Origin of the sequence: uncultured Jannaschia sp. (assembly GCF_947494055.1) — a bacterium.
GTDB lineage: Bacteria > Pseudomonadota > Alphaproteobacteria > Rhodobacterales > Rhodobacteraceae > Jannaschia.
The window spans coordinates 1-112766 of sequence record NZ_CANLTR010000009.1 but is presented as its reverse complement, the minus strand read 5'-3'; the positions used below and the strand labels follow the sequence as shown (position 1 = coordinate 112766).

Annotated in this window: 103 protein-coding genes, 2 tRNA genes, 1 other RNA gene and 1 pseudogene (1 of these 107 running past the window's edge); 61 read left to right on the top strand and 46 right to left on the bottom strand. The window is 68.1% G+C overall.

Annotated elements, in window-relative coordinates; genetic code table 11:
- From recG to Q1A87_RS10755, 4 genes are all read right to left on the bottom strand, one after another.
- Nucleotides 1-1283: the 5' portion of an ATP-dependent DNA helicase RecG gene (gene recG / locus Q1A87_RS10770; protein WP_299650973.1), read on the bottom strand. It extends 802 nt beyond the left edge of the window; the window shows 1283 of its 2085 coding nt (coding positions 1-1283); the start codon lies at nt 1281-1283; its stop codon lies beyond the left edge, outside the window.
- Entirely contained in the window at nt 1280-3523 is a 2244-nt protein-coding gene (gene ligA / locus Q1A87_RS10765) for an NAD-dependent DNA ligase LigA (protein ID WP_299650970.1), read from the bottom strand. The genes recG and ligA overlap by 4 nt, the downstream gene beginning before the upstream one ends.
- 149 nt (nt 3524-3672) lie before the next feature.
- Nucleotides 3673-4383, bottom strand: a complete 711-nt coding sequence (gene ctrA / locus Q1A87_RS10760; protein WP_299650967.1) for a response regulator transcription factor CtrA — start codon at nt 4381-4383, stop codon at nt 3673-3675.
- 120 nt (nt 4384-4503) lie between these two features.
- Nucleotides 4504-4776, bottom strand: coding sequence for a DUF1153 domain-containing protein (locus Q1A87_RS10755; protein WP_299650964.1), 273 nt, complete (start codon nt 4774-4776; stop codon nt 4504-4506).
- A 126-nt stretch (nt 4777-4902) separates the two neighbouring features.
- Between Q1A87_RS10755 and mnmA the strand changes: the two genes are divergently transcribed.
- The gene (mnmA, locus tag Q1A87_RS10750; RefSeq protein ID WP_299650961.1) at nt 4903-6054 is read left to right on the top strand and encodes a tRNA 2-thiouridine(34) synthase MnmA; all 1152 of its coding nucleotides are present in this window, start codon (nt 4903-4905) and stop codon (nt 6052-6054) included.
- On the opposite strand, the gene Q1A87_RS10745 is transcribed toward mnmA, so the two are convergent.
- Nucleotides 6048-6848, bottom strand: coding sequence for a YrbL family protein (locus Q1A87_RS10745; protein WP_299650958.1), 801 nt, complete (start codon nt 6846-6848; stop codon nt 6048-6050). The genes mnmA and Q1A87_RS10745 overlap by 7 nt on opposite strands.
- 36 nt (nt 6849-6884) lie before the next feature.
- Between Q1A87_RS10745 and Q1A87_RS10740 the strand changes: the two genes are divergently transcribed.
- The 3 genes from Q1A87_RS10740 to Q1A87_RS10730 all read left to right on the top strand — a co-directional run bounded on the left by Q1A87_RS10740 (nt 6885) and on the right by Q1A87_RS10730 (nt 8772).
- Nucleotides 6885-7304 (top strand): DUF2852 domain-containing protein, encoded by a 420-nt coding sequence (locus Q1A87_RS10740; RefSeq protein ID WP_299650955.1) that lies wholly within the window; start codon nt 6885-6887, stop codon nt 7302-7304.
- A gap of 81 nt (nt 7305-7385) precedes the next feature.
- Entirely contained in the window at nt 7386-7850 is a 465-nt protein-coding gene (locus Q1A87_RS10735; RefSeq protein ID WP_299650952.1) for an RDD family protein, read from the top strand.
- A 91-nt stretch (nt 7851-7941) separates the two neighbouring features.
- Nucleotides 7942-8772, top strand: a complete 831-nt coding sequence (locus Q1A87_RS10730) for an arginyltransferase (RefSeq protein ID WP_299650949.1) — start codon at nt 7942-7944, stop codon at nt 8770-8772.
- A gap of 496 nt (nt 8773-9268) precedes the next feature.
- Here the strand turns inward: Q1A87_RS10730 and Q1A87_RS10725 are convergent, their stop codons facing one another.
- Nucleotides 9269-9829, bottom strand: a complete 561-nt coding sequence (locus Q1A87_RS10725; RefSeq protein WP_299650946.1) for a hypothetical protein — start codon at nt 9827-9829, stop codon at nt 9269-9271.
- A 309-nt stretch (nt 9830-10138) separates the two neighbouring features.
- On the opposite strand from Q1A87_RS10725, the gene Q1A87_RS10720 reads away from it, so the two are divergent.
- From Q1A87_RS10720 to lexA, 6 genes are all read left to right on the top strand, one after another.
- The gene (locus Q1A87_RS10720; RefSeq protein WP_299650943.1) at nt 10139-10726 is read left to right on the top strand and encodes an aminodeoxychorismate/anthranilate synthase component II; all 588 of its coding nucleotides are present in this window, start codon (nt 10139-10141) and stop codon (nt 10724-10726) included.
- Between the two features lie 2 nt (nt 10727-10728).
- Nucleotides 10729-11748, top strand: a complete 1020-nt coding sequence (trpD, locus tag Q1A87_RS10715) for an anthranilate phosphoribosyltransferase (RefSeq protein WP_299650940.1) — start codon at nt 10729-10731, stop codon at nt 11746-11748.
- 2 nt (nt 11749-11750) lie between these two features.
- A complete protein-coding gene (gene trpC / locus Q1A87_RS10710; protein WP_299651041.1) occupies nt 11751-12557 on the top strand; it encodes an indole-3-glycerol phosphate synthase TrpC in 807 nt (268 codons plus the stop codon).
- Nucleotides 12554-13030 (top strand): cyclic pyranopterin monophosphate synthase MoaC, encoded by a 477-nt coding sequence (moaC, locus tag Q1A87_RS10705; protein ID WP_299650937.1) that lies wholly within the window; start codon nt 12554-12556, stop codon nt 13028-13030. The genes trpC and moaC overlap by 4 nt, the downstream gene beginning before the upstream one ends.
- Nucleotides 13027-14202, top strand: a complete 1176-nt coding sequence (locus Q1A87_RS10700) for a molybdopterin molybdotransferase MoeA (RefSeq protein ID WP_299650933.1) — start codon at nt 13027-13029, stop codon at nt 14200-14202. The genes moaC and Q1A87_RS10700 overlap by 4 nt, the downstream gene beginning before the upstream one ends.
- A 90-nt stretch (nt 14203-14292) precedes the next feature.
- Entirely contained in the window at nt 14293-14982 is a 690-nt protein-coding gene (gene lexA / locus Q1A87_RS10695; protein WP_299650930.1) for a transcriptional repressor LexA, read from the top strand.
- Nucleotides 14983-15080: 98 nt separating this feature from the next.
- Here the strand turns inward: lexA and Q1A87_RS10690 are convergent, their stop codons facing one another.
- The gene (locus Q1A87_RS10690; RefSeq protein WP_299650927.1) at nt 15081-17144 is read right to left on the bottom strand and encodes a ComEC/Rec2 family competence protein; all 2064 of its coding nucleotides are present in this window, start codon (nt 17142-17144) and stop codon (nt 15081-15083) included.
- 109 nt (nt 17145-17253) lie between these two features.
- Between Q1A87_RS10690 and gltX the strand changes: the two genes are divergently transcribed.
- Together gltX and Q1A87_RS10680 are read left to right on the top strand one after the other, a co-directional pair.
- Nucleotides 17254-18663: a glutamate--tRNA ligase gene (gene gltX / locus Q1A87_RS10685; RefSeq protein ID WP_299650924.1), complete on the top strand. Its 1410-nt coding sequence runs from the start codon at nt 17254-17256 to the stop codon at nt 18661-18663.
- Nucleotides 18664-18762: 99 nt separating this feature from the next.
- The gene (locus tag Q1A87_RS10680) at nt 18763-20058 is read left to right on the top strand and encodes a citrate synthase (protein ID WP_299650921.1); all 1296 of its coding nucleotides are present in this window, start codon (nt 18763-18765) and stop codon (nt 20056-20058) included.
- Nucleotides 20059-20127: 69 nt separating this feature from the next.
- Here Q1A87_RS10680 and Q1A87_RS10675 read toward each other — a convergent pair whose 3' ends face one another.
- Nucleotides 20128-21231, bottom strand: a complete 1104-nt coding sequence (locus Q1A87_RS10675; protein WP_299650918.1) for a DUF6456 domain-containing protein — start codon at nt 21229-21231, stop codon at nt 20128-20130.
- Nucleotides 21232-21433: 202 nt separating this feature from the next.
- Between Q1A87_RS10675 and Q1A87_RS10670 the strand changes: the two genes are divergently transcribed.
- Nucleotides 21434-21727, top strand: coding sequence for a DUF6477 family protein (locus Q1A87_RS10670; RefSeq protein WP_363322981.1), 294 nt, complete (start codon nt 21434-21436; stop codon nt 21725-21727).
- A gap of 19 nt (nt 21728-21746) precedes the next feature.
- Here Q1A87_RS10670 and Q1A87_RS10665 read toward each other — a convergent pair whose 3' ends face one another.
- Nucleotides 21747-23282 carry a trimethylamine methyltransferase family protein gene (locus Q1A87_RS10665; protein WP_299650912.1) on the bottom strand — a complete coding sequence of 512 codons (1536 nt, stop codon included), beginning with the start codon at nt 23280-23282 and terminating at the stop codon, nt 21747-21749.
- 154 nt (nt 23283-23436) lie between these two features.
- Between Q1A87_RS10665 and guaA the strand changes: the two genes are divergently transcribed.
- A complete protein-coding gene (guaA, locus tag Q1A87_RS10660; RefSeq protein WP_299651038.1) occupies nt 23437-25002 on the top strand; it encodes a glutamine-hydrolyzing GMP synthase in 1566 nt (521 codons plus the stop codon).
- A 21-nt stretch (nt 25003-25023) separates the two neighbouring features.
- Here the strand turns inward: guaA and Q1A87_RS10655 are convergent, their stop codons facing one another.
- Complete coding sequence (locus tag Q1A87_RS10655; protein WP_299650909.1) at nt 25024-26541, bottom strand: helicase HerA-like domain-containing protein; 1518 nt, start codon at nt 26539-26541, stop codon at nt 25024-25026.
- Nucleotides 26542-26930: 389 nt separating this feature from the next.
- Here Q1A87_RS10655 and Q1A87_RS10650 point away from each other — a divergent pair, with 389 nt between their 5' ends.
- Nucleotides 26931-27641: an invasion associated locus B family protein gene (locus tag Q1A87_RS10650; protein ID WP_299650906.1), complete on the top strand. Its 711-nt coding sequence runs from the start codon at nt 26931-26933 to the stop codon at nt 27639-27641.
- Nucleotides 27642-27694: 53 nt separating this feature from the next.
- Here the strand turns inward: Q1A87_RS10650 and Q1A87_RS10645 are convergent, their stop codons facing one another.
- Genes Q1A87_RS10645 through Q1A87_RS10630 form a run of 4 tightly spaced genes read right to left on the bottom strand, consistent with a single transcriptional unit; the run spans nt 27695 to nt 31880 of the window.
- Nucleotides 27695-28903, bottom strand: a complete 1209-nt coding sequence (locus tag Q1A87_RS10645) for a beta-ketoacyl-[acyl-carrier-protein] synthase family protein (RefSeq protein WP_299650903.1) — start codon at nt 28901-28903, stop codon at nt 27695-27697.
- A 9-nt stretch (nt 28904-28912) separates the two neighbouring features.
- The gene (locus Q1A87_RS10640; protein ID WP_299650900.1) at nt 28913-29179 is read right to left on the bottom strand and encodes an acyl carrier protein; all 267 of its coding nucleotides are present in this window, start codon (nt 29177-29179) and stop codon (nt 28913-28915) included.
- Complete coding sequence (lpxD, locus tag Q1A87_RS10635; protein WP_299650897.1) at nt 29169-30254, bottom strand: UDP-3-O-(3-hydroxymyristoyl)glucosamine N-acyltransferase; 1086 nt, start codon at nt 30252-30254, stop codon at nt 29169-29171. The genes Q1A87_RS10640 and lpxD overlap by 11 nt, the downstream gene beginning before the upstream one ends.
- A 42-nt stretch (nt 30255-30296) precedes the next feature.
- The gene (locus tag Q1A87_RS10630; protein ID WP_299650894.1) at nt 30297-31880 is read right to left on the bottom strand and encodes a L,D-transpeptidase family protein; all 1584 of its coding nucleotides are present in this window, start codon (nt 31878-31880) and stop codon (nt 30297-30299) included.
- Between the two features lie 273 nt (nt 31881-32153).
- Here Q1A87_RS10630 and Q1A87_RS10625 point away from each other — a divergent pair, with 273 nt between their 5' ends.
- A complete protein-coding gene (locus Q1A87_RS10625) occupies nt 32154-32729 on the top strand; it encodes a DUF882 domain-containing protein (protein WP_299650891.1) in 576 nt (191 codons plus the stop codon).
- Nucleotides 32730-32796: 67 nt separating this feature from the next.
- On the opposite strand, the gene Q1A87_RS10620 is transcribed toward Q1A87_RS10625, so the two are convergent.
- The 5 genes from Q1A87_RS10620 to Q1A87_RS10600 form a co-directional block, all read right to left on the bottom strand.
- On the bottom strand, nt 32797-33861 hold the full coding sequence (locus tag Q1A87_RS10620) for an ABC transporter ATP-binding protein (RefSeq protein WP_299650888.1): 1065 nt from the start codon (nt 33859-33861) through the stop codon (nt 32797-32799).
- A 61-nt stretch (nt 33862-33922) separates the two neighbouring features.
- Nucleotides 33923-34354: a hypothetical protein gene (locus Q1A87_RS10615; RefSeq protein WP_299650885.1), complete on the bottom strand. Its 432-nt coding sequence runs from the start codon at nt 34352-34354 to the stop codon at nt 33923-33925.
- Between the two features lie 66 nt (nt 34355-34420).
- Nucleotides 34421-36409: a Hint domain-containing protein gene (locus tag Q1A87_RS10610; RefSeq protein ID WP_299650882.1), complete on the bottom strand. Its 1989-nt coding sequence runs from the start codon at nt 36407-36409 to the stop codon at nt 34421-34423.
- Between the two features lie 389 nt (nt 36410-36798).
- Nucleotides 36799-36883 (bottom strand) — tRNA-Leu (locus Q1A87_RS10605).
- 49 nt (nt 36884-36932) lie between these two features.
- Nucleotides 36933-37796, bottom strand: a complete 864-nt coding sequence (locus tag Q1A87_RS10600; protein ID WP_299650879.1) for a neutral zinc metallopeptidase — start codon at nt 37794-37796, stop codon at nt 36933-36935.
- Between the two features lie 62 nt (nt 37797-37858).
- On the opposite strand from Q1A87_RS10600, the gene Q1A87_RS10595 reads away from it, so the two are divergent.
- The gene (locus Q1A87_RS10595; protein WP_299650876.1) at nt 37859-38437 is read left to right on the top strand and encodes a YqaA family protein; all 579 of its coding nucleotides are present in this window, start codon (nt 37859-37861) and stop codon (nt 38435-38437) included.
- Complete coding sequence (locus Q1A87_RS10590) at nt 38434-38892, top strand: disulfide bond formation protein B (protein WP_299650873.1); 459 nt, start codon at nt 38434-38436, stop codon at nt 38890-38892. The genes Q1A87_RS10595 and Q1A87_RS10590 overlap by 4 nt, the downstream gene beginning before the upstream one ends.
- Here Q1A87_RS10590 and Q1A87_RS10585 read toward each other — a convergent pair.
- Entirely contained in the window at nt 38889-39368 is a 480-nt protein-coding gene (locus Q1A87_RS10585; protein ID WP_299650871.1) for a hypothetical protein, read from the bottom strand. The genes Q1A87_RS10590 and Q1A87_RS10585 overlap by 4 nt on opposite strands.
- A gap of 129 nt (nt 39369-39497) precedes the next feature.
- Here Q1A87_RS10585 and gyrA point away from each other — a divergent pair, with 129 nt between their 5' ends.
- The 4 genes from gyrA to gluQRS all read left to right on the top strand — a co-directional run bounded on the left by gyrA (nt 39498) and on the right by gluQRS (nt 45426).
- Nucleotides 39498-42275, top strand: coding sequence for a DNA gyrase subunit A (gene gyrA, locus Q1A87_RS10580; RefSeq protein WP_299650868.1), 2778 nt, complete (start codon nt 39498-39500; stop codon nt 42273-42275).
- Between the two features lie 94 nt (nt 42276-42369).
- Entirely contained in the window at nt 42370-43212 is an 843-nt protein-coding gene (locus Q1A87_RS10575) for a LysR family transcriptional regulator (RefSeq protein ID WP_299650865.1), read from the top strand.
- A gap of 38 nt (nt 43213-43250) precedes the next feature.
- Complete coding sequence (gene trmFO / locus Q1A87_RS10570; RefSeq protein WP_299650861.1) at nt 43251-44600, top strand: methylenetetrahydrofolate--tRNA-(uracil(54)-C(5))-methyltransferase (FADH(2)-oxidizing) TrmFO; 1350 nt, start codon at nt 43251-43253, stop codon at nt 44598-44600.
- A 4-nt stretch (nt 44601-44604) separates the two neighbouring features.
- Entirely contained in the window at nt 44605-45426 is an 822-nt protein-coding gene (gluQRS, locus tag Q1A87_RS10565) for a tRNA glutamyl-Q(34) synthetase GluQRS (protein WP_299650858.1), read from the top strand.
- Between the two features lie 49 nt (nt 45427-45475).
- Here gluQRS and Q1A87_RS10560 read toward each other — a convergent pair whose 3' ends face one another.
- Both Q1A87_RS10560 and Q1A87_RS10555 read right to left on the bottom strand, forming a co-directional pair.
- Nucleotides 45476-47338 carry a BCCT family transporter gene (locus Q1A87_RS10560; RefSeq protein ID WP_299650855.1) on the bottom strand — a complete coding sequence of 621 codons (1863 nt, stop codon included), beginning with the start codon at nt 47336-47338 and terminating at the stop codon, nt 45476-45478.
- A 166-nt stretch (nt 47339-47504) separates the two neighbouring features.
- On the bottom strand, nt 47505-48488 hold the full coding sequence (locus tag Q1A87_RS10555; protein ID WP_299650852.1) for an MDR family oxidoreductase: 984 nt from the start codon (nt 48486-48488) through the stop codon (nt 47505-47507).
- A gap of 225 nt (nt 48489-48713) precedes the next feature.
- Between Q1A87_RS10555 and Q1A87_RS10550 the strand changes: the two genes are divergently transcribed.
- Nucleotides 48714-49745: an extracellular solute-binding protein gene (locus Q1A87_RS10550; RefSeq protein ID WP_299650850.1), complete on the top strand. Its 1032-nt coding sequence runs from the start codon at nt 48714-48716 to the stop codon at nt 49743-49745.
- Between the two features lie 43 nt (nt 49746-49788).
- Here Q1A87_RS10550 and Q1A87_RS10545 read toward each other — a convergent pair whose 3' ends face one another.
- Nucleotides 49789-50274 carry a DUF4142 domain-containing protein gene (locus Q1A87_RS10545; protein WP_299650847.1) on the bottom strand — a complete coding sequence of 162 codons (486 nt, stop codon included), beginning with the start codon at nt 50272-50274 and terminating at the stop codon, nt 49789-49791.
- A gap of 163 nt (nt 50275-50437) precedes the next feature.
- Here Q1A87_RS10545 and ssrA point away from each other — a divergent pair.
- Nucleotides 50438-50791, top strand: a transfer-messenger RNA (tmRNA) gene (ssrA, locus tag Q1A87_RS10540).
- Between the two features lie 3 nt (nt 50792-50794).
- On the opposite strand, the gene Q1A87_RS10535 is transcribed toward ssrA, so the two are convergent.
- From Q1A87_RS10535 to Q1A87_RS10520, 4 genes are all read right to left on the bottom strand, one after another.
- Entirely contained in the window at nt 50795-51250 is a 456-nt protein-coding gene (locus Q1A87_RS10535) for a DUF1499 domain-containing protein (protein WP_299650844.1), read from the bottom strand.
- Complete coding sequence (locus Q1A87_RS10530; protein WP_299650841.1) at nt 51250-52443, bottom strand: DUF4147 domain-containing protein; 1194 nt, start codon at nt 52441-52443, stop codon at nt 51250-51252. Before Q1A87_RS10530 ends, Q1A87_RS10535 begins: the two co-directional genes overlap by 1 nt.
- Nucleotides 52444-52474: 31 nt before the next feature.
- Nucleotides 52475-52559, bottom strand: a tRNA-Leu gene (locus Q1A87_RS10525).
- 42 nt (nt 52560-52601) lie between these two features.
- The gene (locus tag Q1A87_RS10520; RefSeq protein WP_299650838.1) at nt 52602-54107 is read right to left on the bottom strand and encodes an NAD(P)H-hydrate dehydratase; all 1506 of its coding nucleotides are present in this window, start codon (nt 54105-54107) and stop codon (nt 52602-52604) included.
- 185 nt (nt 54108-54292) lie between these two features.
- Between Q1A87_RS10520 and Q1A87_RS10515 the strand changes: the two genes are divergently transcribed.
- The 3 genes from Q1A87_RS10515 (at nt 54293) to aroQ (ending at nt 56693) form a co-directional block, all read left to right on the top strand.
- Nucleotides 54293-54631 (top strand): P-II family nitrogen regulator, encoded by a 339-nt coding sequence (locus Q1A87_RS10515; RefSeq protein ID WP_299650835.1) that lies wholly within the window; start codon nt 54293-54295, stop codon nt 54629-54631.
- Nucleotides 54632-54668: 37 nt separating this feature from the next.
- Nucleotides 54669-56075: a type I glutamate--ammonia ligase gene (gene glnA / locus Q1A87_RS10510; RefSeq protein WP_299650832.1), complete on the top strand. Its 1407-nt coding sequence runs from the start codon at nt 54669-54671 to the stop codon at nt 56073-56075.
- 177 nt (nt 56076-56252) lie between these two features.
- On the top strand, nt 56253-56693 hold the full coding sequence (aroQ, locus tag Q1A87_RS10505) for a type II 3-dehydroquinate dehydratase (RefSeq protein WP_299650829.1): 441 nt from the start codon (nt 56253-56255) through the stop codon (nt 56691-56693).
- Here the strand turns inward: aroQ and Q1A87_RS10500 are convergent.
- Nucleotides 56636-57835, bottom strand: a complete 1200-nt coding sequence (locus Q1A87_RS10500; RefSeq protein WP_299650827.1) for an ROK family protein — start codon at nt 57833-57835, stop codon at nt 56636-56638. The two genes, aroQ and Q1A87_RS10500, sit on opposite strands and share 58 nt — an antisense overlap.
- 150 nt (nt 57836-57985) lie before the next feature.
- Here Q1A87_RS10500 and Q1A87_RS10495 point away from each other — a divergent pair, with 150 nt between their 5' ends.
- The 4 genes from Q1A87_RS10495 (at nt 57986) to Q1A87_RS10480 (ending at nt 61547) form a co-directional block, all read left to right on the top strand.
- Nucleotides 57986-59005, top strand: a complete 1020-nt coding sequence (locus tag Q1A87_RS10495) for a sugar ABC transporter substrate-binding protein (RefSeq protein WP_299650824.1) — start codon at nt 57986-57988, stop codon at nt 59003-59005.
- A gap of 96 nt (nt 59006-59101) precedes the next feature.
- Nucleotides 59102-60169 carry an ABC transporter permease gene (locus Q1A87_RS10490; protein WP_299650820.1) on the top strand — a complete coding sequence of 356 codons (1068 nt, stop codon included), beginning with the start codon at nt 59102-59104 and terminating at the stop codon, nt 60167-60169.
- On the top strand, nt 60166-60939 hold the full coding sequence (locus tag Q1A87_RS10485; RefSeq protein ID WP_299650817.1) for an ATP-binding cassette domain-containing protein: 774 nt from the start codon (nt 60166-60168) through the stop codon (nt 60937-60939). The genes Q1A87_RS10490 and Q1A87_RS10485 overlap by 4 nt, the downstream gene beginning before the upstream one ends.
- Entirely contained in the window at nt 60936-61547 is a 612-nt protein-coding gene (locus tag Q1A87_RS10480) for a phosphoribulokinase (RefSeq protein WP_299650814.1), read from the top strand. The genes Q1A87_RS10485 and Q1A87_RS10480 overlap by 4 nt, the downstream gene beginning before the upstream one ends.
- A gap of 28 nt (nt 61548-61575) precedes the next feature.
- Here the strand turns inward: Q1A87_RS10480 and Q1A87_RS10475 are convergent, their stop codons facing one another.
- Nucleotides 61576-62388, bottom strand: coding sequence for a response regulator (locus tag Q1A87_RS10475; RefSeq protein ID WP_299650811.1), 813 nt, complete (start codon nt 62386-62388; stop codon nt 61576-61578).
- Between the two features lie 106 nt (nt 62389-62494).
- On the opposite strand from Q1A87_RS10475, the gene Q1A87_RS10470 reads away from it, so the two are divergent.
- The 4 genes from Q1A87_RS10470 to mnmH all read left to right on the top strand — a co-directional run bounded on the left by Q1A87_RS10470 (nt 62495) and on the right by mnmH (nt 66118).
- Nucleotides 62495-62659 (top strand): NepR family anti-sigma factor, encoded by a 165-nt coding sequence (locus tag Q1A87_RS10470; RefSeq protein WP_299650808.1) that lies wholly within the window; start codon nt 62495-62497, stop codon nt 62657-62659.
- Nucleotides 62656-63225, top strand: a complete 570-nt coding sequence (locus Q1A87_RS10465) for an RNA polymerase sigma factor (RefSeq protein ID WP_299650805.1) — start codon at nt 62656-62658, stop codon at nt 63223-63225. Before Q1A87_RS10470 ends, Q1A87_RS10465 begins: the two co-directional genes overlap by 4 nt.
- Before the next feature lie 68 nt (nt 63226-63293).
- Nucleotides 63294-64988 (top strand): histidine kinase dimerization/phosphoacceptor domain -containing protein, encoded by a 1695-nt coding sequence (locus Q1A87_RS10460; protein WP_299650802.1) that lies wholly within the window; start codon nt 63294-63296, stop codon nt 64986-64988.
- 77 nt (nt 64989-65065) lie between these two features.
- A complete protein-coding gene (gene mnmH, locus Q1A87_RS10455; RefSeq protein WP_299650799.1) occupies nt 65066-66118 on the top strand; it encodes a tRNA 2-selenouridine(34) synthase MnmH in 1053 nt (350 codons plus the stop codon).
- Between the two features lie 39 nt (nt 66119-66157).
- Here mnmH and selD read toward each other — a convergent pair whose 3' ends face one another.
- The 4 genes from selD to Q1A87_RS10435 form a co-directional block, all read right to left on the bottom strand.
- Nucleotides 66158-68326, bottom strand: a complete 2169-nt coding sequence (gene selD / locus Q1A87_RS10450) for a selenide, water dikinase SelD (protein ID WP_299650797.1) — start codon at nt 68324-68326, stop codon at nt 66158-66160.
- A gap of 67 nt (nt 68327-68393) precedes the next feature.
- The gene (locus tag Q1A87_RS10445; protein WP_299650795.1) at nt 68394-69182 is read right to left on the bottom strand and encodes an ATP-binding cassette domain-containing protein; all 789 of its coding nucleotides are present in this window, start codon (nt 69180-69182) and stop codon (nt 68394-68396) included.
- A gap of 11 nt (nt 69183-69193) precedes the next feature.
- Nucleotides 69194-70414 (bottom strand): sugar ABC transporter permease, encoded by a 1221-nt coding sequence (locus Q1A87_RS10440; protein WP_299651035.1) that lies wholly within the window; start codon nt 70412-70414, stop codon nt 69194-69196.
- A gap of 238 nt (nt 70415-70652) precedes the next feature.
- Nucleotides 70653-71693 carry a substrate-binding domain-containing protein gene (locus tag Q1A87_RS10435; protein WP_299651032.1) on the bottom strand — a complete coding sequence of 347 codons (1041 nt, stop codon included), beginning with the start codon at nt 71691-71693 and terminating at the stop codon, nt 70653-70655.
- Between the two features lie 160 nt (nt 71694-71853).
- Here Q1A87_RS10435 and Q1A87_RS10430 point away from each other — a divergent pair, with 160 nt between their 5' ends.
- Complete coding sequence (locus Q1A87_RS10430; RefSeq protein WP_299650793.1) at nt 71854-73371, top strand: FG-GAP-like repeat-containing protein; 1518 nt, start codon at nt 71854-71856, stop codon at nt 73369-73371.
- A 6-nt stretch (nt 73372-73377) separates the two neighbouring features.
- On the opposite strand, the gene xylB is transcribed toward Q1A87_RS10430, so the two are convergent.
- The 4 genes from xylB to Q1A87_RS10410 form a co-directional block, all read right to left on the bottom strand.
- Nucleotides 73378-74832, bottom strand: a complete 1455-nt coding sequence (gene xylB, locus Q1A87_RS10425) for a xylulokinase (protein ID WP_299650791.1) — start codon at nt 74830-74832, stop codon at nt 73378-73380.
- 81 nt (nt 74833-74913) lie between these two features.
- Nucleotides 74914-75291 (bottom strand): response regulator, encoded by a 378-nt coding sequence (locus Q1A87_RS10420; protein WP_299650789.1) that lies wholly within the window; start codon nt 75289-75291, stop codon nt 74914-74916.
- 20 nt (nt 75292-75311) lie between these two features.
- A complete protein-coding gene (locus tag Q1A87_RS10415; protein ID WP_299650787.1) occupies nt 75312-77912 on the bottom strand; it encodes a CheR family methyltransferase in 2601 nt (866 codons plus the stop codon).
- Nucleotides 77864-78622, bottom strand: a complete 759-nt coding sequence (locus tag Q1A87_RS10410; protein ID WP_299650785.1) for a chemotaxis protein CheB — start codon at nt 78620-78622, stop codon at nt 77864-77866. Before Q1A87_RS10410 ends, Q1A87_RS10415 begins: the two co-directional genes overlap by 49 nt.
- 468 nt (nt 78623-79090) lie before the next feature.
- Here Q1A87_RS10410 and Q1A87_RS10405 point away from each other — a divergent pair, with 468 nt between their 5' ends.
- Together Q1A87_RS10405 and Q1A87_RS10400 are read left to right on the top strand one after the other, a co-directional pair.
- Nucleotides 79091-79918: a chemotaxis protein CheB gene (locus tag Q1A87_RS10405; protein ID WP_299650783.1), complete on the top strand. Its 828-nt coding sequence runs from the start codon at nt 79091-79093 to the stop codon at nt 79916-79918.
- 26 nt (nt 79919-79944) lie between these two features.
- A complete protein-coding gene (locus Q1A87_RS10400) occupies nt 79945-80319 on the top strand; it encodes a rhodanese-like domain-containing protein (protein WP_299650781.1) in 375 nt (124 codons plus the stop codon).
- A 1-nt stretch (nt 80320) separates the two neighbouring features.
- On the opposite strand, the gene Q1A87_RS10395 is transcribed toward Q1A87_RS10400, so the two are convergent.
- Nucleotides 80321-80752, bottom strand: coding sequence for a DUF302 domain-containing protein (locus Q1A87_RS10395; protein WP_299650779.1), 432 nt, complete (start codon nt 80750-80752; stop codon nt 80321-80323).
- A 120-nt stretch (nt 80753-80872) separates the two neighbouring features.
- On the opposite strand from Q1A87_RS10395, the gene Q1A87_RS10390 reads away from it, so the two are divergent.
- The 5 genes from Q1A87_RS10390 to Q1A87_RS10370 all read left to right on the top strand — a co-directional run bounded on the left by Q1A87_RS10390 (nt 80873) and on the right by Q1A87_RS10370 (nt 83771).
- Nucleotides 80873-81256, top strand: a complete 384-nt coding sequence (locus tag Q1A87_RS10390) for a hypothetical protein (protein WP_299651029.1) — start codon at nt 80873-80875, stop codon at nt 81254-81256.
- Between the two features lie 253 nt (nt 81257-81509).
- Nucleotides 81510-81668 (top strand): hemin uptake protein HemP, encoded by a 159-nt coding sequence (locus tag Q1A87_RS10385; RefSeq protein WP_299650777.1) that lies wholly within the window; start codon nt 81510-81512, stop codon nt 81666-81668.
- Nucleotides 81665-82159, top strand: a complete 495-nt coding sequence (locus Q1A87_RS10380; RefSeq protein ID WP_299650775.1) for a hypothetical protein — start codon at nt 81665-81667, stop codon at nt 82157-82159. The genes Q1A87_RS10385 and Q1A87_RS10380 overlap by 4 nt, the downstream gene beginning before the upstream one ends.
- A 14-nt stretch (nt 82160-82173) precedes the next feature.
- Nucleotides 82174-83436: an imelysin family protein gene (locus Q1A87_RS10375; protein ID WP_299650773.1), complete on the top strand. Its 1263-nt coding sequence runs from the start codon at nt 82174-82176 to the stop codon at nt 83434-83436.
- 62 nt (nt 83437-83498) lie between these two features.
- Nucleotides 83499-83771 (top strand): DUF1289 domain-containing protein, encoded by a 273-nt coding sequence (locus tag Q1A87_RS10370; protein WP_299650771.1) that lies wholly within the window; start codon nt 83499-83501, stop codon nt 83769-83771.
- Nucleotides 83772-83861: 90 nt separating this feature from the next.
- Here Q1A87_RS10370 and Q1A87_RS10365 read toward each other — a convergent pair whose 3' ends face one another.
- Together Q1A87_RS10365 and Q1A87_RS10360 are read right to left on the bottom strand one after the other, a co-directional pair.
- Nucleotides 83862-84332, bottom strand: a complete 471-nt coding sequence (locus Q1A87_RS10365; protein ID WP_299650769.1) for a DNA starvation/stationary phase protection protein — start codon at nt 84330-84332, stop codon at nt 83862-83864.
- A 74-nt stretch (nt 84333-84406) separates the two neighbouring features.
- Nucleotides 84407-84748 carry a hypothetical protein gene (locus tag Q1A87_RS10360; protein ID WP_299650767.1) on the bottom strand — a complete coding sequence of 114 codons (342 nt, stop codon included), beginning with the start codon at nt 84746-84748 and terminating at the stop codon, nt 84407-84409.
- A 112-nt stretch (nt 84749-84860) separates the two neighbouring features.
- Here Q1A87_RS10360 and Q1A87_RS10355 point away from each other — a divergent pair, with 112 nt between their 5' ends.
- The 4 genes from Q1A87_RS10355 to Q1A87_RS10340 all read left to right on the top strand — a co-directional run bounded on the left by Q1A87_RS10355 (nt 84861) and on the right by Q1A87_RS10340 (nt 90517).
- Nucleotides 84861-86384 carry a di-heme oxidoredictase family protein gene (locus Q1A87_RS10355; RefSeq protein WP_299650765.1) on the top strand — a complete coding sequence of 508 codons (1524 nt, stop codon included), beginning with the start codon at nt 84861-84863 and terminating at the stop codon, nt 86382-86384.
- Nucleotides 86381-87337: an imelysin family protein gene (locus Q1A87_RS10350; RefSeq protein ID WP_299650763.1), complete on the top strand. Its 957-nt coding sequence runs from the start codon at nt 86381-86383 to the stop codon at nt 87335-87337. Before Q1A87_RS10355 ends, Q1A87_RS10350 begins: the two co-directional genes overlap by 4 nt.
- The gene (locus tag Q1A87_RS10345) at nt 87337-88401 is read left to right on the top strand and encodes a DUF1513 domain-containing protein (RefSeq protein WP_299650761.1); all 1065 of its coding nucleotides are present in this window, start codon (nt 87337-87339) and stop codon (nt 88399-88401) included. Before Q1A87_RS10350 ends, Q1A87_RS10345 begins: the two co-directional genes overlap by 1 nt.
- Nucleotides 88402-88609: 208 nt before the next feature.
- Nucleotides 88610-90517 carry a KUP/HAK/KT family potassium transporter gene (locus tag Q1A87_RS10340; RefSeq protein ID WP_299650759.1) on the top strand — a complete coding sequence of 636 codons (1908 nt, stop codon included), beginning with the start codon at nt 88610-88612 and terminating at the stop codon, nt 90515-90517.
- Between the two features lie 7 nt (nt 90518-90524).
- On the opposite strand, the gene uxuA is transcribed toward Q1A87_RS10340, so the two are convergent.
- Nucleotides 90525-91724 (bottom strand): mannonate dehydratase, encoded by a 1200-nt coding sequence (gene uxuA / locus Q1A87_RS10335; RefSeq protein ID WP_299650757.1) that lies wholly within the window; start codon nt 91722-91724, stop codon nt 90525-90527.
- A gap of 94 nt (nt 91725-91818) precedes the next feature.
- Between uxuA and Q1A87_RS10330 the strand changes: the two genes are divergently transcribed.
- The 9 genes from Q1A87_RS10330 (at nt 91819) to Q1A87_RS10290 (ending at nt 100402) form a co-directional block, all read left to right on the top strand.
- Nucleotides 91819-92553 carry a GntR family transcriptional regulator gene (locus Q1A87_RS10330; RefSeq protein ID WP_299650755.1) on the top strand — a complete coding sequence of 245 codons (735 nt, stop codon included), beginning with the start codon at nt 91819-91821 and terminating at the stop codon, nt 92551-92553.
- A gap of 201 nt (nt 92554-92754) precedes the next feature.
- The gene (locus Q1A87_RS10325) at nt 92755-93888 is read left to right on the top strand and encodes a TRAP transporter substrate-binding protein (RefSeq protein WP_299650752.1); all 1134 of its coding nucleotides are present in this window, start codon (nt 92755-92757) and stop codon (nt 93886-93888) included.
- A 70-nt stretch (nt 93889-93958) separates the two neighbouring features.
- Nucleotides 93959-94543, top strand: coding sequence for a TRAP transporter small permease subunit (locus Q1A87_RS10320; RefSeq protein ID WP_299650749.1), 585 nt, complete (start codon nt 93959-93961; stop codon nt 94541-94543).
- Nucleotides 94540-95958, top strand: coding sequence for a TRAP transporter large permease subunit (locus tag Q1A87_RS10315; protein ID WP_299650746.1), 1419 nt, complete (start codon nt 94540-94542; stop codon nt 95956-95958). Before Q1A87_RS10320 ends, Q1A87_RS10315 begins: the two co-directional genes overlap by 4 nt.
- Nucleotides 95948-97309, top strand: a complete 1362-nt coding sequence (locus Q1A87_RS10310) for an amidase (protein WP_299650743.1) — start codon at nt 95948-95950, stop codon at nt 97307-97309. The genes Q1A87_RS10315 and Q1A87_RS10310 overlap by 11 nt, the downstream gene beginning before the upstream one ends.
- Nucleotides 97310-97312: 3 nt before the next feature.
- The gene (locus Q1A87_RS10305) at nt 97313-97477 is read left to right on the top strand and encodes a hypothetical protein (protein WP_299650740.1); all 165 of its coding nucleotides are present in this window, start codon (nt 97313-97315) and stop codon (nt 97475-97477) included.
- Between the two features lie 251 nt (nt 97478-97728).
- On the top strand, nt 97729-98715 hold the full coding sequence (locus Q1A87_RS10300; RefSeq protein ID WP_299650737.1) for an ABC transporter substrate-binding protein: 987 nt from the start codon (nt 97729-97731) through the stop codon (nt 98713-98715).
- Nucleotides 98712-99629, top strand: a complete 918-nt coding sequence (locus Q1A87_RS10295; protein ID WP_299650734.1) for an ABC transporter permease subunit — start codon at nt 98712-98714, stop codon at nt 99627-99629. The genes Q1A87_RS10300 and Q1A87_RS10295 overlap by 4 nt, the downstream gene beginning before the upstream one ends.
- On the top strand, nt 99614-100402 hold the full coding sequence (locus Q1A87_RS10290; RefSeq protein WP_299650731.1) for an ABC transporter permease subunit: 789 nt from the start codon (nt 99614-99616) through the stop codon (nt 100400-100402). The genes Q1A87_RS10295 and Q1A87_RS10290 overlap by 16 nt, the downstream gene beginning before the upstream one ends.
- Here the strand turns inward: Q1A87_RS10290 and Q1A87_RS10285 are convergent.
- Nucleotides 100346-101428, bottom strand: coding sequence for an ABC transporter ATP-binding protein (locus Q1A87_RS10285; RefSeq protein ID WP_299650728.1), 1083 nt, complete (start codon nt 101426-101428; stop codon nt 100346-100348). The two genes, Q1A87_RS10290 and Q1A87_RS10285, sit on opposite strands and share 57 nt — an antisense overlap.
- Nucleotides 101429-102054: 626 nt before the next feature.
- On the opposite strand from Q1A87_RS10285, the gene Q1A87_RS10280 reads away from it, so the two are divergent.
- The 5 genes from Q1A87_RS10280 (at nt 102055) to Q1A87_RS10260 (ending at nt 107437) form a co-directional block, all read left to right on the top strand.
- Complete coding sequence (locus Q1A87_RS10280; RefSeq protein ID WP_363322984.1) at nt 102055-102324, top strand: hypothetical protein; 270 nt, start codon at nt 102055-102057, stop codon at nt 102322-102324.
- A 242-nt stretch (nt 102325-102566) separates the two neighbouring features.
- Nucleotides 102567-103763, top strand: a complete 1197-nt coding sequence (locus Q1A87_RS10275) for an AI-2E family transporter (protein WP_299650725.1) — start codon at nt 102567-102569, stop codon at nt 103761-103763.
- Nucleotides 103764-104051: 288 nt separating this feature from the next.
- Nucleotides 104052-105176, top strand: a complete 1125-nt coding sequence (locus tag Q1A87_RS10270; RefSeq protein WP_299650722.1) for a phosphatidylserine/phosphatidylglycerophosphate/cardiolipin synthase family protein — start codon at nt 104052-104054, stop codon at nt 105174-105176.
- A gap of 105 nt (nt 105177-105281) precedes the next feature.
- On the top strand, nt 105282-106019 hold the full coding sequence (locus tag Q1A87_RS10265) for an endonuclease/exonuclease/phosphatase family protein (RefSeq protein ID WP_299650719.1): 738 nt from the start codon (nt 105282-105284) through the stop codon (nt 106017-106019).
- Between the two features lie 569 nt (nt 106020-106588).
- Nucleotides 106589-107437, top strand: a complete 849-nt coding sequence (locus Q1A87_RS10260; protein ID WP_299650716.1) for a PHB depolymerase family esterase — start codon at nt 106589-106591, stop codon at nt 107435-107437.
- 1 nt (nt 107438) lies between these two features.
- Here Q1A87_RS10260 and mdoH read toward each other — a convergent pair whose 3' ends face one another.
- From mdoH to Q1A87_RS10240, 4 genes and pseudogenes are all read right to left on the bottom strand, one after another.
- Entirely contained in the window at nt 107439-109286 is a 1848-nt protein-coding gene (gene mdoH / locus Q1A87_RS10255) for a glucans biosynthesis glucosyltransferase MdoH (RefSeq protein ID WP_299650713.1), read from the bottom strand.
- A complete protein-coding gene (locus tag Q1A87_RS10250; RefSeq protein WP_299650710.1) occupies nt 109283-110818 on the bottom strand; it encodes a glucan biosynthesis protein G in 1536 nt (511 codons plus the stop codon). The genes mdoH and Q1A87_RS10250 overlap by 4 nt, the downstream gene beginning before the upstream one ends.
- A complete protein-coding gene (locus tag Q1A87_RS10245; RefSeq protein WP_299650707.1) occupies nt 110815-112128 on the bottom strand; it encodes an OpgC domain-containing protein in 1314 nt (437 codons plus the stop codon). Before Q1A87_RS10245 ends, Q1A87_RS10250 begins: the two co-directional genes overlap by 4 nt.
- Before the next feature lie 491 nt (nt 112129-112619).
- A pseudogene (locus tag Q1A87_RS10240) lies at nt 112620-112766 on the bottom strand (IS5/IS1182 family transposase); the annotation flags it as partial.

The following is a 112766-nucleotide window of genomic DNA, read 5'->3' as shown; positions in this document are numbered from 1 at the left end:
AGGCTCCGCGGGATCGGCGTCGCGGTCATCACCAGCACGTCGGTCGCCGCGTTCTTCTCGCCCAGCAGCAAGCGCTGGCGCACGCCGAAGCGGTGCTGCTCGTCGATCACGGCGAGACGGAGATCGGCGAAGGTCACGTCGCGCTGGAAGACCGCATGCGTGCCAACGAGGATAGCGATATTGCCCGCGGCCAGCGCGCCGAGCTTGGCCTGCCGTTCCCGTCCGGTGTCGCGCCCCGTCAGCAGTTCCAGCACGACGCCGGCCGCCTCGGCCAACGGGCGCAGGCTTTCGGCGTGCTGGCGCGCGAGGATCTCGGTCGGCGCCATCATCACCCCCTGCCCGCCCGCCTCCGCCGCCGTCAGGAGCGCCATCAGCGCCACCAGCGTCTTGCCGGACCCGACATCGCCCTGCAGCAGACGGTTCATCCGACGGGGTTCGGCCATGTCGGCGGCAATCTCCTCGACCGCGCGTTGCTGCGCCTGCGTCGGAACGTAGGGCAGCGCGGCCAGCACCTTGCGCCGGAGCCGCCCGTCCCCTTCGGTCACGACCCCCTTCCGCCGCCGGTCGGACGCGCGGGCCAGCGCGAGGGTGAGCTGGTGCGCGAGCAATTCGTCGTAGGCCAACCGCTGGCGCGCTGGCGCCGGGGTGCCGAGATCGGCCGCGGCTTCCGGGTGGTGCGCCTGCCGCAACGCGTTGGCGAAGCCGGGCCAGCCGCGCTCCACCATCAGCGCCGGGTCTATCCATTCCGGCAGGTCCGGCACGCGCTCGAGCGCCCCGTCTAAAGCCTTCGCCATGACCTTCGCCGTGAGCCCGGCGGTCAGCGGATAGACCGGCTCGTATTCGGGCAACGTCTCGTCCTCTGCGAGCACGTGATCGGGATGCGGCATCTGGGCCATGCCGTCGTAGAGTTCGACCTTGCCCGACAGGATGCGACGCGCGCCGGGCGGCAGGGTTCGCATATGCGCATCGCCCGAGCCGCGAAAATAGACGACCTGGAACGTCGTCCGCGCATCTTCCACCTCGATCCGGTAGGGTCGGCCCTTCGTCGCGGGCGGCATATGCCGGCCGACCGTCACCGGAACGGTCGCCACGTCCGGCAAGGTCACGTCGCGGATCGAGGCCACGGGGCTGCGGTCGATCCCGCCCGTGGGCAGCGTGAAAAGCAGGTCCTTCGGCACGGCCACCCGCAGGTTCGCCATCAGCTTCGCCGTCTTCGGCCCGATCCCCGGCAGCGTCTCAAGCCCGGCGAAGAGCGGGAACAGGCGCTCGGGGCGGCCGCTCATGCGCTCCCGATCAGCGCGAGCCAGCCATCCTCGTCAATCGTTTCCACCCCGAGTTCCGTGGCCTTCGCGGCCTTCGATCCGGCGCCCGGCCCGGTGACGACGAGATCGGTCTTGGCGGAGACCGAGCCCGAGACCTTCGCGCCGAGCGCCTCCGCCTGATGCTTGGCCTCCGCCCGCGTCATCTTCTCGAGCGAGCCGGTGAAGACGATGGTCTTGCCGGCGACCGGGCTCTGCGAGGCCACGGTTTCGGGCGCCTCCGGGTCGAGCTCGGCCAGAAGCGCGTCGATCGCCGCGCGCTCCGGGCCGGGCGCAAGCGCGTCGCAGATGGCCAGCGCGAGCGTCGCGCCGATGCCGTCGATGCCGATCAGGTCGTCCCATGCCGCGCGGGCCTTCGCCTCGATCTCCGCCCATTCGCGCGCGCGGGTCTCGGTGATCCGCGCGCGCCGGCCCTCCACCTCGGCGGCCGCGCGTTCGGGGAGGATCGCTTCCTCCGCACGCCGGTGCGCCTCCGCCGCCGGCATCGCGGCGTCGACTTCGTGCAGGAAGGCCTCCCAGGTCTGGAAATGCCGCGCGAGGTCGCGGCCCGCCACCTCGCCGAGATGGCGGATGCCAAGCCCGAACAGCACGCGCGCCAATTCCTGCCGGCGCGACGCCTCGATGGCCGCGAAGAGGTTGCCGGCGGAGGTATCGCCCCAGCCCTCGAGCCCAGCGACGGCGTCCGCGCCCGTCCCGTGCTGCGCCTCGAGCGTGTAGATGTCGGCCGGCGCGCGGACCCAGCCGAGTTCGTGGAAGCGCTCGATCTCCTTGTCGCCCAGCCCCTCAATGTCCATCGCGCCCCGCGAGACGAGATGCTTGAGCCGCGCCACCCGCTGCGCCGGACAGATGAGGCCGCCGGTGCAGCGGCGCACCGATTCCCCCGGCTCACGTCGCGCGGGGCTGCCGCAATCGGGACAGGTGTCGGGAAAGACGTAAGGCTCCGCATCGGGCAGGCGCGCGGAGAGGTCGACGTCCCGGACCTTCGGGATCACGTCGCCAGCGCGGTAGATCTCCACCCGGTCGCCCACCCGCAGGTCGCCCGTGCGGATCGGATTGCCGGCATTGTCCACGCCCGCGATATAATCCTCGTTGTGCAGCGTCGCGTTGGAAACGATGACGCCGCCGACCGTCACGGGCCGAAGCCGCGCGATGGGCGAGAGCGCGCCGGTGCGGCCCACGTTGATGTCGATCGCCTCGAGCCGGGTCCAGGCGGTCTCGGCCGCGAACTTGTGGGCGATGGCCCAGCGGGGCGTCGTGGAGCGAAAGCCGAGACGGCCCTGCAGCGCGAGGTCGTCGACCTTGTAGACGACGCCGTCGATGTCGTAGCCCAGATCGGCCCGCGCGGCCTCGATGGCCGCGTAGCGTTGAAGAAGCCCGTCCACACCGTCGCAGCGCCGCGTCTCCGGGTTGGTCTGGAAGCCGAGCACGCGCAGGCGGTCGAGCGCGTCTGTCTGCGTCTTGGCCAACGGTTCCGACAACTCGCCCCAGGCATACGCGAAAAAGCGCAACGGACGGGCCGCGGTGACCTGCGCGTCGAGCTGGCGCAGACTGCCGGCGGCGGCGTTGCGCGGATTGGCGAAGGTCTTGGCGCCGGCCTCCGCCTGCCGTTCGTTCAACGCGGCGAAGTCGGCGTGGCTCATATAGACCTCGCCCCGGACCTCCAGCACGTCGGGCGCGCCGTCGAGCGCTTCGGGAATGTCCTCGATGGTCCGCGCGTTCGCCGTCACGTCCTCGCCGGTCTGCCCGTCGCCTCGCGTCGCGGCACGGACGAGCCGTCCCGCCTCGTAGCGCAGCGACAGGCTCAGCCCGTCGATCTTGGGCTCGGCCGTGTAGGCGAGCGGAGCGTCCGGCGCGAGGTCGAGGAACCGGCGGATGCGGGCGTCGAACTCCCCGACATCGCTCTGCTCGAATGCGTTGCCGAGCGAGAGCATCCGCACTTTGTGCCGGACCTTGCCGAAGGTCTCCGCCGGAACCGCGCCGACCTGTTCGGTCGGGGAATCCACACGCTTGAGTGTCGGGAAGCGGTCCTCGATCGCGAGGTTCCGGCGCTTCGCGGCGTCGTATTCCGCGTCGCTCATCACCGGATCGTCGTCGCGATGATAGGCGGCGTTGGCCCGCGCGAGCAGATCCGAGAGACGCGAGAGTTCGGCCTCGGCAGATCCCGCGTCGAGCGCCTCGACCTCGATCTCAGACGTGTCCGACAAATTTCGTCTCCGCGCTCGGCTTCCGCAAGGGTGATATTGCGCGGGCTTCCGGGATGACAACAGATTCGGCGGCGGTTCCCTGGCTCCGATCCCGAACAAGGAAAAAGCCGCCCCGAAGGACGGCTTCCCGGTCCGCTCCGCCCGAGGGGTCAGGCGTGGGCCAGCTTCTTCTTGCCGCCGGCCTCTTCGGGATCGCGCAGCACGTAGCCACGGCCCCAAACGGTCTCGATATGCGTCTCGCCGCCGGTCGCGACAGAAAGCTTCTTGCGCAACTTGCAGATGAAGACGTCGATGATCTTGAGCTCCGGCTCGTCCATCCCGCCGTAGAGATGGTTGAGGAACATCTCCTTGGTCAGCGTCGTGCCCTTGCGGAGCGAAAGCAGCTCCAGCATCTGGTATTCCTTGCCGGTCAGGTGCACCGGCTTGCCGTCCACCTCGACCGATTTCGCGTCGAGGTTCACGGCGACGGAGCCCGTACGGATGATCGACTGCGAATGACCCTTGGAGCGGCGCACGATCGCATGGATGCGGGCGATCAGCTCGTCGCGGTGGAAGGGCTTGGTCATGTAATCGTCGGCGCCGAAACCGAAGCCGCGGATCTTGTTCTCGGTGCCGTCGTCGCCCGACAGGATCAGGATCGGCGTCTCGATCCGGCTCATGCGCAGCTGCTTGAGAACGTCGTGGCCGTGAATGTCCGGCAGGTTCAGGTCGAGCAGGATGAGATCGTAGTCGTAAAGACGTGCGAGATCGATCCCCTCTTCACCCATATCCGTCGCGTAGACGTTCAGGTTGGCACTGGCGAGCATCATTTCGATGCTCTTCGAGGTGGTCGGGTCATCTTCGACGAGCAGGATACGCATGTCTTTCTCCGAGGGTTCTCCGGGGTCTGACGCCACCATTAACGGAAATGGTTAACTTAACGTTACTGCAGTTAACGTAGCGTCCCCTTCCTCGGGGGCAAACATGGATCTCGGCAAAAACTATCGGAATTGCTGCAAAAGCGTCGTCTTCAATCCGTTCGTCCCATAGGACGTCATCGCCCGCTCCCAGCTATCGAACTCCTCGTCCGTCAACTCGTAGCGCGTCAGCGCCTCTTCCCGCGGAATCAGTCCGGACTGCACGCCGCGGATCACCGCTTCCTTGCGCCGCGCTACCCAGCGGGTCGTTCCAGGCGGCGGCAAGTCCGCCCGGGTCATCTGCGTTCCGTCCGGAAGCGTTACGATACGCGGTCCCGGCCCCTTTCGAATGTACATTTCGCCCTCCTTGGCCGTCGTGCAGCCTTGTTGCGCGGGCGTCGTTAAGCGCGGGTGAAGCCAAGCCTTGTGAATATCTCGGATTTTCCTATATCTCGCGGCTCTGACCGGCCACGGAGAGACTGCATGCCCCGCGACCTGCCTCATGGCGAGGACGTCAACAGCCTCGGCTTCGCCAAGGCGCCTGCCGACACCCGCGTGGTCGTGGCGATGTCGGGGGGCGTGGATTCCTCGGTCGTCGCAGCGATGCTCGCCGAGGAGGGCTACGACGTGGTCGGCGTGACGCTGCAACTCTACGACCACGGCGCGGCGCTCGCGAAGAAGGGCGCCTGTTGTGCCGGTCGCGACATTCACGACGCCCGTCGCGTCGCCGAGACGATGGGATTCCCGCATTACGTGCTCGACTACGAGAACACGTTCCGCGAGGCGGTGATCGACGAGTTCGCCGACGCCTATCTCGGCGGCGCGACGCCCGTGCCCTGCATCCGCTGCAACGAGCGGGTGAAGTTCCGCGACCTGCTCGAGACGGCGAAGGATCTCGACGCCGACTGCATGGCGACGGGGCATTACATCCAGCGCGCCGACGGGGCCAACGGGCCGGAGCTGCACCGTGCCGCCGATCCCGTGCGCGACCAGTCCTACTTTCTGTTCTCGACCACCGGGGAGCAGCTTTCCTATCTGCGCTTCCCCCTGGGCCACCTCCCCGACAAGGCCGCGACCCGGGCGCTCGCGGCGCGCTACGGTCTGCCCGTGGCCGACAAGCCCGACAGCCAGGACATCTGCTTCGTGCCGAACGGGAACTACGCCGCGGTGATCGAGAAATTGCGCCCCGGCGCAGGCGAGCCGGGCGCGATCGTCGACATGGAAGGTCACGAGCTCGGCCGGCACGAGGGCCTCATCCACTATACCATAGGCCAACGGCGCGGGCTCGGTATCGGCGGCCTCTCGGAGCCGCTCTACGTTGTCAGGCTCGACACGGAAGCGCGACAGGTCGTGGTCGGGCCGAAATCCGCGCTGGCCACGCGTCTGGTTCCCTTGCGGGAGATCAATTGGCTGGGCGACGCGCCGCTCGAGTCACGTCCGGAATGGCATATCGGCGTCAAGGTCCGCTCGACCCGTCCGCCGCGCGAAGCCATCCTGCGTCCGCTTCCGAACGGACTGGCCGAGGTCGAGCTCCTGACCCCGGAGGAAGGCGTGAGCCCCGGCCAGGCCTGTGTCTTCTACGACATGGACTCGACGCGCGTCTTCGGCGGCGGCTGGATCTGGCGCGGCTACTGACGCTCGAAGCGCCGGTCCGAACCGTTCCAGCGCAGGACCGAACCGCTTGCGATCCGGGCGAATCCGCGGTCGAGCGCCCGCGCATTCAATGCCGGGAAGTAAGTTTGCAACGGAATGAACGCCTTCTCGCCGTAGCCGTCGATCAGCAGGAATCGTCCATCCGGCACCGTCTCATCGAGCACGACATTACCCGCCGTCAGGTCCGGTACGACGACGTTCAGGTCGTAAAGGTCTCCGACGAACGCGTTGAGCTGCTTCAGTAGCGCAGTATTGAGAGGCCCGGCCCGCAGAAGCTCGCGCAGCGTGGGCGCCAGCGCGCCGCTCCGGTCGGGCACGCGCCGCGAGACCTGCGCCAGACCACGATCCGTCCGTATGACGGGGCCGAATTCGGCGATCGGAATCGGGCGGTCCAACCGCTCGGCTCGCAACGCTACGCGCAGGTAGCAGCGATACTCCTTCAGGAGATAGCGGTAGGGTCCAAGGCCGATGTGCCGCTTGATCCGGGCAATCAGACCGCGGCGGCGCGCATAGGCCGCTCGTTTCGTCTTCCGCAGGGTCTTGAGAAGCTGATCGGGATGCCCCGGACGCGCGAAGACGTCCCGGACCTTCCCCCGCGCGAGGCGATCCGTCCGTGACAAGTCGAGCCTGTGATCAGACGGGCGGGTCTCGGCCATACGACCCGAATATGCCACTTTCATGACGAACACCACCCAACCGACAGAGCATGTAAATGACCTTAACTTTTTATGCGCCGGCATCTTGCGCTCTGATCTGAGCGAGACCATCTCCTCCATGTGAAAGCAATTCACATACCAAGAGGAGAGACGCAGATGACCCCAGCCACCGCCCATACCGGCCGGATGCCCGGCAACTGGTTCGCCAAGGCCGAAGCCTGGCTCGACGCGCGCGGAAAGGGCGCGTGGATCGCGCTGACGATCGTGACGCTGTTTGCAGTCTGGCCGGTTGGCGTGGCCGTGCTCGCCTACGCGCTCTGGACCCGTCGCCTGTTCGGCCCTTCCCGCCGCGACGTCCGTCGAATGGCGCCGATGCGGTTCCGCAGCTCGGGCAATACCGCGTTCGACGCCTACAAGGCCGACATGCTGCGGCGCCTCGAGGACGAGCAGGAAGCCTTCGAGAGCTTCCTCGAGCGGCTGCGCGAGGCCAAGGACAAGGCCGAGTTCGACCAGTTCATGCAGGATCGGGAGAAGCGCGCCACGAACGGTGACGAGACCCGCCACGCGAACGCCTGATCCCGTGCCCCGCCCCGCACCTTGACCGCCTGCGGGGCGGGACCCACATTTTGACGAAAGCGCTTGAGGGAGCTGCCGCAGATGACCCAGTGGACCGACATGCAGACCCGCGCACTGACCCGGCTGCCCGATCCGGGCGCAATGCCCGAATTCTACGAGGGTGTCGTCGCCAAGCGGGGGATCGCATGGGTGGCGGATACGATCGTCATCACCCTGCTGACGACGCTTGCGGGCGTGCTGACGCTCACGGTCGGCTTCTTTCTCTGGCCGCTCTTCTTCCTCGGCATCGGCGCGCTCTACCGGATCGCGACCATCGCCGGCGGCTCCGCAACATGGGGGATGCGGATGATGGGGATCGAGTTCCGCGGGCATGACGGCGAACGGTTCGATATCGTACAGAGCGTTGCCCATGTCGGCGGTTATTACGCATCCGTTGCAACAGTCGTGCCGTGGTTCCTGTCGATTGCGACCATATCGACGACGCCCCGGCGGCAGAGCCTGACCGATTTCGTGCTCGGATCGGCCGTGATCAATCGACCCGGCTGAGACCCGACCGCGGCCGGCCGGCCATTTTCCGTTGACGGCCGGTCCGGGTTGGCTAGGGTCCGCTCGAACACAAGCAGACGATATGTCCTCCATGCGCCACAGCCTACCGCTGACGCCGCAGTTCTATGTGACTGCGCCACAATCGTGCCCCTATATCGACGGGCGGCGGGAGCGGAAGCTGTTCACGGCCCTGCAGGGCTCGGGCGCGACCGCGCTCAATGACAAGTTGTCGAAGCAGGGGTTCCGTCGCAGCCAGAACGTCCTCTACCGGCCCAGCTGCGCCGATTGCACGGCGTGCCTGTCCGCACGCATACGCAGCGCCGATTTCGAGCCCTCGCGATCCCAGCGGAAGACTTTGAATCGCAACGCCCATCTGCGGCGCGAGGTGACGTCGCCCTGGGCGACGGAGGATCAGTACGGCCTGTTCCGGCGCTATCTTACGGCGCGTCACGCCACCGGCGGCATGGCCGACATGGACATCTTCGAGTTCGCCGCGATGATCGAGGAGACGCCGATCCGGACGCGCGTCATCGAATACTGGGACGACCGCCCGAAGGCCGGGGGCGGCCTGCCGATCCTGCGGGCGGTCTGCCTGACCGACGTGCTCGATGACGGGCTGTCGCTGGTCTATTCCTTCTACGATCCCGACGTGCCGCAGCAAAGCCTGGGCACCCACATCATCCTCGACCACGTCGAAATCGCCCGCGAGGCGGCCCTGCCCTACGTCTATCTGGGCTACTGGGTCCCGGGTTCGCCGAAGATGGGCTACAAGGCGCAGTACTCCGCGCTCGAGATCTTCAAGGGCAATGCCTGGCAGCCGGTCGCCGATCCGCGTGCCCATGTGGACGAGACCCACCCGCTCTCGGTCGAGCCGATCGCGGAGCAAGTCGCACGGATCGAACTGCCGGACGACATAGGCTAGGATTGTCGCCGGCCAACTGCATCACCGCATTTGCACCAAAGCGGAGAGCGGCGACAGAACGACCTCGCGGGCCTAATTACGGACACGCCATTTTCGCAGCGTCCCGAGTAGCTGCGGCGAGACCTGACCCTTGAGCACGGCCGAGCCCATCCGTTGCGCCTTAAGAACCGCCCGAACGAGATCGCGAAGGACCACGTGGCGTGCGTGTCTTTCGTGAATGCCTAGTCACCCAACCGCGTAAGGACGCTGTCCGCAACTGGGGTAGCATTCGCATCGAACCCGTTCGGATAAGTTACGAACTTCGTTCCCGCGTTTGGTAGCACCGGCAGCACACCTTCGAGCGCCATAGGGTTGCACGAGAGCCCTGCAACCGGAGCCGACCGGCACGTGCCTCCGCTGTTTCTGCGGGTCGACCGTCGCCCGCGAGGCGCGACGGCGCCAATCGCTGTCTCCACCGACCGGCGTCGGACGAATGCGACGGCGGTACCGCGACTTCCTACTTCGGCACGAGCGTGACGGTGGCCGGGGCGCCGATTTCCTGCACATCTTCCCCGGCAGGCGCATCCGTCCCTTGCGGTGCGACATCGACCGACGCGGCCGGTTCCGCATCGGGCATGGAGACGGAGGGCCGGGCGGTAGTCGTCGGCACGGTCTCCACAGCACGTCCCGGAACGTTCGGCGCCTGCCCCGCCGCGGGATCGTCCGCGAACCCGCTTACCGAAACGACCCTCGGCGCGGCGCCGCTGCGTGTCTCCGCGCGAGGCATTTCGCTGGACGGGCGCGCGACGGCTGGCGCATCAGCCGCCGAAGCCGGGTTCGGCGCGATTGCCTCGGTAGGCGGAGCGATCACCCGATCCTCGGGGGGGCGATTCAATTCGCTCGCGTCGGGAAGCGCGACCGTCGCACGCGCGCGGGCTGGGGTATCCGTCATGTCCACCGGTGCCGACCCGGGCGGATCGACCGGTTCGAAGGCCATGTCCGCAGGGGACGGATCCGCCGGGATGCGGCCGATCGAGGATGCGCCGAACGACGCGCCGACATCGGGGTCCGATGGCACCGAAAGGCGTCTGTCCGCGCCGTCCGAACCGATCGGGTCGCGAGCATCCTCTCGCGGGGTTGCCCCGCCCTGGGGCGCACCGGGCCGCGCTTCGGGACCGGGTGCGCCGGGCGGCGCCTCCATCAACGATGCTCCGCCGATCAGAACGCCACAAGCCAACAACCCGCAGATCGCACCCAGCATCGTGCCGTTCCGCATGCCTCACCCCGCTCGATCCGAGACCGGCCCTTTCCCCGGGCCCCTGGCCCTCCTATAACCCGGCCGAGCGAGGGGCGCACCCTCGCGGGCTGTGCATTCGGAGGGACTGGCTTGCTTCTGCTGATCGACAATTACGACAGCTTCACCTGGAACCTCGTCCACTACGTCGCCGAGCAGGGTGCGGAGGTGAAGGTCGTCCGCAACGACGCGATCGACGTTCAGGCGGCGATGGCGATGCATCCCGCGGGCGTCCTGCTCTCCCCCGGCCCCTGCGATCCCGACCAGGCGGGCATCTGCCTCGCGATGGTCGAGGCCTGCGCCGAGACGCGCACGCCGCTCCTCGGCGTCTGCCTCGGTCATCAGGCGATCGGTCAGGCCTTCGGCGGCCGCGTCGTCCGCGCGGGCGAGATCGTGCACGGCAAGCTCGGCCGCATGGAAAACGACGGCACCGGTATCTTCGCGAACCTGCCCGGCGCGTTCGACGCGACGCGCTACCACTCCCTTATCGTCGAGCGCGCCTCCCTGCCCGACGCGCTCGTCGTGAACGCCGCGCTCGCTGACGGCACGATCATGGGCCTGCGCCACCGCGACCTGCCGATCCACGGCGTGCAGTTCCACCCCGAGAGCATCGCATCCCAGCACGGCCACGCGCTCCTGCGGAACTTCCTCGATCTTATGCCGCAGCCCAAGGTCGCCTGACCGTGAGCGAGACGATGAAGCCGCTGATCTTCGCCGCGTCCGAAGGTCCCCTCTCCCGCAGTCAGGCCGAGGCCGCCTTCGACGAGCTCTTCGAGGGCAGCGCCACGCCCGCGCAGATGGGCGGGCTTCTCATGGCCCTCCGCGCGCGCGGAGAGTCGGTCTCCGAATACGCCGCCGCGGCGGCAGCGATGCGCGCCCGCTGCAAGGCGGTGCGTGCGCCCAAGGGCGCCATCGACATCGTCGGCACCGGCGGCGACGGCAAGGGCACACTCAACATCTCGACCGCCGCCGCCTTCGTCGTGGCCGGTGCGGGCGTGCCCGTCGCCAAGCACGGCAACCGCAACCTCAGCTCGAAGTCCGGCTCCGCCGACGCCCTCGGGCAGATGGGTATCGACGTGATGGTCGATGTCGATCGGGTCGAACGGGCCCTCAGGGAAGTCGGGATCGCCTTCATGATGGCGCCCGTCCACCACCCGGCCGTCGCGGCCGTCATGCCAGTGCGTCAGGAGCTCGGCTGCAAGACGATCTTCAACATTCTCGGGCCGCTTACCAATCCCGCCGGCGTCAAGCGGCAGCTCACCGGTGCGTTCGCTCCCGACCTGATCTTCCCGATGGCCGAGACGTTGCAGCAATTGGGCAGCGAATGCGCCTGGCTGGTCCATGGCGGCGACGGGACCGACGAACTCTCGATCTCCGAGGTATCGCAGGTCGCCGTACTCGAAGGCGGCCGGATTCGGGGGCGGGAAGTTCATCCCGAGGATGCCGGGCTGCCCGTCCACCCCTTCCGCGACATCCTCGGCGGCACGCCGGAAGAGAACGGACGCGCTTTCGCGGCCCTTCTCGCCGGCGAACCGGGCGCCTATCGCGACGCGGTCCTCCTCAATGCCGCCGCGGCCCTTCTCATCGCCGACCGCGTGACCGACCTGCGCGAAGGCGCCGCGATGGCCGCGGACGCGATCGACAGCGGCGCGGCGCGGGCCAAGGTCGACGGCCTTGCCCGCATCACCTCGGAGGCCGCATGACCATGCCCACGATCCTCGACCGCATCCGGGACTACAAGCTCGAGGAGATCGCCGCGCGAAAGGCGGTGCGCAACCAGACAGCCATCGACGCCGCCGCCGCCGCCGCGCCGAAGGTGCGACCTTTCGCGGACAGGCTGCAGCGCGCTGCGATCTCCGGCTATGGCCTCATCGCGGAGATCAAGAAGGCCAGCCCGTCGAAGGGCCTGATCCGGCCGGATTTCGATCCGCCGGCCCTGGCCCGGGCCTACGAGGAGGGCGGCGCGACGTGCCTCTCGATCCTGACCGACGCGCCCTCCTTCCAGGGTGCCGACGCCTTTCTTTCCAATGCGCGCGCGGCGGTCGATCTTCCGGTCTTGCGCAAGGATTTCCTCTACGATCCGTGGCAGGTGGCCGAAAGTCGTGCCCTCGGCGCGGACTGCATCCTGATCATCATGGCCGGCGTTTCCGACGAGCAGGCCGCCGAACTCGAGGCGGCGGCCGAGGCCTGGGGGATGGACGCGCTCGTCGAGGTCCACGACCGGGGAGAGCTCGACCGAGCGTCCCGATTGAACGCGCGGCTTCTGGGAATCAACAATCGTGATCTCAATACCTTCGTGACCGACCTTCAGGTAACCCGCGATCTGGCACGGCACGCGCCGGAGGATCGCATCCTCGTCGCCGAGTCCGGGCTTTCCACCCCCGCCGATCTCGAGGAGATGGCCCGGTACGGCGCGCGATGCTTCCTCGTCGGCGAGAGCCTGATGCGCAAGGACGACGTCGCCCAAGCCACGCGCGATCTGCTCGCCACGCCACTCGCACCCCATCGATGAAAGGCCTCACTCATTTCGACGAAGCCGGTGCGGCGCACATGGTCGACGTCTCCGGCAAGGCCACGACCGACCGGGTCGCCGTGGCCGAAGGCTGGGTGAAGATGTCCGGCGAAACCCTTGACGTCATTCGCTCGGGTAGCGCTCGAAAAGGCGACGTCGTGGGCGTGGCGCGACTGGCCGGGATCATGGGGGCGAAGCGCACGGCCGATCTGATTCCACTCTGTCATCCGCTGCCGCTCTCGAAGGTCTCACTCGACCTCGTGCCGGACGACGGTCTCCCCGGCCTGCGTGTCACCGCCACCGTGGCGACCGCGGGCCGCACCGGCGTCGAGATGGAGGCGTTGACCGCCGTGTCGGTTGCCTGCCTGACGATCTACGACATGGCGAAGGCGGTGCAGAAGGACATGGAGATCGGCGGCCTGCGGTTGCTCTCCAAGTCCGGCGGCAAATCGGGCGACTGGACCGCGCCGTGATCTCGGTCGAGGCGGCTACCGAACGGCTGCTTGCGCTGGTCGCGCCCCTCCCGTCCGAGATGGTGCCGTTGCGCCTGGCCGCCGGACGCGTTCCTGCCGGGCCCGTCTCCGCCCGGCAAAGCCAGCCGCCCTTCGCTGCCTCCGCGATGGACGGCTATGCCGTGGCCGTCGAGGCTCCTGCGCCGGGGGATGCGTTCCGCGTCGTGGGCGAGTCTGCCGCCGGGCACCCATACGAGGGGCGTCTGGCAGTCACCGATGCAGTCCGCATCTTCACAGGCGCTCCCTTGCCCGAGGGAAGCCGCCGCGTCCTGATCCAGGAAGACGTCGTGCAGGATGGCGACACGATCCGCCTCGGCGACGACCCCGACAGGTCCGACTACATCCGCCCCGCCGGCGGCGATTTCGAGCGCGGCACCACGATGCCCGCCCCGTGCCGGTTGGGAAGTCGGGACATCGCTCTGCTCGCCGCGATGGGATACGGCGCCGTTCCGGTGGCGCGGCGCCCGAACGTGGCGATAATCATGACGGGCGACGAACTTCGCGCGCCCGGCGAAACGCTTGCGCCGGGTCAGATCACCGCGTCGAACGGCTATGGTCTGGCCGCAATGCTCGAAGCGGCTGGGGCGGAGGTCCGCCTGTTACCGATTGCCCGCGATCGTGCCGGTAGCCTTCGGACGGCGTTCGAATTGGCCCGCGAGGCCGATCTGGTCGTGACCATCGGAGGTGCCTCGGTCGGCGATCACGACCTCGTCGCCATGGCGGCCGGGCAGGCCGGGCTGGACCTCGCCTTCCACAAGGTCGCGATGCGGCCGGGAAAGCCCTTGCTCGCGGGGCGCCTAAACGCCGCGGCGATGGTCGGCCTGCCCGGAAACCCCGTTTCGGCAATGGTCTGCGGGGTCGTCTTCCTCCTGCCGATGCTTCGCCGGATGCTGGGACTTCCGGCAGAGATCGCGACCGCGCGCTGTGCCCTCGCCGCGCCACTCAAGGCTAACGGTGCGCGGCAACACTACATGCGCGGCCGGCGGGTGGCGGACGGGTGCGAAGCCGAGGCACGGCAGGACAGCAGCCTGCTCTCTGTCCTCGCCCGTGCCGACCTTCTCATCCTGCGGCCGCCCCACGATCCCGAACGCGCCGTGGGCGATCTGGTCGAGGTCATCGACCTGCCGGCCTGACGCGTCCTGTTGACACAAAACGGGAACCTTAATAGAACATTACACGACTGCGTCCGATGTGACGTGACCAAATCGAGGAAACCGGCTCCGATGCTGACCCGCAAGCAACGCGACCTTCTTGCCTTCATTCACAAGCGCGTGCAGCGCGACGGTGTGCCGCCGTCCTTCGATGAGATGAAGGACGCACTCGACCTGCGGTCGAAATCAGGCATCCATCGCCTGATCACCGCGCTGGAGGAGCGGGGCTTCATACGCCGGTTGGCGCATCGCGCGCGGGCGATCGAGATCACGCGTCTGCCCGAGGATATGAGCAACGGTGCGGGGTTCGTGCCGGACGTGATCCAAGGGGATCGTCCGGAAACGACGCCGTCGCGTTCCAGGCCCGTTGCCGTCGATGCGATGGAATTGCCGGTCATGGGCCGCATCGCCGCCGGTGTGCCGATCGAGGCGATCAGCGAGGTATCGAGTCAGGTTGCCGTGCCGAGCCAGATGCTCGGCCACGGGGGCGAGCATTACGCGCTCGAGGTTCGCGGGGACTCGATGGTAGACGCGGGCATCAACGACGGCGACATCGTCGTCATCCGCGAACAGCGGACCGCCGATGACGGTGCCATTGTGGTCGCGCTCGTGGAAGGTCAGGAGGCTACGCTGAAACGCTACCGTCGTTCGAACGGCATGGTCGCGCTGGAAGCGGCAAACCCCGCTTACGAGACGCGCCTTCTGCGCGAGGATCAGGTTCGCGTGCAGGGCCGGTTGGTCGGGTTGATCCGGACATACTAATCGTCGTTGCACGGCCACTCTTCGGGCTGGGCTTTTGGTGTGACCAGAGGTGGTAAACAGCCCGGCCGGCTCGGTCGGTCGACACCCCTTGCCGGTCGTCAGCCGCCGGGCAGCGGAACCCAAGGTCGCATACCTTGGACTTCCTTCGCCGTTGTAATCGTCATGTAGCCCGAAGCATCGCGCGACGTGGCGACGGCACCGGTATCCCGCATTGTTTCCTGATCGAAAACGGTACAGCCTACGGGTGCATCTGTCACAGGGTTGGCAGAAACGATCCAGTTGCCCCGCTGGCAGGCGGCGATAGCCGCGGGCAAGTCCCGTTTCCCGCGGGCGACATGGATCTCGGGTAGCGTCGGGTCGACGATCGTGGGCCGGGCCGCGGCTTCGGCCTGCGATACCGGATCGCCGTCGTTTTCCAGCCAGGACTCGGCTACGAAGCCGGCTCCGCTGTCGCGGCTCAACCAACGACCCGCAGGCGACATGACGCCTACGAGCCGCGCATCGTCGGAAATCAGGATCTCCGGTCGCGGCGCGCGCGTCCAAAGAATCACCGACAATCCGAGAAGCGTAATCGCGACGCCGCGTGTGCCCCATCCGCGCGCCGCGGCGAGCATGGCCATGCCCAACCCCAGAACCGGTAGCACCCGCCAGTCCGGCGCGGGGATCGGGCGGACCGCCCCGGGAAGCTCCGCCACCCGCCGGGCGACCTCGAGAATCCATTCGATCCCCCATCCCGCAACCATCAGTGGCAAGGTTTCGAGGCCCAGAGGCATGAGGAGAAGCCCGACAAGGAGCAGCGGCATCACCGCCATCCCCATCATCGGCACAGCCAGCATGTTTGCGAGGACGCCGAACTGCCCGACCCGGTTGAAATGCAGCGCCGCGAACGGTCCGGTTGCCGCCCCAGCGACAATCGACGACAGAAGCAAAGACAAGATCGCTCCCTTCCAGCCGCGTAGCCACGATCCGGCCTGACGCCGAGAGATCGCGTTGAAGACGACAACGAGCGCCCCGGTTGCAGCGAAGGACATCTGGAAGCCGGGTCCGGTCAGGCTTTCGGGGCGCCAGAGCAGGACGGCGATCGCCGCGATCGCGACGCTGCGGATGGACAGCGCCCGAGCCCCGAGCAGGATGGCGCCGAGCATCACGGCCGCCATCACGAAGGCTCGCTGCGTGGCGACCGTTCCGCCGGACAGGAACAGGTAGAAAAGGGCGAAGGGTAAGGCGATGGCGGCGGCCCATTCCCGCGTCGGGTAGTTCAGCGCGAGCGGCGGCACCAATGCCAACCCCCCACGAACGGCCCAGAAGACGAAGCCGACCAGAAGCCCCATATGCAGGCCCGAGATCGCAAGGAGATGCGCCAGGTTCGACGCACGCAACGCTTCGGTGACCTCCGCCGTCAGGCCCGAACGGTCGCCCGTGGTGATCGCGGCCGCTACTTCGCCGACCTGCCCCGGCAATCGGTCGCGGAGATTCTCCCCCACATGGGCCCGTAGCCGGGCGATCCAGAGGGCACTCCCCCCTCGCGGCGCCTCGGCGAGGAGCAGCGGGACGCGGCCGTAGCCGATGGCGCCGAGCTTCAGGAACCAGGCGTGGCGCTGGAAATCGAACCCGCCCGGCTCCGTCGGGCCGGCGGGGGGCGAGAGATGCGCGGTCGTCATGACCCGCAGACCGGGCTTCGGCGTGACGCCGGTCTCGTCCTGGAGCGAAACGCGGACGCGGCGCGGCGTTTCCGCCGGGCCCATCCGGTCGAGCCGCACCCGGTCCAGCGTGAGCCGGACCGCGCCGGAGGCGGACCGGTCGATCTCGACGATACGCCCCTCGACGGCACCGTAATAGCGCCATCCGAGCACAGGACCGGCAACGAGGTTCGTCCGCAATTGCGCTGCGAGAACGCCGGCGATCAGGATTGCGGCCAGCAAGGCAATGAATCCGGCACCCCCGCGCCCCATCCAGGCGAGGACGGCACAGGCGCCGCAGGCCACCCCCATCGTCCAGGCCACGGAGCGATCGGGCTCGAGCGGTAGAGCGAAATAGACGCCGATCCCGAAGCCGAAAGTCAGCGCGACCCAAGGCAGCCTGTGCCCGCGAAGCCCTTGCAACTCGGTGGTCAGGCGGAGCCACAGGCCACCTTGCGCGACCAGGGCATCGGCGGGGTACATCCTTGCCCTCCCAGTTCGGGCTGCCTATCAACCGCGCGACACTAGGTCCCGCCGGGTATACAAAGCGTTAACCATCCGGAGCCGAACCGACCGAATACGAGGACACGCCATGCCATCCGCCCCGATCGTCACGCGTTTCGCGCCTTCGCCGACCGGATACCTGCATATCGGCGGGGCCCGAACGGCACTCTTCAACTGGCTTTTCGCGCGGCGGCACGGCGGGCAATTCCTCCTGCGCGTCGAGGACACGGACCGCGCCCGCTCGACTGAAGCCGCGACGCAGGCGATCTTCGAAGGGTTGACCTGGCTCGGCCTCGACTGGGACGGCGAGCCTGTCAGTCAGGCGGCAAATGCACCTCGCCATGCCGGAGTGGCCCGACAGATGCTGGCGACGGATCACGCGTACAAGTGCTTCGCCTCGCAGGCGGAAATTGAAGCGTTCCGGGAGGCTGCGCGAGCCGAGGGACGCTCGACCCTGTATCGCAGCCCCTGGCGCGACGCGGATCCGGCAACGTATCCGGACGCGCCATACGTGATCCGGCTGAAAGCCCCGCTTGGGGGAACGACGACCATCGACGATGTCGTGCAGGGTGCGGTTGTCGTGCGGAACGATCAGCTCGACGACATGATCCTGCTGCGTTCTGACGGTACGCCGACCTACATGCTCGCCGTGGTGGTCGACGATCACGACATGGGCGTCACACATGTCATCCGCGGTGATGATCATCTCAACAACGCCGCCCGGCAAGCGCAGATCTACGCGGCGATGGGCTGGTCCGAGCCTGTCTGGGCGCATATTCCGTTGATTCACGGCGCGGACGGCAAGAAACTGTCGAAGCGGCACGGCGCGCTCGGTATCGAGGAATATGCCGAAATGGGCTTTCCCGCTTCGGCGATGCGGAATTACCTCGCGCGGCTGGGCTGGAGCCACGGAGACGATGAATTCTTCGACGATGCGCAGGCGCGAACGTGGTTCGATCTCGACGGGATTGGCCGCGCACCCGCGCGTCTCGATCTCAAGAAGTTGGAGAACCTGTCAGGCCAGCATCTGAGCGCGATGGACGACGAAGCAGTCACTGCAGCCGCACTCGACTGGAATGCGCGTGTCGGGAATGCGTCGATCGACCACGCGGCGCTTGCCTCCGCCGTGCCGCTCGTCAAGATGGCAAGCCGAACCTTGCCGCAGGTCATCGAGCGTGCCCGGTTCGCGCTCGTCTCCCGTCCGGTCACTCTCGACGAGAAAGCGGCCAGAGCACTGGACGCGGAGGCGCGTCGGCTGCTCGCAGATTTGACGCCGCACCTGCAAAGCGCTACGTGGAACAGGGAGGGATTGGAGCAGGTCGCGAAGGAGTTTGCCCAGTTGAGGGACCTGGGCTTGGGCCGCATCGCGGCACCGTTGCGAGCGGCGCTTGCCGGCCGAACGGCCACGCCCAGCGTTTTCGACATGATGACGGTCCTTGGGCGCGACGAGACATTGGCCCGGATTGTCGATGTCACGGAAGCCTTATCGGTCGGCTAGGTGGAATTACCCCTGTTGCCGGTTTGGCGACGGGAATTCGACGCGAGATAACAGTCATTTACCGGGCGACGGACGCTCGGCCCAAACCAGAGGACGCATATGGCAGAGACCAACAGGACGGCCAGTTTCACCCTCGACGGTGAAAGCCACGAACTGCCCGTTCTTTCCCCGACCGAGGGTCCCGACGTCGTCGACATTCGCAAGCTCTACAGCCAAGCGGACGTCTTCACCTACGATCCCGGCTTCACTTCGACTGCGGCTTGCGAGAGCGCGATCACGTTCATCGACGGTGACGAAGGAATCTTGCTGCACCGCGGCTATCCGATCGGACAGCTGGCGGAAAAATCGCATTATCTCGAGGTCTGCTACCTTCTACTCTACGGTGAACTCCCCTCGGCGGATCAACTCGAGACCTTCGAGACGACCGTCACACGTCACACGATGATCCACGAGCAGATGCACAACTTCTTCCGGGGCTTCCGGCGGGACGCGCATCCGATGGCGACGATGGTGGGCGTCGTCGGCGCTATGTCGGCCTTCTACCACGACAGCACCGACATCAACGATCCGTGGCAGCGCGAGGTCGCCTCCTTCCGCCTGATCGCCAAGATGCCGACGATCGCCGCGATGGCGTACAAGTATTCGATCGGTCAGCCCTTCGTCTATCCGCGCAACGATCTCGACTACGCAGCGAACTTTCTGAACATGTGTTTCTCGGTCCCATCCGAGCGATACGACGTGGATCCGATCCTCGCCCGCGCAATGGATCGCATCTTCACATTGCATGCCGATCACGAGCAGAACGCGTCCACCTCGACGGTACGGCTCGCCTCCTCGTCGGGAGCGAACCCGTTTGCCTGCATTGCGGCGGGTATTGCCTGTCTTTGGGGACCGGCGCATGGCGGCGCGAACCAAGCCTGTCTCGAGATGCTGCGGCAGATCGGAACGGTCGACCGTATTCCCGAATTCATAGACCGCGCGAAGGACCGGAACGATCCGTTCCGGCTGATGGGCTTTGGTCACCGGGTCTACAAGAACTTCGATCCGCGCGCGACGGTCATGAAGCAATCCGCCGACGAGGTACTGGAGCTTCTCGGTATCGAGGACAATCCGACGCTGCAGGTCGCCAAGGAGCTCGAGAAGCAGGCCCTCGACGATCCTTATTTCGCCGACAAGAAGCTGTTCCCGAACGTGGATTTCTATTCGGGGATCATTCTCGAGGCGATGGGTTTCCCGACCTCGATGTTCACGCCGATCTTTGCACTCTCCCGGACGGTCGGCTGGATCTCACAGTGGAAGGAGCAACTCTCCGATCCGGCCCTCAAGATCGGTCGACCGCGCCAACTCTATACCGGCGCGGCGCAACGCGACTACGTCGACGTCGAGAACCGGTAGGGTCGCACTCTGACGCGAAACGCCGCCCCTCAGGGCGGCGTTTCATGTAGCTCGAACCGAGGCAGGCGATCAGCGATGAAGATCGTCGTAGTGGGCGGCGAGCCGTTGCAGTGCAATGCGCAAAACGATCTTCCCCGAACGTGCGGCCCAGCCCATGCGCTTCTCCGCTGTTTCAAGCCCTTCGAGAAAGCAACAGACCCGGAGGACGACGTCGGCCAGGCCCGGGCCAAGCGCACGCAGCGCATCCGAAACTCGCTGCCGTGCGTCTTCGGGTCCACTACAATTGTTTCCCGATGCCATGTCGCCCCGGCTGCCGGCGGTCAGGAAACGTTCCCAGTTCTGTCCGATCCTCGGACCCATCTGCGCGCGTTCGAAATCTTCCCGGAGACGTTCGCCGGCAATGACGAGATCCATCGACAGGAACGGCTTGCCGTCGCGATCCTTCTTGCGAGCCAGACCGCCAAGCGGTGATTCACTCAGGTTCACGCGCAATGTCTCGTCGCCCTGCGGGCCGGGAACGACCCTTTCGCCCATTCCCATGTGCTGCGTCAGGAACGGGCTGGGCGATTCAGCCATGCCACGCGCTTCGACCTTGGCGTTAAGCGTGTCATTGAGCAGACGCTTCAGCGCCGCTCGTCCCGCCTCGGTGATGCGGTACCGCGTGATGCGCCCCGCTTTGTAGCAGGTCACCCAGTCCTTTAGCACGAAAGCCTGTGCGACAAGTTTTGGCACCGTTGCGGTGCGCGTCGGGGTCCCACCCGTCTCGCGCAGGACCGCCGCCTGCGGCATCCCCTGCCCCACGGCCAGGAAAGCGTCCGCCTCGCAGAGACGGCGCAGCACGCGCTTGGCCTCGCGATTCAGGGTCTCGTCGTCGATGAGTGTCGCGCGTGGGGGAAGTGCTGACATCTGGTGTGTCTCTTTCTGGTTCGTGAAAACCGCTGCGTCGCCGGCGGCCTCTGCGAGCCGCTCCATGATATCGTCCACGAGAGGATCGTCCCGGCGCTGCTCGATACGGCGAACCTGCCGCAGGATCGTCGACGCGGCACATCCGTTCTCCGCTGCAACGTCACGAAGCGGGCGGCCGGAATGCGCATGGGCGAGATACGCACGAGCGGCTTCCGGAACCCAGTCGGGCAGCGTCGAGACGGCGACGGATGCAGGAGACGACGGCATCGAACAACTCCAAGGGAATCCTGTGGAAAACGGAGTCAGGAGTCGCCCCGATTGGTTACCAGATAGTTAATTGTTGCCAACCTGTGGCTAATTGTTTCCAAAATGTAAACGCGCGCATCATGGCGCGCGCCGCAACCCAATTTGGCGCAACAGCGGCAACAATCGGGCCAGATTGTGGCGCATAGTCACCCCAAGCTGGACAATGACCATGTGCAACATCGCTAGTGAACTTGCCGCTCTTCGCCGCCCCGGTCTCCTCGTCGAGGCAGCGGCGCACGGAACCGCTCGCTACGAGCGCCGTCGGGATCTGCGCCGCATGCTCCGGGTCGCGATCCCCGCTTCGCCGAAGGCAGCTCTAGAAAAGCTGCTTCCGATCGAGGCGGCTTTGGAAAACCGCCGGAAAACGGCAGACAAGAATTATAGCCTTGCGCGCCATGTCGACATCCTCGTGGCGCTCCTCGCTGAGGCGCAAGCGTTCCGGCGCAGCGCTGCCTGAAGAACCCGGACGAAGAGTTTCAGGTAAAGGCGTCGGACATCGACGCCTTTTTCCGTTCCACGTACTCTTGCAATGCTTCGCGGACTGCAGGGTCCATCGCCGGTTGCTCGTAGGCTCCCAGCAGCTTGTCGACCCGAGCGGTCGCCAGAGCCCGCGTGTCCCGCGCGCCTTCGTCGGCCCAAGTCTCGAACGGCTTATAGTCCAGCAGATCGGATTTCCAGAACGCCGACTTGAAGTTCGCCTGCGTATGCGCGCAGCCCAGATAATGGCCGCCCGGGCCGACCTCCCGAATCGCGTCGACCGCGAGTGAATCGTCGTCGACGCTCACACCTTGCGCCAGCTTGTGCAGAACGCCCAACTGATCGGCATCCATCACGAACTTCTCAAAATCCGCGACCAGACCGCCTTCGAGCCAGCCGCAGGAATGCAGCATGAAGTTCACTCCGGACAGCAGTCCGGCATTGAGCGAGTTCGCGGATTCGTAAGCCGCCTGTGCGTCCGGCAGCTTGGACCCGTTGAAAGAGCCCGCGCTGCGATAGGGTAGGCCCAACCGCCGCGCGAGCTGTCCGGCGCCATAGGTGATCTGCGCCGCCTCCGGCGTGCCGAAGGTCGGGGCGCCCGAATTCATGTCGATCGAGGTCACGAACGCCCCGAAGATCACCGGTGCGCCCGACCGGACGAGCTGGCTGTAGGCCACGCCCGTCATGACCTCCGCCAGCACCTGCACCAATGTCCCCGCGACCGAAACCGGCGCCATCGCGCCGCCGACGATGAAGGGCGATATGATCGCCGCCTGGTTGGCCGCGGCATATTCCTCCAGCGCCCCCATCATTACCGAATCGAAGGTGAGCGGCGAGTTGATGTTGATGAGCGATACGAGCGCGGTCCGATCCTCGAGGCCGCCGAAAAGGATGTCGGCCATCTCGACTGAATCGCGGGCGCGGGACGGTTCCGTGACCGAGCCCATGAACGGCTTGTCGGTCAGCGTCATGTGCGCCATCAGCATGTCGTAATGCCGCTTGTTGACCGGCAGGTCCGTCGGCTCGCAGACCGTTCCGCCCGAATGGTGCAACCACTTCGACACGTGCCCGAGCCGGACGAACTTCTCGAAATCCGCCATCGTCGCGTAGCGCCGTCCGCCCCCGTCGCGCACGAAAGGCGGGCCGTAGACCGGCGCGAACACGAGGTTGCGCCCGCCGATCTCCACGTTCCGCTCGGGATTGCGGGCGATCTGGGTGAAGGTCGAAGGCGCCGTCGCGCAAAGCGAGCGGCACAGGCCGCGCGGAATGCGCACGCGGTCGCCCTGCACGTCCGCGCCTGCCACCCGCCAGCGATCCAGCGCGCCGGGATTTTCAGGGAACGAGACGCCGATCTCCTCCAGCACGGTCTCGGCCCGATCCTCGATGATCGACAGCGCCTCCTCGTTCAGGATGTCGAAGTTCGGGATGTTCCGGACGATATAGCTGGCCTGATCGATACGGCCCGACATGCGTTCCGCACGCTTCGCGGCACCACCGCCGCCCCGCCGTCCATGCCTGCGTCCGTCTTCCGCCATGCCGATCCCCAACGTTTGCGTCGTCGAGCCCCTCCCTAATGGTACCAGACGCAGCCCGGCGGTGCATTTGCGCCCCGGACGGGCGAAAGGCGACATGCAGTGAGGGCCGATCTTGCCGTCCGCACGCCCCCCGCGTAAGGCGCGATCCATGGATCTGCCCGAACACCAATGCCTCCTGATCGTCGACTTCGGCAGCCAGGTGACCCAGCTCATCGCCCGCCGGTTGCGGGAGCTGAACGTCTATTGCGAGATACACCCGTTCCAGAACGTCACCCCCGACCTGCTGAGCGCGCGGGCCCCGAGGGCGGTGATCCTGTCGGGTGGCCCGGCCTCGGTTCCCGATGCCGACAGCCCGCGACCGCCGGCAGAGGTGTTCGAGCTAGGCGTCCCCGTCCTCGGCATCTGCTACGGCCAGCAGGCGATGATGCAGATGCTGGGCGGTCGGGTCGTGCGCGGCGAGGGCAGCGCCGAATTCGGCCGCGCCTTCGTAACCCGGAAGACCGAGCTCGACCTGCTTGAGGGCTGGTTCGACGGGCTCGAATCGACCGGGCGGGAGCAGGTCTGGATGTCGCATGGCGACCATGTGGACCGCATTGCGCCCGGCTTCGAGGTCTTCGCCACTTCGCCCGGCGCGCCTTTCGCCGTCGTTGCCGATGCGGCGCGGCACTTCTACGGGATGCAGTTCCACCCCGAGGTGCACCACACGCCGAAGGGCCGGCGCCTGTTCGAGAACTTCGTGCGGATCGCCGGTTTCGACGGCGACTGGACCATGGCCGGCTACCGCGATCAGGCCATACAGGCGATCCGTGATCAGGTCGGCGACGGCAAGGTCATCTGCGGCCTGTCCGGCGGCGTCGATTCCTCCGTGGCGGCGGTGCTGATTCACGAGGCGATCGGCGATCAGCTCACTTGCGTCTTCGTCGATCACGGTCTCCTGCGGCAGGGCGAAGCCGAGGAGGTCGTGCGGATGTTCGGAGATCACTACAACATTCCGCTCATCCATGCCGACGAGCGCGACCTGTTCCTCGACGCGCTCGACGGCGTTTCCGATCCGGAAACGAAACGAAAGACGATCGGCCGGCTCTTCATCGACGTCTTCCAGAAGCATGCGGCCGAAGTCGGCGGCGCCGAATACCTCGCGCAGGGCACGCTTTACCCGGACGTCATCGAATCCGTCAGCTTCTCGGGCGGCCCGTCGGTGACGATCAAGTCGCACCACAATGTCGGCGGCCTGCCCGAGAAGATGGGGTTGAAGCTGATCGAGCCGCTGCGCGAACTCTTCAAGGACGAAGTGCGCGAACTCGGCCGGGAGCTCGGCCTGCCACCCAGTTTCATCGGCCGCCACCCCTTTCCCGGTCCCGGCCTCGCCATCCGCTGCCCGGGCGAGATCACGCGCGAGAAGCTCGACATTCTGCGCAAGGCCGACGCGGTCTTCATCGACCAGATCCGGCGCCACGGCCTCTACGACGAGATCTGGCAGGCTTTCGTCGCCATCCTGCCTGTTCGAACGGTCGGCGTGATGGGCGACGGTCGGACCTACGACTTCGCCTGCGCGTTGCGCGCCGTGACCTCCGTCGACGGGATGACGGCGGATTACTATCCCTTCAGCCACGATTTTCTCGGAGAGACCGCGACGCGGATCATCAACGAGGTGCCGGGCATCAACCGCGTGACCTACGACATTACCTCGAAGCCGCCGGGCACGATCGAATGGGAATGACGCTCGCGCTTCGGCCCGTCGTCAGCGCCCCCGGAACAAGCCGCCGAGGACGCCGCGCAGGACGGTCCGGCCGACCTGCGTGCCGAGTGATCGTGCCAGCGATTTGGTGAAGGCGTCCCCGACAGTATCGCCACGGGACGACCGGCGCGATGCATCGCCACCCGACGGCGCCGTGTAACGCCGCCCCGACTTGTACCTCCGCTGCTCGCTCGCTTCTTCTGACGTAGCCGATTCCGCGGCGCGTTTTGCCAAGATCTCGTAGGCGCTCTCGCGGTCCACGGTCGTGTCGTAGCGTCCCGCCACAGGTGAGGCCGCGACGATCGCGGCCCGCTCCGCCACCGAGATCGGACCGAGGCGCGAAGCTGGCGGCCGGATCAGGGTCCGCTCCGCCATGCCGGGGACGCCCTTGCGGTCGAGGAAGGACGTGACCGCCTCTCCCGTGCCCACCTCGCGAATTGCCTCCGCGATGTCGAAGCGCGGATTCTCGCGGTAGTTCTGCGCCGCCTGCGAGAGAGCGCGCCGGTCCTTCGCGGTGAAGGCGCGCAACGCGTGCTGCACACGATTGCCGAGTTGGCTGAGGATGTCCTCGGGAACGTCCTCGGGGTTCTGCGTCACGAAATAGACCCCGACGCCCTTCGACCGGATCAGCCGAGCCACCTGCTCGACCTTGTCGATCAGCGGACGGGGGGCCTCGTCGAACAGAAGGTGCGCCTCGTCGAAGAAGAAGACGAGCTTCGGCTTCTCCGGATCGCCCACCTCCGGCAGCTGTTCGAAGAGCTCCGACAGGAGCCAGAGCAGGAACGTCGCATACAGACGGGGTGCGTTTATCAAACGGTCGGCCGCCAGGATGTTGACCTGCCCCCGCCCGTCCGACGTCGTTCGCATCAGATCCGACAATTCCAGCGCCGGCTCTCCGAAGAGCCGATCACCGCCCTGCCGCTCGAGTTGCAGCAGCCGCCGCTGGATCGCGCCCACGGAGGCGGTCGACACGTTGCCGTAACGCAGCGACAGATCCTTGCGGTTCTCCCCGACCCAGACCAGCAGCGATTGTAGGTCCTTCAGGTCGAGCAGCGCCAGCCCCTCCGCGTCGGCCACGCGGAACGCGATGTCGAGGACGCCCTCTTGCGCATCCGTCAACTCCATCAGCCGGGCGAGCAGCAGCGGTCCCATCTCGGAGATCGTCGTGCGCACCGGATGCCCGGCCTCGCCCCAGAGATCCCAAAAGGTGACGGGTGCCGGGGCGTAGCTGAGCTCGAGGCCGATCCGCGCTGCCCGTTCGAGAAACGCCGGGTGCAGGTCGTGCACGTCCGAGCCGGGCATGGCGAGCCCGGCGAGATCGCCCTTCACGTCGGAGAGGAAGACCGGCACGCCCGCGTCCGCAAAGCCCTGCGCCAGGATCTGCAGCGTTACGGTCTTGCCCGTCCCGGTTGCGCCGGCGATGAGTCCGTGCCGGTTGGCGTGGTCGAGCCGAAGTCCCTGCGGCTCGGCGTGATCGGTTCCGCCGCCCCCCAAGAAGATCGTTTCCCCCGCGTGCTTCATGATCGCGCCCCCGCCATTAACCGGATCTTAGAACCACTTTGCCATAACAGCGGCAGATCGGGGCGCACAGTGTCGTCCGCCTCGGTTTGTCTCCCTGTCGAACTGGCCGCGCGGCTCCCACCGCGCGGCTTTTTTCGTGTCGAACGCCGCCGATTTCGTCGGTTGACGGCTTAGAACCCGCTGCCTATGGTCTGCCCCATCAAGTCGGCCAGTCCGACGGGGAGAGAAAAAATCACGGGAAGGGGCCTTCGTTCGAGGCCCCTTTTTCATGTTCGAGAATCCGCTCGCGAAGCCGTGTCGCACTCCGCGGTCGCACCCCCGATTCGCCCCCTGCACACCGCCCGAACGGCATGATATCGGGCGCAGGAAACCTCGACAGGAGACTTGCCTTGCCCGTTCATCCGATCCGTTTGCCCGCAGCGCTCGCGCTCGCCCTCGTACTCGCCGCTCCCGCCTTCTCCCAAGAGCCCGATGCGCCGGAGGCTGACATAACGGCCGGCGAGGAGGTCGTCCCGACGCCCGACGCGCCGGCGGCCGGCGCTCCGGCGGCGGATGCCGCAACTGCCACAGGCGAGGCCGACTCCGCCGCACCCGGCGGCGATCTGTCGGTCGGGCAGGATGTCGGCGAGGCGCTCGGCGGCGGCCCCGAGATCTACGTCCGCGAGGAGCACGGCGATTGGCAGGTCCGCTGCCTCCGCGCGCCCGAAGGCCAGGAAGATCCTTGCCAGCTCTATCAGCGCCTCGCCGATCAGAACGGCAACCCGACGGCTGACGTCAACATCTTCGACCTGCCCGATGGCGGCGATGTCGCGGTGGGGGCGACGATCCTGACCCCGCTGCAGACGCTCCTGACGGCGCAGGTGACGATGACCATTGATGGCGGCGAGCCCCGGCGCTACCCGTTCAGCTTCTGCGACCCGTCGGGGTGCTATTCCCGGATGGGCTTCACCGAGGAAGACGTGGCGGCGCTCAAGCGCGGGTCGACGGCTACACTCGTCGTCGTCCCGGCGCTCGCCCCGGACCAGGCGGCGGAACTCGCGATGTCGCTGTCCGGATTCACCGCAGGTCTCGCGGCGGTCGAGGTCGTGGACCAGGAATAATTCGAACGCAACCGCGACGGAGGGCCTTGGCACATGCCGGGGCCCTTTGCGTTTCAGGGCGCGACAAGCGCCAGCACGGCGTTCATCCCCCCGAAGGCGAAGGCGTTGGAGAGGCAGGCCGTGACGGGAACCTCGCGCGCGACGTTCGGCACCACGTCGAGATCGCATTCCGGATCGGCCGCGCACCAGTTCGCCGTCGGCGCGATCACCCCTTCGGTCAGCGCCATCAGGCAAGCCAGGAGCTCGATTGCGCCGGTCGCGCCGATGCAATGACCATGCATAGATTTCGTCGAGGACACGGCCACGTCGTCCGCGGCCGACCCGAGAACCTCCCGGATCGCGGCGCATTCGGTTCGATCGTTCGCGGTCGTCCCGGTGCCGTGCGCGTTGATGTAGCCGATGTCGCGCGGATCGAGCCCGGCATCGCGCAGCGCTCCGGCCATCGCCCGGGCGGCGCCGACGCGCGAGGGTGCGACGATATCGGCTGCGTCCGCATTCATTGCGATGCCGGCGATCTCGCCCAGAATCGTCGCGCCGCGCGCCAGTGCGTGTTCGCGATCCTCAAGCACGAACACGCCGGCCCCCTCGCCCTGCACCATTCCCGATCGCGTTGCGCAAAACGGGCGGCAGGTATCCGTCGACATGACGCGCAGACCCTCCCAAGCCTTCACGCCGCCGAAGCAGAGCATCGCCTCCGCCCCGCCGGTCAGCATCACGTCAGCCATTCCGGCGCGGATGATCTGGACGGCCTGCGCAATCGCATGGTTCGAGCTCGCGCAAGCGGTCGAGACGGTGAAAGCCGGCCCCTTCAGGTTGTGAAGCATGCTGAGATGCGAGGCGGCCGCATTCGCCATCAAGCGCGGGACGACGAAGGGATGCACCCGGTTCTTCCCGGCCTCGTAGACGGCCCGGAAGTTCGCGTCCTGCGTCGTCAGCCCACCGCCGGAAGTGCCGAGGATCACGCCCGCCCGCTCGGCCCGGGCCGATGCGATCTCCAGCCCAGCCTCGGCCATCGCCTCACGCGCGGACAGGATGGTGAATTGCGTCGCCCGGTCGTAGAGCGCGAGTTCCGACCTGTCGAAGATCGCGGCCTCGTCGTGGTCCCGCACCTGCGCGCCGATCCGGATCGTCAACCGGTCGAGATCGCGCATCTCCAGCGGACCGATCGCGGAACGCCCGGCCCGCATCGCGGCGAGCGTCGACGGCACGTCGCGCCCGAGCGCGTTGATCGTCCCCCGGCCGGTGATGACGACGCGGCGCACCGGCCCGGATCAGTCGTGCTGCTCGGCGACGAGACGCTCGACCGCCGCGACGATGGCGCCGACGGAGGAGATGTCGAAACCTTGTGCGCCCGGCGCGTTGGCATTGAACGGCACTTGGATGTCGAACGCCTCCTCGATGGCGAAGATCGCCTCGACCACGCCCATGCTGTCGATGCCGAGATCTGCCGGCGCCTGGTCGTCGGTCACGTCGTCCGCGTCGATCATTGCCTGCTCGGCGAGGATCGTATGAACCTGAGCGCGCAGGTCAGCCGCCATCACCGCCTCCGACGCGCTTGCGAAGATCCGCGAGCTGTTCGAGCGCACGCGGAAGGCGTCGCAAAGCGCGGTACATGGCCATGTTCGTGTCCATCTTCACCGCCGGCGAGCCCATGACGACCTCGCCCGAAGCGACGCGCGTGTAGATGTTCGTCCCGCCGCCCGCGACAACGTCGTCTCCGATGGTGATGTTGTCGTTGACGCCGACCTTGCCCGCCAGGACGACCCGGTTGCCGATCGTCGTGCCACCCGAGACGCCGACATGCGCGCAGAGCAGGCAATCCTCGCCGATCCGGTCGTTGTGGCCGATCATCACGAGGTTGTCGATCTTGGTGCCACGTCCGACCACCGTGTTCGCGATCGTGCCGCGGTCGATCGTCGTGTTCGCGCCGATCTCCACGTCGTCGCCGATCTCGACCGAGCCCAGCGAATGGATGCGGGTCCAGTTCTGCGCCCGGATCTCCCCCTGGTCGCCCAGAGATTTGCGGGCGCGCTCGACGCCGGATTCCTCGGGCGTGACGAAGCTGAACCCGTCGCCGCCGATGACCGCGTTGGGCTGCACGATGACCCGGTGGCCCAGACGCACGCGCGCGCCGATCCTGACACCTTGCATCAACAGGACGTCGTCTCCGAGGACCGCCTCGTCGGCCACCGTAGCATGCGCCGCGATCCGGGCTCGAGCACCGATGCGGGCGCCCGCCCCGATCACCACGTAGGGACCGATCGCGGCGTCCGGTCCGATTTCGGCCCCGTTCTCGACGATCGCCGTCGGATGCACGCCGGGCACGATGCGCGGCCCCGCATCGAGCGCAGACGTGATCCCTGCCATCGCCAGACGGGCCCGCGGGACGAGGACGGCGCCTTCGAGGCCCATCGCGCGCCAATCGGCCCCGTCCCAAAGGATGGCGCCGCGCGCATGCCCCTGCCGCAGGGCGTCGCCGTATCCCGGCGACATCGCCAGGGCGAGATCGTCGGGCCCCGCCGCCGCCGGTTCCGCCGCCCGCGCGAAGCGCAGGCTGCCATCCCCCTCGACGGGACGGCCCAGCGTGTCGGCGATCTCGGACAGGGTGAACATGCAAAGCCTCCGTCGGAAGCCGTGCCGCTCCCGACCGGGGACTTAACTGCGCTCCGCCGACAGTTCCACCCCGGCGTCGCGCAACGCGTCGAGCAGGGTGGCATCCCGACCATACGGATCGCCGCGATACTGGACCCGTCCCTCCGGCGAGACCCAGGCCGACCAGTAGACGATATGGACGCCGATCGGCCGCTCGAGGTTCACGCGCGTCTCCCGGCCGGTGGCGAGCCTGCTGTCGAAATCTCGTTCGGGTGTGTCGGATTGCGCCGCGAGAAGGTGATAGGCCAGTTCCAGCGGACGCGCGACGCGGACGCAGCCGTGGCTGAACGTGCGGACGTCGCGAGCGAACAGGCTGCGGGCCGGCGTGTCGTGAAGGTAGATGTTCCAGCGGTTCGGAAACATGAACTTCACCCGGCCGAGCGCGTTCTGCGGGCCCGGCGGCTGCTTCAGGCTGAACGGAAAGGTCGCGGCGGTGTAGCGGGTGAAGTCGATCGCGCTGGGGTTCACCTTGCCGTTGCGGGAATAGACGTCCAGATGCCGGGCGCCGCCGCGCTGGAGCGCCGGAAGATACTCGTTCACCGTGATCGAGCGGGGCACGTTCCAGGTCGGGTTGATGACCATGTGGGTCATCTCGTGGCTGAATTCCGGGGTGCGGCGGCCGGGCGTGTCCTTGCCGACGACGACAATCGTCTCGAAGGTCACGCGGCCGTCGTCGACGACATAGGCGCGTTGCTCCGCAAGGTTCACGAGGATATGCCGCGGCTCCAGCGGCCTGTTCATCCAGCGCTGGCGTTCTAGACCGACGAGGATCTGACCCAGACGGACCTCGACCGGCACGTTGAGCGCGGCCCGCGTTGCCGGGCCGGCCTGCCCGTCGGGGTCGAGCCCGTGATCGGTCTGGAAATCGCGGAGCGCCGCTTCTAGCGCCGCATCGAAGACGGCGGAGGCGGTGCGGTCCAGATAGCCCATCCGCATCATCCGGTCGCGCAGCGCCACGACCCCCGGCCCGACGTCGCCGGGGCGCAGCGTTCCTTCCGGGACACCCGGCCCCCAGCCGCCGGCGGCCCCGATCTCCTCCAGCCGCAATTTCTCCCGCAGAAGACGACGGTAGACGGGCGACTTCGGCCAGAGCGACTGCAAGGCGGTCTCCGGATCTCCTGTCGTGAACGCTTCGAGAAGCTTCGCCGGGTCGGGTGCAGCGATCTCGAGCTTGATCTCCGGGTCGACACGCTCCGGCTCGAGGATGCCTGCGCTCACGTCTCTCGCAAAGCGCAGCAATCGCCGTGTCATCGCCACCTCCAGAGCACCGCGAGCGGCGCCATCGGAGGCGCGGGCGAACTCCGCGCGGATGACCGCCGGGTCGTAGCGCGCGATCGGCAGACCGTGCGAACCGGCTCGGTCGAGCGCACGCAGGAACGCCGCACGTCGCGCGACGATGGCCCGGTCGCCTTCGGGTCCCATCCAGATCGGCGCGAAGTCACGCGACCGATAGAACGTGGCCACCACCGGATCGTCGGACGCGGCCTGCGCGACCGCGAGGGTCAGCGGCGTGATGCGCGGCGTGCCGGCCGCCGGCATGGCGGTGAGCAGGGTCGCCAGCGAGAGCATGGTGGCGCGGAGAAGCATTTCGGACGTCCCGGCAGATGGTTGCGCTTTCTGATCTAGCCGTACGGTCCCACGAGTTCGTTAAGGGGACGAAAAGATTCTCCGATTAGGCAGACCGGCAACATCCGCCCTAGCCCGCAGAATGCCCTGTGCTTGGCGGAATTTCGCCCACGCCCCGCCGCCCCGGGAACAATGTTCGAGAATCGGATGAATTGTGCGACACAAATCCTGTCACATGGGGATGAGACACCTGAGGCCGCGTTAGACGGTCCAAGCAGTGAACGGGGCAGAATTGTGACCAATCAAACGTGTGCAGGCACGTCGATCTCTCGACGTGGGCTACTCGGTGCGTTCGCGGCAACCGCCGTGGCGGCCGCGCCCACCTATTCCAACGCCGCTGGGTTCCTCCGGGGCGGCGGCGACATCCGCCGCATTAAGATGTACAATCCGCGCACCGGCGAGGCGATGGACACGATCTACTGGGTCGATGGCCGCTACATCGGCGAGGCGATGCGCGAGATAAACGTCTTCTTCCGGGACTGGCGGCGCAACGAAGTCCATCCGATCGACAATCGGACGCTCGATATCATCGCGGCGACGCATCGGCTCGTGGACGTGCGCGAGCCGTTCATGCTGCTGTCCGGATACCGCTCGCCGGCGACCAACGCCATGCTGCGCGCCAGGTCGCGCGGCGTGGCGAAGCACTCCCTGCACCTCGAAGGTCAGGCGGCGGATCTGCGGCTGACCTCGCGGTCGGTCAGCCAGGTCGCACGCGCGGCGGCGTCCTGCTCGGCGGGCGGCGTCGGCAAGTACAGCCGGTCGAACTTCACCCACGTCGATTGCGGCAATGTCCGCAGCTGGGGCGGCTGACGACAAGAAGAATCGGTTCGAACGCCGTCGCGTCCCACGCGGCGGCGTCGTTCGTCAGGCTTGCGGGTCACCGCCGGAAGACGAAGCAGCGTTCCCGCCGGATCGACAGCCAAAGCACCGTGCCGGGCTTCGGCAGGAAGACTGCCGGCACCGTTGCGGTGACCGTTTGCCCGTCGTCCATGGCGAACTCGACGAGGCTCTCCTTTCCCATGAAACGCGCGCGCTTCACCATGCCTCGGGCGGGCGTGCCCTCGGCCGCGGTCGGGTGCGGCCCGCGGCCCCCACGGTCGAAGTCGATGCGCACGTGCTGGGGCCGGAACACGATGTCCACTTCGGTTCCGTCGGGTTGTCCGGGGGCGAGGAACTGGCCGAACGGCGTCTCCGTCAGCGCCCCCCGCACGGTGCCGGTCAGCGTGTTGATGTCGCTGAAGAACGCAGCCGCCGCACGGTCCACGGGGGCGTTGTAGATGTTGTAGGGCGCGGCGTGCTGCACGATCCGCCCGTCACGCATCAGCGCGATCTCGTCGGCCATCCGCATCGCCTCGTCGGGTTCGTGCGTGACGAGGAGCACGGCGGTCCCCTCCTCCTTCAGCACGCTCAGCGTCGCATCTCGGATCTCGTCGCGCAGACGGTTGTCGAGACCCGAGAACGGCTCGTCCATCAGCATGATGCCCGGACGCGGCGCCAGGGCACGGGCCAGCGCGACGCGCTGCTGCTCGCCCCCGGAGAGTTCGTGCGGATGCTTCGCGTCGTAGCCCGCGAGGTCCACGCGTTCGAGGAGTTCCGCCACGCGCGCGGCGGAGCGCGTCCCGCGCGGCAAGCCGAAGGCCACGTTCTGCGCCACGTTCAGATGCGGGAAAAGCGCGAAATCCTGGAACATCAGCCCGACGCCGCGCGCTTCCGGCGGAACGTGCACCGAACCGTCGGACACGATCCGGCCGTTCAGCGCGATGGAGCCCGCATCCTGACGATCGACCCCGGCGATCAGGCGCAGCGTCGTGGATTTGCCGCAGCCGGACGGGCCGAGGAGGCAGGTCACCTGACCGGCGGGAACCGAGAGCGAGATGTCGTCCACCACGGCCCGCCCGCCCAGCCTGCGGACGAGACCCTGGATCTCCAGCCGAGATGTCATTGAAAGCCCGAGCGTTAAGGTCGGGTTGCCCTAGCAACCCGGCCCGGTCGGGTAAACCGCCTCAGAGAACTTCGCCGGCGACTTTTTCCTGACGCGCGTAGATGTAGAACAGGAAGGTGAGAAGCAGCACGAGCCCCGTCGTGACCCAGACGAGCGCCCCGCCATCCGCCAGCGCGACCATCGTCGGCTGCGCGAAGAACAGCGCCCATATCGCGAGCACGAGCAGCGTCAGGAAGGCGAAGGCGAGCATCCAGACCGCCGCCCGCACATGCGCGAGCAGGCAGAGCGCGCCGACCAGCGCCAGAAGCGAATGCACTGCCCAAACGACATTCACCCAGGTCGGCAGCGTTTCCAGCCACACGATCTGGTCGCGGGGATAGAGACCGAGCCAGGCGACCTCGAGCCCGTAGACGATGAGGACGTATTCCGCCGCCGCGAGAAGGCCGTAGATCAGTGCGATCCAACCCATGACGTAGAAATGCCAACGCCGCATAAGCCCTCCGCGCGTGTCCGTCCGCACCGGTTATCACGAAAACCGGGGGGTACAAACGGGAATGGGTCAGAAGCGCAGCAACGCCGCCTCGCGCCGCTTCAGGGCCGGCCGGGCGGCGGGATAGGCGCCTGCATCCTGCGCCAGTTCGGGAAAGAGCCGCAGTATCTCGATCCGGCTGTCGGGCGCGAGCCCGGAAAGCGAATGCGGGCCCGGCTGGAAGCTCTCGGTCCAGGCCCCGTCGGACAGGACGAGCTGGTGTCGTTCGAACAGGAGGTGGAGGTAGCTCACCGGTCCCCGGGCCTCCCGCGTGATGCCGGGCCGGCCGACCAGATGGCGGGCCGCCACGAGCGCTTCGTCCAGCCCGAAATAGAGCGCCGTCATCGGGTCGGAGACGAGGACGCGGTGCTGTGGCGAGACGCGCATGTCCCGCTCCGGCAGGCCACGCCCGAGGGCGCCCTTGGCGATCCGCACCGGACGGAGCGTCTCGTCCGCCGTGAGATCCGCCTCCGAAAGGTCGCGCCGTCCGATCCATCGGACCGGCTGCAAGCCGTCGTCCCGTGTCCGCACGCGGTCGCCGGGCCGGAGGCATTCGACCGCGACGTCTCCGGCCGCGGTCGCGATCCGCGTGCCGGGGGTGAAGCAGGGAACAACGCGCTCGATCTCCTCGAAGCGCGCGAAGCCGCCCCGGTCGAATCGCACGATTCCTGATTCCGGATCGCGGCTGTCGTAGATGATCGAGCGCGGATTCGTGCCGCGCAGATCGAGGATGTCGTAATCGTCGCCCCCGGCCCCGCCGTCGATCCGGTCGCCCGCGGTCGCGCCGAAGATGATGTCCCGGTCGTCGCCGCCGAAAATGTCGTCGTTCCCGGCCCCGCCGGTCAGCCGGTCGTCGCCCGCGCCACCGGACAGGTTGTCGTTGCCGCCGTCGCCCGACAGCACGTCGTCGCCGTCCCCGCCGATCAGGTTGTCGTTCCCGGCCCCCCCGGAGAGCGTGTCCGCATCGGCCCCACCGGCAAGCAGGTCGTTGCCGTCGTCGCCGCGCAGGATGTCGCGTCCGTCGCCGCCCCGGAGATCGTCGTTCCCGGCCCCGCCATCGAGCAGGTCGTTCCCGATGCCGCCGAACAGCGTGTCGTTGCCGTCGCCGCCGAACAGCCTGTCCGACCCCTCGGCGCCGTCGATGACGTCGTTGCCGTCATCCCCCTCGACCGTGTCGAACCCGACGCCGCCGGCGATGGTGTCGTTACCAGTCCCGCCGAGAAGGAAATCGTCGCCAAAGCCCCCGTCGATGCGGTCGGCGCCGGCTTCGCCGTCGATCACGTCGTCGCCCACGCCGCCCTCGACGACGTCCTTGCCGGCACCTGCGGCGATCTCGTCGTCGCCGGCGAAGCCCCGGATCGTGTCGTCGCCGGCGCCGGCGCGCACGATGTCGTCGTCGCCGCGCTCGCCCGGCAGGAACGCGTCGTTCCCATCGATACGGTCGCCGTCCCTGTCGGTGTAGCCGACCTCGATCAAATCGTCGCGGTCGGTCCCGTCGACGATACCGTCCGGCTCCGGCGTGGTATCTGCGGTGAACACGAGGTTGTCGACGGCGCCCGATCCTTCGAGCGTGACCGTCATCGACTTCACGTTCGCGGTGTCGAGGGCGAGCTCGACCTGTCCACCATCGCCCGTCCGAACCTCGCGGGTCAGCAGGCTGCGGCCATCGACGTCGAAAAGCTCGACCGTTGCACCGTTCTCGATGTCGAGGAGCAGGAGGGAATGCAGGAATGCCAGCCGATCGAAGACGAAGCCGAAGATCCCGCCATCGGCATTGTCGTCGGGATCGGACCGGTCCTCGTCCTCCGACAGGATCAGGACCTTGCGAAGGTTGGTCGTCGCGAGATCGCTATCCCCCCCGGTCGGTCGCGCGGTGTCGAAGGCCATGACCGGGTGGCGCCCGTTCGGCGATCCGTCGGGCCGCAGGGAATCGATCCGCACCCCGAGCGAGGCGTACTGATCCGAGACGATCGTTCCGGCGGCGAGGTCGTCGAATCCGATCCGGGTACGATCGGTCATCGGCAGGCCACGCGAGGACGAAGCGCGCGAGACGCGTCGCGCGTCAAGCTATCCCTTTCGAGATCCACAATAGCTGTCATCGTCGTTCAACCTCCGCCCCGTCATCATGGGCCCGGACGGCGAAGCGGAGTCGGAGTCCTCTCAGGCGGGCGCGGGAAGACGGGCGTGGCACCGGGGCGATCCCACGCGCTGCGGCAAGGGGCCGAGCGTCTGGATCGTCACCGGAATTGAACCAGTGCGTTCTCCGCGGCCGCCCCCCGGAGGCCCGTGCACCGCCCCCACCCGGACGTGCGGCCTTTGTATCGAATTTTCAGATATTCACAACGCATCAAAGCGCGCGGGGTGCATCCGGATCGGATGTGTCGCCTTCCAGCCTCGCACCTGGGACTTGGTACCCGTGGCCGGACTCGAACCGGCAAGCCTTGCGGCGGCGGATTTTGAATCCGCTGCGTCTACCAATTCCGCCACACGGGCCCCGTTCGGGCGACAGCCGTGCCCTAGCCCCGACCCGCATGAAGGTCAATCACAGACGCTGGGCCGAGAACGTGTCACAAGACGGAACTTCGCCCGACTCGAACCCGGTCTGGAACCATCGCGCGCGCTGCTCCGACGTGCCGTGGGTGAAGGTGTGCGGCATCGGCACCTGCCCCGCCCGCTCCTGCAGCACGTCGTCACCGATCTGGCGTGCCGCGTTCACCGCCTCCTCGATGTCGCCGCGTTCCAGCGTGCCGAACTGCGCCTGTGTCTGACGCGCCCAGATGCCGGAGAGGCAGTCGGCCTGCAGCTCGATCCGGACCGAGATCGCGTTGGCCTCTTCCTGCGAACTCTGCGCGCGGACACGGTTGGCCTGGCCGAGTATGCCGAGCTCGTCCTGGACGTGATGCGCGACCTCGTGAGCGACCACGTAGGCCGCCGCGAAATCGCCACCCGCGCCCAGTCGCTGCTCGAGCGTCGTGAAGAACGCGGTGTCGAGATAGATGCGGTTGTCGGACGGGCAGTAGAACGGACCGGTCGCACCGCTCGCGCCGCCGCAGGGACTCTGGGTCACTTGCGAATAGAGGACGAGGATTGGCGGGTCGTAGGGCTCGCCGACCTGTGTCTCGAACACGTTCGCCCAGACGTCCTCCGTATAGGCGAGGACGACGGAGACGAACTCGCCTTCGGCCTCCTCCGCCTCGCTCAGGGGCCGGGTCTCGCCGGCCGTGTCGGTGTAGCCGCCCCCGCCGCCGCCCTGCAGCAGCGGCGTCAGGTCGATGCCGAGGAACCAGCCGATGATGACCACGACGATCAATCCGAACCCGCCGACGCCACCGGCCAGCCCCGCACCGCCACGCCGTCCCCGGCGATCCACGATATTGCTGCTGCCCCTGCGTCCGCGCCACTGCATAACGATCGTCCTCAAATGCTTCGCGCTTGACCCTGCCCGTTTTCCATGGAACCGGCAACGCCATGATCCGCAAGCTCTACGACTGGACCCTGTCCTGGGCGGCCCATCCGCAGGCGATCTGGGTCCTCGCCGTGGTGAGCTTCATCGAGAGCTCGGTCTTCCCGATCCCGCCCGACGTCCTGCTGATCCCGATGGTCCTCGCCGCGCCGCATCGCGCCTGGATCATCGCAGCCGTCTGCACGATCGCCAGCGTCCTCGGCGCACTCCTCGGCTACGCGATCGGCTATTTCGCCTGGGAGTCGCTGGGCGAGCCGATCCTGACCGCGCTCGGCAAGGGCGACAGCTTCGAGGCGTTCCGCCTGCGCTACAACGACTGGGGCGCCTGGGCGGTACTGATCGCGGGCGTCACGCCCTTCCCCTTCAAGGTCATCACGATCCTGTCTGGCGCGACGGGGCTTTCGGTGCCGGTCTTCGTGATCTCCTCGATCGTCGCGCGGGGCCTGCGCTTTTTTCTCGTGGCAGCGCTGCTCTGGCGTTTCGGCCCGCCGGTGCGGGACTTCATCGAACGGCGGCTGGGTCTCGTCTTCACGCTGTTCTGCGTGCTTCTCGTCGGGGCGATCTTCCTCGTGAGGTACTTATGAGACGCCTCGTCGCCCTCGCCACGACGGGCCATGTCGGGCTTCTGGGTGGGGCGTTCCTGTTCCAGCTCGCGGGCTATGCGCCCTGCGCCATGTGCCTTTGGCAACGCTGGCCGCATGCCGTCGGGATCGCGCTCGGCATCGCGGCGCTGGCCGGGCTTTGGCCCCGCGCGATGGCCGGCCTCGCAGCGCTCGCGGCGCTCGTGACCGCGGGAATCGGCGCCTTCCACGCGGGCGTCGAGCAGGTCTGGTGGCCCGGCCCCGCCTCCTGCACCGGGTCCGGCGCGGGGATCTCCGGCATGTCCGGCGGCGACCTGCTCTCCACCGATATTCCCGAGACGCTTGTCATGTGCGACGACATCGTCTGGCAGTTCGGTCTCACGATGGCGGGTTGGAACGCGGTCCTGTCGAGTGTCTTAGCAATCGTCTGGATCACCGCGGCGCTGAAACGACCCTAGTCCTGTTCGCGCGGTCTTGTACGACCAAGCGCCCTGCGGATACAGGGAAAGAATGGCCGACGGATGTCACCACCATCCAAGATTGAATAACCCTCCATTGCAGCGAACACCCACTGCGCCGAAGCGTAGTCCTCGGCGATACTTGTCCGCAAATAACGCTCAAATACGGTACGGGAGAGGTCTCCCTTATCCAAAAGAAAGCAGATTAGGTCGTACCGATTGAACACTTCGGTCAGTTCGAGGCGGAATGTACGCCATTGCGGCAGAGCAAAATCCGCCACTTCGCTACGCCCGACATCTTGCCGCCGCAGGACTTCCAGAACCCGAAGGCGCACACGAACGAACTCGTTGCTCTTAAGGCTCATCGTTAAGTTGACGGCACGTAGCCGATCGTCGCGCCACTTCGCTAACAGGAAGCCGATCCACCCACCGATCGCCGCAGCCCCAACAGTCACCAGCACATTCGTCGCATCCATGTGGAAAGTGTACATGGCCGGAGACGCATCTCAACTGCATACGATACGGGTACGGTGTTGAGCCTATATTCAGCGGGTGCTAGGAAAGGGCACAACTACATCTAGGCCCCCGACGGGGTGGAGCTTTGCATGAACGACGAGCCGCAAGACCCTGAAAACACGGACGGTGAGCCGGAAGGCAGCGGGCGTGCGGTGATGGCTCATGCGGGGCCGCAGATCTCCATCGTCGACGAGATGCGGACCTCGTTCCTCGACTACGCGATGTCGGTCATCATTTCCCGCGCGATTCCCGACCTCCGCGACGGGCTGAAGCCCGTGCATCGCCGCATCCTCTATTCGATGCACGAGACCGGGAACACGCACGACAAACCCTACCGCAAGTCCGCCCGCCCCGTGGGTGACGTGATGGGCAACTACCACCCGCACGGCGACAGCGCGATCTACGAGGCGCTGGTGCGGATGACGCAGCCCTTCTCGATGTCGCTGCCGCTCCTCGACGGACAGGGGAACTTCGGCTCGATGGACGGGGACAACGCCGCGGCCTTTCGCTACACCGAGGTGCGGATGGCCAAGTCCGCCGGCGCGCTTCTGGCCGACATCGACAAGGAGACCGTCGATTTCGTCCCGAACTACGACGGCAAGGACACCGAGCCGACCGTCCTGCCGGCCCGGTTCCCGAACATGCTCGTCAACGGCGCGGGCGGCATCGCCGTCGGCATGGCCACCAACATCCCGCCGCACAATCTGGGCGAGGTGATCGATGCCTGCCTCGCGCTGATCGAGAACCCGGACCTGTCCTCCGAGGCGTTGATGGAGATCGTCCCCGGACCGGACTTCCCGACCGGCGCCACGATCCTCGGGCGCTCCGGTATCCGGAAGGCCTATCTCGAGGGGCGCGGCTCGGTCATCATGCGGGCCAAGACGCGGGTGGAGGAAACCCGCAAGGACCGCTTCGCCATCGTCATCGACGAGATCCCCTACCAGGTGAACAAGGCCGTCATGGTGGAGCGCATCGCGGAGGCCGCCAAGGAACGGCGGATCGAGGGGATCGCGCATGTGCAGGACGAATCCGACCGCGTGGGCGTCCGCGTGGTGGTTGAACTCAAGCGCGACGCGACGCCCGAGGTCGTGATGAACCAGCTGTTCCGCTTTACGCCGATGCAGACGTCCTTCGCCTGCAACATGCTGGCGTTGAACGGCGGCCGGCCGGAGCAGTTGACCCTGCGGGGCTTCCTTACCGCCTTCCTCGACTTCCGCGAGGACGTCGTCGCCCGCCGCACCGCCTATGAGCTGCGCCGCGCCCGCGAACGCAGCCACGTGCTCTGCGGCCTCGCCGTGGCGGTGTCGAACGTGGACGAGATCGTACGCACGATTCGCGCCTCCGCCGATGCCGCCGCCGCGCGCGAGGCGCTGATGACGCGCCGCTGGCCGGCCGAGGAGATCGCGCCGTTCATCCGGCTGATCGACGACCCGACCCACAAGATGAACGACGACGGCACCTACAACCTGTCGGAGACCCAGGCCCGCGCGATCCTGGCCCTGCAATTGCAGCGCCTGACCCAGCTCGGCGTCAAGGAAGTGACCGACGAGCTCGAGGAGCTGGCCGGCAAGATCAAGGACTACCTCGACATCCTCGGCTCCCGCGCGCGCATCCTCTCGATCATCGAGGACGAGCTGCGCGAGGTCCGCCAGCAATTCGCCGTGCCCCGCCGCACCGAGATATCGGACTGGTCCGGCGACATGGACGACGAGGACCTGATCGAGCGGGAGGACATGGTCGTCACGATCACCGCCTCGGGCTATGCCAAGCGCACGCCACTCGGCGAGTTCCGCGCGCAGAAGCGCGGCGGCAAGGGCACGGCCGGCATGTCAACGAAGCAGGAAGACGTGGTCACCACGCTCTTCGTGGCCAACACCCATACGCCGCTTCTGTTCTTCACGACCGACGGAATGGTCTACAAGCTCAAGACCTGGCGCCTGCCGCAGGGCGGGCGCACGGCGCGGGGCAAGGCGCTCGTCAACCTGCTGCCGATCACCACCGGAACCGGCATCGCGGCGATCATGCCGGTGGACCGCGACGAGAAGGATTGGGGCGATTTGCAGGTCGTCTTCGCCACCGATCAGGGCACCGTGCGCCGCAACGCGCTCAGCGACTTCGCCAACGTCATGCGTAACGGCAAGATCGCGATGAAGTTCGAGGGCGAGAGCGAGGGGTGGCACCTCATCAACGCGCGCATCGCCTCGAACGACGACGACGTGATGCTCGTCACCCGCTCGGGCCGGGCGATCCGCTTCCCTGCGACCGACGTGCGCGTCTTCAACTCCCGCGCCTCGACCGGCGTCCGCGGTATCCGCCTCGGCGAGGACGACGCAGTCGTCTCGATGGCCGTGATCCGGCATTTCGACGCCACCTCGGAGGAGCGGACGGCTTACCTCAAGATGCGCCGCGCGATGGCGGGCCTGTCGGACGAGGCCGAGGGCGACGAGGAGGAGGCGCCGGCCGATCCGAACTTCTCGACGGAGCGCTACTCGGAGATGTCGGCGGCCGAGGATCTGATCCTGACCATCACCGAATCCGGGGCAGGCAAACTGTCCTCCTCGCACGACTATCCCGTGCGCGGGCGCGGCGGCATGGGCGTCGGCGCCCAGGACCGCGCGGCGCGAGGCGGCCCGATCGTCGCGGCCTTCCCGGTCGAGATGGACGACCAGATCATGCTCGCCACCTCGACCGGCCAGTCGATCCGCTGCCCCGTCGACGATATCAGCTTCCGCTCGCGCAGCGCCGGTGGCGTGCGTGTCTTCGACACGCGGGGCGGCGAGAAGGTCGTGTCGGTCGCGCGCGTTGCCGATAACGGCGCCGCGGGCGAGGATGGCGGCGCCTCGGACATGATCGACCCGGAGACCTGACGAAATCCGCAAGTCCGGGATGGCATTCTCGCCATGTCGCCGCTAGCGTTGTTGGCGACGCCGGAGTGGAGTTGCGGACCGGCGGGGGAATGCGATGGATCTCGATAATTGGGACGACCTCAGATTCGTGCTCGCGATGAAGCGGCACGGAACGATGTCCGCCGCTGCCCGCTATCTGAACACCAACGTCGCCACCGTCTCGCGTCGCATCGACCGACTGAGCCACGATCTCGGTCTGCCGCTTTTCGAGAAGCGGGGCGCGGCCTTCAAGGCCACGCGCGCGGCCGACCGGCTTGCCGAGGTCGCGGAGGAGCTCGACCAGCGCCTGCGGGGGGCGTTGGGCAACCTGCGGAGCGGTGAGGCCGGCGACCGCGTCGGCATCGAGATCTCGGCACCGCCCGCCGTCCATGCGCATTTCGTTCTGCCGCGGACGGCGGAGCTGGCCGAGACGTTGCCGCAGATCATGCTCACCCTGACCGACAAGGTCTATGCCCAGGGGCTCGGCGAGGCCGACATCCAGGTCCGCATCGGGCGTCCACTGGGCGGGCGGCTCAAGGCGCGCAAGTTCCGCGATTACGCCACACGTCTCTATCACGGGCGCGATCATGTCCTGAACGGCGAATGGATCGGCCTGTCGCACCGCTATCCCGACGCGGACGCGGCACTCGAGATCTATCACGGCGCGCATCCGGAGCCGCGCTACAGGGTGGAGGAGATGCCGATGGCCCTGGAAATGATCCGTGCCACCGGCCTGCCCGGTATGCTGCCGGACTTCCTCGTCGGGCCGGAGGACGGGCTCGTCGTGGCGGATTTGCCGGACAACGCGCGTTCGAGCGAGCTCTGGATCACCTATCACGAAACGCGGCACGGCGACGCCAACCTGCGCGCGGTGGTGGACTGGTTCTGCGGCGCGCCCGCGAACGGGGCGTCGGGCTAGGCTTCCCTCCGGGCGCAACCGCGCGTATCCCGTCATCCATGACCGAGACACTCCACATCGTCGGCGGCGGCATGGCCGGCTGCGAAGCCGCATGGCAGGCCGCCGAGGCCGGCATCCCCGCCGTGATCCACGAGATGCGGCCGCGCGTCGGCACCTTCGCCCACCGGACCGGGTCGCTGGCCGAGATGGTCTGCTCCAATTCCTTCCGCTCCGACAACGACGAACAGAACGCCGTGGGCCTCCTGCACTGGGAGATGCGCGCGGCGGGCGGGCTGCTGATGGCGATGGCCGACGCGCATCGCCTACCCGCCGGCGGTGCGCTCGCGGTGGACCGGGACGCCTTCGCCGAAGCCGTCACCGCGCGCATCCGGGCGCATCCGCGTATCGAGGTGGTCGACGAGGAGGTGACTGCGCTGCCCCGCGAGGGCCGGTGGATCGTCGCGACCGGCCCGCTCACCGGCTCGAAGCTCGCCGCCGCCATCGCCGCCGAGGCCGGGCAGGACGCGCTCGCCTTCTTCGACGCCATCGCGCCGATCGTGCACGCGGACTCCATCGACATGACGCGCGCCTGGCGGCAATCGCGCTACGACAAGGGTGCGACCGAGGCGGAGCGGACCGCCTACATCAACTGTCCGATGGACCGCGACACCTACGAGGCGTTCATCGACGCCCTTCTCGCTGCCGAAACTGCGGAGTTCCACGAGGGCGAGACCGCGGGCTATTTCGACGGCTGCCTGCCGATCGAGGTGATGGCCGAGCGCGGGCGCGAGACGCTGCGCCACGGGCCGATGAAGCCCGTCGGCCTGACCAACCCGCACCAGCCGGACGTGAAGGCGCATGCCGTCGTCCAGCTTCGCCGCGACAACGCGCTCGGAACGCTCTACAACATCGTCGGCTTCCAGACGAAGATGAAGTACGGCGCGCAAAAGGCTGTCTTCGCACTGATCCCCGGTCTGGAGGAAGCCCGGTTCGCGCGGCTGGGCGGCATCCACCGCAACACCTTCATCAACTCGCCGACGCTGCTCGATGGGGAAATGCGGCTGCGCACGCGGCCGAACATCCGCTTCGCCGGTCAGATCACCGGCGTCGAGGGCTATGTCGAGAGCGCGGCGATGGGCTTGCTCGCGGGCCGTCTAGCCGCGGCCGAGATCCACGGCGAGACGTTGCCGCCGGTGCCGCAGACGACCGCGATGGGTGCGCTCGTTACGCACATCACCGGCGGCGCGGAGGCCAGGACCTTCCAGCCGATGAACGTGAACTTCGGCCTGTTCCCCCCGGTCGAGGCACGTGGCGGGCGGCGCGGACGTCCGGCGCGCTACAAGATGTACACCGACCGGGCGAAAGCCGACTGGACGGGCTGGCTGGGGCTGCGGCAGGCGGCCGAATAGGGCCATGCCCGTCACCCGCTTCGCGCCGTCGCCTACGGGCCCGCTGCATCTGGGCCATGCCTGGGCCGCGATGGTGGCGCACGACCTGGGCGAGATGCATCTCAGGATCGAGGATATCGACAGGCAGCGGTCGAAGCCCGAATGGGAGACGGCGATCCTGGACGACCTCTGCTGGCTCGGGCTCGACTGGACCGGCCCCGTGATGCGACAGTCCGACCGGATGGCGGCTTACGGTGCCGCGCTGGACCGGCTCTGGTCGGCGGGGCTGCTGTTCCCCTGCACCTGCAACCGCCGGGACATCCTCGCCGCCGCCAGCGCCCCTCAGGAGGGCGCGCCGCTCCACGGGCCCGACGGCGTGGTCTATCCCGGCACCTGCCGCGGCGCCTCGCGCGCCGGGCGCCGGCCCGAGGGGGTGGCGCTCCGGCTCGACGCCCGCGCGGTAAACGATCTCGCCTGGACCGAGGGGGGCGCGTTCCGGACGATGGACCCGCGGACCTTCGCGGACACGATCGGCGACGTGGTCGTGGCCCGGCGCGACTTCGGCACCTCCTACCACCTCGCCGTGACGGTGGACGACGCGGCGCAGGGAATCGACCTCGTCACCCGCGGCGCCGACCTGGCCGAGGCGACGCCGATCCATGTCGCGCTGCAAAGCCTGCTAGGGCTGCCCTCGCCCACGTATCACCACCACGATCTCGTCCGCGACACCGCCGGCCGCCGGCTGGCCAAGCGCGACGACGCCCGCAGTCTCGCCACCTACCGCGATGCGGGATGGTCGGCGACGGCGCTCAGGGCGCGGCTGCGAGAAAGCCGGATTGCACCCTGAACGAAAACGGGGGCCCGAAGGCCCCCGCACGGCATCTCGTCGAGAGGTCCTATTCGGCCGCGACCGCCTCTTTCACCGCCGCGCGCTCCGAGGCGAGGCCCTTCCAGATCGCCACGCACATCAGCAGCAGCACGATCGTGAACGGCAGGCCGGTCGAGATCACCATCGATTGCAGCGCGCCGAGCCCGCTCGCCGAGAGCAGCAGCACCATCGCCACCGCGCCCTCGAAGATGCACCAGAACACCCGCTGCGGCACCGGCGCGTCGATCTTGCCACCGGCGGTGATCGTGTCGATCACCAGCGAGCCGGAATCCGACGAGGTGACGAAGAACACGATCACGAGGATGATCCCGATGAGCGAGGTCAGGGTCGCGAGCGGAAGCTCCTCCAGCATCTTGAAGAGCTGCAGTTCCAGCGCGGCATCCTGCGCGCCGGTATAGCCGTCGATCAGCACCTGCTGGATCGCCGTGCCGCCGAACACGCTCATCCAGAGCACGCAGACCAGCGACGGGATCAGCAGGACGCAGACCACGAATTCCCGCACCGTGCGGCCGCGGCTGACGCGGGCGATGAACATGCCGACGAAGGGCGACCAGGAGATCCACCAGGCCCAGTAGAACGACGTCCACCCCTGGCTGAAGTTCACGTCCTCGCGCCCGAACGGGTTCGAGAGCGCCGGGAGATAGGTGAAGTACGCCAGCAGGCTGTCGGCGAACCCGGTGAGGACAGCGAGGGTCGGCCCGACGAACAACACGAAAAGCAGCAGCAGAACAGCCAGTCCCATGTTGATTTCCGAAAGCACCTTCACCCCGCCGTCGAGGCCGCGAATAACGGAGATGAGCGCGACGCCCGTGATGACGGAGATCAGCAGGACGAGGAGCACGCCGGAATTCTGCGTCCCGCTCTCCTCGGTATTGCCGAAGGCCATGCCGAGGAAGGTCCGTGTGCCTTCCGCGGCGTCGCCCGATCCGAACAGGTAGGTCAGGCCGTTCGCCGCCTGCGTCGCGCCGAAACCCAGCGACGTTGCGAGGCCGAAGAGCGTCGCGAAGACCGCAAGAATGTCGATGACGTGACCCGGCCAGCCCCAGATGCGCTCCCCGAAGAGCGGGTAGAAGGCCGAGCGCAGCGTGAGCGGCAGGCCCTTGTTGTAGCTGAACAGCGACAGCGCCAGCGCGACGACCGCGTAGATCGCCCAGGGGTGCAGGCCCCAGTGGAAGATCGTCGCCGCCATGCCGAGGCGGACCGCCTCGACCTCGTTGCCGGTCGCCGCGCCGAGCGGCGCCCAGTCCGACCGGGCGGTCGCGGCGGCGAAATCGGCGCGCGCGTCGCCGAGGCCCGCCCCGTCCAGTCCCGTCTCGACGGCTTCGGGCGACGGCGCGACGAGGCCCATCGCGTCGCCGAACTCGGTCGGGTCGTCCTCGCCGAGATAGGCCACGCCGTAGGACAGGTCGCCGTTCGCCGTGGAGAAATGCGTCAGCGGCTCCGAGACGCCGTAGAACATCAGGCCGATGCCCATGCCGGCCGCGAAGAGCATCGAGAACCACGCGACGTATCCGTAATCCGGACGCGCCGCCACGCCGCCCAGCCGCACCGAGCCCATCGGCGTGATGATCAGCAGCAGGCAGAAGAGAACGAAGATGTTGGCGGAAAGCAGGAAGAACCAGTCGAAGCCTTGCGTCACCGAAGCGAAGAGCCAGCTGAAGAGATTGGTGGCCTGATCGGGCAGGACGAGCGTGTAGAACGTGAACGCGACGATCACGAGCGCGGAGATGGCGAAGACCGGGTTGTGGATGTCGAAGCCGAACGGCCCGACACGTCCGTCGATATTGTCCTGGCCGACATTGTAGGCCGTGTCGATCGTATCGGCCTCTCCGTCGGGGGCGGGTATGCCCTGGCCTGTCGTGTCTGTCATCTTCGCCCCCGTCGCTTTCTTTGTAGAAATCGCGCAACGTTCGTCTCCGGTCGGGACGCATCGTTGCCGGATCTGATGGCCACATTAACGTTAAAGTCATCATTGGCCAGTCCGGAAGCGGCCTCCGGGCAACTCTGTCGCCCGTTCGGCACAGCCCCCGGGTCCGTCAGCCGCGCAGATCGACCACGACCCGCCCCCGCACGCGGCCCTGGAGGATGTCCGCGCCGAGCTTCGGCAGGTCCTCCAGCGTCGCCGGCACGACCATGGCTTCGAGCTTCTCCATCGGCAGAAGGTCCGCGATCCGGTGCCAGGCGCGGACCCGGTTCTCGTAGGGCTGCAGGACGGAGTCGATGCCGAGCAGGTTCACCGCCCGGAGCAGGAACGGGATAACCTTCGCCGGGAGGTCCGCGCCGCCGGCGAGACCCACGGCGGCTGCCGAGGCGCCGTATTCCATCTGCCCGAGCACCCGCGCCAGCATCGCACCGCCCACCGCGTCGACGCAGCCGCCCCAGCTCTCGCTCTCGAGCGGGCGCTTGACCGTCTCGGCCAGGTCCTCGCGCGGAACGATCCGGGACGCGCCGAGGCCCTGCAGGTATTCCGCCTGCTCCGGCCGCCCGGTCACCGCCGCCACCTCGCGCCCCATCGCGGCGAGAAGCGCGACGGCGACGGATCCCACGCCGCCCGCCGCGCCGGTCACGAGGATCGGACCCGTCTTCAGCCCGTGATCCTCCAGCGCCTGCACGGCGAGCATCGCGGTGAAGCCCGCCGTCCCGACCGCCATCGCCTGCCGCGTGTCCAGCCCGTCGGGCAGCGGGACGAGCCAGTCCGCCTTCACCCGCGCCTTTTGCGCGTATCCGCCCCAATGCGCCTCGCCCACGCGCCAGCCGGTGAGGACGACCTTGTCGCCGGGCTTGTAGCGGTCGTCGTCGGAGGCCTCGACGGTGCCGGCGAAGTCGATACCGGGCACGTGCGGATAGGTCCGCACCAGCCCACCGCCCGGTCCGATGCAGAGCCCGTCCTTGTAGTTCACCGTCGAGTATTCGACCGCCACAGTGACGTCGCCTTCCGGCAGGCGGCTCTCGTCGATCTCCTGCACCGAAGCCTGCGCTCCGTCTTCGGTCTTCTCGACCAGCAGTGCCTTGAAGCTCATCGCGTCATCCCCTCGCTCGCTGTCCCGCCCATCGGCGCATCCCGACGTGCAATGGTCAACCGTCGCAAGTCCTGTGCCGGCCATGCCGGATTCATGCGTGAGGTATAGCGGCGGCGCGGCGGATCCATAGGTGTCGCGCCGACGATCGCCTTCCCGGCTCCGCTGGACGTCGCCCGGCCGGCGCCCTAACGTCGGCAGCAAAACAGTCCATTGGGAGACGACCGAATGACCCTACGCGCCCTTCTGCTCGCCGGCGCCGCGACCGCCACCGCGCTGCCCGCCGCCGCTCAGATGACCGTGTTCGACTATGCCGGCTTCGAGGATCCGGAGTTCCATGCCGCCTATATCGAGGAACACGGTGCAAGCCCCGACTTCGCCTTCTTCGGCGACGAGGAGGAGGCGTTCCAGAAGCTCTCCTCCGGCTTCCGTGCCGACGTCACGCATATCTGCGCGGGCTCCGTCACCAAGTTCGAGGAATCCGGCCTCGTCGAGCCGTGGGACCTGTCGCGCATCCCGAACTGGGAGAACCTCAACCGCGACCTGACCGGCGAGGCGGTCGGCGCGGGCGAGGAGGTCTATTTCGTCCCGACCGATTACGGCTCCACCGCCATCGCTTACAACACCGAGGAGGTGCCCGCGGAGGACGTGGCCTCGCTCGACGTGTTCCTGAACCCCGCCTACCAGGGCCGAATGACACTGCCTGACAACGTCGACGACGCCTATGCGCTCGCCTATCTCGCCACCGGCGTCACCGATTGGTCGAACGTCACCGACGCGGAGTTCGAGGCGGCAAGTGACTGGCTGCGGCAGGTGCATCCGAACCTGCGCACCTACTGGACCGACCCGGCGGAACTGGCGCAGCTTCTCTCCTCGGGCGAGGTCCTGATCTCCTGGGCCTGGAACGAAACGCTGCCGACGATGTCCGACGAGGGCTTCCCGATCGGCTTCCAGCGCGAGGCCGAGGAAGGCTCGTCGCTCTGGCTCTGCGGCTACGTCAACATGGCGCAATCAGACAGCGACGAGGATCTGGCCTACGACTACATGAACGCGATGCTCGACCCCTCCGCGACCGAGCCGCTTCTCGCATCGGGCTTCGGCCAATCCAACGAAGTGGCGATGCAGGATCAGGGGGAGGCGGCGCTGGAAGCGTCCGGGCTGGGCCAGATCGACGCGCCGGTCCTCGCGCAGCTGCCAATGGACGGGCAACTCCGCCAACGGCAGGCGGAGGCGTTCGAGCGGATCAAGGCGGGGTTCTGACCCCGCGGGAGGGCCGCCGGAACGACCGGCGGCCCGGCCGGGATCAGGCCATCGAAGCGCGGATGCTGCGCAGCATCACCAGATGCGTCTCGATGCTGGGCACAGCGATCATTGCCGCGCCCTGCGCCATCGGGTCATCGCCCGACGTGGAATAGTCCTGAGCAATGGCAAGGCCCTGCTCGTGCGCTTCGATCTGCCCATCGACATACATCATGTCGAAGGACGCGTCGTCGGCGGCGCGCAGCAACTCTAGCTTGTCGCTCTGCTCCTGCGTCAGCAAAGGCGGCGAATCAGCGGCCCCGAAGGCTTCGGCAATGGCGTTCTGCTCGGCAACCTCCAGTCCGGCGAAGGTCTGGACCGGGGTCGCACCCGAACGCTCCTGCGCGACCTGGCTCGTCAGCTTGGAATAGGTTCCGAGCGCGATCATCGGCTGCTTTGCGGGTGCGAGATCCTGCGCGACGGCGCGGGAGATCATCAGCGGCGCAACCGCGAGGGCGGCGCCGGCACCGAGCATCTGTCGTCTCAACATCGTGTGTTCCTCCATTTGCAGACGGGGTGCGGCCAAACCCGGGCGATCGGCCCGGGTTCCTGCGGGCCTCTGCGACATTCGCGACACTTCGCATCTGTCTGCAGGGACGGGAGAAGGACGATGGATACCGAGCGACATTGCGAGGTCGAGCGGCCCGCCCGAAAGGGTTGAAACGCTGCCCCGCCTCGTCTATCTTCAGATCGTCTTCTTCGGAAGACTATGGCGATAAACGCGCTCGTAATACGCGGTTCGGACCCGGGGGCGGTACCCGGCGACTCCACCAACCTTCCGTTATTGGCGGAGCATGGGGTCGAAACAGGATCGACGGACGTCTAAAGGGGTTAGCTTTTGCCCGGTGAGATACCACCGTTATCGGTTCAAAATGTACAGTTGCCAATAACAACCGTGCTCCGATGGCAATGGCCGCGTAAGCGACCGGAACTATCGAAAAGTTAAGTCCTTGCGCTTAGCGGCGTAAGGCGGGGTTCGCAGGCACCTGGCAACAGAAGCCTGCACTTCCCTACATCTCCGGATCGTCGAGCTTCTCCAGCCAGCGCTCGACACGCTTGCGGTTCACGCCCAGATCGCCGTGCCCGAAGCGCGACCGGCTCCAGATCGTGAGTCGGCTGCCCGTGCCCTCCGGTTCCGCCCGGACCGAGATCGCGTCCGGGTAGCCCATCAGCAGGGAGCGCTGGACATAGGTGGCGAAGCGGTCATGCGGCGTCCCGGCCAGACGGATCGTGCGCGGCTCCGACAGGGCGATCAGGTCGATCTTCGAAAGGAGGTCGGCCGGCGCCTCCGGCCGCAGCACCGCAGCCCGGTCCCCGTCTTCGGCGACGAGGTAGTCGTTCGGCTTTCCCGTCCGTCGGTCGGCATCCGGCGCGACGTGCCAGTCCGACGTCCGCATCGGCGCAAGTCGGACATAGGCGATCCCCGCTAGCAGAAGCGCCAGAGCGACGAGGGCGAACGTCCGCATCACCCGACCCTCAGAATCTGCAAATCCGCCACGTTCGTCCCCGTCCCGCCGGTCATCAGCAGGTCCCCCGCCGCCCCGAGCGCGGGATAGCTGTCGTTCTCGGCCAGCAGCGCCTCCGCGTCGAGCCCCGCCGCCGCGATTCGCCCTAGCGTGCCGTCGTCGACCAGCCCACCCGCCGCATCGGTCGGCCCGTCGCGCCCGTCCGTGCCGCCCGACAGGAACGCCCAGGGCCGGTCGAGATCGCGCAGCGCGAGCGCCACGCGCAGCGCCAGCTCCTGATTCCGCCCGCCCCGCCCCTGCCCGCGCAGCCGCACCGTCGTCTCCCCGCCCCAGAGCGTCATCCCCACGCCGCGACGTGCCGCCGCAGCGACGCGCTCGGCCGCCTCGCGCACATCGCCCGTCAGGGGCGCCTCCTCGAGCTTGGCACCGGGCGCTGCGGCCAGCATCGCCTCCGCCGAGAGCCGGTTCGACCCGACGAGCCGGACAGGTCCCTGCGGTGTCGCATCCGGCCCCGGCCGCGCGAGCGCCGCCCGGCAGCTTGCGGGCACCTTGTCCCACAGGCCTTCCGCCTCGAGCAGGGCACGCGCCGCTCCCGGCCCCCCGGCCGGCGGCACGGTCGGGCCGGACGCGATCACGGAAAGGTCGTCGCCCACCACGTCCGACAGGATCAGCGTCTCGACCGTCGCAGGCGCCGCTGCCCGTGCGAGCCCGCCGCCCTTCAGACGGCTCAGATTCTGGCGCACGAGGTTCATCGCGGTGATGTCGAGCCCGGAGGCGAGCAGCAGGCGCGACACCGCGGCCTTGTCGGCGAGCGTCACCCCCTCGACCGGTGCCACCGCGAGGGCCGAGGCTCCACCCGAGATCAGCGCGAGCACACGGTCCTCGACCCCGAGTTCCGCGACCTGCGCCAGTGCGGCCTCCCCTGCCGCGGCGGAACCGGGGCCGGGCACGGGGTGCTCGCCGACCATGACACGCGCGTTCGGCAGATCGCTTGCATTCTCCGCGTTGGTGACGACGAGGCAGGGTGTGCCGGGGAACCGGTCGTAAGCGGCGCGGGCCATCGCAACGGAGGCCTTGCCGAGCGCGACGATCACGCTGGGCGCAGCTGCTTCGGACAACGCCTCCGTTACGGCCGGGCCCGGATCGGCCCGGCGCAACCCGGCCGCGAAGATGTCGATGAGTTCGTCCCGCATGCCCCCTCCCTCTCCGGCCGGGGGCCGGGATTGGTGCGGGTGAAGGGACTCGAACCCCCACGCCTCGCGGCGCCAGAACCTAAATCTGGTGCGTCTACCAGTTCCGCCACACCCGCTCCGTCGCCGCTCCTAGCACCGCGCCGCGACGACAGAAAGACCTACGGCATCCCGGCGGACGGACCGTCACGTTCGCCGGCCAGACGGGCGAAGACCCGCGGCAGCGCCTCCGGCAGATCCTCCGCGATGAGGCCGGGACCGAAGGACCGCGCCGCCTCGACATGCAGCCAGGCCCCCAGCCCGGCCGCGTCGAACGGCGCAAGGCCCCGCGCCAGAAGCCCTGCGATCATCCCCGCCAGCACGTCGCCCGCCCCGGCGGTGGCGAGCCACGGCACGGCCCGCTCGTAGACCGCCGGATTGATGGCCGTTCGCCCGTCCGGCGCCGCGATCACCGTGTCCGGCCCCTTCAGAAGTATCGTGGCGCCGGCGGCGTCGGCCGCATCGCGCACCGCGTCGACCTTCGAATAGGCCGGACCCGTCGCGACCTCGCCCTGCAAGCGCCTCGCGATGTCGGGAAACAGCCGCGCGAACTCGCCGGCATGCGGCGTCAGCACGCAGCCATCGTGAAGACGGCCGCGCAACGCGTCCGACCCGGCAATCAGGGTGAGCGCGTCGGCATCGAATACCGCGGCGCGCCCGCTTTCCAGCACCGTCGCGACGAGCGCCGTAGCCCGGTCGTCGGTGCCGAGGCCCGGTCCGAGGCAGAGCGCGTTGAGCCGGTCGTCCTCCAGCATCGCGCCGAGCGCCGCGGCATCGTCGCAGCGCTTCACCATCAAAGCGCTCACCTGCGCCGCGCATTCCATCATCGCCGCCCCCGGCACGGCGAGGGTCACCAGCCCGGCGCCGATCCGCAAGGCCGCACGGGCCGACATCCGCGCCGCCCCGGTCCGCGCCATCCCGCCGGTCAGGACCAGCGCGTGACCGTGTTCGTATTTGTGGCCCGCGCGCTTGTCCCACCCCGACGGCCGGTCGATCAGTCGCGTCGCCGCGTCGGGCATCGCGTCGCCGAGGCCGATACCGACGATACGCAACGCCCCGCAATGTGCCGGCCCGTCTGCAAGGAAATGGCCCCGCTTCGGCGCGTGGAAGGACAATGTCAGATCGGCGCGGATCACCGCTGTCCCGACGGGCCGGCCGCTATTCGAGCAAAGCCCCGACGGCATGTCGAGCGCGACGACGCGGCCCGTCGGCACTGCGCCGAGCGGCAGGTCGACGGGACGCGACAGGCCGATCCCGAACAGCGCGTCGACGATCAGATCGGCGGGTGGAAGTGGCGCGGCCTGCGACCATGTCGCCGTCGTCAGCGGCCGGACATGCCCCGACCGCGACCATTCCTGGCAGTTTACCCGTGCATCGGGCGGCAAGGCATCGGGCTCGCCGTAGAGGAAGACCTCGACGTCCCAGCCGCGGTCGCGCAGCAGGCCCGACACGACGAAACCGTCGCCGCCGTTGTTTCCCGGCCCGCAGAGCACGAGCGCCCGACCCGGCGCGGCGGCGAGATCGGGCCAATGCGCGAGAATCGCCTCGACCGCGCCCTGCCCCGCACGCGCCATGAGGTCGCGACCCGTCGCCCCGCCTGCCAGCGCGGCGTCCTCGACGTCCCGCATCTGTCGGGCCGTCAAAGCCGTCGGAGGCAAGCGTTCGCCATCTGCCCAATTATTGATCACGTCGCCTAATTCCTGATCCCGCGGCCAGATTCCCTGCCGCTCCCGGATGCAGTGGCAGGCTAGGCGATTGTGACCGCAGGTCCAGACTGCAAACAGCCTCGGGACGGTCCGGAGGTAAGCGAGACATGAAAAAGATCGAGGCCATCATCAAGCCGTTCAAACTGGACGAGGTGAAGGAAGCCCTGCAGGAAATCGGCATCCAGGGCCTGTCGGTCACCGAGGTGAAGGGGTTCGGCCGCCAGAAGGGCCACACGGAGCTCTATCGCGGCGCCGAATACGTCGTGGACTTCCTGCCCAAGGTGAAGGTCGAGGTCGTCCTGTCCGACGATCAGGTCGAGACGGCGGTCGACGCGATCGTCGCCGCGGCCCGCACCGACAAGATCGGCGACGGCAAAATCTTCGTCTCGCCCGTCGACCAGGCGATCCGCATCCGCACCGGGGAAGCCGGCGACGACGCCATCTGACCGCAAATCTTACGATAGGGAATACGAGGGGAATACCATGAGCAACAGCGACGTTCTCAAGCTGATGAAGGACGAGGAGGTCGAATATGTCGACATCCGCTTCACCGATCCGCGCGGCAAGCTGCAGCACGTGACGGTGATGGCCGATCAGGTCGACGAGGACTTCCTCGAGGAAGGCTTCATGTTCGACGGCTCGTCGATCGCCGGCTGGAAGTCGATCGATCAGTCCGACATGAAGCTGATGCCCGACACGGAAAGCTGCTACATCGATCCGTTCTACGCCGAGAAGACGCTCTGCGTGCATTGCTCCGTCTCCGAGCCCGATACCGGCGAGGCCTACGACCGCGATCCGCGCGCGACCGCCGAAAAGGCCGAGGCCTACCTCAAGGCGTCCGGCATCGGCGACAGCGCCTTCTTCGGCCCCGAGGCCGAGTTCTTCCTGTTCGACGACGTCCGGTTCTCCAACAGCATGAACAAGGTGGGCTTCGAGGTGGATGCGGCCGACGCATCCTGGAACACCGGCACCGAATACGAGATGGGCAACATGGGCCACCGGCCCGGCGTCAAGGGCGGCTACTTCCCGGTCAACCCGACCGACGCGGCGCAGGACCTCCGTTCCGAGATGCTGTCGACGATGAAGCGTATCGGCATGAAGGTCGACAAGCACCACCACGAGGTCGCCTCCTGCCAGCACGAGCTGGGCCTGATCTTCGGCACGCTCACCAAGCAGGCCGACGAGATCCAGAAGTACAAGTACGTGATCCACAACGTGGCGCACGCCTACGGCAAGTCGGCCACCTTCATGCCGAAGCCCATCGCGGGCGACAACGGCACCGGGATGCACGTCAACATGTCGATCTGGAAGGACGGCAAGCCGCTCTTCGCGGGCGACCAGTACGCCGACCTGTCGATGGAGGCGCTGTACTTCATCGGCGGCATCCTGAAGCACGCCAAGGCGCTCAACGCCTTCACCAACCCCGCGACCAACAGCTACAAGCGCCTGATCCCGGGCTTCGAGGCGCCCGTCCTGCGCGCCTATTCCGCGCGCAACCGCTCCGGCTGCGTCCGCATCCCGTGGACGGAATCCCCGAAGGCCAAGCGCGTCGAGGCCCGCTTCCCCGACCCGTCAGCGAACCCCTACCTCGCCTTCGCGGCGCTGCTGATGGCCGGGCTCGACGGGATCAAGAACAAGATCCATCCGGGCGACCCGTCCGACAAGGATCTCTACGACCTGCCGCCGGAGGAACTGGCCTCGATTCCGACGGTCTGCGGCTCCCTGCGCGAGGCGCTCGACGAGCTGGAGAAGGACCACGAGTTCCTGCTGGCCGGCGACGTGTTCACCCGCGACCAGATCCTGGGCTACACGGAGCTGAAATGGGGCGAGGTGCATGCCTACGAGCACACGCCGCATCCGATCGAATACCAGATGTACTACAGCTGCTGAGCCATGCTCCGCGGCAGGGAGGGCGCCTTCGGGCGCCCTTCTTCGTTCCGCAAGGGCGGGCACCCGGAGCGGACGTCGGAGCCTCCGGCGGGGATATTTTGGAAGCAAAGATGTAGGGGCGGGGCTGGTCCGAGGCCGGACCGCGCGCTAGGCGGGGAGCGACGTCGGGAGGCACGCATGGCCGAGATCACCATCCTCAACGGTCCGAACCTGAACCTGCTCGGGCAGCGGCAGCCGGAGATCTACGGCCGCGAGACGCTGGCCGATGTCGAGGCGTCCTGCCGGGCGCTCGACCTCGCCGCGATCACGTTCCGGCAGTCGAACCACGAAGGGCAGCTCGTCGACTGGATACAGGAAGCGCGCGGCGCGGCGGACGGCATCGTCATCAACCCCGGGGCCTACAGCCACACCTCGATCGCCATCCTCGACGCGCTCAATACCTACGAGGGGCCGGTGGTGGAGGTGCACATCTCCAACATCCACCGCCGGGAGGCGTTCCGCCATCATTCCTATGTGTCCGCCCGGGCCGACGCGGTGATCGCCGGGCTCGGGACCGAGGGCTACCGCGCGGCGCTGCGCTGGATCGCGGGGCGCGCGCCGGCCTCGGGCATGAGGTAGCCGCGCACGATGGGCTGGTAGGCCGAGCCAAGCGCGCCGGCCATCCGGCCGAGACTGCCTTCGATCACCTCCGGCGGCGTGAGGCCGCGCGTCTCCATCCGGCGCAGGCGCTTCGCGACCAGATCCGCGAGGCGCGTGCGGATCTCCGGGGGGAAGCTGCCGTCGAGGACGATCGTCGGCACGGCAAGCACCGCGGTGACGGAGATCGCGGCGGAGGCCAGATGCCGGGCGGTCCGGTCGAGCCAATCGCCGAGGATCCCGTTGAAGCCGGTCCAGTCCATTCCTGCGAGGTCGTCGTTCCGCCCGATCCGTCCGGCCTCCACGAGACGACGTTCCAGCAGGTAGATCGAGGCGTGGTCGATGAGCTGGTGTCCGAGACGCCCTTCCCGCTCGACGGGCAGCGAGCCGAAGGCCCCGGCATTGCCGTCGGCCCCCTCGAACAGCCGGCCGTCGAGCACGATGCCACCGCCGACGAAGGCGCCGACGAAGAAATACGCGAAGTTCGCCAGCTCCCTGCCCCGCCCGAAGACCTGCTCGCCACAGCAGGCGAGCGTCGCGTCGTTGCCCTCGGTGACCGGCAGGCCGGTGATCGCGGCCATCCGCGCGGCGAGGTCGGCGTCGCGCCAGACCTCCATCTCCGCCCGCGGCGCGCCAAGCTGGTCCAGCCAGTTCCACAGCTCGAACGGCGCCGCGATGCCGAGCCCCGCGATCCGCGCCCCTTGCGCCAGCATGCCCGTCAGACGCGGAGCGGCCCCGCCCACGAAGGTCTCGATGCCCGACGGGGTGGGCCAGGCATAGGACAGCGTCTCGGTTCCACGGACGCCGCCGACGAAATCCATCAGCACGAGATCCGCCCGCCGCCGGCCAATCCGGAGGCCGAGCGAGAACAGGCCGTCCGGCGCGAGCGTCAGCGGGATCGACGGCTTGCCGACGCGGCCCCGGACCGGGGCGCCGCGCAGGATGAGCCCGTCGGCCTCGAGCGCGCGGCTTAGCACGCTCGCCGCCTGCGCCGACAGGCCGAGGCTGCGCGCCACCCCCCCGGCCGCGATCGGGCCCTGGCGTTGCACGACGGAGAGGAATGCCCGCTCGGTCGCGCCACGCGGTACGGCCGACGCACGCGGCGCGCTGGAATCGTCCGGCATCTCTCCTCCCCGATGCGACGCACGACGCGCAGGATGCCGTATCGGTCGAATTAATCAAGTGAGTTTACTTATTGACGGAACGATCCCGGTTCGGCATATCCTTCGCTCGATCCCGCGCCGGGAGGGTGCGGACCTGACGGGAGGAACATCATGAAGAAACTGCTCGCCGGAACGGCTCTCGCCGTTCTCGCCACCACCGGTGCGGCCTTCGCCCAATCGGCCGAGGGCGCAACCGCGTGCCTGATCACCAAGACCGACATCAACCCGTTCTTCGTGAAGATGCGCGAAGGCGCGACCGCGAAGGCCGAGGAACTCGGCATGAACCTGCAATCCTATGCCGGCGAGGTCGACGGCGACCACGAGGCGCAGGTGGACGCGGTCGAGACCTGCATCGCCGCGGGCGCCAAGGGCATCCTGATCACCGCCTCGGACACCGCCGCCATCGTCGAGCCGCTGCAGCGCGCGCGCGACCAGGGCATCCTCGTCATCGCGCTCGACACGCCGCTGGAACCGATCGACGCCGCCGACGCGACCTTCGCCACCGACAATTTCGAGGCCGGCCGCCTGATCGGTGCTTGGGCCGCGGCGACGGTGGAGGATCCGGAGAACGCCAAGATCGCCATGCTCGACCTGAACGAGAGTCAGCCGACCGTGGGCGTGCTGCGCGACCAGGGCTTCCTCGAAGGCTTCGGCATCGACCTGGGCGACGACAGCATGTGGGGCGACGAGGACGATTCGCGCGTGGTCGGCCACGAGGTCACGCAGGGCAACGAGGAAGGCGGCCGCACGGCGATGGAGAACCTGCTGTTGCAGGATCCGGAGATCAACGTCGTCTACACGATCAACGAGCCGGCCGCCGCCGGCGCCTACGAGGCGATCCGCGCGCTCGGCCGCGAGGACGACGTGCTCATCGTCTCGGTCGATGGCGGCTGCCCCGGCGTGCAGAACGTCGCCGAGGGCGTGATCGGCGCGACGTCGCAGCAATATCCACTCGACATGGCGTCGCTCGGGATCGAGGCGATCGCGAAATACGTCGAGGACGGCACCATGCCGGAGACGTCCGAAGGGCTCGACTTCACCAATACGGGCGTGAACCTCGTCACCGACGCGCCGGTCGACGGCGTCGCGTCGATCCCGGTCGCCGAGGGGCAGGATCGCTGCTGGGGCTGATGCCCTGATTGTCGAGGGCGGCCGCCTCGCGGCCGTCCGGACATCCTGATCCCGGCGGGCGCCCGCGCGCCCCCGGGCCATTCGAGGGGGAGCCGCATGGTCGATACCGCCGAAGTCCGCGCCGAGGAAAGCATCGCCGAGTTCGAGCATGGCCGACGCGGCCCGCTCGCGCAGTTGCAGCACCTGCTGCACAACGTGCCGACCCTGGTTCCAATCATCATTTTGACGCTGTCGGTGATCGCCTTCGCGATCGCGACCGACGGGCGGCTGCTGAACGGGCTCGCCATCAAGATCACGCTGGAGCAGACGGCGATCGTCGCGATCCTCGCCTGCGCGCAGACGCTGATCATCCTGACCGCCGGGATCGACCTGTCGGTCGGCGCGGTGATGGTGCTGAGCTATGTCTGCATGGGACATCTCGGCGTGACCTATGGCGTGCCCGCGCCGCTCGCCGTGCTTGCGGGGATGCTCCTCGCGATGGCGCTCGGCACGGTGAACGGCCTTCTGGTCACGCGCGTGCGCCTGCCGCCCTTCATCGTCACGCTGGGCATGTGGCAGATCGTGCTGGCGACGGTCTATCTCTACACCGGCTCGCAATCGATCCGCAGTCAGGACATCGATGCGAACGCGCCGCTCCTCAAGGTGTTCGGCGCGCGGGTGGAGGTCGGCGACTGGCCGCTCCGCATCATGGGCGCGCCGACGATCTGGGCGGTGATCCTCGTCATCCTGCTCTTCGCGACCTTCTGGTACGTGCTGAACCGCACCGCCTGGGGCCGGCACGTCTATGCCGTGGGCGACGACCGGGAGGCGGCGGAACTGGCCGGCGTGCGCGCCGACGGGGTCCTCCTCTCGGTCTACGTCGTCGCCGGCGCCATCGTCGGACTTGCGGCCTGGGCCGCGATCGGACGGGTGGGCTCGATCTCGCCGTCGAGCTTCGCGGAGGCCAACCTCGATTCCATCGCCGCCGTGGTGATCGGCGGCACGTCGCTCTTCGGCGGGCGCGGCACCATCCTCGGCACGCTGTTCGGTGCGTTGACGGTGGGGGTCTTCGCGACCGGATTGAAGCTCGCCGGAGCGAACCCGCAATGGGTGCTCTTCGCGTCGGGCTGCCTGATCATCCTTGCCGTGGCGCTCGACCAATGGATCCGGAGGATCTCGGTATGACCGAACCCATGCTGAAGGCGCGTGGCCTGATCAAGCGGTACGGCCGCGTCACCGCGCTCGACCGTTGCGACTTCGACCTGATGCCCGGCGAGATCCTCGCGGTGATCGGCGATAACGGCGCGGGGAAGTCCTCGCTCATCAAGGCGCTGTCGGGCGCGGTCGTGCCCGATGCCGGGGAGATCCAGCTCGAGGGTCGCCACGTCCGCTTCACCAGCCCGACGCACGGGCGCGAGGCGGGGATCGAGACGGTCTACCAGACGCTCGCCATGTCCCCGGCCCTCTCGATCGCCGACAACATGTTCATGGGCCGCGAGATCCGGCGGCAGGGCGTGCTCGGCTCCGTGTTCCGGATGCTGGACCGGCCGGCGATGGAGAACTTCGCGCGGCGCAAGCTCTCCGATCTCGGATTGATGACAATCCAGAACATCAACCAGCCGGTCGAGACGCTTTCGGGCGGTCAACGCCAGGGCGTGGCGGTGGCGCGGGCGGCGGCGTTCGGCTCCAAGGTCATCATCCTCGACGAGCCGACGGCGGCCCTCGGCGTCAAGGAGAGCCGCAAGGTGCTCGACCTGATCCTCGACGTGAAGTCGCGCGGTATCCCGATCATCCTCATCAGCCACAACATGCCGCATGTCTTCGAGGTCGCCGACCGTATCCATATCCATCGCCTTGGCCGGCGGCTGACGGTGATCGACCCGAAGGATTATTCGATGTCGGACGCGGTGGCCTTCATGACCGGCGCGAAACTGCCCGACGGCGCGGAGGCGTGATCGCGGGCGCGCCGCCCGATCCGGTCCGGCGCATCCTCGACCTCCCGCCGGGACGTCGGCTGGTCGCCCTGGCGGGGCCGCCGGCCGCGGGGAAGTCCACGTGGGCCGAAAAGCTGGCGTCCGCGGTCCGCGAAGGCGGCCGCAGCGCGCAGGTCGTGCCGATGGACGGCTTCCATCTCGACAACGGCACGCTCGACGTGCTGGGCCTCAGGCCGCGGAAGGGGGCGCCCGCGACCTTCGACGTATTGGGCCTGCTGTCGCTGGTGCGAGCGGTGCGGACCGGCGGGTCGCAGCCCTATCCGACCTTCGATCGCGCGGCCGACGCCGTCATCCCAGACGGCGGGCGGCTCGAAGCGGAGGTGGCGATCTTCGAGGGGAACTACCTGCTCCTCGACGCCCTTCCCTGGCGGGCGCTGCACCCGTTCTGGGATTTGACGCTACGGCTCAATGTGCCGGAGACGGTGTTGCGCGAGCGGCTGCTCCGGCGCTGGCGCGACCACGGGTTCGATGCGGATACGGCCCGGGCGAAGGCGGAAGGCAACGACCTTCCGAACGCGCGGCAGGTGCTTTCGGGCTCCCGCCCGGCGGACATCGTCCTTCGGGACTGATGCCGCCGGCCCGCGGGCGCCGCGCGGATCAGGCGCGCAGCGTCTCGGTGGAGGCGAAGAACATCGCCTGACTGACGGCGGACTGGACCTGATCTTCCTTGTAGGGCTTGGAGATCAGGAAGGCCGGTTCCGGCCGGTTCCCGGTGAGCAGACGCTCCGGGAAGGCGGTGATGAAGATCACCGGCATGTCCGGCATCGCGACGAGGATGTCGTTCACCGCGTCGATGCCCGAGGAATTGTCCGCGAGCTGGATGTCGGCAAGGATCAGGTCCGGCCGCTCGCGCGCACCGAGTTCCACCGCTTCCTGCCGCGTGCGGGCGACGCCGGTCACGGAATGGCCCAGCTCCTCGACGATGGCGCTGAGATCGGCGGCGATGATCGGCTCGTCCTCGATCACCATGATCCGGCCGCTCGTCGAGGCTTCCATGTCGGACCGGGCCGTTGCGATCAGATGGCGCACCTCGTCGCGGTCGATTTCCATGATCGCGGCGATCTCCTCGATCGAGAATTCCTCCACGGTCGAGAGCAGAAGCGCCTCGCGCGTGTTGGGCCCGAGCGACTTCAGCGCGCGCTGGGCGCGGCCCACCATGCCGCTCACTTCCTCGGGAACCGGCGCTCCGGCGGAACCCCAGATGGCGTGAAAGCATTTATAGAGTGCGACGCGGGTCCGCGGCTCGGCTTCGAAGATGGACCGATCCTGCAGGATCGCCTCCAGCGTCGCGATGGCATAGCTGTCTCCACTGCTCTGCGAGCCTGTCAGGGCCCGCGCGTACCGGCGGAGATACGGAAGTTCGCTGGCGATGCGGTCGGAGAGGTCGGCTGTCCCATCGGTCGTCGTCATGTAGTCACGCTTTCGCTTATTTTTTCCGGAACAAAACCGGATAGCGGTCGTTCGGTTCCGAGACACGTGCGATTATCTCGCCCACGACTCAGGATAGCAAGCCACCATGACCAAGCCGAAACAGGACGAGCGCGATCGGGTCGCCGCCTTGATCGATCACAATTTGAGACTCGTCTATTCGGACTTGGCGGAAGAGGACCTACCTGACCGCTTCAAGGACCTTCTTGCGGTCCTGAAGGCACAGGACACGGAGTCAGGCAGCAAATCATGACGAGACCTGAGAAGGGGAACGATCCCCGCGAAGCGATGCTCGACCATCTGCCGGCTTTGCGCGCCTTCGCGCTGAGCCTGACGCGGAACGGTGCGACCGCCGACGACATGGTGCAGGACACCGTGGTCAAGGCCTGGACGAACATGGACAAGTTCCAGCCGGGGACGAACATGCGTGCCTGGCTGTTCACGATCCTGCGCAACACCTACTATTCGAGCCGCCGGAAGCTGAACCGGGAGGTGGCCGATCCGGAGGGGACGATGGTGGCCGGGCTCTCGGTCAAGCCTGATCATGACGGGCACCTGAACCTCACGGATTTCAAGAAGGTCTTCGAGACGCTGCCCGACGAGCAGCGCGAGGCCCTCATCCTCGTCGGCGCCTCCGGCTTCAGCTACGAGGAGGCCGCGGATATGTGCGGCGTGGCGATCGGCACGATCAAGAGTCGTGCCAATCGCGGCCGCGCCCGCCTGACGGAGCTGCTGCAGCTCGACGGGAACTCGCCGATCGAGATGACGGACAACGCGACGATGGCCGTCGTCGCGGGCGGCGGGAGCGTCTTGCGCTGACACCGAGCGGCAAGATACCCGATCCCTGGTATCAGAGCCTCAAGGTCCGGCTCGTTGCGATGCTGTCGGTGGCCCTTCTGCCGATCGGGCTGCTCGACGTGTTGCAGGCACAGAACGTGGCGGAAACGGCGCGGGACAACGCGGAACTCGCCCTTCTCGCGTTGACCGAGCAGGCCGCTGTGCAGGAACGTCTCGCTATTGGACAAGCGTTCGGGACCGAGGCCGTGCTCGCCTTGCTCCTGCCGGAACTTGCCGAGGAACCGGACCGCTGCAGGCAGTTCATGCAGTCGATCGTCACGGCGAACGACCGATTCACCTTCGCGGGTTTCGTGGAGGCGGATGGCGATGTCGACTGCACCTCCGACGGGAAGACACGCGATATCGGGAGCAATCCCGAGGTGGAGCGATTGTTCGCGAACCCGGTCAACACGGTGACCTCCTCCGAGATCGTGCGGATCGGCGAGACGCCCATCCTGAATGTCGTGACGCCGGTCTTCGCACCAGACGAGACTCTGTTCGGCCTGGTTCTGATCGCTATTCCGCATGCCAGCCGCACGCAGGAGGAGGTCGGGGCACAGGAACAGATCGACGGGTCCGGCACCCGGGTCGGAGGCGCATTGATCGACCTTGTTACGTTCAACGCCAGCGGTTCGATCCTGACGGCAAGCCGGTCGCCTGAGGAACTCGAGATGATCCTGCCCGCGCAGACCTCGTTCCTCGATCTCGCCGGCACGCGACCGACAGCGAAAAGCGCGCTCGACCGCGCCGGAAATTCCCGAATCTACACGGTCGCGCCGATCCAGCAGCAGCGTCTTTACGTGATGGGGATCTGGGACGGCGAGGCCAGCCTCGCGCGTCAGGACAGTCATGCCCTTGCCAGTTCCGTCCTGCCCGCGTTGATGTGGTTGGTCAGCCTCGGCGTCGCGCTTTTCGCCGTGCATACGCTCGTCCTGCGGCATCTCACCCGGCTCGGCCGGCAGATGGCGCTCTTCGCGGCGGCGCGACGCCTGCCTCCGGAGACGGCGAGCGAAACGCCCCCGACCGAGATCCAGCGAATCCAGCGGGCCTTTCTCGACATGACCGACGCGCTGGTGCGCGACGAGGCTTCGCTCGAGAACGCGGTCCGCGAGAAATCGGTGCTGGTCAAGGAGATCCACCACCGGGTGAAGAACAACCTCCAGCTGATCTCCTCGATCATCAGCCTGCAGATCCGCTCGGTGGAGGGGAGCGAGGCGAAGCACGCGCTGCGGCAGACGCAGGATCGCGTACTCAGCATGGCGACGATTCACCGCGACCTCTACCAGACCTCGGAGACCGGTCTCGTCGACGTCACGCATCTCGTCCACGAGGTCGTCACCAAGTCGATCGAGACCGCGCCGGACGGCGAGACCATCACGCTCGACCTCGAGACCGACGACATCCGGCTGTTCCCCGATCAGGCGGTGCCGATGTCGCTCCTGGCCTCGGAGGCGGTCATCAACGCGATCAAGCACATGCCGCCGCCGCGCACAGGCGGATTGCAACGTCGGATCGAGGTCGAGTTGCGCGAGGATACCGAACGGAACTGCCTGTTCAGCATCTCGAACTCGACTTTCCGCGAGGAGGCTCCACGTCCGCAGAGCAAGGGCATGGGCCGCAAGCTCATGCGCGCCTTCGCCACGCAGCTCGGCGCGAAGATCGAGACGCAGGAGCGCGACGGCATCTACCGCCTGACCGTGGAGTTCAAGGCGTCGGAATTTTCGCCGGCCCCCGGAACGTTCTAGGCCGGGTCGGGGATTGCGGTTGCGGCCATCGACGCTCCCCCTCGCCTCCCCCGCCCGGCCCGGCTAGAACCCCGCCGATGTCCTATACGCTACCCAGCCTGATGCCCGACGGCCCGCCCTTCGACGAGGTGATCGACGTGCGCGCGCCGCAGGAATTCGCCGAAGACCACATGCCCGGTGCGATCAACCTGCCCGTGCTGTCGGACGCGGAGCGTGCGCGGGTCGGCACGATCTACGTGCAGCAGGACCGTTTCCTCGCCCGCAAGATCGGCGCGGCGTTGGTCGCGCGCAACGCCGCGGCGCATATCGAAGGCCCGCTCGCGGACCGTGGGGGCGGCTGGCGGCCGCTCGTCTATTGCTGGCGCGGCGGGCAGCGGTCGAACGCCTTCGCCTCGATCCTCGCGCAGATCGGATGGCGGGTGGAGGTGCTCGACGGCGGCTACCGCAGCTACCGCCGGCTCGTGTCGCGCCGGCTCTACGAGGCGCCGCTCGGCCTGCGCCTGATCGTCGTCGATGGCGGTACGGGGTCCGGCAAGACCGAGCTCCTGCACCGGATCGCGGCGGTGGGCGGACAGATCGTCGACCTCGAAGGGCTCGCGCGTCACCGGGGTTCCAATTTCGGCGCCATGCCGGGCGGGCAGCCGGCGCAGAAGATGTTCGAGTCGCAACTCGCGCGGGCGCTCGACCGGCAGGACCCGGCACGGCCCGTCTTCGTCGAGGCGGAAAGCAACGCGATCGGCCGCCTGCGCCTGCCGCCCTCGCTCTGGACGGCGATGGGGCGGGCCGAGACGCTCCGGCTCGAAGCCAGCTCCGAGGCGCGCGGACGGTTCCTGACGACCACCTATCCGGACCTGACCGCGGATGCGGACCTGCTGGCGAGGCGCATCGACACGCTGCGCCCCTACCATTCGCGTGACCAGGTCGCGGCGTGGCATGCGATGGCGGCCGAGGGGCGTCACGCGGAGATGGCGCGGGATCTGATCGAGCGGCATTACGACCGGCGCTACCGCGACAATTCGGGCGGCCGGACGGAGATCGGACGGATCGATCTGGGCGGGCTCGATGAGACGGACCTGGACCGCGCGGCGGAGCGGGCCCTTAGGATCGCGGAACGCGTGCCGGTCGAATGACGCCCGGTTGCCGGGCCGGGCAGTTCCCGGCCGCTGGTGTCAAAGACAGCGCAAGACGGGATCTTCCGTGATCGTCCCGATCCGCACCGCGTCGTGCCCGGCCGCCCGCAGGCGTTCGACCAAACTCGGCGCCATCTCCGGATCGACCGCGGCGAGCAATCCGCCCGCCGTCTGCGGATCGTGCAGCAGCGTGCCGCGCGGCCCCGCCGCCCCGATCACCGGCGCCGCCGCGACATTCGACGGATAAAGAGTCGAGCGCACCGCCGCCTCCGCGAGCGCCAGCGCACCCGCGTAAACCGGCACGTCGTCGAGCGCGATTTCCGCGCCGAAGCCGCTCGCCCGGCAGATCGCCGAGAGATGCCCCGCGAGTCCGAACCCGGTCACGTCGGTCATCGCGTGCGCGCCCGCGAGGATCGCCGCCGCGTCGCCCTGCGGTCGCGACATCGCCGCCAAGGCGGCCATGACGTCGCGTCCCCGCGCCCGTCCTGCCATCTCCCCCGCGAGCAGGGTCCCGCTGCCGATCGGGCGGGTGAGCAGGAGCGCGTTGCCCGGTCGCGCGCCCCCATGGCCGATCGGCATGCCATCGTGCAGGCCGGTGATCGCGAACCCGACGGTCAGTTCCGCGCCCATCGTGGTGTGTCCGCCCACGAGGTCCGCTCCCGCGTCGCGCAGGACCGCGCCAGCAGCCGCCATCATCTCGGCGAGCGTCCGTCGCTGCAGCTCCTCGGACATGCGCGGCAGGACGAGGTTCGCAAGCGCCGCCTGTGGCGCCGCGCCCATCGCCCAGACGTCGCCCAGGGCATGGATCGCGGCGATCCGTGCCATCAGCGCGTGATCCTCGGTGAACGCGCGCAGGTGGTCGGTCGTGAAGACCTGACGCCCCGGCCCGGCCCGCAGGACCGCCGCGTCGTCCCCGGGTTGGGACAGCACGTCGTCACGCGCCGGGGGCGGCATCGCGGCCAGCACCGTTCCGAGCGCGCCCGCCCCGACCTTCGAGCCGCAGCCACCGCAGAGCGGCGCATCGCCCGTGACGTCGCGAACGCCATCGGCGACGATTGCCGGCAGCGGGGTTCGCGCCATCGTCGGCAGGTCGGTCAGCTTCGCCATGAACCGCCGGTCGATCCGATCCTTCCAGCGCCAGAGCCACGACCCCGCCACGGCGAATCCGGCCTTTTCCGCCACCGCATGTTTTCCACCGAGCGAAATCAGCTTGAGATAGGTCCGCTGCGGCCGGTAGGTCCGGAGAGAGCCACCCGACAGAGCGGCGCGCAGGTTGCGGTGCAGGACCGGCGCGGCGCGGACGGCATAGACGCCGGCCTTCGGGCGGGGCGCGTGGGTCAGATGCGCGCAATCGCCCGCCGCGAACAGGTCCGCCCGCCCCTCGACCGCGAGCGTCGGACCGACGCGGACGAAGCCTTCGTGGACGGGCAGGCCGGACTGCGCCAGCCAAGGATGGGCGCGTGCCCCAGTGGCGCCGACGACGAAGGCCGCGGGAATCGTCGCGCCCCCCGCCAGCGCGACGTGGTCCGCATGGATGGCCGCGACCTCGACGCCGGTCCGCAGGACGACGCCCAGTCCCTCCATCGCGTCTAGCAGACGCCGTCGCGCCCGCCGGCCGGCGCCGGTCAGGTCCGGCGCCGCCTCGAGGACCGTCACGCGTGCCGCAACGTCCGCCTCACGAAACGCGTGCGCCATCGCCATCGAGAGCTCGATCCCGGCCACCCCGCCGCCGATCACCGCGACACCGGCCGGCGCGCCCGTCCGGGCCGCTGCGAGATGCGCCCGCCAGCCCCGCGCGAAGAGGTCGAGCGGCTTGGCAGGCGTGCCGTGCTCGGCGAAGCCCGGCAGGTCCGGCATGTCGGAATGTATGCCCACATCGAGCGACGCGACGTCGTATTCGATGCGCCCGCGTCCGGCGACGGTGACGCGCCGCGCCTCGGCGTCGATCCCGGTCACCGCCCCGTCGATCAGCCGCGCGCCGGCGAAGCGCGCCAGCCGCACGAGGGCGATGTCGAGCGCGTCGCGGTCGTAATGGCCGGCGACGTGGCCGGGCAGCATGCCCGTATAAGGCGCGTCGGCTCCGGGATTGACCATCGTGACCCGAACGCCCGGCAGCGGGTCCATGCCCCAGCGACGCAGGACCAACGCATGCGCGTGGCCGCCGCCGACGAGCAGCAGGTCGCGGGTCAGGGGAATGTCGGCTTGCATGGCGGGCCCTCGCGAACGGCGCGGGGCCGGTCCTGCCGCCCCGGAGGGACGGCGTCAATGCGACGGCTCAGGCCGGCACGGGCTCGCGCTTCGGGTTCTTGCCCATGATGATCATCGACAGGATGTCGTCCTCGGTCACGTCCTCGACGCGCTCGGTTCCGATCATCTGGCCGTTCTTCATCACCGAGACGCGGTCGCAAAGCTCCATCATCTCCCGCGTGTCGTGGGAAATGAGGAAGATGCCCAGGCCCTGCGCCTTCAGTTCGTGGATCAGGTCGGCCACCATCTTCGTCTCGTGGACGCCGAGCGCGGCGGTCGGCTCGTCCATGATCAGGATCTTCGCGTTGAAATAGACCGCGCGGGCGATGGCGACCGATTGCCGCTGTCCGCCGGAAAGCGCGCTGACCGGCTCGCTGAACTTGCGGAAGTTCGGATTGAGCTTGGCGAGGATCTTCCGCGTCTCGGCTTCCATCTTGGCGTCGTCCACGAAGCCCAGCGGCGTCGTCAGCTCGCGGCCGAGGAAGAGGTTGGAGGCGGCGTCGAGATTGTCGGCGAGCGCGAGCGTCTGGTAGATCGTCTCGATGTTGTGGCGGCGGGCGTCGGCGGGGCTGTCGATTTCCACCCGCTCGCCATTTATGAGGATCTCGCCCGAGTCCTTTTTATAGGCGCCCGACAGGATCTTGATCAGCGTCGACTTGCCTGCGCCGTTGTGCCCGAGGAGGCCCACGACCTCGCCCGGATAGAGGTCGAGCGAAACGGCATCGACCGCCTGCACGCCGCCGAACGCGATGGAGATGTCGCGAAGCTCGACCAGCGGCGTGCCTCCGGCCTGTCTTGCGGTCTGCGTCTGGGCCATCTGTCCCTCCCTCACTTCGATCTGCGGCGGTAGAGGATGTCGAGCCAGACCGCGAGGACGAGCACGCCGCCCACCACGACCCGCTGCATCGCGGCGTCGAAGCCCACGAGCACCATGCCCGTCTGAAGCGACTGCATCACCAGCGCGCCGAGGATCGCGCCGTAGATGGTGCCGATCCCGCCGGCGAGCGAGGTGCCCCCGATGACGGCGGCCGCGATCACGAAGAGTTCGTCGAGCTCGCCCAGGGCATTGGTCGCCGAGTTGAGACGGGCCGAGGCGACGACGGCGGAGAGCCCGGCGAGGAAGCCCATGATCGCGAAGATCTTGACCGTCATCATCCTGGAATTGATGCCCGCGAGTTCCGCCGCTTCCGGATTGCCGCCGATCGCGTAGACGTAGCGGCCGAAGCGCGTCATCCGCATGACGACCGACATGACGATGGCCACGGCGAGCAGGATCAGGACCGGAATCGCGAAGCCGTGCGAGATCTCGAGACCGCCCTCCGGGACCGTTATCCCCTCGGCTTCGGCGTAACGGCGCACGATGCCCGAGGGCCAGTAATACGCGTTCACCAGCTGCACGGCCCCGATGACCACGGCGCAGCCGAGTGCGGCGAGCACCGCCTCGGCCCAGATCGGACGCAAGGGGAAGTGGAAGCGTACGCGCTGACGACGGCCGAAGGCGATGAGTCCGATCACCGCGACGCAGCCGATGATGCCCACGATCCAGGAGCCGACCGCCCCGATCGAACCGTAGGGCCCGCCGCCCAGAAGCGAGAAGGTCGGATCGACGGGCGAGATCGTCTCGCCGCGGGCGACGAGGAAGGCCGCGCCGCGCCAGACGAGGAGCCCGCCCAGCGTCACGATGAAGGCCGGGATGCGTCCGTAGGCGATGAGCGCGCCGTGGAACGCGCCGATCGCGGTCCCGATCGCGAGGCCGCAGAGGATGGCGATGATCCAGATCAGCGGATGCCCGAGGCCCAGATATTGCGGCAGGATGTTCACCTGCACGACGCCCATGATGATGGCGCAGAAGCCGAGGATGGACCCGACCGACAGGTCGATGTTGCGGGTGATGATGACGAGCACCATGCCGCAGGCCATGATCCCGATGGAGGAGGTCTGGACCGTCAGGTTCCAGAGGTTCCGGGGCGTCAGGAACGCACCGAACCCGTTGGCCAGCTCACCGTAGACGTGGAACCCGACCCAGATCAGCGCGAGCGCGCCGACCATGCCGAGGAGTCGGGTATCCAGTTCGGTCGCGCCGACGAACCGGGCGAAGAGATTGCCACGGCGCGGCCCCTGCCCGCCATGTGCCGCGACGTTGTCGGTCGCGGTATTGCTGGTGTGGTCGGTCATTCCCCGTCCCGTCTTCCGTGCCCCGGACCGTCTCCGGGGAAAGTCTCGACCGCCGGGACCGATCGGCCCCGGCGGGCAGGTCCCGGCGTCGTCGGCACCGGGACCATCGCGATCAGCCTTCGCAGGCGGCGACGCCGGCCTCGGCGCCCTCGCAGGCCTGTTCCTGGCTGATGTGACCGGCATCGATCACCTCGTTCAGGTTGTCCTGCGTGATCGGAGTCGGCTCGAGGAAGATGGCGCTCATCTCCACGCCCTTCTCGCCGCCGGACCATTGCTCGGCCCCCTCGACGTCGGACATGGCCGTCCCTTCCGCAAGCGAGACGGCGATCTCGGCGGCGCGCTTTCCGAGCTCGTTCGAGTTCTTCCAGACCGAGACGGTCTGCGTGCCGCGCGCGACGCGGTTCAAAGCAGCGAGGTCGCCGTCCTGTCCGCCCACCGGCAGCCCTTCCATGCCCTGATCGGAGAGCGCCGCGATCACGCCGCCGGCCATGCCGTCGTTCTCGGCCAGGACCGCGTCGATCTCGTTGCCGGTCTGCGTCAGGCACTGCTCCATGTTCTGCTGCGCGTTGTTGGGCTGCCAGCCATCGGTGAAGGACTCGCAGGCGATATTGATCGTGCCGGCTTCGACGTCGTCGCCGATCACTTCCATCATGCCCTCGAGCAGGAACAGCGCGTTCGGGTCGCCCGGATCACCCTTGATGATGGCGAAGTTGCCCTCCGGCTGCGCCTCGGTCACCGTCTCGGCGATGATGCGGCCGACGCCCTTGTTGTCGAAGGTGATGTAGAAGGCGCGCTCGTCCTCGATCAGGCGGTCGTAGCCCACGACGGGAATGCCGTTGTCGTCGGCGGCCTGGATCGCCGGGCCGATCGCGTCCTTGTCCATCGCGAGGATGATGAGGGCGTCGGCGCCCTGGGTGATCAGGGCCTCGATATCGGTGAGCTGCTTGGCGGCGGAGGCCTGCGCGTCGGCGGAGATGTAGGTCGCGCCGGCGGCGTCGAGTGCCTCCTTGATGGCGGCCTCGTCGGTCTTCCAGCGCTCCTCCTGGAAGTTCGACCAGCTGACGCCGATCGTCGGGCCGTCCTGCGCCAGGACGGCGCCGGACGTGGCGAGGGTGGCGATCGCGGTGGCGCTCGCCAGAACGGTTCTTTTCATCATTCGGATGTCCTCCCAGACTCTGTCGCGGTATGGTTCGACCGCTGCGGCGTTCTTCGCCTCGGCGCAGACCATGCTCAGGAAAGCCGTGCGCGTCAAACTGAAACCCGGTCCGGGACCATGCCGGAAGATGCCGAAATCCTGTCCGACGCGTCACGACGTGGCGTCAATCCTGTTAGCGGTCACATCTTGCCTCGCCGGGCCGGTCGCGGCCGCGGAACCGCGATTTGTCGATCGGGCGGCCGCCCTGCCCGTCAGCCACGAATATCTCGGGGGCTGGGCGCATTTCGTGGGCGGCGGCGTCGCCCTCTTCGACTGCAACGGCGACGGACGATCGGACCTGTTCGCTGCCGGCGGAGAGGCGCCCGCCACGCTTCTCGTCAACACGTCCGAACCCGAAGGGACGATCCGGTTCGAACCAGGCGAGATGGGCGGGCTTGCCGGCGTGACCGGGGCCTATCCGCTCGATCTCGACGGCGATGCGATCGTGGACCTCATGGTCCTGCGCAACGGCCCGAACGTGGCGCTACGCGGCCACGGGGATTGTACCTTCTCTGACGCGACCGCGGCGTGGGAGCTCCCCGCGGGCGAGGAATGGTCCACGGCCTTCGCCGCGACCTGGGAGGGGGACGCCGCGCTGCCGACGCTGGCGATCGGGAACTACGTCGACGCGGACGATCCCGAGGGGCCGTTCGGCACATGCGACACGAACTGGCTGCTCCGACCGGAGGGGCGGCGTTACGGCGTCCCGGTGCCGCTCGAACCGGGCTTCTGCCCGCTGTCGATGCTGATCTCGGACTGGCGCCGGGACGGGCGGCCGATGCTGCGGATTTCCAACGACCGGCAATATTATATCCGCGACGGCTACGAGCAGATGTGGTCGCTCGATCCGCTGCGGGAACTCGGTCCCGAGGACGGGTGGGATCCGCTGATGCTGTGGGGCATGGGCATCGCCAGCCGCGACCTGACCGGCGACGGGCTGCCGGAGGTGTTCCTGACCTCGATGGGCGACCAGATGCTGATGACGAATGACGGCGAGCGGTTCGAGATCGTTCCCTACGAGACCGGCACCTTCGCGCAGCGGCCCTTCACCGGCGGCGACGGGCGCCCCTCCACCGGCTGGCACGCGGAGTTCGCGGACGTGGACAACGACACGCGGCCCGACCTCTTCATCGCCAAGGGCAATGTCGACCAGATGCCGGGGCTGGCGATGGCGGACCCGAACAACCTTCTGATGCAGCAGGCCGACGGGACCTTCGCGGAGCGGGCGGACGTCGCGGGGATCGCCACGACGGAGCGGTCGCGTGGCGCCGGCTTCGCCGACCTGAACGGGGACGGGCGTCTCGACCTCGTCGTGGTGAACCGCCGTGCGCCGCTCGAAGTCTGGCAGAACGCGACCGAGGGAACGGGGAACTGGCTCGCCGTCGATCCGCGACAGGACGGGCCGAACGCCTATGCCGTGGGCGCATTCGTGGAGCTGCGCGTCGGCGACCTCGTACAGACGCGGGAGCGCACGGTCGGAGGCGGGCATGTCAGCGGCAGCCTCGTGCCGCTGCATTTCGGGCTCGGGTCCGCGGAGCGGGCGGAATTGCGCGTGACCTGGCCCGACGGCACTATGTCGCCCTGGCAGCCGGTCGCGGCCGGCGCGGTACACCGGGTGAACCGCGCCGCGAAGTGACCGGGATCAGGCCGTCGCGCCCGAGATCGCCGGATACAGGGCGCGGTATCGCTGCCATGCGGCGCCGTAGCGCTCGGTCAGGTCGGCGCGGGGCTCGATCGTCTCGCCGATCTCCGGCGGGGTCATGATGGCGGCCGGATCGGCCCCGGTCTCCGCCGCGATGGCGAGCCGCGCCGCGCCGAGCGCGCCGCCGAACTCGCCGCCCGCCGGAATGCCGAGCGGCAGGTTCAGCACGCTGGCCAGCGTCTCCAGCCAGTAGCGCGACCGCGCGCCGCCGCCCATCGCGATGAGGTGGTCGAGCTTCGTTCCCGTCCCCTCCAGCGCCGCGAGGCAATCGCGCAGCGCGAAGGACACGCCCTCGACCACCGCCTGCGTCATGTCGGTGGTGTCGTGCGCCACGTCGAGCCCGACGAAGGCCCCGCGCATCCGGGCGTCGTTATGCGGCGTCCGCTCGCCCGAGAGATACGGCAGGAACGTCAGGTCGGACGGGCCGGAAACCTTGTCCGGCAGCTTCCCCATCAATTCGCCCGCCGCGGTACCCACATTGCGGGACAGCCAGTTCAGGCAATCGGTGGCGGCGAGGATCACCCCCATCTGGTACCAGCGGTCGGGCACGGCGTGGCAGAAGGTGTGCACCGCCGAGGCCGGGTCGGGCGCGTAGCTGTCCTTCGCCGCGAGCAGCACCCCGGACGTGCCGAGCGACAGGAACCCCTGCCCTTCCGCGAAGCACCCCGCCCCGCAGGCCGCGGCGGCGTTGTCGCCCGCCCCGCCGGCGACGACCACCCGACCGGAGATGCCCCAGCGCTGCCGCAGCGTTTCTCGCAGGTCGCCGCTGACCTCGCTCCCTTCGCAGAGATCGGGCATCTGGTCGCGCCGCATGTGCCCCGCCTCGAGCGCCGCGTCCGACCACGCGCGCGCGCCGGTGTCGAGCCAGGACGTGCCGGCGCTGTCGGACATGTCGCCGACGTGGCCGCCGGTCAGCCAGAAGCGCAGGTAGTCCTTGGGCAGCAGGACCTTGGCGATGCGGGCGAAGACCTCCGGCTCGTGCGCCTTCACCCACAGGAGCTTCGGCGCGGTGAAGCCGGGGAAGACGATGTTGCCCGTGATGTCGCGAATGCCCGGCACTGCGTCGAGCCGGGCGGCCTCCGCCGCCGAGCGGGTGTCGTTCCACAGGATGCAGGGCCGCAGGACCGCGTCGTCCGCATCCAGGAGCGTCGCGCCGTGCATCTGGCCGCTGAGCCCGATGCCGCGCAACGCGGCGATCGCGTCGCCGTGCCTGGCCTGCAATTCGTCGATCGCCGCCTCGCAGGCCGCGATCCAGTCCGCCGGGTCCTGCTCGGACCAGCCCGGATGCGGATGCGGGTTGCCGTAGGGCCGCTCCACCCCGTCGATGACGCGTCCGTCCGCGTCGGTCAGGATGGCCTTCAGTCCCGACGTGCCCAAATCCATTCCAAGATACATGCCGGTCTCCCCGTCGCCCCGTTTCGGGCGCATCGTGGAGATTGCGGCGCGCGACCGCAATGCCACGCGGACCGGTTCGCCTCAGGGTGCGGCATCTCCCGCTTCCAGGAGCTTTTGCAGTTCGCGCAGCAACGTGTCGTCGTTGAAGGGCTTGGTGAGCTTGCGGTGCGCGGCGAGGGGTTCGGGCAGGTCCACCGTGGAATTGGTGTACCCGGTGAGGAAGAGGAACGGCACACCCGCGGATTCGAGCTGGCTGGCGATTCCGACGCTGGTCTGGCCGTTGCCGAGATTCATGTCGAGAAGGGCGGCGCGCGGCCGGGCGGCCGACAGGTAGCTCGCGGCGGAATCCGCGTCGTGAAACACCCGGACGTCCCGGTAGCCGGCCCCGTCGAGCGTCATTTCGATGTCGATCGCGATGAGCGATTCGTCTTCCAGAACGAGAATGTCGTGATCGCTCAAGGTGCCGTCTTCCCTGTTGTTCAGAACGTTGCCGTGACTTGTAACCCGCCGGGCGCATAATTCGTTTCGATCTCTGCGCCGATATCGGCCTTCAGCACCCGTTCGATCACGACGGTCCCGAATCCCTGCCGGCCGCCGGGGTCGCCGACCGGCGGCCCGCCGACCTCCGTCCACCTGATCGACTTCCTCCCGGTCTCCTCGTCGTATTCGAGCGCGATGTTGATGCGACCGGTATCGTTCGACAACGCGCCGTACTTGGCCGCGTTCGTCATCAGTTCGTGGATCGCCATGCCGAGGGCGAGCGCCTGTTTCGCGTCGAGGGGGACCGCGGGTCCGGTGATGCGGACGCTGTTGCGGTCGTCGCGCTGATAGGGACTGGCCTCCGACAGGATGATGTCGCGCAGTTGCGCCGTGCTCCAGTCCGCATCCGTCAGCAGATCGTGCGTGCGGGCGATGGCGGTCAGCCGGTCGCTCAGCCGAAGGTGGAAATCCTCGGCATCCGTCGCGCCCTTCAGAAGCATCCGGGAAATGGCGCGGATCGTCGCAAGCGTGTTCTTCACCCGGTGCTGCAACTCGGCGAGGAGCAGGCGCTGGCTCTGGTTCTGCTGCGCGACCCGGTGGATCATGCGGGTCAGGTCCGTCACCTCGCGCACGCAGGTGCCGACGAACCGGACTTTCCCGTCGACGAAGACCGGGTAGAGGTCGCTGATGAAGTCGCGCACGTCGTAGGGCGCCGAGGGCAGCGATGCGTGGATCTCCATGCCGAGATGCGGCTCGCCGGTGTCGAAGACCTCCCGGTACAGTCCGGTCATCTCGTCGGCGAGTTTCGGCAGCAGGTCCTGGAAGCGTTTGCCGATATGGTCGGCGACGGTGATGCCGTTGATCCGCGCGAGCGTCTCGTTGATGCGGATGTACCGGAAGTCCCGATCGATCAGCGACAGGCCGACCGGCGTGGTGTCGTAGAGGTTCTCGAGCTCGGCATATTGCTCTGCGAGGTTGCGACGGTTCTGCTCGAGCACCGCTTCGGTCCGCGTGCGCGCGGTGATGTCCACGAAGGACAGGACGTAGCCGTCGATCCGGTCGTCGGTCGTCCGGTACGGCTTCATCCGCAGCAGGAACGTCTCGTCCGAACTCTCGATCCGAACCTCCCGGTCGATCGGCTGCAGCGTGGCGTCCACCGTCTCGGCGTCGGACTTGAGCTGGGGATATTCGATCCGGGAGCTCAGATCGAAGATCGGCCGCCCGATGTCGCGCTGGCGCACACCGTAGAGAACGGTCGTGGCGGGGGTGTAGTTGCGCACGCAGAAATTGCGATCGAGGAACAGCACGGCGACGTCGGTGCTCTCGAACAGGTTCTTCAGGTCCGAGTTCGCGCGCATGAGCTGGCGGTTGTTCTCGCGCAGCTCGGCGTTGACGGTCTCGAGTTCCTCGTTGATCGACTGCAGCTCCTCGCGGGAGGTCTCGAGCTCCTCGTTGGAGCTCTGCAGCTCCTCGTTCATGCTCATGAGCTCCTCGTTGGTGCTCTTGAGCTCCTGACCGCTGGTCTCGTATTCCTGCAACGCGGCGGAGAGCTGGCGGCGCAGGCGGACGTTCTCCTGTTCGAGGATGTCGCGATCGACAGAGTCGCGGGTCTCGACGACCGCGCCGATGCTCTGCACGTCGGTCGCGCGCACGCCGCTCAGCACGACGAGGAACTCGTCGGTGCCCGAGCGCATCGGCGCGGCGGACACGTCGAAGACCTGCGGCTCGCCCTCCGGCTGGCGGACGAGAACGCCGGGGATCGTGTGCTCTTCACCGCCCTCGTCCGCGGCGGCGAGCGCGGTCCGCGTCGGCACCCGGAGTTCGCCGGCGAGGAACGTGTCGATCTGGTTCGACGGCGTGCCCTGCGCCGGCCGGGCGAACCGGGTCATGCCGTGCGACAGGTAGCGCACCTCCCCCGCCCGGGACACGACGGCGAAGGGCGCGGCATAGCGGCGCAGGAACTCCCGCTCGGCGGCCACTTCCCGCGTCGCCGTCTGCGGCATCTCGGTGCCCGACGGCCCACGCCCGCGTCCCATCGCCTTGCTGTCGCGCGCGCGCGGCAGCGGATCGGTGAGCGAGGAATAGCTCGGCTCGATCTCGTCGTTGCGACGAAACAGGCGATGCGACTTGTCGACGACGTCGAAAAGACGGTCGTCGCCGGCGATCCCCTCGGACGGCCCGAGGAACAGGTAGCCGTGCGGCTTCAGCGAGAAATGGAACCGTGGCATGACGCGCCGCTGCAGGTCCGACGACAGGTAGATCATCAGGTTACGGCAGGAAATCAGGTCGAGCCGCGAGAAGGGCGGGTCCTGCACCATGTTGTGGGGCGCGAAGACGCAGACCTCGCGCAGCTCGGGCCGCGCCCGGTACTGCCCGCTCTCGACCTGGAAGAACCGCGCCAGCCGGTCCTCGCCGAGCGCGGCGGCCGATGCCGCGCTGTAGAGCCCGTAACGCGCGGCGAGGAGCGCGTGGGTGTCGATGTCGGTTCCGAAGATCCGCAGCGGGCGACGGTCGTCGCGCGCCTTCATCTCCGTGAGGAACAGTATCGCAATCAGATAGGCCTCCTCCCCGCTGGAGCAGCCGCGCACCCAGACACGCACCCGACGCCCTCGCGGTCAAGCGCTGGCGTAATAACCTTTTGACGCAGGGCCTCGAAAGCATCCGGGTCACGGAGGAACGCGATGACATCGATCAGGAACTCCTGACCCAGAACGCTGGCCTCGTGCTCCTCGTCGGTCAGCCGATCGACGAAGGACCGGACGTCGTCGATCCGCATCAACATCATTCGCCGTTCGATCCGGCGGATCATCGTGCCCCGCTTGTAGTCCGAGAAGTCGTGCCCGGTCACCTCGCGCAGCTTGTCGGTGATCGCCGGAAGCGCCCGCTCGATTCCGGCTCGCATCTGTTCGCGGCGGACGTCGTCGTCGATGCTCCGGCGGTGACACATGATCTCTTCCAGCCGCGGCACGATGGCCGGGCCGGGCAGCATGAATACGATCAGCCCGGTCGCGACCGCCGAGTCGCGCATGCAGGGAAACCGCGCGTTGCCGCTTTCCTGCGCGATCGCGAAGCCGCCGGCCGCCTTCACGGCCCGCAGGCCGGCGGACCCGTCCGACCCGGTTCCCGACAGCACGACGCAATAGCCGTTGCGGCCCCGCCCCATCGCGAGGCTGTCGAAGAAATGGTCGATCGGGCGGAACAGCTTATCGGTCTCCGGCCGGGTGATCAGATGCAGGCGGTTATTGCGTACCTCGGCAAGCTTGCCAGGCGGCACGACGTAGATCCGCCCGGCCTCGATCGGCTCGTCCAAGGCGATCTACGCGACTAGGACCTTGCAGTGGTTCTGCAGCAATTCGTGTAGCAACGACTTTTGATCCGCGGCGAGATGTTGGACCACGACGCAGGCCGCCTCGCCGCCGGGGCGTACCTAGGCGAGCATCTCGCTCAACGCCCCCAGCCCGCCCGCGGACGCTCAGGTACCGACGACGGGGAAGCGATCGTCCGTACCCTCGTCGACGGAGGGATCGGTCTGGGCCGCCTGATCGTCGTTCAGCTCGCCTCACGGCTTAATATCTGATAATCAAACGAGCCGGTTTGGCTGTGAATATGACAAATGAGGGCCGAACGGACACGGTTATGCGGAGCGACATCCATGACACGATCGTAATCGGCGGGTCGCGGGAAGCTTCGAGGCGTTGAAGATGCTGTTGCCCGGCCTGCCGGCGGACCTGCCGGCGGCCCTGTTCGTCTGCAAGCACCACTCGACGATGTCGGACATGTGCGGCGCCGAACTTCTCGCGCCCTAAAGCGACCTGCCGCTGAAGGAGGGGGCCGAGAACGATCCGATCCGCGAGGGCGAGATCGTCTTCGCCCTGCTCGACAAGTACATGATGATGGCCGAAACCACATCCACCTGCACCGGGGCGCCCACGAGAACAACTTCCGGCCTGCGATCGACCCGCGGTTCCGTTCGGCGGCGGTCTACCGGTCGAGCCGGACGGTCGCGGTCGTGCTCTCCAGGCTTATGAACGACGGCGCGGCGGGTGCGCAAGCCATCGCGCGCTGCGGCAAGCGCGTGCTGATACAGCATCCCGACACCGGCGACAGCCCCGACATGCCGCGCGCCACGCTCAAGGCGGTGCCGCTCGACCGGCTCGCGACGCGTCTCGCCGAGATTGCGGGCCAACCCTGCGGCCCGGCGCGCGAAATCCGAATGGAAATCAGGCTCGAACTGAAGATCGCCAGCTTGGAGGGCGCCAGCATGTCGAACGAGGAACGTCTGGGAGAGCTGTCGCCCTACAATTGTCCGCATTGCGACGGCGTACTCTGGGAGATCAGGGACGGCTTGCCCACGCGCTTCCACTGCCATACCGGACATGCCTACACCATCGAGCCGCTGAGCGCGGTGCAGGAGGAGGCGTTGGACCACGACCTGTTCGACCTGCTGCGGGCGCACAAGGGGCGCACGGCTTTGCTGCGGCAGATGGCCGAACGCTCCTCCGCCCACGACGTCAGCAAGAAGCTCTATCTCGAACGCGCGAAGCTCGTCGAGGAAGACGCCCAGCATCTCGAGGAAATCATCAAGAGCCGTCGGGCCTTCGCCTGACGCGCGAACACAAGGGAGAACCGCACATGCCATCGACCATGAAGGACCTCGTCGCCGAGGCCCGGGCCAACGTCGCCACCGTCACGCCGGAGGAGGCGCAAGGCTCGGGCGAGCTCATCCTCGACGTGCGCGAGCCGGCGGAGCTCGGCCAGTCGGGCGCGGTGCCCGGCGCGTTCCTCGTGCCGCGCGGCACGCTCGAGATGCGCGCGGACGCCACGGCCGAGACCGCCGAGTCCCGTCTAACCGAGCGGATGGGGAACGGACGTGTCCACGTGCTCTGCGCCGCCGGTGGCCGGGCGGCGATGGCTGCGGACACGCTGCGACGGATGGGTTACGACGCCACGGTGATCGAGGGCGGGATGGCCGGCTGGAAGAAGGCCGGCCTGCCGGTCGAGACCTGACCTACCAGGCGGCGGCCTCGGTCACGATCTCGTCCAGGAGGTCGTTGAGCGGGGCCATCGTCTCCTCCGCGTAGACGCGGTGCCCGATCACCGCCCCGCCGTCGATCTCCGCCACGAAGATGCTGAGCGGGCAGTTCGCCAGATTGGCCGGGTCCGCCACGATCGCGTCCCGACCGGCCGTCATCGAGCAGAACATGAAGGTCTTGGCATCCGGCCCCACCGGCGAGGGGCCCAGCCCGAATTGTTCCCCGGTCTCCTCCAGCATCTCGCCCACATTGCCGGTGAAGACGATGCGGAGCCCCATCCCGGTGATCGCGTTTTCCACCGCGAAGGCCGCATCCGCGACGCTGCCATCGTAGGTTTCGATCGCGACCTCCTGCGCCGTGGCGGCGGTCGCGGTGACGGCGAGGGCGGCGAGGGTCGAGCGGAGCATGACGGGTCCTTTCGGTCGGAACGGGCGTTGCCACCTCTAGCGGCCGGCGGGCGCGACGGAAACGGCAAAGCGCCCGAGCGCCGGCTTGCCGCAGCGGGGCGGCGCGCCTACCTCGCAACCATGCGCGTCCTGCTCCGCCTCGTCCTGCTCGCCGGTCTGGCCGCCCTGCCCGCGCGGGCCGAGGTCGAACTGGTGATGGGGGAGGAGATCGGCTGCATCTGGTGCGCGCGCTGGAACGCGGAGATCGCGCCGATCTACCCGAAATCCCCCGAGGGACGCGCCGCGCCGCTCCGACGTGTCGACATCCACGACCCCCTGCCCGAAGATCTCGAACTCGGCGGGCGGCTCGTCGTCACGCCGACCTTCGTGCTGGTGGAGGACGGCATCGAGATCGACCGGATGGAAGGCTATCCGGGCGATGCGTTCTTCTGGTCCCTGCTCGACCGGATGCTCGACTCGGCAGCGGAAACCGTGCCGGCGCTGGAGAACTGGCGCGCGCGCTGACGGCATCGGACGAAGCTTCGCAGCATTTCCCGGGCTTTGAAGCGCGGTGGTCGCCCTGCGTCGCGAACCTGCTTGCCAACTCCGACTGCTTTTGTCAGGAATAGGTATCCCAGCCAGCCGGCGGCGTTGCAGGCGAGCCCGGATCCAGCCCGTCGCGACGGGCCAATCCAGACGGAGGCGAGATGACCTGGACCGGACGAACCGAGACATTCGAGGATGACCCCCGCGAAACGCTCCTGCGGTGGAGGCCGTCGTGAACGGCGCGACGCACCCCCCCGCGCCGGGCGAGCCCGGTCCCGTCTACCGGGCCGAGGACCTGCTGAACTGCAGCCGGACCGCCCGGATCGTGCTGGGCGAGGAGACGTATCTGCTGCGCCTGACGCGCGCCGGTAAGCTGATCCTGACGAAATGAGCCTGCACGATCCCCTCACCCCGCCGCCCAATCCCGGTGCGGCGACCGTCGCGGACCTGCAGGCGATGGACGGCGCGCAGGCGCTCGGCGTGATGCTGCTTCGCGACTGGTTCGACGGCCCGGAGGGCCGCACCCGCGTCGAAGGCGTCTTCGCGGAGGCGTTCGGGCCGGCCGGCGGCGACATGGCGCGCGAGGCCTGGGCCGACTTCGCCGCCCTCCTCACCTCGGGCACCCGCCGGCCGGTCATGCGCCATGCCGTCACCTGCCGCTGCGTCGGCGCGGACGAGGCCGTGATCGCGCAGGTCGTGACCCTCGCCGCCCGGGGCGAACGGGAGGACGCGATGTTCGTCCTGTCGCTGCTCGTGCCGGGCGACCGCCTGCTTTCCGCCGTCCAGACCGCCGAACGCGCCGGCATCGCGCTCCTGCGCCTGACCGCCGGCTGGCGGCGCGATCACCGTGTCGCGACCGCGCCGTCCCGACAGATTCACTGACCTTAGGAGTTTCCATGCGTATCCTGACCACCACCGCTCTCTGCGCCCTGCTGGCCGGTCCCGCTTTCGCCGTCGAGGAGGCGGAGGTGCTCGCCACCTATGCCGACATCGCGGCGGCCGCCTATGGCGACAGTCTCGCCACCGCCCGCGACCTGCAGACGGCGGTGGACGTGTTCCTTGCCGCGCCGTCGCCCGAAGGATTGCACGCGGCGCGCGCGGCCTGGCTCGCGGCGCGCGTGCCCTACCAGCAGACCGAGGTCTATCGCTTCGGCAATCCGATCGTGGACGAGTGGGAGGGTCAGGTGAACGCCTGGCCGCTCGACGAGGGGCTGATCGACTACGTCGCCGCCGAAGGGTCCGCACCGGCGGAGGGAACCGACGCCAACCCCGCCGCGGGCCTCAACGTCATCGCCAATCCGACCATCACGCTCTCGGGCCGGGAGATCGACGCGACGGAGATCACCCCCGCCCTGCTGCGCGACACGCTGCACGAGGCGGACGGGGCGGAAGCCAACGTCGCGACCGGCTACCACGCCGTCGAGTTCCTGCTCTGGGGTCAGGATATCGGCGCCTACGACGCCTCCGCCGGCGAGCGGCCCTGGACGGATTTCGCGACGGACGACGCCTGTACCAACGGCAATTGCGACCGGCGCGGGGCCTATCTGAAGGCCGCGACCGACCTGCTCGTCTCCGACCTCGAGGAGATGGCCGCGAACTGGGCCGAGAACGGCGCCGCACGTGAGGAGGTTCTGGCGGATCCCGAGGGCGTCAACCGCATCCTGACCGGCATGGGCTCGCTCTCCTACGGGGAGCAGGCGGGCGAGCGGATGCAACTCGGCCTCTTGCTGAACGACCCGGAGGAAGAGCATTCCTGCTTCGCCGACAACACCCATAACGACCATTTCTACGACGCGCTCGGCATCCGGAACGTCTATCGCGGCGCCTATGTCGCCAGTGACGGCACGGTGACTGAAGGGGCCTCGCTCGAGGATCTGCTCACCGAGCGCGATCCCGCGGTGGCCGGGGCCCTCGGCGCCGCGCTCGACGCGACGCAGTTCGAGATGATGGAGATGAAGGTCGCCGCCGAGGCGGGAATGCCCTACGACATGATGCTCGACCCGTCGAACGAGGCCGGCGGCGCGCTGATCCAGGCTGCGATCGACGGGCTCATCGCGCAGACGCGCGAGATCGAACGGGCGGTGGCGGCGCTCGGCCGGCCGCAGATCGCGTTCGAAGGGTCGGACAGCCTCGACGATCCGGACGCGGTCTTCCAGTAAGGCGCGACGATCCGCCGCCGGTGCCCGAGGTCATTGGCGGCGTTCGCCCTACGGAGGACATGATGGCCAAGACCCCCACCCCCTGCATCGGCGTGTGCAAGTTCAAACGCCCCGGCCCGGCCGGCGCGCATTGCATCGGCTGCTCGATGACCAAGGGCCAGAAGAAGATCGGCAAAGGGCTGAAGAAGCACGGGGGCGCGATGGCGGATTTCGTCGCGCTCGTCGTCGCGCAGCAGCAGGCGATGGGGCGCTACACGCATTGGCGCCCGGCCTATCTGAAACGCTGTCTGAAGAAGGGCGTCCCCGTCCCGAAAGCCGCCCGCGACGCCGGCTAGAAGCCAACCTGGAAACGAGGACGCCACCGCCGGTCTTTCAGCCGGCAATGGCATGTCATCGGTCGAATACGCGTTCCCGGAGGCGCGGCCTCAGTTCAGATGGGCGCGCAGCATCCAGGCGAACTTGTCGTGGGCCCGTCCCCGCTCGATGGCGAGATCCTCGGTGCGGACGTCGCCATGCTTCGCGGCGAGCTCCGAAAGGCCGGCGAGCGTCGCGCCGATCGTCTCCTGCGCCTCCGCCAGGTGGCGGATCATCTCCCGGTCCTCGGCATGCGCGTCACCCTCGGTCACCTTCGAGCGCTCGAGATGCACGGCGAGCTTGCCCTCGGCCGTCTCGCCGATCGCGCGGACCCGCTCGGCGAGGTCGTCCTGGCCGGTGAAGTGGTCCTCGTAGATCATCTGGAACAACTCGTGCAGCGGACCGAAGGACATGCCGGTCACGTTCCAGTGGAAGTTCTGCGCCAGCATGGTGGTCACAACGGTCTCCGCCAGCGCCTGGTTCAGGGCGGCGGCGATCTCGACGCTGGCGTCGGTCGATAGGTCGGATGCGGTCTGGGCCATGATGGACCTCCTTGAATGGGTGCGTGAGCTGGCTGGCGGGATGCTGGCTCGCCCGGTTCAGGATATGGGAACGTTTAGAACGATTCCAAGTTCCGCGCCAGCCCCGATAGCAGGAGCCGCAGCACCGGGACCGCCTCGGGTCGCACGCGCCGTCCGGTCAGAAACCGCACGCTGTCCCGGTCGCCCCGTCGCAGCGCCGCCGCCAAGGCAAGAATCCACGTCTCGTCGAAGGACAGGCCCTCCGCACCCGGCCGCCACAGGACGACCCGCCGGGCCGTCGCGGACGGGAGCGCGCGGGCCAGCGCGACGGCGAAGTCCGCGGCGTCCGCTTCCGGCGCGAGCACCGTGCAGGCATGCAGATCGGCCCGCGGCGCGGCACGGCATTCGAGCGCGGCCAGGCGCAGCAGGGCGATCATGGGGGATACGGGATCGGGTCGTGCGACGGGGCGTAACTGCAAGGCGGGCATCGAGCACCTTTCGCACGATCGGGTCTTGATACCCGAGCGATATAGTCAGAAACGTGCGGCAATGAAAGCGCTCATTCGCCTGACCTGTCTGCTGTTCGCAACCGCCGTTCCGGTTTCGGCGCAGTCCGTCGCGGATATCGGCGAACCGCATCTGGACATCGTGCCGCGCACCGAGGTGGAGGCCGCGCGTGTGGCCGCGATCACCGCGCCCCCGGACAGCTTCGACGCACCCGAGCGCTTCGAGGCCAATCAGGGCGGCGCGGGCAGCGTCCGCCGCCGCGGCGACGCGGAAGCGTTCAGCCAGCCGCAGGCCGATCTGGACTTCGCGCAGCGCGGCGAGTTCGCGCTCGGCAACGGCCTCTTCGAACGGCTCTGGGTGACCGCGCCCGCCTCGACCCTCGCTTCCGACGGCCTCGGCCCGATGTTCAATGCGCGTTCCTGTCAGGATTGCCACGTCAAGGACGGGCGCGGCCACGCGCCGGCGGGACCGGCGGACGATGCGACCTCGCTCGTCGTCCGGCTGGGCGTGCCCGAGGTGCCGGTGGACGAACTCACCCGCTATCTCGGCGCCGGGCCCGATCCGGTCTACGGCCATCAGCTCTCCGACGCCTCCATCGCCGGGGTGCCGGCCGAGGCGCGGGTCGCGGTGTCCTGGGTCGAGGCCGGGCGGGTCGACCTGCCCGGCGGCGAGACGGTGACGCTCCGACGCCCGGACTGGCATCTTGCGGATCTCGCCTACGGGCCGCTCGATCCGCACACGGCGACGAGCCCGCGCGTCGCGCCGCAGATGATCGGGCTGGGGCTGGCGGAAGCGATCCCGGCTGCCGATATCCTCGCCCATGCCGACCCGGACGATCTCGACGGCGACGGCATTTCGGGCCGGCCGAACGTCGTCTGGTCGCCGGAATACGAGACCTGGATGCTGGGACGCTTCGGCGTGCGGGCGACCACCCCCACCCTGCGGCAGCAGGCGGCGGACGCGTTCAATGCCGATATCGGCATCGCCTCCCCGCTGCGCCCCGACCCCGCCGGCGATTGTACCGAAGCGCAACGCGCCTGCCGCGGGGCCCGTCAGGGCGCCGACCCCGAGCAGGGCGGGTACGAGATTTCCGGCGACAGCCTCGACCTCGTCACCTTCTATACCCGCAACCTCGCCGTGCCGAAGCGCGCCCGTGTGGAGGACCCGCAGGTCCTGCGCGGCAAGGAACTGTTCCACGAGGCCGGCTGCCCGTCCTGCCACGTGCCGAAATACGTCACCCACCGGCTCGCCGACCGGGCGGAGCAGAGCTTCCAGCTGATCTGGCCCTATTCCGACTTCCTTCTTCACGACATGGGACCCGGTCTCGCCGACGGCCTGCCGGCCGGTCAGGCCAGCGGCGCGGAATGGCGCACGCCGCCGCTCTGGGGGATCGGCCTGACCGAGCAGGTCTCGGGCCACCGGCAATATCTTCACGACGGCCGCGCCCGCTCGCTGTCGGAGGCGATCCTGTGGCACGATGGCGAGGGCCGCGCCGCCCGCGACCGCTACGCCACCTTCACCGAAGCCGACCGGGCCGCGCTCGAAGCCTTTCTGGAGTCGCTATGAGATCCCTCACGCTCACGGCCGCGTTCCTCGCGAGCCTTGCCGGTCCCGCCTTCGCCGATATCGACGCGGCGCTCGACCGCCACGTCCTGCCGCGCATGGACACGCTGGCCGAGGCGACGCAGACACTGGCTGGCGCGGAATGCGACCCGGCCGTCTTGCGTCCGGCCTTCGCCGGGGCCGCGCAGGCTTGGGCCGGGGTCGCGCATCTGACGCTCGGCCCGGCGGAGGAGGAGGGCCGCGCCCGCGCCATCCTGTTCTGGCCCGACGAGCGCGACGCGACCGGGCGCGGCCTGCGGCTTCTCACGCAGCAGGGTGCGGAGGCCTGGACGCCCGAGGCGGTCGCGCGCGCCTCCGTCGCCGCGCGCGGCCTCGGCGCGCTGGAGCGGCTGATCTGGGAGGACGACGCCGAACCCTGCGCCCTGGCGCGGGCGCTCGCCGACGACCTCGCCGCGACGGCGGGGGGGATCCGGGACGAATGGCGGGGCGGCTTCGCGGATCTGATGCGCGACCCCGGCGGGCCGGGCAACACCCGCTTCCTCGCCCCCGACGAAGTGAACCGCGCGCTCTTCACCGCCCTCCTCGCGGGGATCGAGCGGATCGCCGATCAGGATCTCGGCCGCCCGCTCGGCACGTTCGAGGGCCCGCGCCCGCGTCAGGCCGCGCTTTACCGCTCGGAGATGTCACTGCCGATGATCCGCACCGCGCTGACCTCGCTGCGCGAACTCGCGGCGACGCTCGCGGAGGCGCCGCGGACCGATGCCGCGCTGGCCCGCGCCGTCGAAGAAGCGGAAGCACTCGACGACCCTTCCCTCGCCGGCGTGGAGGACCCGATGGGCCGGTTCCGCGTGGAGGCACTGCAATCGACAGTGCGCGACGCCCGCGCCATCGCCGCCGAGGAGATCGGCGCGGCCCTCGGCGTCGGCACCGGCTTCAACTCGGCGGATGGCGACTGATGCTGTCCCGCCGCCACTTCCTCGCCGCCGCGGCCGCCGCTTCCATCCCCGCGCCGAGCTGGGCCGAGGCCGGCGCGCCCGCCTTCCTCGCCGCCGCGAAGCGGCCCGACGGGAGCTACGCGCTCTGTGGCCTGACAGCCGCCGGCGAGATCGCCTTCCGCGTGTCCCTGCCCGACCGCGGCCATGCCGCCGCGGCGCATCCGACGCGACCCGTGGCCGTGGCCATCGCCCGCCGCCCGGGGCGCTTCGGCCTCGTCCTCGACTGCCTGACCGGGGCCGTCACCCACCGGCTGGAGCCGCCCGCCGACCGGCACTTCTACGGCCACGGCGCCTATCTCGACGACGGCCGCATCCTCGTGACCACGGAGAACGCCTTCGCGACCGGCGAGGGCCGGCTCGGGCTCTGGGACGCGCATCGCGGCTACCGGCGGATCGGCGACATGCCCTCGGGCGGCATCGGCTCGCACGAGGTGATCCGCCTGCCCGGGACCGAGACGCTCGCCGTCGCCAATGGCGGCATCCGCACGCATCCGGGCAGCGACCGCGACAAGCTGAACCTCGACACGATGCGGCCGAACCTGAGCTACGTCCGGGACGGCGCGGTGGTCGAGACGGTGGAGCTCGACCCCGCGCTGCGACGGGCCTCGATCCGCCACATCGCCGCGCGGCCCGACGGGCTGCTGGCGATGGCGCTGCAATGGGAGGGCGACCCGGCACGGATCGTCCCGCTCCTCGCCACGCACCGCCAAGGCGAGATGCCCCGGACGCACGCGGCCGACGAGGCGGCGCAGGCCGTGTTGCAGGGCTATGCCGGTTCGGTCGCGATCAGCGGCGACGGCGGCGAGATCGCCATCACCGGCCCGCGCGGCGGCGTGGCGCATGTCTATGCGGCCGAAGGCACGGTCCCGCCACGCATCGTCCACCGCCCCGACATCTGCGGCACCGCGCCTGCGGGCGCCGGTCTTGCCTTCACCGACGGGCTGGGCGGCGTTCTGCATCCCGGCGGTGCTGCGCTCCACCGGGTCGCGTGGGACAACCATCTCGTCGCGATCGGCGCGGCCTAGCCACGGGCAAAGCCCACGGCCCGGCAGGGCACAGGCCACGCCCGCCCGGCCCCGCGGATCGGCGCCCGGACGCCGGTGCGATAATTCTCCTCGCCGGGGGCCTTGGCAACGACCGTTGTAGCCCCACATACGCGCTCCACGGCGGATCGGAGCTTGCACTCCGAGGCCTCCGCGCAGCGGACGCGCCACCACAGAAGCCGACCCCCACATGACGACCATAGACACGATCGCGCGCCCCGTGCCCGCAGCCCTGTCCCTCGGGGCACTCGGCGTGGTGTTCGGCGATATCGGAACCAGCCCGCTCTACGCCCTTCGCGAGACGGTGCTGGCCGCGGGCGGGCCCGAGGATCCGCGCGCGGTGCTCGGGGCGGTCTCGCTCATCCTCTGGGCGCTCATCATCTCGATCAGCGTCATCTACGTGAACGTCATCCTGCGCGTCGACAACGAGGGCGAGGGCGGCATCCTGAGCCTCGCGGCGCTGCTGCGACTGCACGAACGCAAGCCGGAAGGTCGGGCGTGGTGGAAGCACGCGCTCTTCGCGCTGGCCGTCCTCGGCGCGGCGATGCTCTTCGGGGATGCGGTCATCACCCCCGCGATCTCGGTGCTGAGCGCGGTCGAGGGGCTGAACGTCGCGTGGCCGGCGATCGAGCACCTGATCGCGCCGATCGCGATGGGGGTGCTGGCGGCGTTCTTCACGCTGCAACTCGCGGGGACGGACCGGATCGGGCGCCTGTTCGGGCCGGTGATGCTGGCCTGGTTCGCCATTCTCGGCGCGCTCGGGCTGCGCGGGCTGGTGGCCGAACCCGCGATCCTGCAGGCGCTCGACCCCCGCCACGCGCTCGCTTGCCTCGCCCACGCGCCGCACGGGATCGCCGTCGTCATCGCCGCCTTGTTCCTCGCGATCACCGGGGGCGAGGCGCTCTACGCCGATCTGGGGCAGTTCGGCCGCCAGGCCATCGCCCGCGCCTGGTTCCTCATCGCCCTGCCCGGCCTCGCGCTCACCTATCTCGGCCAGGGCGCGCTGCTCCTCGCCGACCCGGAGGCGATCCGCGACCCGTTCTACACGCTCGCTCCCGCCGCGTTCCGCCTGCCCCTCGTCTTCGTCGCGACCTTCGCCACGATCATCGCCAGCCAGGCGGTCATCACCGGCATCTTCGGCATCACCCGGCAGGCGATCCAGCTCGGCCTGCTGCCGCCCTTCGCGATCCGGCAGACCTCCGACGAGAACGCCACGCATGTCTATATCGCGCTGGTCAACGCGATGGTCGGCCTGCTGGCGCTCGCGGTCGTCTGGAGCTTCGGTTCCTCGGCCGCGCTCGCCGATGCCTACGGGCTGGCCGTGGCCTTCGCGATGCTCGCCACGTCGACCACATTCGTCGCGACGCTGCGTCTCGCCTTCGGCTGGTCCTGGACCCGCCTCGCCCCGCTCGCCATCCCCGTCGTCGGGCTCGACGTCATGTTCGTCTCGGCCAATGCCGGCAAGTTCGCGAGCGGCGGCTGGCTGCCGACGATCCTCGCGCTGGCGGCCTGCCTGCTCGTGCATGTCTGGCGGCGCGGGCTGCGCCGCACGAAGCCGTTCGAGGAACCGGAACCGATCGGGCATTTCGCCAGCCGGACGGCACGGGGTCACGCGGCGATCGACCGGTCGGCCGTCTTCCTCGCCGCGCCGGGCCGGGGCACCCCCTCCGCGCTGCAACGGATCGAGCGGCTGTTCAACGCGACGTTCCGCACCGTGATCGTCGTCACCGTCCGCGTCCGGCCGCGGCCGCGCGTGCCAATCGAGGAACGCATCGCGGTGCAGCGGATCGAGGCCAATACCTGGCGCGTCGTGATCTCGACCGGGTTCATGCAGGTGACGAACGTCCCGTCCCTGCTCGGGCCGACGCTGCGTCAGATCGGGGTGCGTCCGGATGACGTCATCTATGTCACGGGGCGCGACCGCATCCGGCCGGAGTGTGGCCGCGTCGGACCGGTCGCCGCGCTGCTCGACCGGCTTTTCGTGTTCCTGACCCGCAACGCGCAGCGCAGCGTGGACCGCTTCGCCCTGCCCGCGCGGCGGACGCTCGAGCTCGGCTCGCTGCGCGAGATGGGCCCCGTCGACGCCCGCCAGACCTGAGCGGGCGTCAGCGGGCGGAGAGCGCCGTCATCACGCCGCGCAGCTCGGCCAGGCCCTTCAGGCGACCGATCGCCGGATAGCCCGGCTGCGCGTGGCGGCGCTTGTCGTCGAGAATGTCCTGCCCGTGATCGGGCCGGAACGGGATCGACCAGTCGACGCGGCCCTCGTCCCGCCGCCGGGCCTCCTCGGCCAGAACGGCGCGGATCACGGCGACCATGTCGGTGTCGCCGCCCAGATGCTCGGCCTCGTGGAAGGAGCCGCGCACGGCGTCGCTCTCACGCGCGACGTTGCGCAGGTGCAGGAAATGGATACGGTCGCCCAGCCGCTCGACCATGCCCGGCAGGTCGTTGTCGGGCCGCGCACCGAGCGAGCCGGTGCAGAGCGTGACGCCGTTCGCGCGGCTCGGAACCGCATCGAGCACCTGCCGGTAATCGGCCTCCGTCGACATGATCCGGGGCAGGCCCAGAAGCGGGAACGGCGGGTCGTCCGGGTGGCAGCAGAGCCGCATCCCGAGTTCCTCGGCGAGCGGCGTCACCGCTTCGAGGAAAGCGACCAGATGCCCGCGCAGCGTATCCGCGCCCATGCCGGCGTAATCGGCGAGAAGCGCCTTCACGTCCTGAAGCGAGAAGTTCTCCGCCGCGCCCGGCAAGCCGAACACAACGTTCGTCGCCAGCGCCATGTGCCGCTCCTCGGACATCGCGTCGAACCGCGCCTTCGCCTCGGCCTGCAGGGCCGCGTCGTAATCGTCCCCGGCCCCGTCGCGTTCGAGCACGTAGAGGTCGAACGCCGCGAAATCGACGAGGTCGAAGCGCATGCAGGTCGCGCCCGAGGCGACCTCATGGGCCAGATCGGTGCGCGTCCAGTCGAGGACGGGCATGAAGTTATAACATATCGTCTCGAGCCCGCCGGCGGCGAGGTTGCGCAGGCTCTCGCGCCAGGCGTCGACATGCGCCTGCCAGTCGCCGGACTGCATCCTGATCGCCTCGCTCACCGGCAGACTTTCGACCACGTCCCAGGTCAGGCCGGAGGGCCGGCCGTTCGTCCGCGTGGCGATGGCCCGCTTCCGCGCCGCGATCTCGGCCTCGGTCCAGACGGTGCCGGTCGGGACGTGGTGGAGGGCGGTCACGATGCCCTCTGCCCCGGCCTCGCGCACGTCGTCGATGCTCACCTGATCCGCCGGTCCGAACCATCTCCAGGTCTGCCGCATGTCGCCTCCCCCATCGGCCGCCGAGTCGGCCCCGGCGCTGCGATTGTTAGTGGTATGCCAGTATGGTAGCAACGCCCCGCGAGGGAGGGACAGGATGACGGATGCGTCCGAAGCGCGAGGCGCGACGATCAACCCGGCCGTTCCGATCGTGCCGCAGCTCCATATCATCCTGCGCGATCGCATCATCCGCAACGATCTGCGTCCCGAGGAGCGGCTGTCGGAGGCGGAGGTGGCGCAACGCTACGGCGTCAGCCGGCAGCCGGTGCGCGAGGCCTTCATCCGGCTGGCGCTCGAGGGGCTCATCACCATCCGGCCTCAGCGGAGCACCTCGGTGGCGCGGATCGCCCTCGCCTCGGTGCACGACGCGCGGTTCCTCCGCGAGGCGATCGAGGCCGACATCGTGCGATTGCTGGCGGAGGATCCGGACCCCGCGACGGTGACGGAGCTGCGCGCGCTGATCGATCGGCAGCGCGCCCTCGGTCCGGGCGACGCCCCGGCCTTCATCGCCGCGGACGACGCGTTCCACCGCGCACTCGCCAGCGGCGCGGGCAAGGCGGGCATCTGGTCGCGCGTCCAGGGCCTCAAGGCACAGATGGACCGGGTGCGCTTCCTGTCCTTCGGTCAGCTTCCCGCGCCCAAGCTGGTGGCGCAGCACGCCCTCATCGTCGAGGCGATCGCCGCGGGCGACCCCGACGGGGCGGAACGTGCAGCCCGGCTGCATCTTCGCGCCATCCTCCACGACCTGCCGCACATCGTCGCGGCCCATCCGCAGTTCTTCGACCTGCCCGAAGGAGCGGATCCGGGCAGGACGACCCGTCTGCGCACCTGATCACGGATGGGCCCCGCCGCCCGGCGGGTCCGGCCGGCGAAAGGGGCCCGACCCGACGCCGAAAACCCTCCCGGGTTTACGCGGCCTTCCGGTTGCTTATTGCCTAGCGGTCGATAAGCTGCCCTATAGCGCCGGATTCGTTCGATCTCGGGAGGATCGCCGGATCGGAAGTCGGTGTCAGACACCAAGGGAGGTACACGAATGAAATCCGAGTCCAAGTTCAGCCGCCGGTCGTTCCTGCGCAAGACCGCCATCGGCGGCGGGGCAGCGGCCGCCGGGACCGCGCTGGCCGCACCCGCGGTCCTCGCGCAGGCCCCGATGGTCCTTAAGATGCAGACGTCCTGGGGCGCCAACAACGTCTGGCAGGAATTCGCGCAGGACTACGCCGACCGGGTCGAGGCGATGTCGGGCGGCCGCCTGAAGATCGACGTGCTGCCCGCCGGCGCGGTCGTGGCGGCGTTCCAGGTGATGGATGCCGTCAACGACGGCGTGATCGACGCCGCCCATTCCGTGTCCGCCTACTGGTACGGCAAGTCCAAGTCCGCCTCCCTCTTCGGCACCGGCCCGGTCTTCGGCGCGTCGTCGCAGGCGATGCTCGGCTGGTTCTACGAGGGCGGCGGGGAGGAGCTCTACCGGGAGCTCACGCAGGACGAACTGGGCCTCGACGTCGTCGGCCTTCTCGGCTTCCCGATGTTCGCGCAGCCCTTCGGCTGGTTCAAGGGCGAGGTCAATTCGGTCGCCGACATCCAGGGCTTCAAGTACCGCACCGTGGGCCTGGCCGCCGACCTGTTGCAGACGATGGGCATGTCCGTGGCGCAGCTTCCGGGCGGCGAGATCGTCCCCGCGATGGAACGCGGCGTGATCGACGCGTTCGAGTTCAACAACCCCTCCTCGGACCGAGATTTCGGCGCGCAGGACGTGGCGAAGAACTACTACCTTTCCTCCTATCACCAGGCGGCCGAGCAGTTCGAGTTCCTGTTCAACCGCTTCACCTACGAGGATCTGGAGCCCGACCTGCAGGCGATCCTGCGCTACGGGGTCGAGGCCTCGGCCACGGCGAACACGTCGAAGGCGATGCGGCGCTATTCCGACGACCTTCAATGGCTTCAGGACGAGGCCGGCGTGACCGTGCGGCGGACGCCGCAGGACATCCTGCAGGGCCAGATCGAGGCCTGGTCGGAGATCCTGCCCTCGCTGGAGGAGGATGCGATGTTCAAGAAGATCGTCGACAGCCAGCGCGCCTGGGCCGAGAAGGTCGCCTTCTACGAACTCATGAACGCGCCCGATTACGGGCTCGCCTACGAGCACTTCTTCCCGGGCAAGCTCTCGCTCTGAGCGAACGGACGACGATGCGACGCGGCCCCGGACCGGACGTCCGGGGCCCGTTCGCGACCGGAGGGATGACATGATCGGCTTCATACGTTTCGCGGACGGCCTGTCGGCCTGGTTCGGCAAGGCCTTCGCCTGGCTGATCGTGCTGATGGCCGTGGGCACCGGCTACGAGGTCTTCGTGCGCTACGTGCTCAACAGCCCGACGGCCTGGGCGCTCGACGTGTCCTTCATCATGTACGGCACGCTCTTCATGATGGGCGGGGCCTACACGCTGTCGCGCGGGGGGCATGTGCGGGGCGACTTCCTCTACCGCCTCTGGCAGCCGCGCAATCAGGCCAAGATCGACTTCGTCCTCTATCTCATCTTCTTCTTCCCCGGCGTCACCGCCCTGATCCTCGCCGGCTGGAAATATGCCGCGCGGTCGTGGGATTACGGCGAGGTCTCGGTCAACTCGCCCGCCGGCGTCCCGATCTACCAGTTCAAGACGGTGATCGTCGCGGCGGGCATCCTCCTCTTCGTTCAGGGGATCGCACAGCTCTGTCGCTGCATCATCGCCATGCGCACGAATGTCTGGCTGGAAGCGGACGAGGACGTGTTCGAAACCGAGGACCTGCTTCTGCAGAAGGCGGCGAAGGCCGAGAAGGACGCGCATCCATGACCGATCCGCAAGTCGCCCTGCTGATGCTGGGGCTGTTCATCGTCTTCGTCTTCCTGGGCTTTCCGATCGCCTTCACGCTGATGGCGATGGGGATCGGGTTCGGCTACTACGCCTATTACGACGAGCGCCGGATGTGGCGCGTCTTCGACCGCCTGGACGAGAACGCGACCTCGTGGGATTCGTGGTCGACCTGGATACAGGGCTATTTCGACAACCGCATCTTCGACCTGTTCGTGAACCAGACCTTCACGGTCATGTCGAACGAGGTGCTGACCGCCGTCCCGCTGTTCCTGTTCATGGGCTACATCGTGGAGCGGGCGAACATCGTCGACCGGCTGTTCTCCACGCTCAACATCGCCTCCAAGAACGTCCCCGGCTCGATGGGCGTGGCGGCGCTCATCACCTGCGCGCTCTTCGCGACGGCGACCGGCATCGTCGGCGCGGTGGTGACGCTGATGGGCCTGCTGGCCCTGCCCGCCATGCTCAAGGCACGCTACGACCCGTCCTTCGCGTCGGGCATCATCTGTGCCGGCGGCACGCTCGGCATCCTGATCCCGCCCTCGATCATGCTGATCGTCTACGCGGCGGCCACCAACGTCTCGATCGTGCGGCTCTACGCGGCGGCGCTCCTGCCGGGGCTGGTTCTGGTCGGGCTCTACCTCGTCTACGTGATCGGCCGCTCGATCCTGCAGCCCTCCTCCGCGCCGCGGCCGACCGACGACGAGGTGCCGGACGTCCCGGGCGGCAAGCTCCTCGTGATGGTGATCACCTCGTTCCTGCCGTTGGCCTTCCTTATCATGGCGGTGCTGGGTTCGATCCTCTTCGGCCTCGCCACACCCACGGAGGCCGCCTCGATCGGCGCGCTGGGCGGCATCGCGCTCGCGTTCCTCTACCGCGCGATGACGTGGCAGCGGATGCGGGAGAGCGTCTACCTGACGGTGCGCACGACGGCGATGGTCTGCTGGCTGTTCGTCGGCTCCTACACCTTTTCGGCGGTGTTCTCCTATCTCGGCGGCGAGACGGTGATCTCCGAGTTCGTGCAGTCGCTGAACCTGTCCCCGATCCAATTCCTGATCCTCGCGCAGCTCATCATCTTCCTACTCGGCTGGCCGCTCGAATGGTCGGAGATCATCATCATCTTCATTCCGATCTTCCTGCCGCTTCTGCAGTTCTTCGAGATCGACCCGCTGTTCTTCGGCATCCTCGTGGCGCTCAACCTGCAGACGAGCTTCCTGACGCCACCGATGGCGATGTCGGCCTACTACCTCAAGGGCATCGCCCCGCCCGAGGTACGGCTGACGCAGATCTTCGCGGGCGTCATGCCGTTCCTGTTCTGCGTGCTCGTCTCGATGATCCTGATGTACCAGTTCCCCCAGATCGTCTTCTACCTGCCGGACCTGGTCTATGGCAGCTAGGGCCCGCCATGTTCCGGATTCCGCCGCCCTGCTGGCCCTGGGCGCGGTGGAACTGCGCGACCGGCTGGCTTCGGGCGCCCTGTCGGCCATCGACCTGACCGAGGCCTGCATCGCCCGGATCGAGGCGCGGGAACCGGACCTGCACGCCTGGGCCTTCTTCGACGCGGAGTTCGCGCGGGAACAGGCCCGGCGGCTCGACGCGCATCGCACCGCCGGCCGGCCGATCGGTGCGCTGCACGGCCTGCCCATAGGGCTGAAGGACATCATCGACACGGCGAAGATCCCGACCGCGAACGGTGCCCCGATGGATGCCGGTCGCGTGCCCACCCGCGACGCCTACGTCATCGAGCGCCTGAAACAGGCCGGTGCCGTCCTGATGGGCAAGACCCATACGACCGAGCTCGCCTTCATGGACCCGAGCCCGTCGCGCAATCCGCACGACCCGTCCCGCACGCCCGGCGGCTCCTCCGCCGGTTCGGCGGTCGCCGTCGCCGACGCGATGGTGCCGCTAGCGATCGGCACGCAGACCGGCGGCTCGATCATCCGCCCGGCCTCCTTCTGCGGCGTCACCGGCTTCAAGCCGAGCTTCGGCACGATTCCGCGGCGCGGCATCCTGATGCAGTCGCCGAGCCTCGACACGCCGGGCGTCTTCGCTGCCGACGTGACCGGCGCCGCGCTCCTGGCGGAGGCGCTGATGGGCCACGACGCGACCGATCGGCACACGATCCCGGGTCCCGTTCCGCACCTTCTGGACATGGCGCGCGCCGACGCGCCCGTCGCGCCGACCTTCGCCTTCCTCCGCCCGCCGGGCTGGGATGCCGCCGATCCCGAGCTGCACGCGGCCTTCGCCGAACTCGTCGAGGCGCTCGGCGATCGCGTGTTCGAGGTGGAGCTGCCCGACGTCTTCGCCGAGGCCGCGCCCGCCCGCCGCCGCATCAACCTCGCCGAGATGTCGCGGCATTACGACCGCTACTGGCGCCTCGGCGGCGACACGCTCGGCCCCGAGATCCGTGCCGCCATCGAGGAGGGGCGCGGCATCGCCGCGCGCGATTACCTCGCCGCATGCGACTGGCCGGACGTGCTCTATGCCGCCCTGGCCGAGATCTTCGCGCGCTGCGATGCGATCCTCTGTCCCGCCGCGCCCGGCCCTGCCCCCGGCCACGAGACGACCGGCGACCCGGTCTTCAACGGGCTCTGGACCCTGACCGGCACCCCGGCAGTCACCCTGCCGCTTCTCGTCTCCGGGTCCGGCCTGCCGATGGGCGTGCAACTCACCGGCCCGCGGGGCGACGACGGCCGTCTGCTCCGCACGGCCCGCTGGCTCGAGACCTGGGCCGATACGGAAGGATAGAGAATGGACCGTCTCCTCGCACTCGCCGCCTTCGCGACCTTCACCGGTTTCGTGGCCATCCTCGCCATCGAGGTCCCGAGTCCCGATCTCATCGCGGTGATCGTCCTGACCGTCGCCCTGGTCGGATACGATTTCCTGACCTCGAGCGGCCGCGACCGGAACGACTAGGTCCCCCGCGCAGGCGGTGGACGGGAGCTTGGATCTGACCTTCGGCGGATGCATCGACGCGCCGGTTCTCTGCGCCGATCCGAGGCCTTGGCAAGAACGGGCTGGTTCGGTGCCGCACGCATCCGGTCTGAACACCTGTTTTGCGCCCTATGCGGAGCCGCGACGTGCGATGGGCCGTCGGGAGAGCGCATGTCGCGCAATCGTCGCAAAGCGCATCTAGTTGCGCCGGGAAACATCGGGGGACCTTACGAATGATCCGCAACACCTGCATCGCCGCGGCGGCCGCGCTGGCCATCGTTCAGCCTGCCCTGGCCCAGGACACGGCGTCCGGGCCGCTCGTACTCTATACCTCGCAGCCCGACCAGGACGCGCAGCAGACGGTGGACGCCTTCGAGGCGGCCCATCCGGATGTCGAGGTCGAATGGGTCCGCGACGGGACCACGCAGATGATGGCCCGCCTGCGCGCCGAGTTCGAGGCCGGCCAGCCGCAGCCCGACGTGCTCCTGATCGCCGATACGGTGACGATGGAGAGCCTTAAGCAGGAGAACCGGCTGATGTCCTATCTCGAGGCGGACACGGAGGCCTACGACGCGGGACTGATGGATCCCGAGGGCCACTACTTCTCGACCAAGCTCATCACGACCGGAATCGTGGTGAACGACGCCGCCGAGATGGTGCCCGCTTCCTACGCGGATCTTCTGGATCCGGCAGCGGCGAACAGTATCGTCATGCCCTCGCCGCTCGAGTCCGGCGCCGCGACCATCCACATGATCTCCCTGACGAGCCTGCCGGAACTCGGCTGGGAATATTATCAGGGGCTGTCCGATCAGGGCGCGATCGCGCAGGGCGGCAACGGCGGCACCTACCAGGCCGTGGCCGGCGGACAGGCGCTCTACGGCTTCGTCGTGGACTTTCTCGCGATCCGGAACGCCGAGGCGGGGGCGCCGGTCTCCTTCGTGTTCCCCGAGGAGGGCGTCTCCGCCGTCACCGAGCCGGCCGCGATCCTGTCGACCGCGCAGAACCCGGACGCGGCCAAGGCGTTCATCGACTTCCTGCTCTCGCCCGAGGGCCAGGAACTCGCCGCGAGCCAGGGCTACCTGCCGGCCCATCCCGACATCGCGCCGCCCCCGGGCTTCCCCGACAGGTCCGAGATCGACATGATCGACTTCGATCCCGCCGATGCGCTCGCCAACGACGCCGCCTACAAGGAGCGCTTCGTCGAGATCTTCGGCGGTTGACGCCGCGCCGGCCCTCCGGCGAGGGCCTGACCCTCGGCGCGATCTGTCTCGCGGCGGGACTCCTCTTCGTCCTGCCGCTCGGCCGCCTCGTATGGACCGCGACAAGCCGGGGCGGCGACCCTTTCGTCGAGGCCCTGTCGAGCGCCTCGGTCCGGAGTGCGTTTCTCAACAGCCTCGATAGCGCGGCCTTCTCCGCTCTGGGCGCGCTCGTCGTCGGCACCTGCCTTGCCGGGCTGATCGGACTGACGGACATCCGCGGCAAGGGCGTCTTCGTCTTCCTGCTCCTGCTGCCGATAATGATCCCGCCGCATGTCACGGCGGTCGCGTGGATCCAGGCGCTCGGACCGTCGAGCCCGGTCCTGGGCTGGGTCGGTCTCGCGCCGGCAATCGGCACCGCGCATCCGCTCCATTCACGGGGCGGGGTCATCTTCCTGCTCACGATCCAGCACGCGCCCCTCGTCTTCCTCGTCGTTCTGGCCGCGCTGCGTGCCCTGCCGCGCGAGATGATCGAGGCGGCACGGATCGCCGGTGCGGGGCCGTGGCGGCTCTTGCGCCGGATCGTCCTGCCGCTTCTCGCGCCGTCGCTCATCGCCGCGACCGGCCTCGCCTTCGTCTCCGCCCTCGGCAATTTCGGCATTCCGGCGCTGCTCGGCGTGCCGGGTCGCTACGTCACGATGCCGGTCCTGATCTGGCGCCGGCTCGCCGGGTTCGGGCCGAGCGTGCTGGCCGACGTCGCCGTGCTGTCGATCCTGCTCTCGGGGCTGGCCGTCGCGATCGTGCTCCTGCAGGGCTGGCTGCAGCGGCGGGTACGCGCCGCGCTGATCGGGCCGCCGCAGCCGCCGCTCCGCCTCGCGCTCGGGCGTGGCCATCCCCTCTGGGAGGCGGGGCTCGCGCTTTCGTGGCGGGGACACTGATCCTGCCGCTCGCCTCGCTCGTCGCCACCTCGTTCGTCGCCACCTACGGCGTGCCACTGACGTTCGGGACGGTGACGCTCGAGAACTACGCCGAGGCGCTGCTGCGCCAGGACGCGCCTGTCCGCGCCTTCGCCAACTCCACCCTCGTCGCTGGCGGCGCGGCGCTCGCGCTGGCGGGGCTGGCCGTATTCGTCGCACGCTTCGCGGACGGTGCGCCGGCGACGGGGCGCCGCATCGGCGGCGCGGTCGCGACCTTCGCGGAGATGAGCTACGCGATTCCCGGCCTCGTGATCTCGATCGCCTTCATCCTCGTCTATCTGCGGCCGATCCCGGTCGTTGGCATCTCGCTCTATAATACGCTGACGCTGATCTTCCTGGCCTATCTGACCGCCTTCTTCGCCATCGGGCTGAAGCCGGTCGCGGCCGCGACGGGACAGCTCGACCCCGCGCTCGACGACGCGGCACGGGTGTCCGGCGCGGGGTTCGGGCGGCGGATGCGGCGCGTCCACCTGCCGCTCGTCGCGCCCGCCGCGGCATCGGGCGCGATCCTCGTGTTCCTGACGGCCTACAACGAAGTCACGGTCTCCGCCCTGCTCTGGTCGCGCGGCGCGGAGACGATCGGAACGACGATCTTCAATTTCGAGGATGGAGGCTACACGACGCTCGCCGCGGCGATGTCGACGGTGACCGTGGTGGCGACGGTGGTGCTGATGGCGCTACTCGACCGGCTGGGACGCCGCTTGCCGCCCGGCGTCGTGCCCTGGCGCCTCTGAGTTCTCGGGGAGGACCCATCCGTTCGCGATGTCGAGCGCGACACGCTCGCCCTCCACGATCCGTCGCGGGCTCGCGACCGGCAGCGGCGCGCTCAGGCCCTCGACTTCGGCGAACGCCTCCCAGACACCGCCGCGGTAGAAGACGTCGAGGAGGCGCGCGGCGAGTGGCCCTTCGCCCAGTCGCACGTTCTCGGGCCGGATGACGATCCGGGCCGGACCCGCCTTGTCCAGTTGCGAACCGGTCACCGACACCGACGCATTGCCGAGCGTCGCCACGCCCCCGGTCACCGGGGCGTCGAGGATCCCCGCGCGCCCGATGAAGCGTGCGACCTCCTCCGTGGCGGGACGCTCGTAGAGCGCCTGCGGCGGGGCGACCTGTCGGAAGCGACCCCGCGACATCACCGCGACGCGGGTGGCCAACGCCATCGCCTCGCGCTGGTCGTGGGTGATGAAGATCGTCGTGGCGCCGGCCCGGGCGTGAAAGGCGGCGATCTCGCCCTCCATCGCCCCGCGCAGATGAGGGTCGAGATTGGCAAGCGGTTCGTCCATCAGGACCGTCCGCGCCCCGCCGGCCAGACACCGAGCGAGCGCGACCCTCTGGCGCTGCCCCCCCGACAGTTCGGCCGGACGGCGGTCGGCGTATTCCGTCAGCGCCACCGTCGCGAGATGCGCCGACGCTTCGTCACGCGCGGCCCGACGGGGGCGACCGAGACTCTCGGCCGGGAAGGCAACGTTGTCGCGCACGTCCATATGCGGCCAGAGCGCGTAGGACTGGAACACCACCCCCATGCCACGCGCCTCGGGCGGAACGTGCCGCTCCGGGGTGGAAACGGTGGCGCCATCGACCGCGATCCGCCCCCCATCGAGCCGTTCAAGCCCCGCGACGAGGCGCAGAAGCGTCGATTTTCCGCAGCCCGAGGGTCCGAGGACGACGAAGAACTCCCCGTCCGCAATATCAACGGAGACCCCGTCGACCGCGGCCTGTCCGCCGAACCGCTTGGTGACATCGGTGAGGGTGACGGCCAAGCGAAGGCTCCGGGGGCTGCGTCGGGTCCGTTCCCGCGGCTGCCATGCCCGAGAGCGCACGGCAAGACCGATCCGATTGGACCGTCCGGGCACCAAGCCGGTCAGCACGATTTTCCGCGACATCCGCCTCAGCGATCCTATCCGCTTCGAAAAGCACTTCGATGGATTGGGCAGGCGGTCGAGATCCGGCGCGACGATCGTTACTTGATCTCCGAACCACGCCCGTCCGACGTTGAGACGAGGATCGCGCATTCCGGTGTCCGTGTGGTGCCCGTCCCCTGGGAGGGCGCGGACCGGCCGCTCCTGTCGAACGACTACAATCTCTTCGGAGACAAAGCCCGATCGTTCGGTCCGCCATTCTGCGTCGCCGCCGGGGTCGGCCGGTTCCGCCCGGAACTGGGATCCGTGGAACAAACCTATGGGGCATGCCCGAACGGTTATACTTCGCGGATCGCAATCTAGATTCTCATGAACAAAGAACGTTACACCCAGCCGGATGTCGTCGGCCCGCCTAGGCCGTTCCCGGTCCTCACCTGTCCACCGCCCGCGTGATTGGGGTGAACGATCTCGCGCTGCACCGGGGCTGTGATGCGGGCACCGTCGCTGCGGCGGCCGACTGGGGCGGCATGATGGCGGTCAAGCGGGTCCGCCCCTCCCTCGTGGACAGCTCCGAACGGCTGTGCCAACAGACCTGCCAACCGCGCTGCCTGCTCGACCTCGCCGCCGACGAGGACCTCGACGCAGACGCGCGGAGGAGCGGCTGGAGCGCTTCATCGGCGTCAGCGACCGCCCCAGGACAGAGCGATACTCGGAATTGCTCCGAAGCGTTATCGGCGCTGCGACGGCTGGTTCTGGTTCGACGAGACGCAGGCCGTGCCCCCCTATTCGCCCGATAACCGCCGGGCGGGTGGGCCGAAGGCCTGGTCCTTCGGATTGTGAGGAATGCCAAGCTCCAAGGCCACCAGGACGGAACGCGGAACAAAATGTCGCAGCCACGATTGGGTCCTGAGATCGGCGGCTACAGCGGCGCATCGCGCTGCACGGGCCCGACGGAGAGAGAGGACGAGACGTCGCCCACGGGGATGTCAGACATTTCCCTCCCTGTCGTAGCGATCGAACGATGGACGCGAGGGCACAGATGGACGACCGCCATCCCCGTGACGCGCAGACCCGTGAGCGCTCCGTGCTGCTCGGATGCGTCGTGGCGATCGCCCTCATCCTCATTGTCTGGGCGCTCCGCGCCACGGGCGCCGTCGTCGTACCGGTCGTGTTTTCGGTCTTTCTCGCCCTCCTCGTCGTGCCGGTCGATCGCAAGGTTTCGGAACGCGCGCCGCGCGGGTTCCACTGGCTCGGGCATGTCGCGGCGATGGGGACGATCCTCCTGGCGCTCCTCGTCTTCTTCGGCTCCATCTGGCTCGCCGCGGAACAGGTCGTGGACCGTTTCCCGCTCGGCACCGGGGAAACCGGGCTCCTTCCCGCGTTCGGCTCGGACGCGTCGGAAACCGCGGCCGGCGGGCCATCTCCGGGGGCCGCGCCGTCTCCGACGAGCGCGCCGGCGGAGGACGCGACCCGGACCGACGTCGGTGGACTCCGCGACCATCTCGGAACGCTCTTCGGCACGGCCAGCGGATCGCTGACCGGTCGTTTGGCGGAGCTGGCGTCGGACAATGCCGCGGCAATACTCGGCGCTGCGGAGGCGACGCTGGGATCGCTCGTGCTGATCTTTTTCCTGACGCTCCTGATGCTGGTCGAGGCGCCGCACTGGCGCAAGAAGGTCGCGAGCCTGGCGGGCGGGTCACGGCAGGATGCGATGGATTCGGTCGGCATCGTCGCCGACCGGCTGCGGCGTTACCTTCTGGCGCGCACCATTCTCGGCCTGCTGACGGGAATGCTCTACGTGGCCTGGCTGTGGATATTCGGCCTCGACCTGCTGATCGTCTGGGCCTTGCTGGCGTTCTTCCTGAACTTCGTTCCGACCTTCGGCTCCCTGATCGCGGGCGCTTTGCCGGTTCTATATGCGTTCCTGCAGAAGGATCCCGGCACCGCGGCGTTGATCGGCGGCGGCCTACTCGTCATCGAGCAGATCATGGGCAACTACATCGACCCGCGCGTCCAGGGAAAACAGGTCTCGTTGTCCCCGCTGGTGGTCCTGGTCGTCTTGCTCTTCTGGGGTTGGGTCTGGGGGCTCGTCGGCACCATCCTCGCGGTCCCCGTCACCATCGCCATCACCGTCATCGCCGCGCATGTCCGTCCGCTTCGACCCGTGGCGCTTCTGCTCAGTGACAAGACCGACCCGGACGACCTCGACGAGCTGAAAGGCGATCGCAGTCATTGAACGAAGAAGTAACGGTGCGATCCCGACCCGACGCTCGACTTGAAAGGCCTGAACTGGTCTGACCTTCGAGACGCGTACGGTCTGCACCCGGACCTTTTCGGGCCCCGGGCGTTGCGTCGCTATCGGCGTGGCCGGACGATCGACTGCACCAAGTTCTTCCAAACTCAAAGGACCCATCGGTGAACGCGGCCGGCGGCGACTCCTTCATGGACCTGCGGGATTGGCGCAACGGTCGATCGGTAAATCGTCTGAACAACTGTCCCACCGTGCGCGTTCAACGCCATGCCCGTGGAACGCAGGCGTCAGGAATACACGGCGAATTGGACGCCTGACGAGCCGGACTGGGAGCTGTTCCAGGACAACCGGGCCATCTGGGATGCCGTGATGGCGCAATGCGACAGTGCCCGGACGAGCATCCGCCTCGAGCAGTACATCTTCGACACGACCGGCATCGGCCGCAGGCTTCTCGACCTGCTTGCGGCGAAGGCGCGGCAAGGTGTCGACGTGCGTGTTCTGGCGGACGGGATCGGGAGTCGCGGACTGATCGACAGCGACGGCGGCCAGGCGCTGCTTCGGAGCGGGGGACGCATCACGATGCTGAACGGCCCGTGGGATGTCGCATCCAACCCGATCCGGAACGTGCATCGGCTGCATCGCAAGACCCTGATCTGTGACGAGGCCCAATTGATGGTCGGCGGCTCCTGCTACGCGGATTACATGCTGCAATGGCGCGATACGATGATCCGGGTCGGCGGTCCGCTTCCGCCGGCGATCGTGGCGGAGTTCGAGCGAACCTCGCGCCGGGCGCATGATCGCAGGCTCGACCCGCACGTGACGGACGCGCGGGACATGCAGGAAGGCTGGACCTACGCGATCGGCGGGCCGAACCTGCATCCGCAGGCCGATCTTCGGCGCTCGCTTCCCGAACGGATCGCACAGGCGCGGTCCTCGGTCCTCCTGACGACGCCCTACCTGGTTCCGAACCGGCGGCTGTGGCGGGCCATGATCTCCGCTGTGGAGAACGGCGCAGAGGTCCGTATCCTGATGCCCGCGCGCAGCGATCACCGCCTGATCGACGTGCTCGGGCAAGGCTTCGCACTGGCCCTCGCCCGCCGCGGGGTGAGGATTCACGAATACACGGGCGGAATGATCCACGCCAAGCTCGCGCAGGTGGACGAGGCGTGGTCCTCCGTCAGCAGCTTCAATCTCGACATTCTCAGCGGCAGCGTAAACTTCGAAAGCGGCGTGTTCAGCACGTCGCCTGCGCTCCACGCGGCCTTGCGTGCGCAATGGGACGAGGATTGGGGGCTTTCGGTCCCCTTGGCGACATGTGGTAGTCACGCGGACCGAATTGGAAGCGACTTGGGATCGCGTGGCGATACGTTGACGACGCGGGGGAGATCAGATGGGTGACTTTCGCGAGGTATCGAGGCCCACCCTTCGAGGCGACGGGACCCCGTGCCGGGACGGCGCAGCCGAAGCATCTCCCTGTATTCTTGGCCCTTCGGACGCAGCGCGATGAGGGGGACCGCGCCCGGAGAGCTGACCGTCGCCAGCTGGAACGTGTGCAAGGGGCTGGGCCAGGATCTGCGGCGTCGGGCGGGGCGTACGGTGGAAGTGATCGGCCGGCTCGGCGCCGATGTCGTTATCCTCCAGGAAGCCGACTTCCGGCTGCACCCCCGGCGCTCCGCCCTCCCGGCAATCGACCGCCGGATCGCGGGCTACGAGACGCTGAACCTCTCAGCCTCGGGACTGGGGATCGGCTGGCACGGGATCGCCGTGCTCGTCTCCCCGGACGTGGTGATCGAGGATATCCAGCGCTTCGACCTTCCGGCGTTCGAGCCGCGCGGGGCAGTCATCGCGACCCTCCGGCTGGCGGGCCTTCGGGTCCGGCTGGTCGGCGTCCATCTCGGCCTTCTTCGTCGCAACCGCCGACTTCAGCTGGATTTTCTCCGAGAGAAGCTCGACGCGATGCCGCCCTGCCCGACGGTGATGGCGGGCGATTTCAACGAATGGGCCGCGGCGCGCGGGCTCGAGCCCCTCCGATCCGGAATGCAGACCGAAAGCCCCGGCCCCAGCTTTCCAGCCGCGCGCCCGATCCTGCGCCTCGACCGCTTCGCATGGTTGGACGGCGTCGAACTTGTCGAATGCCACGTCGTCGACGGCCCACTGGCGCGGATCGCCTCGGATCACCGCCCGATCTTCGGCCGGTTCCGTCTGTCGCGGCCCTCGGAGGCGCCGGACGCGGATGGGTGACGGCCGTCGGGGCGGTCGAGGCGTGCGCATTGGCGGACTGAGCGCTGAGGACGATGGTGCCAGCGGTGCCGGCCCGCTTGCATGGCGGGGCGGGATCAGCGTTGCCAGGACGTAGGGTGCGCTTGCGCCTCCGGTCTGCATAAACGTCCGCCTCCGTGTACGTTCCCCGGGCCCTTCGGCCTGACGCATTGACCCATAACTGTCTTTGCCACCATCGGCGCTGGCCTGTCAGAGGCAAGGGAAAGCGACGATGGACTGGCCGAGCTGGGCGCGCTCGGTGGCAAGAGAGATGGGCAAATTGTAGACGCGCCACGCTAGGCCGGCGGCGTCGTTCCGGGTCCGGGTCCGGGCGTTATTTCGGGTTGAGTTGCTTAAGGTCCTGCCTTGCCCTGCGACCGAGCAAGCCGTTCGCGGAGACCTGCGCATTGAGGTTCACGCTCAGGCGACTGTGGCGCATCGGCGCGTTGACCAGCCTTTGTCGCCGCAGAATGATACCGAAGTGCCTGCGGAAAGAGCCTGACGGTATCAATGCGATCAAGTCAGCAGACGTGGTGGATCGGAGTAAGACGATGAACGGATATGGGCGCCTCGCGGTGTTCCGGCGGATCGCGGGCGCCGCGATGCTCGCGTTCTGGGCCGGGCTCGGGGTTGCACAGGAATGCCCGGGACCTGACGGACTATGCGAGATCGCTGGCGGGACCTACCGGATCATCCGGCCTGACATGGACAACGCGCCGGCCGTGATCCTGCTGCACGGCGCCGGAGCGAGCGGCGCGACGATGATGCGGATGCGCGGGGTGGTCGAGGCGCTCAGCGGGCGGGGCTATGCAATGATCGCGCCGGACGGGCTCAGCCGCGAGGGACGTGGCGGCGGTTTCTGGTCCTTTCGCATGGGCGAAACCGGGCGGCGGGACGACGCGGCGTTCCTGGCCCAGGTCGTGGCGGACGCCGCCGCCCGTCACGGGATCGACGCGTCGCGCGTGATCCTCGCCGGGTTTTCGAACGGCGCGTTCCTCACGACCTACATTGCCTGCCGGACGCCGGATGCCTACGCGGCCTACGCGCCGGTCGCGGGTGGGTTCTGGCGGCCGCATCCCGAAAGCTGCGCGGGTCCGGTCCGGCTGTTCCAGACCCATGGCTGGTCGGACGGCACGGTGCCGCTCGAGGGACGCCCGCTCGGCGGGGGACGTTACCTGCAGGGCGACATCATCGAGGGTCTGTCGCTGTTCCGCAGGGCGAATGGCTGCGAAAGCCCTGCCCCGACCGCCTATGCCAAAACGGATAGGTTCCTGCGGCGGGCCTGGGCCTGCGCGCCGGGAAGCGCCCTGGAATTCGCCCTCCACCCCGGCGGCCATGGCGTGCCGGAGGGATGGGCGGAAATGATGCTCGACTGGTTCGAGGCCCTCCCCCGCGAATGACCTATTCGGCGGGGGTCGGCGCCACGGCGGCCCGGAGTTCCGCCCGCCAGCGCGCGGCCCGCTTCGCGACGAGCGGCGCCCGGACCTCCTGCGGTGTCGCCATCGTGCCGAAGACCGGCACGGCCGACAGGCGCGAGAGGGGCGCGGCCAGCAAAAGGCTCGCCATGATCGGGATCAGCCAGTAGGAGACGAACCCCGTCAGCATGCCGAAGAAAAGCAGCAGGCCGATCACCGTCTCGAACGCATGAAAGCGCAGCAGCGTCGTCCAGCTTTGCGGCGTTCCGGCGCGCGATTGCGGTGTCCAGTCGAACTTGACGTCCGCGAACGCCGCGATGACGGCCAACGTCTGTTGAACCATGAGGATCGGCGCGTAGGCGATCGAAACGGCGATCTCCAGCAGGAGCGACCCGGTGAAGCGCCACCCGCCGCCCAGATACGACAACCGCGTGCCGGACGCGACGAGGACGCCTGCGCCGATGAGCTTCGGCGCGAGCAGGAGCGTATACATCGTCGCCATCAGCCAGACGTGATTGACCGGCGACATCTCGGGCCAGTTCGGCACCAGCGGGTTCTCGGGCGAGAAGTAATTGATGACCGACCGCTCCTCCGAGACGCCGATCGTGGCCCAGAGCGCGAGGAGCAGGAACCAGAGCGGCGAAAGCAGATAACCGACGGCCCCGTGGAACATGTGGAAGCGCGACAATGCGTGGAAGCCGCGCGTGCCGAGGAGACCCAGATGCTGCAGGTTGCCCTTGCACCAGCGACGGTCGCGCAAGACGTGGTCGATGAGTGTCGGCGGGGTTTCCTCGTAGCTGCCGCGCAGACGCGGGAGGAATCGGACGGACCACCCTGCGCGACGCAGCAGCCCGGCCTCGACGAAGTCGTGGCTCAGGATAAGGTTGTCGCGCCCGCTGAAGGACCGGATATGCGGCAGGCCGGCGGAGGCGGCGAAGGCCTGGGTGCGGATGATGGCGTTGTGGCCCCAGTAATTGCCCTCGTGCCCGGTCCAGCGTGCCAACCCTTCGGCCAGAGCGACGCCGTAGATGGCGTTGGCAAATTGCTGGCTGCGGGCGAACAGGGTGCGGGCGCCGATAAGTTGTGGGAAGGATTGGACCAGTCCGGCGGTCGGGTCGCGGCCGAGTGCATCCGAAAGTTCCCGGATCGCCTGTGCGGACATCAGGCTGTCGGCGTCGAGGACGAGCATGGCGTCGTGCCCGCCGCCCCAACGTTCGACCCATTGCGCGAGGTTGCCGACCTTGCGGTCGGTGTTCACGCGCCGGCGGCGATACCAGATCGGTACGTCCGGCATACGATGCCGGAGCATCGCGTAGGCGGCTTCTTCCTGCGCCGCGAGGTCGGCATTGCGCGTGTCCGACAGTATATAGAGCGCGTAGCTATGCGCCCCCGGCGCCGCGGCGAGGCGCTCGAGCATGGCCGCGGCATTGCCCATGACGTCCCACGGGGCTTCCTCGTGAACCGGCACCAGAAGCGCCACGTCGAGGGGGCGGACCGGTCCGTCGGCCACTGCGACGCGGCGGAACATCGCGTAGGCGCCTGCGAGCACCGTCGTGAAGCTGAAGGCGATCCAGAAGAACCCGACGCCGATCAGCACGGCCAGTAGCGCCTCCGCCCAGGTCGTGCCGTCATTGGCGAACCACGACAGGAACCCCCAGAGAAGAAGGACGGTGGCGACCGCCGCCGGAAGGAACGTGCCGAGACGCCAGAAGGCCGCATCCGCATCGCGCACGAAGCTCGGCGCCGCACGATCGTGGAACCGACGGGCGAGGTCCTGCCGCGGATGGGCGAGCGGACGCGGTGCGGGCATCCGGCCGGGATCGGGGTCGGTCATGACGAGGTCCATCTGTAAAGCCAGACTTCCGAGACAGCTTCGCCTTCGCGGAACAATTGAGCGCGGAATTCCAGGGCTTCGTTGTCTTCAGGATCGAAGCCGAAGGTAAGGCGGGTACCCCCTGTCTCCGAGTTGTGCTGCAACACGCCTTCGGACGGCTCGACCAGGTCCGCCGACACCCGCACGGTGATATCCTCGAGCGGATCGCCGATCCGGGGGTGCTCGGCGTAATCGATTGCGACGACCTGACCGTCCCGGTTGAAGTTCGCGCCGATATAGGTCTGCATCACCCGCGCGACGTCGCCGCGCGGGATCGGGGCGTCGGTGGCCCGCTCGTCGCCCCAGATCATGTTGTATGCATAGCGATGCTCGGACCCGGCGAGGATCGGTTCGTGCGGGCGCCAGTAGGCGACGATGTTGTCGTAGATTTCCTTGTCGGACGGGATCTCCACCAGTCGAACGATGCCCGGACCCCAATCACCCTCCGGCGCGATCCAGAGACTGGGGCGGTCCTGATAATGCGCCTCGAGGTCGGCGAAATCCGACAGCTTGCGCGATCGCTGCATCAGGCCGAAGCCGCGCAGGCCGTCATCGACGAAGCCCGAGACCCCGAGCGCGCGCGGATTGGCGAGCGGCCGCCAGAGCATCTCCCCCACGCCGTTCCAAATCAGCAGGCCGTCGGAATCGTGGACGCCGGGACGGAAATCGTCGAAGCGCGACCGGTTCGTCTCGTCGTAGAGGAACATCGAGGTCAGCGGCGCAAGCCCCACATGATCGAGATCCACGCGCGGAAACAGCGTCGCCTCCACCCGTATCAGACAGGCCGGGCCCGGCTCGATCTCGAACCGGTAGGCGCCCGCCACCGAAGGCGAGTCGAGGAGCGCGTGGACGATGACGGCCGTGTCGTCGGACCCCGGCGTCTCGACCCAGAACCGGATGAACTCCGGAAATTCCTCGCCATCCGCGTCGCCGGTCCGCAGCGCCAGGCCGCGCGCGGACAGGCCGTATTGCTGATCCGCCCCGATCGCCCGGAAGTAGCTCGCCCCCTGGAAGACCGCGAATTCGCGCGGGTTGGTCTCCTCCGGGTAACGGTACCGCAGGCGCAGGCCGGAATAGCCCATCGAGGCGTCGTCGGGCAGGTCCGGCGCATCGTCCGTCTTGTCGAAAAGCGCCAGATCGAAGGCCAGACGATTGGCCTCGCCGTTCGCAACGACGTCGATCTCGACCGGCCGGGGGAAATAGAGCCCGGGGTGGAACAGGTCCATGCGGAACGGCAGATCCGTGTCGCTCCACACGGCATTACGCGGATCGAACCAGATGCGGCGGTACTGGTCGTAGGTCAGGTCGCGCCATTCCGGTGGCACTTCCGCGCGAACCGTATACTCGCTGGCGGCGAGCGTCCGGGCCATCTCGATCACCGTCTCCGGGCCGAACGGCTCCGTCTCGAGGATCGCGGGCGGTGCGGCTCGCAGCGGCAACGCCGTGGACAGCGCGAGACCGGAGACGCCGGCGAGGAAGCCGCGCCGCCTCATGCCCCGGCCTCCGCCGACGGCTTGGCCCGCCAGGGCTGCGATTTGAACCATCCTGCCACGTAGGCACAGGCGATGAGCAGGCCGATGCCAGTCAAGTTGATCAGAGCGAAAGTCCCCCAGTTGCGCCCGATCACGTCGAGCAGATAGCCATTCACCCGCGCGAGGATCATCGAGGCGATGAACACGGCGAGGCTTTGTTGTCCGACCTTCATCACCACCGCGACCGCATCGTTCCAGGTGCGGGCAAGCGTGCCCCCGCCCTCCGAAACGAGACGGCGCCCCCGGGCGCCCGCAAGAACCCAGGCAAGGTAGGCGATTGAAAGGAAGTGCAAGTAATGCAGGATGGCGAAGCTCGACTTGTCGAACCACGGCCGGTTGGCGTCGCGCCAGTCGAAGACGGGATTGCATGCGCCGAAGCCGGTTTCGTTACAACCCGTGACCGCACTATAAGCCCCCTTCACGAATGCGCTGTCGAAAAGGCGGAAGCCCGCCACCGAAACCGCGAGCGAGGCCAGCGCAAAGGCGGTCGCCAGGGCGATCAGCCAGGGGTGGACCGGCGGCGCAGGGATCCAGCCCCGCATTAGGGCGAACCCGGTGAAGAAGACGAGCTGCCAGGCGAACGGGTTGAAGTACCACGTCCGGTCCGACCACGGCTCCGCCGGAAGCGCGAGGTGCAAATGTCCGAGCCCGAGCCCGTCCAGCAGCGGCCCCTGCGCCATGAACCACAACGCGACCGACATGGCGAAGACGAGCGGCAGCGAGACCCGCGACAAGGCGAGCGCGAAAGGCATCATCGCCAGCAGCACCATGTACATCGGCAGGATGTCGAAATAGTTCGGCACGTAGGTCAGCGTCATCAGGCCGATGAGCAGGGGCGCGGGATCCTCGAAGAACTGAATCAGGTTCAGCGAGCCGACATAGATCGCCTTGGGATGCCAGCCCGTCGCGTCGATCCCGGCCAGAAACGCCGCCAGAACGAGAAACAGCGCGAGATGCGCCCAGTAGATCTGCCACACACGATAGGCGACCCGCGCCGTGCCAAGCGCCCAGCCCCGCTGGTCGAAGGTGCGTCCGAAGGCGATGGCGGAGGCCATGCCCGAACAGAAGACGAAGATCTCCGTCGCATCGGAGAAGCCGAGCTGCGACGGCATCCACGCGTTCCAGGCGTTGCCCGGGGTGTGCGAGATCAGGATGACGAAGATCGCCACGCCGCGGAAGAAGTCGAGGCGAGGGTCGCGTATGGACCGCGCAGCCGTCATCATCGTCGGCGCCGGCTCGGCGTAGGCGGTCTCGGGCGATGTGGTGATCATCCTTCGGCAGTCTCGTGTAAGAATGAAATGGTTAATTAATGCGTCGCGAGGGCCGGACAAGCGCCGGACGTGATGAGGTCGCGACTACAATACGTCGCGTCGTGCCATTGTGATGACACGTCCAACCTATGATCAATCCGACGGTTCCCCCGAATCCCCGGTATCCCACCGTATATAGGATGTCGCGCCAAAAAGATGAGCAGGCGTCAGCTGAATTCTGCGGGAATGAGCGGAAAGATGTGTTCTCAAGGGTGCCGTTGATGCATTCCGCCGCGTCAATCCCCAGCGAAAGGGTCGTCGTACAGGGGAAATTCCGTGTGGGCGCTAACCCGCGGCAAAGGATGACTATACGTCACTTGCGTCGCGGAAGGATGTCGTTGATGGCCGGACGGTGGCAGGGTCAGTTCTCCTATTACCCTGACTGTTGGCCTGCGGGGGCCTTGTTGCGTAAAGGCGCTGAAGGCCGAGTTCCCCCTTTTCCCCCGTGGATGTCAGCGGATGGGCCGCGTGACGGGGATGCCGAGGGCGGTGTAGCGGTTGAGGATGGCGATGCGGACCTGAAGTTCGGCTGTCTGACGATCGAAATCTCGGGCCATGAGCTTTTGACCGAGCAGCTTCATGCAGTTCATCCACTGGCC

Bases quoted from the DNA above. Each gene is read 5' to 3' on its own strand.
- Q1A87_RS10365 (WP_299650769.1), bottom strand. From the start codon at position 84,332: ATGGCCCAGACCGCATCCGACCTATCGACCGACGCCAGCGTCGAGATC.
- Q1A87_RS10320 (WP_299650749.1), top strand. From the start codon at position 93,959: ATGATCGGCTTCATACGTTTCGCGGACGGCCTGTCGGCCTGGTTCGGC.
- glnA (WP_299650832.1), top strand. From the start codon at position 54,669: ATGAGCAACAGCGACGTTCTCAAGCTGATGAAGGACGAGGAGGTCGAA.
- Q1A87_RS10300 (WP_299650737.1), top strand. From the start codon at position 97,729: ATGATCCGCAACACCTGCATCGCCGCGGCGGCCGCGCTGGCCATCGTT.
- Q1A87_RS10260 (WP_299650716.1), top strand. From the start codon at position 106,589: ATGAACGGATATGGGCGCCTCGCGGTGTTCCGGCGGATCGCGGGCGCC.
- gyrA (WP_299650868.1), top strand. From the start codon at position 39,498: ATGAACGACGAGCCGCAAGACCCTGAAAACACGGACGGTGAGCCGGAA.
- gluQRS (WP_299650858.1), top strand. From the start codon at position 44,605: ATGCCCGTCACCCGCTTCGCGCCGTCGCCTACGGGCCCGCTGCATCTG.
- Q1A87_RS10495 (WP_299650824.1), top strand. From the start codon at position 57,986: ATGAAGAAACTGCTCGCCGGAACGGCTCTCGCCGTTCTCGCCACCACC.
- Q1A87_RS10390 (WP_299651029.1), top strand. From the start codon at position 80,873: ATGCGCGTCCTGCTCCGCCTCGTCCTGCTCGCCGGTCTGGCCGCCCTG.
- Q1A87_RS10435 (WP_299651032.1), bottom strand. From the start codon at position 71,693: ATGAAAAGAACCGTTCTGGCGAGCGCCACCGCGATCGCCACCCTCGCC.
- Q1A87_RS10400 (WP_299650781.1), top strand. From the start codon at position 79,945: ATGCCATCGACCATGAAGGACCTCGTCGCCGAGGCCCGGGCCAACGTC.
- Q1A87_RS10305 (WP_299650740.1), top strand. From the start codon at position 97,313: ATGGACCGTCTCCTCGCACTCGCCGCCTTCGCGACCTTCACCGGTTTC.
- lexA (WP_299650930.1), top strand. From the start codon at position 14,293: ATGCTGACCCGCAAGCAACGCGACCTTCTTGCCTTCATTCACAAGCGC.
- Q1A87_RS10690 (WP_299650927.1), bottom strand. From the start codon at position 17,144: ATGTACCCCGCCGATGCCCTGGTCGCGCAAGGTGGCCTGTGGCTCCGC.
- Q1A87_RS10355 (WP_299650765.1), top strand. From the start codon at position 84,861: ATGAAAGCGCTCATTCGCCTGACCTGTCTGCTGTTCGCAACCGCCGTT.
- Q1A87_RS10350 (WP_299650763.1), top strand. From the start codon at position 86,381: ATGAGATCCCTCACGCTCACGGCCGCGTTCCTCGCGAGCCTTGCCGGT.
- Q1A87_RS10360 (WP_299650767.1), bottom strand. From the start codon at position 84,748: ATGATCGCCCTGCTGCGCCTGGCCGCGCTCGAATGCCGTGCCGCGCCG.
- trpC (WP_299651041.1), top strand. From the start codon at position 11,751: ATGCCCACGATCCTCGACCGCATCCGGGACTACAAGCTCGAGGAGATC.
- Q1A87_RS10655 (WP_299650909.1), bottom strand. From the start codon at position 26,541: ATGAAGCACGCGGGGGAAACGATCTTCTTGGGGGGCGGCGGAACCGAT.
- Q1A87_RS10745 (WP_299650958.1), bottom strand. From the start codon at position 6,848: ATGGAGGAGATGGTCTCGCTCAGATCAGAGCGCAAGATGCCGGCGCAT.
- Q1A87_RS10630 (WP_299650894.1), bottom strand. From the start codon at position 31,880: ATGCTTCTCCGCGCCACCATGCTCTCGCTGGCGACCCTGCTCACCGCC.
- Q1A87_RS10515 (WP_299650835.1), top strand. From the start codon at position 54,293: ATGAAAAAGATCGAGGCCATCATCAAGCCGTTCAAACTGGACGAGGTG.
- Q1A87_RS10555 (WP_299650852.1), bottom strand. From the start codon at position 48,488: ATGAGCTTCAAGGCACTGCTGGTCGAGAAGACCGAAGACGGAGCGCAG.
- Q1A87_RS10265 (WP_299650719.1), top strand. From the start codon at position 105,282: ATGAGGGGGACCGCGCCCGGAGAGCTGACCGTCGCCAGCTGGAACGTG.
- Q1A87_RS10560 (WP_299650855.1), bottom strand. From the start codon at position 47,338: ATGACAGACACGACAGGCCAGGGCATACCCGCCCCCGACGGAGAGGCC.
- Q1A87_RS10520 (WP_299650838.1), bottom strand. From the start codon at position 54,107: ATGCGGGACGTCGAGGACGCCGCGCTGGCAGGCGGGGCGACGGGTCGC.
- moaC (WP_299650937.1), top strand. From the start codon at position 12,554: ATGAAAGGCCTCACTCATTTCGACGAAGCCGGTGCGGCGCACATGGTC.
- Q1A87_RS10615 (WP_299650885.1), bottom strand. From the start codon at position 34,354: ATGCGGCGTTGGCATTTCTACGTCATGGGTTGGATCGCACTGATCTAC.
- lpxD (WP_299650897.1), bottom strand. From the start codon at position 30,254: ATGTTCACCCTGTCCGAGATCGCCGACACGCTGGGCCGTCCCGTCGAG.
- Q1A87_RS10445 (WP_299650795.1), bottom strand. From the start codon at position 69,182: ATGGCCCAGACGCAGACCGCAAGACAGGCCGGAGGCACGCCGCTGGTC.
- Q1A87_RS10490 (WP_299650820.1), top strand. From the start codon at position 59,102: ATGGTCGATACCGCCGAAGTCCGCGCCGAGGAAAGCATCGCCGAGTTC.
- Q1A87_RS10640 (WP_299650900.1), bottom strand. From the start codon at position 29,179: ATGGCGGCTGACCTGCGCGCTCAGGTTCATACGATCCTCGCCGAGCAG.
- mnmH (WP_299650799.1), top strand. From the start codon at position 65,066: ATGTCCTATACGCTACCCAGCCTGATGCCCGACGGCCCGCCCTTCGAC.
- Q1A87_RS10670 (WP_363322981.1), top strand. From the start codon at position 21,434: ATGACCATGTGCAACATCGCTAGTGAACTTGCCGCTCTTCGCCGCCCC.
- Q1A87_RS10475 (WP_299650811.1), bottom strand. From the start codon at position 62,388: ATGACGACGACCGATGGGACAGCCGACCTCTCCGACCGCATCGCCAGC.
- Q1A87_RS10735 (WP_299650952.1), top strand. From the start codon at position 7,386: ATGACCCAGTGGACCGACATGCAGACCCGCGCACTGACCCGGCTGCCC.
- Q1A87_RS10740 (WP_299650955.1), top strand. From the start codon at position 6,885: ATGACCCCAGCCACCGCCCATACCGGCCGGATGCCCGGCAACTGGTTC.
- Q1A87_RS10730 (WP_299650949.1), top strand. From the start codon at position 7,942: ATGCGCCACAGCCTACCGCTGACGCCGCAGTTCTATGTGACTGCGCCA.
- gltX (WP_299650924.1), top strand. From the start codon at position 17,254: ATGCCATCCGCCCCGATCGTCACGCGTTTCGCGCCTTCGCCGACCGGA.
- Q1A87_RS10340 (WP_299650759.1), top strand. From the start codon at position 88,610: ATGACGACCATAGACACGATCGCGCGCCCCGTGCCCGCAGCCCTGTCC.
- mdoH (WP_299650713.1), bottom strand. From the start codon at position 109,286: ATGACCGACCCCGATCCCGGCCGGATGCCCGCACCGCGTCCGCTCGCC.
- Q1A87_RS10550 (WP_299650850.1), top strand. From the start codon at position 48,714: ATGACCCTACGCGCCCTTCTGCTCGCCGGCGCCGCGACCGCCACCGCG.
- ctrA (WP_299650967.1), bottom strand. From the start codon at position 4,383: ATGCGTATCCTGCTCGTCGAAGATGACCCGACCACCTCGAAGAGCATC.
- xylB (WP_299650791.1), bottom strand. From the start codon at position 74,832: ATGTATCTTGGAATGGATTTGGGCACGTCGGGACTGAAGGCCATCCTG.
- uxuA (WP_299650757.1), bottom strand. From the start codon at position 91,724: ATGCGGCAGACCTGGAGATGGTTCGGACCGGCGGATCAGGTGAGCATC.
- Q1A87_RS10250 (WP_299650710.1), bottom strand. From the start codon at position 110,818: ATGAGGCGGCGCGGCTTCCTCGCCGGCGTCTCCGGTCTCGCGCTGTCC.
- Q1A87_RS10465 (WP_299650805.1), top strand. From the start codon at position 62,656: ATGACGAGACCTGAGAAGGGGAACGATCCCCGCGAAGCGATGCTCGAC.
- Q1A87_RS10380 (WP_299650775.1), top strand. From the start codon at position 81,665: ATGAGCCTGCACGATCCCCTCACCCCGCCGCCCAATCCCGGTGCGGCG.
- Q1A87_RS10345 (WP_299650761.1), top strand. From the start codon at position 87,337: ATGCTGTCCCGCCGCCACTTCCTCGCCGCCGCGGCCGCCGCTTCCATC.
- Q1A87_RS10585 (WP_299650871.1), bottom strand. From the start codon at position 39,368: ATGGATGCGACGAATGTGCTGGTGACTGTTGGGGCTGCGGCGATCGGT.
- Q1A87_RS10620 (WP_299650888.1), bottom strand. From the start codon at position 33,861: ATGACATCTCGGCTGGAGATCCAGGGTCTCGTCCGCAGGCTGGGCGGG.
- Q1A87_RS10665 (WP_299650912.1), bottom strand. From the start codon at position 23,282: ATGGCGGAAGACGGACGCAGGCATGGACGGCGGGGCGGCGGTGGTGCC.
- Q1A87_RS10375 (WP_299650773.1), top strand. From the start codon at position 82,174: ATGCGTATCCTGACCACCACCGCTCTCTGCGCCCTGCTGGCCGGTCCC.
- Q1A87_RS10325 (WP_299650752.1), top strand. From the start codon at position 92,755: ATGAAATCCGAGTCCAAGTTCAGCCGCCGGTCGTTCCTGCGCAAGACC.
- Q1A87_RS10590 (WP_299650873.1), top strand. From the start codon at position 38,434: ATGAGACGCCTCGTCGCCCTCGCCACGACGGGCCATGTCGGGCTTCTG.
- Q1A87_RS10275 (WP_299650725.1), top strand. From the start codon at position 102,567: ATGGACGACCGCCATCCCCGTGACGCGCAGACCCGTGAGCGCTCCGTG.
- Q1A87_RS10575 (WP_299650865.1), top strand. From the start codon at position 42,370: ATGGATCTCGATAATTGGGACGACCTCAGATTCGTGCTCGCGATGAAG.
- aroQ (WP_299650829.1), top strand. From the start codon at position 56,253: ATGGCCGAGATCACCATCCTCAACGGTCCGAACCTGAACCTGCTCGGG.
- Q1A87_RS10595 (WP_299650876.1), top strand. From the start codon at position 37,859: ATGATCCGCAAGCTCTACGACTGGACCCTGTCCTGGGCGGCCCATCCG.
- selD (WP_299650797.1), bottom strand. From the start codon at position 68,326: ATGCAAGCCGACATTCCCCTGACCCGCGACCTGCTGCTCGTCGGCGGC.
- trmFO (WP_299650861.1), top strand. From the start codon at position 43,251: ATGACCGAGACACTCCACATCGTCGGCGGCGGCATGGCCGGCTGCGAA.
- Q1A87_RS10535 (WP_299650844.1), bottom strand. From the start codon at position 51,250: ATGCGGACGTTCGCCCTCGTCGCTCTGGCGCTTCTGCTAGCGGGGATC.
- Q1A87_RS10470 (WP_299650808.1), top strand. From the start codon at position 62,495: ATGACCAAGCCGAAACAGGACGAGCGCGATCGGGTCGCCGCCTTGATC.
- Q1A87_RS10310 (WP_299650743.1), top strand. From the start codon at position 95,948: ATGGCAGCTAGGGCCCGCCATGTTCCGGATTCCGCCGCCCTGCTGGCC.
- mnmA (WP_299650961.1), top strand. From the start codon at position 4,903: ATGCCCCGCGACCTGCCTCATGGCGAGGACGTCAACAGCCTCGGCTTC.
- Q1A87_RS10755 (WP_299650964.1), bottom strand. From the start codon at position 4,776: ATGTACATTCGAAAGGGGCCGGGACCGCGTATCGTAACGCTTCCGGAC.
- Q1A87_RS10675 (WP_299650918.1), bottom strand. From the start codon at position 21,231: ATGCCGTCGTCTCCTGCATCCGTCGCCGTCTCGACGCTGCCCGACTGG.
- Q1A87_RS10370 (WP_299650771.1), top strand. From the start codon at position 83,499: ATGGCCAAGACCCCCACCCCCTGCATCGGCGTGTGCAAGTTCAAACGC.
- Q1A87_RS10485 (WP_299650817.1), top strand. From the start codon at position 60,166: ATGACCGAACCCATGCTGAAGGCGCGTGGCCTGATCAAGCGGTACGGC.
- Q1A87_RS10610 (WP_299650882.1), bottom strand. From the start codon at position 36,409: ATGACCGATCGTACCCGGATCGGATTCGACGACCTCGCCGCCGGAACG.
- Q1A87_RS10280 (WP_363322984.1), top strand. From the start codon at position 102,055: ATGATGGCGGTCAAGCGGGTCCGCCCCTCCCTCGTGGACAGCTCCGAA.
- Q1A87_RS10500 (WP_299650827.1), bottom strand. From the start codon at position 57,835: ATGCCGGACGATTCCAGCGCGCCGCGTGCGTCGGCCGTACCGCGTGGC.
- Q1A87_RS10530 (WP_299650841.1), bottom strand. From the start codon at position 52,443: ATGCGGGACGAACTCATCGACATCTTCGCGGCCGGGTTGCGCCGGGCC.
- Q1A87_RS10315 (WP_299650746.1), top strand. From the start codon at position 94,540: ATGACCGATCCGCAAGTCGCCCTGCTGATGCTGGGGCTGTTCATCGTC.
- Q1A87_RS10395 (WP_299650779.1), bottom strand. From the start codon at position 80,752: ATGCTCCGCTCGACCCTCGCCGCCCTCGCCGTCACCGCGACCGCCGCC.
- Q1A87_RS10330 (WP_299650755.1), top strand. From the start codon at position 91,819: ATGACGGATGCGTCCGAAGCGCGAGGCGCGACGATCAACCCGGCCGTT.
- Q1A87_RS10600 (WP_299650879.1), bottom strand. From the start codon at position 37,796: ATGCAGTGGCGCGGACGCAGGGGCAGCAGCAATATCGTGGATCGCCGG.
- Q1A87_RS10245 (WP_299650707.1), bottom strand. From the start codon at position 112,128: ATGATCACCACATCGCCCGAGACCGCCTACGCCGAGCCGGCGCCGACG.
- Q1A87_RS10680 (WP_299650921.1), top strand. From the start codon at position 18,763: ATGGCAGAGACCAACAGGACGGCCAGTTTCACCCTCGACGGTGAAAGC.
- Q1A87_RS10545 (WP_299650847.1), bottom strand. From the start codon at position 50,274: ATGTTGAGACGACAGATGCTCGGTGCCGGCGCCGCCCTCGCGGTTGCG.
- Q1A87_RS10440 (WP_299651035.1), bottom strand. From the start codon at position 70,414: ATGGTCGGCGCGCTCGCGCTGATCTGGGTCGGGTTCCACGTCTACGGT.